We start from the raw sequence: 115,343 nt of genomic DNA, 5'->3' as shown, positions 1-115,343 counted from the left end.
GACAGCCCACCCCGCGGTCGAGGGAGGTGAACGGCCACAGCCGGATGCCCGCATCGCATCCCGGCGACATGATCAGTCGGGATTGGACCACCGGCGCAGCTGGGTGAGCACCTCGCGGTCACCCTCCACCCGCAACTCGTCGAAAGGCACCCGCCCGTAAAGGGTGAGCACGAGGTCGCTGGCCGACCCCCGCACGCTCACCACCGGATCGCCGCCGACGGCCGGATCGAGCCGCCCACCGGCCGGCGTCAGGTCGAGCACGTGAGTGGGCCCGTCGACCGCGACGAAGGCGACCCGCGCCGGCTTGTGCGGCCACGCGCCCAGCGACCCGACGGCGACCTCAAGAAACTCGGCCACCCCGTCGACGGCGACATCCCCCGGCAGCGACGAGGGCTCGCCCACCGTTTCCTGTGCGTCGTAGGCGTGCACCGCTGCCTCTTGCACCTGGTGGCGGGCGATCGCGCCGACGGTGAGCGGCACCGAGGAGGCACCCCACCAGGCCCAGGCCGGGGCCTCGGCACCGGGCGCGGCTCGCAGGGCCGACAGCAGCAGCGAAGTCGACTCGGCCGACCAGGCGAGCAGGTCACCGTGGGGCTCGCGATCGCCGAGCTGCTCAGGGGATGGGGGCCCGGTCGTGTCGCCCGCGGTCACCACCACGGCCCAGAACCGCTGCACCGCGCCCAGGTGGGACACGAGATCACGCAGGTCCCACTCGGGGCAGCCGGGAACGCGGGCGTCGGGAACGGCAGCGGCGGCCACTGCGTCACGCAGGGCCGCCGACCGCTCGGAGACAAGAGAGATGAGGGCCTGAAGTTCCATGCCCTGTTTGTAGCAGTGGGGTCCGACAGAAATCAGACGTTGAAGCCGAGCGCCCGCAGTTGCTCGCGGCCGTCGTCGGTGATCTTGTCGGGTCCCCACGGCGGCAGCCACACCCAGTTGATGCGGAAGTCCTTGACCAGGCCGCCACCCGGGCCGGTGGTCAGCGCCGTACGCGTCTGGTCCTCGATGACGTCGGTCAGCGGGCAGGCCGCCGAGGTGAGCGTCATGTCGAGGGTGGCGATGTTCTCCTCGTCCACGTGGGTGCCGTAGACGAGACCGAGGTCGACGACGTTGATCCCCAGTTCGGGGTCGACGACGTCCTTCATCGCCTCTTCGATGTCGTCGATGGAGGCCTTGGACACCGCGACGGCGGCCTCGTCGGAAGAGGCCGGAGTTTCGGTGATGGGAGTGTCAGTCATGCTTTCACCTCGGAAGAAACCTCTGAAGAAACGTCGACACCGGCGCGGGCCGCCGCGTCCTTGAAAGCCATCCACGGCAGCAGAGCGCACTTCACCCGGGCCGGGAACTTCGCGACCCCGGCGAACGCGATGCCGTCGCCGAGCACGTCCTCGTCGGGCTCGACCTGGCCGCGTCCCTGCATCAGCTCGACGAACGCCTCGTGCACGGAAGCCGCGTCCGAAGCCGTACGGCCTTGAAGCAGTTCGTGCAGCACCGACGCGGACGCCTGGCTGATCGAGCAGCCCAGACCGTCGTACGAGATGTCGGAGAAGCTGCCGTCGGAGGCGCTGACCCGTACCGTGATCTCGTCGCCGCAGGTCGGGTTGACGTGGTGCGCCTCGCCGTTGAACGGGTCGCGCAGGCCACGGCCGTGCGGGTGCTTGTAGTGATCCAGGATGATCTCCTGGTAGAGCCCGTCGAGCATCATCAGCCGAATACCTTCTTGACCTCGTCGAGGCCCTGGACGAGGGCGTCGATCTCGTCCGTGGTCGTGTAGAGATAGAACGACGCGCGGGTCATGGCCGGCACCCCGAAACGGGCGCAGGTCGGCTTCGCGCAGTGGTGCCCGACGCGCACCTCGACACCGAGCGCGTCGAGAATCTGGCCCACATCGTGGGGGTGAACGCCGTCGACCGCGAACGACAGCGTGCCGCCGCGCCCCTCGGGGGTCGACGGACCGAAGAGGCGAACCCCGGGCACGTCGGTCAGGGCCTTGAGGGCGTACGCGGTGATGTCCTGCTCATGCTGGTGGACGGCTTCCATGCCCAGCGCGTTCAGGTAGTCGACCGCGGCACCGAGACCGACCGCCTCGGCGATCGGCGGCGTGCCGGCCTCGAAACGGGCGGGCGGGGCGGCGTAGGTGGTGCCGCCCATCGTCACCGTCTCGATCATCGAACCGCCGGCCAGGAACGGCGGCATCTCGGCGAGCAGCGCATAGCGGCCCCAGAGCACGCCGATGCCGGTCGGGCCGAGCATCTTGTGGCCGGTGAACGCGATGAAGTCGGCTCCGAGCGCCTGCACGTCGACCGGCAGGTGCGGCACCGACTGCGAGCAGTCGAGCATGACCAGCGCGCCGGCATCGTGAGCCCGGGCGATGATGCCGGAGACGTCGTTGATCGTGCCGAGCACATTGGACATGTGCACGAGCGAGACGATCTTCGTACGCTCGTTGATCAACGAGTCGAGCGGAGCGAGGTCGAGCCGGCCGTCCTCGGTCGTGCCGAACCAGCGCAGCGTGGCGCCGGTGCGCTCGCACAGCAACTGCCACGGGACGATGTTCGAGTGATGCTCCATCTCGGAGATCACAATCTCGTCACCGGGCTTCAGCGCCAAGTGCTGCCCGAGCGAGTGCGCGACCAGGTTGATCGCCTCGGTCGAGTTCTTCGTGAAGACGATCTCGTCGGGGGTCGCCGCGCCGATGAACGCCGCGATCTTGCCGCGGGCGTCCTCGTACGCAGACGTGGCCTCGGTGCCGAGCGTGTGCACCGAGCGGGACACGTTGCCGTTGTGCCGCTCGTTGTGCACGCGCATGGCGTCGAGCACCTGCACCGGTTTCTGCGAGGTGTTCGCACTGTCCAGATAGACCAGCGGGTGGCCGTTGACCTCCCGGCTGAGAATCGGGAAGTCGGCTCGGACCCGGGCCACGTCGAACGTCATCGTTTTGTCTCTCCCGTCGGGAAGGTCAGACGCGGGTGCCGACGTAGCGCTCGTAGCCCTCGGCTTCGAGCTGCTCGGCGAGCTCCGGGCCGCCCTCCTGAACGATCTTGCCGGCCACGAAGACGTGCACGTAGTCCGGCTTGATGTAGCGCAGGATGCGGGTGTAGTGGGTGATCAGCAGCAGGCCGGTGTCGCCGGTCTCGCGCACCCGGTTGACACCCTCGCTGACGACCCGCAGGGCGTCGATGTCGAGGCCCGAGTCGGTCTCGTCGAGGATCGCCATCTTCGGCTTGAGCAGCTCGAGCTGCATGATCTCGTGGCGCTTCTTCTCGCCGCCGGAGAAGCCCTCGTTCACGTTGCGCTGGGCGAACGCGGGGTCCATCTGCAGCTTCTCCATGGCCCCGCGCAGCTCGCCGGCCCAGGTGCGCAGCTTCGGCGCCTCGCCGTCGATGGCGGTCTTGGCCGTACGCAGGAAGTTCGCCACGGACACGCCGGGGACCTCGACCGGGTACTGCATGGCCAGGAACAGGCCGGCACGAGCGCGCTCGTCGACGGTCATGGCCAGCACGTCGTCGCCGTCCAGGGTGACCGAGCCGCCGGTGATCTCGTACTTCGGGTGGCCCGCGATGGAGTAGGCCAGCGTCGACTTGCCCGAGCCGTTCGGACCCATGATGGCGTGGGTCTCGCCCGCCTTCACGGTCAGGTCGACCCCGGCCAGGATCGGCTTCAGCTCGCCCTCGGGCAGCTTGACCGACACCTGCAGGTCGCGGATCTCCAAGGTGCTCACGGGTTTACTCCATTACTCGGTGTCGTCGAAACATAGATGTCGCCGTCGCGGATCTCGACGGGGTAGGTCGCCACCGGGGTGAACGCGGGTGGCCCGCTCGGCTCGCCGGTGCGCAGGTCGAACCGGGAACCGTGCAGCCAGCACTCCAGCGTGCACCCCTCGACCTCGCCCTCGGAGAGCGGGACCGCGGCGTGCGAGCACTCATCGCGTACGGCGTAGAAGTTGTCGTCGTCGGCGTGGACCACCGCGATGTCGACGCCGTCGAGCTCGACCGCGATCACGGCGCCCTTGGCGACGTCCGCGACCGGGCCCACACGTTCGAAACTCACGCGCCGACTCCCGCCAGGCGGTTCTCGATCGCGTCGCCCAGCCGCTGACGCAGCTCCTCGACCGGGATCTTGTTGAGCAGCTCGGCGAAGAAGCCGCGCACGACGAGCTTGCGCGCCTCACCCTCGGGGATGCCGCGCGCCATCAGGTAGAACAGCTGCTCCTCGTCGAAGCGGCCGGTGGCGCTGGCGTGGCCGGCACCGACGATCTCACCCGTCTCGATTTCGAGATTGGGTACGGAGTCAGCGCGCGCTCCGTCGGTCAGGATGAGGTTGCGGTTGATCTCGTACGTGTCGGTGCCCGTGGCCTCCGCGCGGATCAGCACGTCGCCGACCCAGACGGTGTGCGCCGACGTGCCCTGCAGGGCACCCCGGTAGCCGACGTAGCTGCGGCAGTCCGGAACCGAGTGATCGACGAGCTGGCGGTGCTCGAAGTGCTGACCGGAGTCGGCGAAGTAGAGACCCCACAGCTCGGCGTCGCCACCACGGCCGGCGTATTCCACGCTGGTGAACTGGCGGACCAGGTCACCGCCGAGCGCGACCTGCACGTGGCTGGCCCGCGCGTCGCGGCCGACCCGGATCTTCACGTGCTGGGCCTGCACGGCGCCGGCGTCCCAATCGGCGACCGTCACGAAGGTCAGCTGGGCACTGTCGCCCACCAGGACCTCGATGTTGTCGGCCAGGGTGGCCGTGCCGGTCTGCTCGAGCACGATCGTGACCTTGGCGAACGAGCCCACCTTGACGAAGGTGCGCGCGGCCGCGGCCTCACCGCCCTTGCCGACCAGGCGGATCACGACGGCCTGCTCGGGCTCGGTCTCGGGCGCGACCTCGATGAGGGTCACGCCCGCGGCCGCGCCGAAGGCCAGCGCGCTGATCCGGTCGAACGGCGTGAGGACGGGGTCGACCTTGTCGACGGTCCGCACGGCGACGCCGACGGGCAGGTCACCGTGCTCCAGCTGCGGCGCGGTGCCGGTCAGCGAGGTGGCGGTGACGAGCTCGCGCAGGCGCTTGAGCGGCGTGAAGCGCCACTCCTCCTCCAGGCCGTTCAGAGCCGGGAATTCGGCAACGTCGAAGGAACGCAGCACCTGCGACTTGGTGCTCGGCGGGGCGATGGCAGTCATGTCGTCCTTTGATCCGCTGTGTGTCCGGCCGGGCTGGTCAGCCCACGGCCCCTTCCATCTGAAGCTCGATGAGCCGGTTCAGCTCCAGGGCGTACTCCATCGGAAGCTCCTTGGCGATCGGCTCGATGAAGCCGCGCACGATCATCGCCATTGCCTCGTCCTCGGTCAGACCGCGGCTCATCAGGTAGAAGAGCTGGTCCTCGCTGACCTTGGAGACGGTCGCCTCGTGCCCCATCGCCACGTCGTCCTCGCGGATGTCGACGTAAGGGTAGGTGTCCGAGCGCGAGATGGTGTCGACCAGGAGTGCGTCGCACTTGACCGTGCTCTTGGAGCCCGACGAGCCCTCCAGCACCTGAACGAGACCGCGGTACGAAGTGCGGCCGCCGCCCCGGGCGATCGACTTCGAGATGATCGTCGAGGAGGTGTGCGGCGCGGCATGCACCATCTTGGCGCCCGAGTCCTGGTGCTGACCCTGGCCGGCCATCGCGATCGACAGCACCTCGCCCTTGGCGTGCGGGCCGGTCATGTAGACGGCCGGGTACTTCATGGTCACCTTGGAGCCGATGTTGCCGTCGACCCACTCCATGGTGGCGCCCTCTTCACAGGTGGCGCGCTTGGTGACCAGGTTGTAGACGTTGTTCGACCAGTTCTGGATGGTCGTGTAACGCACCCGGGCGTTCTTCTTGACGACGATCTCGACGACCGCGGAGTGCAGCGAGTCGGACGAGTAGATCGGCGCCGTACAACCCTCGACGTAGTGGATGTAGCTGCCCTCGTCGGCGATGATCAGCGTCCGCTCGAACTGGCCCATGTTCTCGGTGTTGATCCGGAAGTAGGCCTGCAGCGGGATGTCGACGTGGACGCCCTTGGGCACGTAGATGAAGGAGCCACCCGACCACACCGACGTGTTCAGCGCGGCGAACTTGTTGTCGCCCACCGGGATGACGGTGCCGAAGTACTCCTTGAAGATGTCCTCGTGCTCGCGCAGAGCCGTGTCGGTGTCGAGGAAGAGGACGCCCTGCTCCTCGAGATCCTCACGGATCTTGTGGTAGACGACCTCGGACTCGTACTGCGCGGCGACGCCGGAGACGAGGCGCTGCTTCTCGGCCTCGGGGATGCCCAGCTTGTCGTACGTCGCCTTGATGTCGGCGGGCAGGTCGTCCCAGGTGGCCGCCTGCTTCTCGGTGGAGCGTACGAAGTACTTGATGTTCTGGAAGTCGATGCCGGTGAGGTCGGCGCCCCAGTTGGGCATGGGCTTGCGGTCGAACAGGCGCAGGCCCTTGAGCCGGAGGTTGAGCATCCACTCGGGCTCGCTCTTCAACGCGGAGATGTTGCGCACCACGGCCTCGGACAGCCCACGCTGCGCGACGGCGCCCGCGGCGTCGTTGTCGGCCCACCCGTACTCGTACTTGCCCAGGGCGGCGAGGTGCTCTTCCTGGCTGACGATCTGGTCGGTCATCAATCTGTCCTAACCGTGGTTGCGGCGTTTGTAGCGGTTCGAGCCGGGGCCGGGATGTGCGTGGTGCACACCCCGTCGCCGTGCGCGATGGTGGCCAGACGCTGCACGTGGGTGCCGATGAGGCGCGAGATGACCTCGGTCTCGGCGTCGCACAGCTGGGGGAACTCGGCGGCCACGTGAGCCACCGGGCAGGAGTGCTGGCACAACTGCCCGCCGGACGCGATCACCGACGCGTTGGCAGCGTAGCCCTCGGCGGTGAGTGCCTGGGCGAGCGCCTCCGCCCGCGCGATCGGGTCGTCGCCGGCCTCGAGCAGCGCCGCCCGGCACCGTTCCTCGAGCGCTGCGAGCTGGGCCGAGGCGAAGGCGGTGACGGCCTCGGAACCGTGGTGCTGCTCGATCCAGCGCAGTGCGGCCGTGGCGATGCCGTCGTAGAAGTGCGGGTTAAGATTTTCGCGGGCGGCCGTGGTGAGCGCGAAGGCCTTGGCCGGACGCCCTCGGCCGCGCGGACCGGTGTTGCGGACCTCGCGGGTTTCGACGACGTGGTCGGCGAGCATGGCGTCGAGGTGCTTGCGGATCGCGGCGGGGCTCAGACCGAGCTCTCCGCCCAGCTCGGCGGCGGTGGCCGACCCACGCTCGAGCAGCAGCTGGGCGACCCGGTCACGGGTGCGACCGTCCGACGCGACGGCAGACAGCGTTACGCCCGCCACCCCGCTACGGTTCAGCACCTCGTATTTCACTACGCTAACGTTACGTAATTCGCGCGAGCCCCGCAAACCGGCCCCCCGGTGATCCATGCCACCGCACCCCAGGACCGTCCGCTTTCAAGATCAATTCCCTGCGTACGATGCCGAAGGTGAGCTTCCTACCGCTGCGTCCGCTGGCCCTGGCGTCCCTGGTCGCCAACGTCGCGCTCGTCGTCACCGGTGCGGCGGTTCGTCTCACCGGCTCCGGCCTCGGCTGCCCCACCTGGCCCCGATGCACCGACGCCTCCTACACGACAACCTCCGAGATGGGCGTCCACGGCATCATCGAGTTCGGCAACCGCCTGCTCACCTTCGTGCTCGTCGCGCTGGCCGTGGCCTGCGTCGCCGCCGCCTGGTTCTCGCGCCCGCGCCGCCGCTCGACGATCGTCCTGAGCCTGGCGGTCCTGTTCAGCATCCCGCTGCAGGGCGTGGTCGGCGGCATCACCGTGCTGACCAACCTCAACCCGTGGGTCGTCGGCCTGCACTTCCTCGTCTCCATGGTGATCATTGCTTTCGCGTACGCGTTGTGGAAGCGCACCGGCGAAGGCGACGGCGGGCGGATCCGGCTCGTACCGCGCCCCCTGACCCACCTCTCGTGGCTGCTGAGCGTGGTGAGCGCGGCCGTGATCGTGCTCGGTGTCATCGTCACCGGCAGCGGCCCCCACGCCGGCGACGAAGAGGCGAAACGCAACGGCCTCGACCCGGCGACCGTCTCGCAGGCCCACGCCGACGTGGTGTTCCTGCTGGTCGGCCTGACGATCGCGCTCGTCTTCGCACTGCGCGCCGTCAAGGCGCCCCGCCAGGCGGTCCGCGCCGCGGTCGCGCTGCTGGTGATCGAGCTGGCCCAGGGCCTGATCGGCTTCGTGCAGTACTTCACCCACCTGCCGGTCGTGCTCGTCGGCTTCCACATGCTCGGCGCCGCCCTCGTCTGGACGGCGACGCTCGCGGTGCTGTGGTCCCAGCGCGAACGCCCCGACGTGCCCGCGACCCCCGCGGCGGCCGGGCTCTCCCCCACCCCGGCCTCAGACCCGGTCCCGGCCCCGCGCTGACCCGCGGCCCGTCAGGTTGGCTGACCCGCCACCCGTCAGGTCGGCGCTGACCCGCCGCCCCTCGCCCGTCAGTGCTCCCGCTGACCCGCGGCCCGTTAGGACTCGCGCCGACCCGCCGCCCGCCAGCAAGCCACCGCCCGACATCTCGGCGTGCCAAGCGTCCCCGGTCGCGCTGGGCATTTCCCGTCTCTTCGCCGTCCCTACCCTCAGCGTCATGTCGGCGCGCGCAGCCCGTACCACCTCAGCAGCCATTGACGCTCTGACCACTTCCGCTTTGCGCCCGACCCAACCTTAAAGCCGCCAACTCAAACCTGCGAAACACGCTGACCTGGCCTTTTGGAAAAGCAGCCTGTGGATAACCGGCGTGTCGTCCACAGGTGGAGACATCGAGCCGTCGTTGATCGGTTCGGTTCGGCACGCTGTCCTCATGGCACACACGAACCCCTGTCACCACATCAGCCCGTCGAAGCCGCCCGCCGCGATCGGCTGCAAAGCGGTCGTCCCCGCCCGCGCCGGGCCGAGCTGATCGGGCCGCCGCCAGGAGCACCTGCTGGCCGACAGCACCCACCGGCGTGCTGCCAACGGTCGGCCTCGTGCTGCCGGTGGCCGGCTTCGCAACCGCTGCCCAGCCGTGACGAAATTCCCACGGCACCTAGACCCGGCAGGGCAGTCGATCCGCAACCCCGCCACGTGGATCGGCTTCTGCGAGCCCTGCCGCCCGGGTGGCGTCCGCTGATGAGCCGAGATGCCGAAATCCCCGCCGAGATCGGCTCCGCGGGCGCCACCCCTCTCCGGCAGCAGCGCGGGGGTGAACCTGGCATGACCGAGTCGACCGGTCAACCGGAGCCCCTACGCCCCGCGGCCGGAGCCTGTCCGAGCAGGCAACGGAAAGAGGTGGGTCTATAGGAGACATTTTCGATGCGGGCGGTCGCTTTCCCGGTGTCCCTGCGCGATCGTCCGTCTCGCTGGAGGCGGGGTGGCGGCAAATCTCTCCGGCCACCACCTCGCCTCCGGCCACACCGTCGAACGCGCGACCACCGAAGGCGGCAACAGTCGGCGCCAGTGGGACCGGCGACCGGCGACCGGTTGTCTCTCGTCAGAGGCGGCTGATGATTGCCTCGGCGAGGCGTACGGCCGCGCCGCTGCTCTCCTTGAGGAAGAGGGAGGGTTCGGCCAGTTCGAGTTCGACCAGCAGGGGGTCGCCGTCGGGGCCCGGAATGACGTCCACCCGGGCATAGAGCAGGCGCCTCGTGCCGCCCGGGATGACCTCGAGCACGCGGTCGGCGACGCGGCGTTCGGCGGAGGTCGCCGTTCGCGGGTCGATCCGCTCGCTGCCGGGGTCGATCGTGCCCTCGTCCGGGCCGGTGAGCATCGCGCCCTTGCGGATCGCGTGGCTGTAGGTCAGCTCGCCGCTCGCGTCGGGCAGGAAGATCAGCGCGGTCTCGCCCGCCTCGTCGACGGCCGCCAGGTAGGGCTGGATCATCGCCGTCCGACCCTCGGCCGTCAGCCGGGCGACGTGGGCCTCGGCGAGCGCGCGCTGGGCGGGCAGGTCGTAGCGGCCCGTGTCCTGGCTGCCGGCGCTGACCGTGGGCTTCACGACCCACTCCCCCGCGTCCGGCGGGGTCCAGGACTCGCCGGGCGCCACGAAGTCGGTCGGGGTCACCGGCAGGCCGGCCTTCGCGAGCTGGGCCAGGTAGCGCTTGTCGGTGTTCCACTCGATGATGTCGGCCGGGTTGAGCAGCTTCGGGACGCTGTGGGCCCAGGCGACGAACTGGTCGCGGCGCGGCACGTAGTCCCAGGGTGAGCGGATCACGGCGACGTCGTAGGAGTCCCAGTCGGCCTCGGCGTCGTCCCAGCGGACGGCGTCCACGTCGACCCCGCGCTCGCGCAGAGCGTCGCGGAGCGGGAAGTCGTCCTCCCAGAGGTCGGGGAAGATGTCGCAGGTCACGAGGGCGACCCGGGAGCTCTCCCGGGTCGCGTGGGCGGATGAGTTCAAGTCAGCGGGCCATGCTCCGGCGCGACATCGAGCGCCACAGGTCGTTGCTGGGGCGCATCTGCTCCATGAGCTCGCGCTCCCACTCGTTCTCCACCTCGACGCCGGCGCTCTCACACGCCTTGCGGGCGGTGCTGGTGTCGTCGGCGAACTGGTCGGACCACTCGCCGTCCTCACCGACGAGCACAATGCGGGCACCACGCTTGCCGACGTACTCGATGACCGCCTTGGCGCCCCCGTGGCCGGCGGCGAAGGACTTGATCCCCGCGGTCAGTGTCGTATCGGAACCTTGAGCCATGAGGGGAAGACTAAGCACCTAGCTACGGGAAGCAAGCACCTCCGGTTGCCTTTTGTGAGACGAATTACCTGCGAGTTTAACTGTTGGACACATAGCTCTGGAACTATTTTGCCCGAATTGCCCACATCAACGGGTTTCCATCTATCGTGTGACCGGCCGTAACTGAAAATCAGGCAATTTCGGTCGCGTTGTGCGACACCGATGACACTCCGCCGAATCCGCACCGAGTAGTCGATCACCCCGGACCGCGCCCACGGGGGAAAACGATCAACATAAGTGCCGCCGCCGCCCGCCGAACCGATCAACCAGCGCGGAACGGGCAGGAAGTGCCCGAAAATACAGCGCCCCCGCCCTGCAGAGCCACGATAGACACACGAGGAACCGCAACAGCTCGGTGCGCAGGCTCGGCAAACGCTCGCGGAAAACACGCAAACTGGGAACAACTCTGCATGCGCGACACCACGGCGGCTGCACAGGCTGGCTACGCAGGGACGCTGCGCAGCAGGGGGTTTCTTAGCGGCCGCGCAGGGCCGACTGCGCGGGGGCGCTGCGTAGGGGCGGCCGCGCGGAGACGCTGCGTAGAGGCGGCCGCGCGGAGACCCTGCGTAGGGGCGGCCGCGCGCAGACGCCGCGTAGAGGCGGCCGCGCGCAGACGCTGCGTAGAGGCGGCCGCGCAAGGGGCGGCGTCCTCAAGCTGAACGGTGGGCGCAGATACAAACTGCGGCCACGGCTGCGCACCGGGGCCTACCCGTCCGGGCAGAAGCGCTGACCGGCTAAGTGACCGACGGCCCAGTGCTAGCGGGCGAATGCTCGCGGGGCGACGGCACAGCCGACCGGCGGCCCCGCAGGACAGCGATCGGGCGGACACGCGAGGCCAGGAGCCCGAGCGCGGGGCCAAACGCGCCGGGTCTACGAGCTGCAGAAAAGCGCGTGAGCAGACCGGGCACGCAAGCTGCAGGAAAGCACGAGACACGCAAGCTGCAGGAAAGCACGAGAGCAGACCGGGCACGCAAGCTGCAGGGAGGTGCCAGGGCAGAAGGAGCGCCCAGGCTGCGGGAAGCAGAAGCGCGAAGCTGCGAGAAGAACCACAGCAGGACAGGCGCGCAAGCTGCGGGGAGCACCAGAGTAGAAGGAGCGCAAGACCTGCCGGAGGCACCCGAGCAGAAGAGCCGCACAACGGAACGCGCCCGCCGCGAGTTGCGGGCGGGCGCGTGACGCGGGTGGTGCGGGTCAGATGAGGGCGTCCACCGCGACGGCGATGAAGAGGATCGTCAGGTAGGTGATGGACCAGTGGAACAGGCGCATCGGTTTGGTCGGGCCGCCCGCTCGCACCCGCTTGACCAGCAGCAACGCCTCGGCCAGGAACGCCACGCCGGTGACGATGGCGGCTGCGCCGTAGATCCAGCCGAGCCCCAGCGGCCAGGCCACCAGCGATGCCGCGACGGTCAGCACGGTGTAGAGGACGATCTCGAAGTTGACCCGGCCCGCGGACCGCACGACCGGCAGCATCGGGATGCCGGCGCGGGCGTAGTCGTCCTTGTACTTGATGGCGAGCGCATAGAAGTGCGGCATCTGCCAAAAGAAAACAACCGCAAAAAGCGCCCATCCGAGCGCCGAAACGGTGCCCGTCACCGCGGCCCAACCGATGATCACCGGCGCCGAGCCGCAGATGCCGCCCCAGAACGTGTTGGCCGGCGTGCGCCGCTTGAGCCACAGCGTGTAGATGACGTCGTAGTAGAAAATGGCGCCCGCGGTCAGGGCCGTGGCCAGCCAGTTGGTGAAAACCGCCATCAGCGCGACGGAAATCACGGCGAGCGTCAAGCCGAAGATCAATACCGATTTCGGGGTGACGGTGTTCGCCGGCAGCGGCCGCCGCTTCGTGCGCCGCATCACCTGGTCGATGTCGCGGTCGATGTAGCAGTTGAGCGCGCTCGCCGCGCCGCCCGCCATCGCCCCGCCGACCAGCACCACGGCGAGTGTGCGCAGGTCAGGCCACCCGCCGGCCGCGATCATCATGGCCGGGACCGTGGTCACCAGCAGTAATTCGACGATCTGCGGCTTCGTCAGCGCCAGATAGGCGCGGAACAGGGTTAGAGGATCGCGACGCGCGTCGGGCCCGGCCGCGACCGCGGCGGATTCCGGATCCCCCGGCGGCCGTCCAGGGACGGGACGCTCGGTGATCATGCTCACGGACTGCCACCTTCCGGCTTCGGCACTAGCCATTTCACGACCATGACCGGCGCCAGCCGGCGGCACGCTCGGACAGCCTACGCTCAGGCATCTGCGCTGCTCCGGCGACCCTTACCCAGGGCCGGAGCGCACACTTGACCTGTCCGCTCTCAGCGTATGGGCCTCGGGCGTTCCCCGGGCACGGGTTTAACCCAGGTGGATAGGGTCAACTTCAAAAGGGTTTCCCGAAATCATGCCCGACGAGGAGCACAACCGACGTGGCTGCCAAAGATCCTGCACTCAATTGGTCCGACCTAGACCGCAAAGCGGTGGACACTACCCGGGTCCTGGCCATGGACGCCGTCGAGAAATCCGGCAACGGTCACCCCGGCACCGCGATGAGCCTCGCGCCCGCCGCCTACCTGCTGTTCAACCGGGTCATGCGGCACGACCCGACCGACCCGCACTGGGCCGGCCGTGACCGCTTCGTGCTGTCGTGCGGGCACTCCAGCCTCACCCTCTACATTCAGCTCTATCTCAACGGTTTCGGCCTGGCGCTGGATGACCTGGCGTCGCTGCGCCAGTGGGACTCGCTGACCCCCGGGCACCCCGAGTACGGGCACACCCCCGGCGTCGAGGTCACGACCGGCCCGCTCGGCCAGGGCATCGGCAACGCGATCGGCATGGCGATGGCCGCCCGTCGCGAGCGCGGCCTGTTCGACCCCGAGCCCGGCACCGGCGAGTCCGTCTTCGACCACAACGTGTACGTACTGTGCTCGGACGGCGACATCGAAGAGGGTGTCAGCCACGAGTCGAGCGCCATCGCCGGTGTGCAGAAGCTCGGCAACCTCACGGTGATCTACGACGACAACGAGATCTCCATCGAGGACGACACCCGCATCGCCAAGAACGAGGATGTCGGCGCGCGTTACGCGGCGTACGGCTGGGACGTTCGCCACGTCGACTGGCGCAAGGGCGACCCGTCGAAGGGCAGCGAGTACCACGAGGACGTCGAGGCGCTCTACCAGGCGATCGAGGCCGGCAAGAAGGTCACCGACAAGCCGACGTTCATCGTGCTTCGTACGATCATCGGCTGGCCCGCCCCGAACAAGCAGAACACCGGCAAGATCCACGGCTCCGCCCTCGGTGCCGAAGAGGTCGCCGCGACCAAGAAGATCCTCGGCTTCGACCCGAACGAGACGTTCGCGGTCGCCGACGACGTCCTGGCGCACGCCCGCACCGCCGTCGACCGTGGCCGGGCCGCCCACGACGAGTGGAACACCAAGTTCGAGGTCTGGGCCAAGGGCAACCCCGACGGCAAGGCGCTGTTCGACCGCCTCTCGGCGCACAAGCTGCCCGAGGGCTGGGAGAAGGCGCTCCCCGAGTTCCCGGCCGACCCCAAGGGTCTCGCCTCCCGCGCCGCGTCGCAGCAGGTGCTCAACGCCCTCGCTCCGGTGCTGCCCGAGCTCTGGGGCGGTTCGGCCGACCTCGCCGAGAGCAACAACACCACCATGAAGGGCGAGCCGTCCTTCATCCCCGCCGAGTACGCGACCAAGGCGTTCCCCGGCAACGAGTACGGCCGCACGCTGCACTTCGGCATCCGTGAGCACGGCATGGGCTCGATCCTCAACGGCATCACCGCCGGCGGCCGCACCCGCCCGTACGGTGGCACGTTCCTGGTCTTCAGCGACTACATGCGTGGCGCCGTCCGGCTCTCCGCGCTGCAGAAGCTGCCGGTGATCTACGTGTGGACGCACGACTCCATCGGCCTGGGCGAGGACGGCCCGACCCACCAGCCGATCGAGACGCTGTCCGCGCTGCGCGCCATCGTCGGCCTCGACATCGTGCGCCCGGCCGACGCGAACGAGACGGCGTACGCCTGGCGCGGCGCGCTCGAGCACAACGACCGCCCGACCGGTCTGGCCCTCTCCCGGCAGAACCTGCCCACCATCGACCGTACGAAGTACGCGTCGGCCGAGGGCACCCTGCGCGGCGGCTACATCCTGTCCGAGGCGACCGGCGGCGAGCCCAAGGTGATCCTCATCGGCACCGGCTCCGAGGTGCAGTACTGCCTCACCGCGCAGGAGCGCCTCGAGGCCGAGGGCACGCCCACCCGCGTGGTATCGATGCCGTGCCTCGAATGGTTCTACGAGCAGGACACCGCGTACCAGCAGGAGGTTCTGCCCCGCGGGGTCAAGGCCCGGGTGACGGTCGAAGCCGGCATCCGGCAGAGCTGGGACCGGATCCTCGGAGAGGCAGGCGAGCCGGTGAGCATCGAGCACTACGGCGCCAGCGCCCCCGCGAAGATCCTCTTCGAGCAGTTCGGGTTCACCGCGGACAACGTGGTGGCCAAGGCCAACGCCGCCCTGGCCAAGGTCGGCGAGATCACCGGTCACAAGACCGGTAACTGAGGAGTACGAACATGACCGACAGGCTTGGTGAGCTTTCGGCCGCTGGAGTAGCGGTCTGGCTCGACGACCTCTCCCGTCCCCGGCTGACCACCGGCTCGCTGAAGAAGATGCTGGACGAGCAGCACGTGGTCGGCGTCACGACCAACCCGAGCATCTTCCAGAAGGCCCTGTCCGACGCGGACGCCTACGACGCCCAGCTCAAGCAGCTGGCCGCCCAGGGCGCCACCGTCGACGAGGCGGTCCGCGCGATGACCTCGCAGGACGTCCAGCAGGCGTGCGACGTCGAGCGCCCGGCGTATGACGCGTCCGGCGGCGTCGACGGCCGGGTCTCCATCGAGGTCGACCCGCGCAAGGCGCACGACACCGAGGGCACCGTGGCCGAGGCCAAGGAGCTGTGGGCCCTGGTCGACCGCGAGAACCTGTTCATCAAGATCCCGGCGACCCTCGCGGGCCTGCCGGCGATCACCGCGGTTCTGGCCGAGGGCATCAGCGTGAACGTGACGCTGATCTTCTCGCTGGAGCGCTACCGCGCCGTGATGGACGCGTTCATCGCGGGCATCGAGCAGGCCAAGGCGAACGGCCACGACATCACCAAGATCGGTTCGGTGGCCTCGTTCTTCGTCTCGCGCGTCGACTCCGAGGTCGACAAGCGCCTCGACAAGATCGGCAGCGACGAGGCCAAGTCCCTCAAGGGCCAGGCCGCGATCGCCAACGCCCGGCTCGCGTACGAGGCGTACCAGGAGGTCATCAACACCGACCGCTGGCGTGCCCTCGCGGCGGCCGGGGCGCACCCGCAGCGGCCGCTGTGGGCGTCGACCTCGACGAAGAGCCCTGAATTCCGCGACACGATCTACGTCGAGGAGCTGATCGCCGAGGACACCGTCAACACCATGCCGGAATCGGTGATCAAGGCGTTCGCCGACCACGGCGAGGTCCGTGGCGACACGATCACCCCGAACTTCCAGGCGTCGCACCGGATCTTCACCGATCTGGCCCAGGTCGGGATCGACTTCAACGACGTCGTCAAGGTCCTCGAGGAAGAGGGCGTCGACAAGTTCGAGGCGAGCTGGAAGGAGCTGCTGGAGGGCGTCGACCGGTCGCTCAAGGCAGCCGCCAAGGGTTCGAGCAAGCCGAGCGACGCGGCCTGACGCAGCTCAGAGGGGACTCGCGTGATGCGGGTCCCCTCTCTCTGTCCCTGCTTAGACACTTGCACGACACCGAAAACTGGCAGGATGGACCACGTGGGCAATCCGCTGCGTACCGCACAGGACCGCAGGCTTCCCCGGATCCCGGAGCCCTGCGCTCTGGTGATCTTCGGAGTCACCGGTGACCTGTCCCGAAAGAAGCTCATCCCGGCCGTCTACGACCTGGCCAACCGAGGCCTGCTGCCGCCCGGTTTCGTGGTTCTGGGCTTCGCCCGCCGCGACTGGGGCGACGGCGACTTCGAGTCGCTGGCCTACGAAGCGGCGAAGAAGGGCGCCCGGACCCCGTGGCGCGAGGACGTCTGGCAGCGTCTGGCCAGCCAGTTCCAGTTCGTTCCCGGCTCGTTCGACGACGACGCCGCGTTCGACCAGCTCGCCGCGACCCTCGACGACCTACGCGAACGCAACGGCATCCCGGGTAACGCCGCCTTCTACTTCTCGATCCCGCCGGCCGCGTTCCCGCTGGTGCTCAACCAGCTCGCCCGCACCGGCATGGCCGACAACGCGAAGTCCGGTGGCTGGCGCCGCGTCGTCGTCGAGAAGCCGTTCGGCAACGACCTGCAGACCGCGATCGCGCTGAACCAGCTCGTCGACGAGGTCTTCACGCCCGGTGACGTCTACCGCATCGACCACTACCTGGGTAAAGAGACGGTCCAGAACATTCTGGCCCTGCGCTTCGCGAACAGCCTGTTCGAGCCCGTGTGGAACTCGAAGTACGTCGACTCGGTGCAGATCACGATGGCCGAGGACGTGGGCATCGGCACCCGCGCCGCGTTCTACGACGCGTCCGGCGCCGCCCGCGACGTGCTGCAGAACCACCTGCTCCAGCTCCTCGCCCTGGTGGGCATGGAGGAGCCGACGAGCTTCGACCCCGACGACGTGCGGGCCGAGAAGCTCAAGGTCCTCAAGGCCATCGCCATTCCGAAGGACATCTCCAAGGGCTCCGTCCGCGGTCAGTACCTCCCCGGCTGGGTCGCCGGCGAGCGCGCGGTCGGCTACCTGGAAGAGAAGAACATCCCGGCCGACTCCACCACCGAGACGTACGCCGCGGTCCGCCTCGGCATCCAGAACCGGCGCTGGGCCGAGGTCCCCTTCTACGTCCGCGTCGGCAAGCGCATGCCGCGCCGGGTGACCGAGATCGCGATCCTCTTCAAGCGCGCTCCGCACCTGCCGTTCGACCCGGCCGACGTCGAGATGCTGGGCAACAACCAGCTCGTCATCCGCGTGCAGCCCGACGAGGGCGTGGTGCTGAAGTTCGGCTCCAAGGTCCCCGGCACCACGATGGAGGTCCGCGACATCGCGATGGACTTCCAGTACGGCGAGGCGTTCACCGAGTCCAGCCCCGAGGCGTACGAGCGTCTCGTCCTGGACGTGCTGGTCGGCGACCGGACCCTGTTCCCGGACGCCGCCGAGATCGAGCAGAGCTGGCAGGTCATCGACCCGCTGGAGGCCGCGTGGGCGGGCACCAAGCCCGAGCCCTACCGGGCCGGCGAGTGGGGCCCGCGCGCATCGGACGAGATGCTGGCCCGCGAGGGTCGCGCCTGGAGGCGAGCATGATCGGGCTGTGGGACACCACCGGCAACGAGGTGGTCAAGGCGCTGGCCGCCGAGCGGCGCAGCGCGGGCGGGGTGGCCTCGGGCCTGGCCCTGACCCTGGTGGCCGTCGTCGAGGAGAAGAAGGTCCGCGAGGCCGAGGCCGCGGCCACCATCGCGGCCGCCGCGCACCCGTGCCGGCTGCTCATCGTCGTACGCTCCGACCTTGAGGGCCGCAGCCGGCTCGACGCCGAGATCGTCGTGGGCGGGCGTCTCGGGCCGGCCGAGGCCGTCGTCATGCGCATGTACGGGCGTCTCGCCCTGCACGCCGAGTCGGTGGTCATGCCGCTGCTCGCGCCCGACGTCCCGGTCGTCACCTGGTGGCACCAGGAACCGCCGGACATCATCGCGAACGACTTCCTCGGCGTCGTCGCCGACCGTCGCATCACCGACTGCGCGCAGGCGCCCGACCCGGTGGCCGCCCTGCGCCAGCGGGCGCTCGACTACGCGCCCGGCGACACCGACCTCACCTGGACCCGCATCACGCTGTGGCGCACCCTGGTGGCCGGCGCCTTCGACACCACCGAGGCCCGCGTCGTCGGCGCGACGATCGTGGCGCCGAAGAAGGACCCGACCGCTGCCCTGATGAGCGGCTGGCTCCAGTCCCGTCTGGGCATCGTGCCCGACCTGCAGGTCTCCGACCGCGTCCCGCGCATGCACTCGGTGCAGCTGATCTGCGAGAACGGCGACCACGTGACGGTGACCCGCGAGGAGAACACCGCGCTGTTCAGCCGCACCGGCCAGGAGGACCGTTACATGCCGCTGCCCAAGCGGCCGGTCGGCGACGAGCTGGCCGAGGAGCTGCGCCGGCTCGATGCCGACCAGGTCTACTCCGAGGCGCTGGGCGCGATGGCCGGCGTGACCGGTCTCGACCACAAGCCGCCGATGCGCGTGCATGTCTGGAAGGACCCGGCGCTGGCCGCCAAGGCCGACGAGGCCGGCGCGATGGCCGGTCCCGGCGGAACCGCCGCCTGAGCCGACGAGTTTCTCAAAGGCCGCCCGCCACCTAGGCGGGCGGCCTCTTTTCTCCTAGGAGGCGCACAAGTGAGCAAGACCTTGGTCGTGGTGGTCCCCGACGCCGACACCCTCGCGGCGACCGTGGCCTCCCGGCTGATCGCCAAGATCGTGGACGCGCAGGTCGAGCGGGGCTCGGCCGACGTGGTGCTGACCGGCGGCCGCATCGCCAAGCGGGTGCTGGCCGCCCTGCTGGAGCTGCCCGAGGCGAAGGCGATCAGCTGGTCCCGGGTCGACCTGTGGTGGGGCGACGAGCGCTTCCTGCCCGCCGGTGACCCCGAGCGCAACGAGACCCAGGCCCGCGAGGCCCTGCTCGACAAGCTGCCGCTCGACCCGGCCCGGGTGCACGCGATGCCCGCCTCGGACGGCCCGGACGGCGACGACGCCGAGGCGGCGGCCGCCCGCTACGCCGCCGAGCTGCCCACCGACCGCACGTTCGACGTGCTGATGCTGGGCGTCGGCGAGGACGGCCACGTCGCGTCCCTCTTCCCGGGGCGGGACTGGCAGACCGGCGGCACCACGGCCGCCGTGCACGACAGCCCGAAGCCCCCGCCGACCCGCATCACGCTCACCATGCCGGCCATCCAGACGGCCGACGAGGTGTGGCTGATCGCGGCCGGCCCCGACAAGACCGACTCGGTGGGCCGCGCGCTGGGCGGCGACAAGCTGGTGCCGGCCGTCCACGCGACCGGGCGTACGAAGACCTACTGGCTGCTCGACCAAGCCGCCGCGGCCAAGGCCAACGGCTAGGCGCGCGAAGAGATCTGCTGGACGGCCCAGCTGTTGCCGTCCGGGTCGTCGAAGAAGACGAAGCCGACGTTGTCCAGGGGGTGGTCGGTGGGCCGCGGGTTCTCGCCCACCACCTGGACGTCGCTGACCGTGACCCCGTTCTTGACCAGCTCGGCGTGGGCGGCCGCGATGTCGGGCACCACGAGCTGCAGGCCCTTGAGCGAGCCGGGCGGCATGTCGGGCACGGCACCCTTGCCGATGACGATCGAGCAGCCGCTGCCGGGCGGGGTGAGCTGCACGATGCGTACATCGTCATTGATCTTGGTGTCGTGGTCGACGGCGAACCCGAGGCGGTCCGCGTAGAACTCCTTGGCACGGTCGAGATCGGCGACCGGGACAACGACTACTTCCAGCGTCCAGTTCATCGCCACATCGTGACATCGGACGGTGAGCCCGGCCACAGACCTGGCGAATCTTAAACTTCCCCTGTGCAACCGACGATCCGCGCCTACCGCCCCACCGACCTCGACGCCGTCTACGACATCTGCGTGCGCACCGCCGACTCCGGTGGCGACGCCCGCGGCCGCAACAGCTCCGACCGCCTCGTCGGCGACGTCTTCGCCGCGCCCTACGTCGTGCTGGAGCCCGAGGTCGCCCGAATCCTCGACGACGGGCACGGCAACGCGGTCGGCTACATCGTGGGCACCGCGGACACGGCGCGTTTCGTACGCCGTTATCGCGCGGAGTGGCTGCCGGCGACCGAGGGACGCTACGGCGACGACCCGCGCGACCAGGGCTGGCTGGCGTTGCACCACAACCCGGAGCGCATGCTCGTCGCCGAGCTGGCCGGCTACCCGGCCCACCTGCACATCGACCTGCTGCCGGAGTGGCAGGGCCGCGGCCAGGGGCGGGGACTGATGGCCAGTTTCCTGGCCGGGCTGCACGACGCCGGGGTTCCGCGGGTGCACCTGGGCATGGCCCCGGCCAACACCGCCGCCCGCGCGTTCTACGGCCGGCTGGGGTTCACCGAGATCCCGGTGCCGTCCGAGCCCAACGCCCTCTACCTCGGACGCTCCACGGCGCCCTGAGAGGCGCGACGCACGGCGCGCCTCTCAGAGGCCGCGCCGTGAGAGGCGCACTTCAGGGCACCCCGGGAGACATCAGGCCCGGCCGCGACGCTGGCGCAGCTTGGCCAGGGCCTCCTCGAGGATTCGAGCACCGTCCTCATCGGTGCGCCGCTCCTTGACGTACGCCAGATGTGACTTGTAAGGCTCGGCGCGTGACCGGCCCGGCGGGTTCTGCCGGTCGAGGCCCGCGGGCTGGCCGCAGCGCGGGCAGTCCCACGCGTCGGGCGTCGGCGCCTCGGCGGCGAACAGAATCTGGCTGGCATGGCCGGCCGAGCAGAAATAGGTCACCTCCCGCCGCGGGGCGGGCTCGCTGCGCTCGTCGGGGCGCACCGGGGACGAGCCGACACGGCTGCCACGGATAGCACTGCCACTGGACACGGACGTGACTCCTGTCTCGAGGGGCGCTGGACTCTCCCAGCCGGAAATCAGGCCGAAACAGAGCTATAGAAACGCCGCGCGCCCGGCAGAAACCGGACGCGCGGCAGATTCTACGACTATTACGCTCCGTCAGGAAAGACGGGGCGTGCGGAAACTCAACTGCCCGGCAGCGCGAGCCGCATCCAGAGCCCGAGGCCCACGATGCAGGCGAACCAGACGATGCCCACCAGAACGGTGTAGCGGTCGAGGTTCTTCTCCGCGACCGAGGAGCCGGCCAGGCTGGAGGTGACACCGCCACCGAACATGCTCGACATGCCGCCGCCCTTGCCGCGGTGCAGCAGGATCAGCAGCGTGAGCAGAATGCTGGTGATGACCAGCAACGTGATCAACGTGTAAGCGAACCACATCGGCATGGTCGGGTCGAATCCTCTCAACAAAGCACAGGCTCTCGAAGGGCGCTACAGCGCTACAACAATAGCGTGTGCCCGGGCGCGTTATACGCCCGGGCACACGAAGTGACTTCAGCGCGCCACGTGCTCGCGATACCGGACAATCGAGGCGAACTCCTCGGCGTCCAGGCTCGCGCCGCCGATCAGGGCGCCGTCCACGTCGGGCTTGACCATGATCGAGGCGATGTTCGCCGCCTTCACGGACCCGCCGTAGAGCACCCGCACGGCGCCGGCAACCTCGGCCCCGTACACCTCGGAGATCCGCGCGCGGATCTCGCCGCACACCTCCTGGGCGTCCTCGGGGGTCGCGGTCTTGCCGGTGCCGATCGCCCAGACCGGCTCGTACGCGATCACGATCCGCTTGACCTGCTCGGGCGTGAGCCCTTCCAGACCGGCGACGACCTGCGCAGTGCAGTGTCCGACGTGACCGTTCTCCTCGCGGATCGTCAGGCCCTCGCCCACGCAGAGGATCGGCGTCAGGTTGCTCGCGTAGGCCGCCTTCACCTTCGCGTTGACCGTCGCGTCGTCCTCGTTGTGGTATTCGCGGCGCTCGGAGTGGCCGGCCAGCACATAGGTGCAGCCCAGCTTCTCGAGCATGAAGCCCGCGATCTCACCGGTGTAGGCGCCGGACTTGTGCGTCGAGATGTCCTGAGCGCCGTACTCGATGTTGAGCTTGTCGCCGTCGACCGCGGTCTGCACGGTGCGCAGGTCGGTGAACGGCGGCAGCACGGCCACCTCGACGTCGGCGAGCTGCTGCTCGGTGAGGCTGGCGGCGAGTTTCTGCACCAGAAGATTGGCCTCGAAGTGGTTGAGGTTCATCTTCCAGTTGCCGGCCATCAAGGGGCGACGAGCGTCCGCCATCACTTCTCCAGTGCTTCGATACCGGGGAGGGTCTTGCCCTCGAGGTATTCCAGGGAGGCGCCGCCGCCCGTTGAGATGTGCCCGAAGGCGGCCTCGTCGAGGCCGAGGGTGCGCACGGCCGCGGCCGAGTCACCGCCGCCGACCACTGAGAATCCGTCGATCCTGGTGATCGCCTCGGCTACGCCCCGGGTGCCGGCCGCGAACGGCGCCAGCTCGAAGACGCCCATCGGACCGTTCCAGAACACGGTCTTGGCCGGGCCGATCGCGGCGGCGAACAACGCCACCGACTCGGGGCCGATGTCGAGGCCGAGCCGGTCGGCCGGGATCTCGGACGCGGGCACGGTGACGTGGTCGGCGTCGGCCGAGAACTCGGTCGCCGCGACGACGTCGACCGGCAGCACGATCCGGCCCTGGGCCTGCGACAGCAGGTCACGGCAGGTGGCGACCATGTCGTCCTCGAGCAGCGACTCGCCGACCTCGTGGCCCTGGGCCTTGAGGAAGGTGAAGCACATGCCGCCGCCGACGAGCAGCTTGTCGACCTTGGGCAGCAGCGCCTGGATCACGGCGAGCTTGTCGGAGACCTTCGAGCCGCCGAGCACGACGACGTAGGGCTGCTCCGGGTTGTCGCTGACCCGCTTCAGAACCTCGACCTCGCGCAGGACGAGCCCGCCGGCGTAGTGCGGGAGCCGGGCCGCGACGTCGAACACGGAGGCGTGCTTGCGGTGCACGGCACCGAAGGCGTCGTCGACGTAGACGTCAGCCAGCGCGGCCAGCTGGTCGGCGAACGCACCCCGCTCGGCGTCGTCCTTCGAGGTCTCCCCCGCGTTGAAGCGCAGGTTCTCGAGCAGCAGCACCTGGCCGTCGACGAGCGCGGCAGCCTTGGCCGTGGCGTCGGGGCCGACCGTGTCGGACGCGAAGACGAGCGGCGAACCGAGCAGCTCGCCGAGCCGCGTCGCGACCGGGGCGAGCGTGAACTTCGGGTCGGGCGCGCCCTTGGGGCGGCCCAGGTGCGACATGACGATGACGCGGGCGCCCGCGTCACGCAGCGCGATCAGCGTCGGCAGCACCGCGCGGGCGCGGCCGTCGTCGCTGATGACGCCCGGGTTCTGCTTGTCGAACGGGACGTTCAGGTCGGCGCGCACGATGACGCGCCGACCTGTAACACCCTCGCCGAGCAGGTCGTCGAGAGTCTTCAAGATCAGGCCCCGACGAGCTTGACCAGGTCGACGAGGCGGTTCGAGTAGCCCCACTCGTTGTCGTACCAGCCGACGACCTTCACCTGGTTGCCGATGACCTTGGTGAGGCCGGCGTCGAAGATGCAGGAGGCCGGGTCGGTGACGATGTCGGACGAGACGATCTCGTCCTCGGTGTAGACCAGGATGCCCTTGAGCGGGCCGTCCGCGGCGGCCTTGATCGCGGCGTTGACCTCTTCGACCGAGGTGTCCTTGCTCGCGGTGAAGGTCAGGTCGGTGGCCGAGCCGGTGGGGATCGGCACCCGCAGCGCGAAGCCGTCGAGCTTGCCCTTGAGCTCGGGCAGCACCAGGCTGACGGCCTTGGCGGCACCGGTCGAGGTCGGCACGATGTTGAGGGCGGCGGCGCGGGCGCGACGCAGGTCCTTGTGCGGGCCGTCCTGCAGGTTCTGATCCTGCGTGTATGCGTGGATCGTGGTCATCAGGCCACGCTCGATGCCGATCGTGTCGTTGAGGACCTTCGCCATCGGCGCGAGGCAGTTGGTCGTGCACGAAGCGTTCGAGATGATCGTGTGCTTCGCACCGTCGTACAGGTTGTCGTTGACGCCCATGACGATGGTGATGTCTTCGTTCTTGGCCGGGGCCGAGATGATGACCTTCTTGGCGCCCTGGTCGACGTGCGCCTTGGCCTTCTGCGCGTCGGTGAAGAAGCCGGTCGACTCGATGACGACGTCGGCGCCCAGGTCGCCCCACGGCAGGTTGTTCGGGTCCTTCTCGGCGTACGCCTTGAAGGTCTTGCCCGCGACGGTGATCTCGTCGGCGGTCGCCTTCACCTCGTGCGGCAGGCGGCCCAGGATCGAGTCGTACTTGAGCAGGTGAGCCAGCGTGGCGTTGTCGGTCAGGTCGTTCACGCCGACGATCTCGATGTCCGCACCCGAGGCGAGAACCGCCCGGAAGAAGTTGCGGCCGATACGGCCGAAGCCGTTGATGCCAACCCGGATGGTCACAGGTGGATCTCCTCGTTTCGGTCCGCCGGATTATGCGACCGGCGGAGGGTCTGCGTCGCCGACCGCGCGCGGGCCGGCGAAGAGTGGGTCCGGCCACAGCGCCCGAGCTGAGGAGGCGCCGCGTCAGACTGTCGGCGCACCAGCGCGGTCGGTCGTGTTGCCGGCACCGTCGCCGTCGGTAAGACCCTATCCGAGCCTCGCCGCGCCTCGCCCGAGGGGTCGCTGTCACAAAGTGACGCGCCCCACCGTTAACCAGCCCTTCTTTCTAAAGACAACCCATCCCGTACGAGTCGTGACAGTCACCAACCGCAATCACACCGAACCGGGCGTGCCGCCACGCTGAGTGCAACACCGGGCCGTGGCGCAGCTTCCGGCCCGGCCCCGGTGGTCACCCTCCGGGGCCGGAAGCGCGCGCCGAAGCGCGCGAACTCAGGACACCAAAACCCCAGCGCCCCCGCCGTCCCCCTTCAACAGCTTCCTGATCTCGGCGAAACCGGCCTTCTGATCGGCATACTGCTTGAGCTGAGTCGCCCGGATGTCTTTGATCTCGGCCCGCTGCATCATGTCTGCTCGTTGCAGCTTCTCGACGTCGGCCTGCTGCTCAAGCTGCGTCGACCGCAGTCCTTGAACATCCTCGTTCGTCTCCTGCATGAGTTTTCGTTGCTGAAGCTGCTCCGCCAGGATCTTGGCGAGGAGAGATTCAAGGCTCTCCGACATCTTCTGCACCATCGTCGTGAGCGTGCCGACCTGTTGAGACACCGCTTCGATCGCGTTCGCCTGCTCAAGCTGCGTCACGCCCAGCTCGGCGAACCGCGCGATGATCTTCTCGTCGAGCTCGGCCAATCGCGTGTCCACCTTCGCGTCCAGCCGATCGTAGGACCTCGACAGCTTCTTCAGCGCCGCCCCGTGCTCGAGCTGGGTGGCCCTCATCGACTCCAGGTTCACCTTCTGTTCGCGGAGCGCCGCCTTGCAGTCACCCGCGTCTTCACTCGCGCCCTTAGCCAAAACCTTCACCTCCAAGACGTCCTGCCGCAGAACCACCAGCTCGTTTTCCACCGCTGTCACCCGGACCTCAAGGTCCTCCCCGTGTTCCATGCCGAGGAGTGTTCCGGAAATTTCAGCGCTGTTGTAAGAGCTTTTGAGCGGCTGAATCACCGTCAAACGGAACAAGCGACATCTTGCTCCGTGACAGCTAGTCGGGAAGCTAGGTCAGCAGGCCATCATCTCCGGGGTCACGGCGGCCTCGGTGTCGGGGATGCCCAGGTCACGGGCGCGCTTGTCGGCGAGGGCGAGCAGACGCCTTATGCGCCCGGCGATCGCGTCCTTCGTGAGCGGCGGGTCGGCCAGCGCCCCCAGCTCCTCCAGCGACGCCTGCCGGTGCTCGAGCCGCAGCCGGCCCGCCGACGTCAGGTGGTTCGGGGCCTCGTCGGCCAGAATTTCCAGCGCCCGCGTGACCCGTGCCGCCGCCGCCACCGCGGCCCGCGCCGAGCGGCGCAGGTTCGCGTCGTCGAAGTTGGCCAAGCGGTTCGCCGTCGCCCGCACCTCGCGACGCACCCGCCGCTCCTCCCACGCCAGCACGCTCGAATGCGCCCCGACCCGGGTCAACAGCGCCGCGATCGCGTCGCCATCCTTGATCACCACCCGGTCGACGCCGCGCACCTCGCGGTCCTTGGCCGTGATGCCGATGCGCCGGGCGGCCCCGCGCAGCGCCAACGCCGCCTCCGGCCCCGGGCACGTGATCTCCAGGGCGCTGGAGCGGCCCGGCTCGGTCAGCGAGCCGTGCGCCATGAACGCGCCACGCCACGCCGCGACCGCGCAGCACACATTAGCCGAGACCACGTGCGGCGGGAGCCCCCGCACCGGACGGCCCCGCACGTCGAGCAGGCCGGTCTGGCGGGCGAGCGCCTCCCCGTCCTTCACGATCCGCACGATGTAATGACTGCCCTTGCGCAGGCCGCCCGAAGCCAGAACGTGCACCTCGCTCGGGTAGCCGTACACGTCGGCGATCTCGCGCCGCAGCCGCCGCGCCACCGCCCCCGTGTCGAGTTCCGCCTCGACCACCACGCGCCCGGAGACGATGTGCAGTCCGCCCGCGAACCGCAGCAACGCCGCCATCTCTGCCCGACGGCAGCACGGCTTGGGCACGTCGACCCGGCTCAGCTCGTCCTTGACCGCTGCCGTCATAGCCATCGTGTTGTCACCTCATGCGCCGGATCTTGAACAGTAAGTGCCGCATTACGCCCTTGCTTTAACGATCGGCGCCCAGGACGGGCACCAGCGCCGAGCCCAACGACTCAGGATCATGCCTCGGGCTGCCGTCCGCAACGGCCACGGGTGCCAGCACCAGGCGTGCGCCCAGGGCCTCCGCGGCCTGTCGCACCGGCTCGGTCTCCCCCACCCAGCGCCCGTCGGCCAGCACCACGTCGACGCGCAAACCGGGCAGGTACGAGCTCAGGGCGGCCAGGTGGTCGGCCACCGAAAGTCCGAGAGTCTCGTTCTCGGTGGCCAGGTTGAGCGTGACCAGCCGCCGGGCCGGGCTCTTCTGGATCGCCTCGGCCAGGCCCGGCACCATCAGGTGGGGCAGGACGCTGGTGAACCAGCTCCCCGGCCCGAAGATCAGCCAGTCGGCCTCGGCGATCGCGGTGACCGCCTGGGCGCACACCGGCGGGTCGGCCGGCTCGATGCGCACGGCCTCGACGTGCCCGTGGGCGACTGCCACGGCGTGCTGCCCCCGCACGGTGATCACCTCGTGGGGGCGGGCCGGGTCGGCGCCGCGCATGTCGGCCTCGATGCCGATCGCGTGCCGGGCCATCGGCAGCACCCGGCCGCGTGCGCCGACCATCGCGGCGGCGTGGTCGAGCGCCTGCACCGGATCGCCCAGCATCTCCATGAGGCCGAGCAGCAGCAGGTTGCCGACGGCGTGGCCGACCAGCGGGTCGGGACCGTCTATCTCGGCGAACCGGTACTGCAGGAGGCTGGCGGTGCGCTGCATGGTCGGCTTCTCGTCGGCCAGCGCGGCGAGGGCCTGGCGCAGGTCGCCCGGCGGCAGGAGCGCGTCCCGCTCGGCCAGCAGCCGGCCGCTCGACCCGCCGTCGTCGCCCACCGTCACCACGGCGGTGATGTCCAGGTCGAGTTCGGTGGCGCTGCTGCGGAGGGCGCGCAGCGAGGCGCTCAGCCCGTGGCCGCCACCGAACGCCACGACCCGTACGGGTGGCACCGTCACTCCCGTCCCAGGTCGCGGTGGGAGGCGTGGGCGGCCAGCCGCATGTCGCGGAGCTGGGCGGTGAGTTCCTCGGCGATGGCCACGCTGCGGTGCTTGCCGCCGGTGCAGCCGACCGCCACCGTCAGGTAGCGCTTGCCCTCGCGCTCGAACCCCGGCGCGGTCGCGGAGATCAGGCCGGCGTACGTCTTCACGAAGTCGTTCGCGCCCTCCTGGTCGAGGACGTACGTGCTGACGGCCTCTTCCAGACCGGTGTGATCGCGCAGGTCGGGCACCCAGAACGGGTTGGGCAGGAACCGGGCGTCCATCACGTAGTCGGCGTCGGGCGGCAGGCCGTACTTGAAGCCGAACGACAGCACGGTGATGCGCAGCCGCCGCACGTCTTCGCCGCCGAAGAGCTCCTCGACCCGGCGGCGCAGCTGGTTCACGTTCAGGTGGCTGGTGTCGATAATGACGTCGGCCTGCTCGCGGGCCTCGGCCAGCAGCTTGCGCTCAGCCGCGATGCCGTCGGCCAGGCGCCCGTCGCCCTGCATGGGGTGCGAGCGGCGCACCGACTCGAAGCGGCGGATCAGCACGTCGTCCTCGGCGTCGACGAACACGACGCGGGGCGAGAAGCCGCGATCCTTGAGGGCGCGCACCGCCCCGGTGAGGTCGGTCGAGAAGGCACGGCTGCGAACGTCAAGGACCATGGCCGTACGCTTCGCCGCGCCGCCGGCCTGGAAGGCGAGCTGGGCCATGTCGAGCATGAGCGCCTGCGGCAGGTTGTCGACCACGTAGAAGCCGACGTTCTCCAGCGCGCGGGCGACCGTGCTGCGCCCGCCGCCGGAGACCCCGGTGACGACCACCAGGTCGGTGGTCACCTCCTCGGGATCGACCGCGTCGGCCATGAACTCCGGCATCGACTCCGTCACGCACGCCTCCCAGCGTCGCCTCGCCCGCGCCCCCGGCGGACACAACATCCTAGGCCGGAGCCGGTACCTCGATCCTCCCGGACGGCTGTCATCCATCCGATCGGTTCTCCGGCCCCCGCCGTTACAACCACCGCCCGGCGTTCGTAGTTCCGGCCGGGCCGGAACTACCGTTCCCGATCGCGGCCTCAGTTGCCCAGATCGGCGGCGGTGATTCCGGCCGCATCGCTCTCTGTCATCGAGCGGTCGGCCTCGGTGCTGGGCCGGGCGGCCCGCGAGCGGTTGGCCCCCGCCTTGGTGCGACCCGCTCCCCCGGCCGGGATCGCGTCCGCCGACGGATCTTTCGGCCGGTCGGTGGTGGGCGGGTTGAGCGCGGCCAGCAGGGCCTCGGCCGTGCGCCGGCCGATGCCGGGCACCTCGGTGATTTCTTCGGGGGTCGCCGCGGAGACGCGCTTGAGCGAGCCGAAGTGGCGCAGCAGTGCCTTGCGCCGCGTCTCGCCCAGGCCGGGCACGTTGTCGAGCGCCGAGGCGGTCATCCGCTTCGAGCGCCGCTGGCGGTGGAACGTGATCGCGAACCGGTGGGCCTCGTCGCGGACGCGCTGCAGCAGGTAGAGCGCCTCGGACGTGCGCGGCAGGATGACCGGGAAGTCTTCGCCGGGCAGCCAGACCTCTTCGAGCCGCTTGGCCAGGCCACACAGTGCCACGTCGGTGATGCCGAGGTCGGAGAAGACCGCCGCGACCGCGTTGACCTGGGGCTGGCCGCCGTCGACGACGACGAGCTGCGGCGGGTAGGCGAACCGGCGGGGCTTGCCGGTGAGCGGGTCGATGCCCGGCAGCTCGACGGTGGCGATCTCGTCGGCGGCGCCCCCGGCCGGGCCGGCGCCGGTGAGGCTGTCGACGGCCAGGCCGGCCTCGGTCTCGTCGGACTCGTCGGACTCGGGCCGGTCGCGCGGGGCGTCGGCCCCGGGCTCGGCGCGGAAGCGCGCGAACCGCCGCCGCATCACCTCGCTCATGGCCGCGAGGTCGTCGGTGCCGCTGCCGTCGGCGTTGCCGCGGATCGCGAAGCGACGGTATTCGCTCTTGCGGGCCAGACCGTCCTCGAAGACGACCATCGAGGCGACCACGTCGGTGCCCTGGATCTGGGAGACGTCGAAGCACTCGATGCGCAGCGGCGCCGTGTCGAGTCCGAGCGCCTCGGCGATCTCGTCGAGGGCCTTGCTGCGGGTGGTCAGGTCGCCGGCGCGGCGCATCTTGTGGCGTTGCAGGGACTCGCCGGCGTTGCGGGCCACCGTCTCGAGCAGCGACCGCTTGTCGCCGCGCTGCGGCACCCGCAGCGAGACACGGCTGCCGCGGTGTTCGGACAGCCAGTCGGCCAGGGCGCCGGCGTCGTCGGGCAGGGCGGGCACGAGCACCTCGCGCGGCACGTCACCCTCGCCCTGCTCGTCGCCGTAGACCTGGCTGCAGAAGTGGTGGACGAGATCGCCGGTGGTGAGGTCCTCCACCTTTTCGACGACCCAGCCGCGCTGGCCGCGGACCCGGCCGTCGCGCACGTGGAAGACCTGGACGGCGGCCTCGAGCGGGTCTTCGGCGAAGGCGACCACGTCGGCGTCGGTGCCGTCGCCGAGCACGACGGTCTGCTTCTCCATCGCGCGGCGCAGGGCGGCGATGTCGTCGCGCAGCCGGGCGGCCTTCTCGAACTCGAGCTCTTCGGAGGCCTGGAGCATGTCGCGTTCGAGCCGCTTGACGAACGTGTCGGTGCGACCGGCCATGAAGTCGCAGAAGTCATCGACGATGGCCCGGTGCTCGTCGGCGCTGACCGTGCCGACGCAGGGGGCCGAGCACTTGCCGATGTAGCCGAGCAGGCAGGGACGGCCGATCTGACCGGCCCGCTTGAAGACGCCGGTCGAGCAGGTGCGCGCGGGGAAGACGCGGAGCAGCAGGTCGAGCGTCTCGCGGATGGCCCAGGCGTGGGAGTAGGGGCCGAAGTAGCGCACGCCCTTGCGCTTGGCGCCGCGCATGACCTGGAGGCGGGGGAACTCTTCGTTCAGCGTCACGGCGAGGAACGGATAGGACTTGTCGTCGCGGTATTTGACGTTGAAGCGCGGGTCGAACTCTTTGATCCAGGAGAACTCGAGCTGAAGCGCCTCGACCTCGGTGCCGACGGTGACCCAGTCCACACTGGCCGCCGTGGTCACCATCTGCTGCGTGCGCGCGTGCAGCGACCAGGTGTCGGCGAAGTAGGAATTCAGCCTGTTCCGCAGGTTTTTGGCCTTGCCGACGTAGATGACGCGGCCGGCCTGGTCGCGGAAGCGGTAGACGCCCGGCGACTCGGGAATGGTTCCCGCCGCGGGCCGATAGCTGGAGGGGTCTGGCACGGGCTCAACAGTAGTGCGAGGGGCTGACAGAATTACCCGACCGGAGGTCCGTCGCCGCCGCCACGGCTTCGGACCTCCGGCCTCTCTTACCGGTCGTCGCGGGCGGGGTCAGGCCGCGACGATGTTCTCGCCGTCCACCTTGACCTTGGTCTCGGCCAGCGGCTTGGTGGCCGGGCCCGAGGTCGGCTGGCCGGTGTCGATCGCGAACTTGCTGCCGTGGCACGGGCAGGCGATCTGTCCGCCGTCGACCTTGTTCACGTCGCAGCCGGCGTGGGTGCACACCTTGCTGAACGCCTTGAAGGTGCCGGCCACCGGCTGGGTGATCACGTAGTCGCCGGCGATGATGCCGCCGCCCTCGGGGATGTCGCCCACGGCCGCGAGCGCGCCACCGCCGCCGGTGTTGCCGCCACCGGCGGCGGGGCCGTTGCTGCCGGCCGGGGCGGGCTTGTTCGAGAAGTCGGTGCCGTTGGTGTTGCCGGTGTTCGTGGCCGTGCCGCAGGCCGCCAGGACGGCCGTGGCGCCGGCCGCACCTGCCCCGAGCAGGACGACACGGCGCGTCGAGGCCGTCCGCGAACGTCGGGGCTCCTCCTCGTGGAGCTCGGCGTCGGTCGTGGTCTGCACGTCTGTCATCGGTTGCCCTCCAGTGCCTGGTCCGCGTTAGTGGTCACGCGGCGTCGCCTCTACATACGCTGTCGCAGCTCGCCGGGTTCGACGTACCGCGAAATTGTCCGCCGACGGCGGCGGGCTTATCTGCTGATTTGTGACGCTTAAACCGGCGCGGCCGCCGAGACGGCGACGCCCGGTCGAGGTTATGCCCCCGACCGGGCGTCATCGCTATGAGTCACCTGTGATGTTGCTGAAGGCCTCAGACCGCGGCGGTCTTGGCCCGCGACCGCGTAGCCCGAGGCTTGGCCGCCGAACCATTGGCCGCCGAACCATTGGCCGCAGCGCCGGCCGCCTTGGCCGGAGCCGCCTTGGCCGGAGCCGCCTTGGCCGGAGCAGCCTTGGCCGGAGCAGCCTTGGCCGGAGCAGCCTTGGCCGGAGCAGCCTTGGCCGGAGCAGCCTTGGTCGCGGCAGCCTTGGCGGCCGTCCCGTTCGCCTTGGCGGCCCGGGACGTCGCCGCAGGCGCACCCTTGGCCTTGCCCTTGAGACCCAGCATGTGCCGCAAGAAGTCGCCCGTGTGGCTCTCGGCCACCTCGGCCACCTCTTCCGGCGTGCCGGTGGCCAGCACCAGACCACCCTTGCTGCCGCCCTCGGGCCCCATGTCGATCAGCCAGTCGGCCGTCTTGATCACGTCGAGGTTGTGCTCGATGGTGATCACCGTGTTGCCCTTGTCGACCAGGCCGTTGAGCACCATCAGCAGCTTGCGGATGTCTTCGAAGTGCAGACCCGTGGTCGGCTCGTCGAGCACGTAGACCGTCTTGCCGGTCGACCGTTTCTGCAGCTCGGACGCCAGCTTGACCCGCTGCGCCTCACCGCCCGACAGCGTCGGGGCCGGCTGACCCAGCCGCACGTAGCCCAGGCCGACGTCGACAAGCGTCTTCAGGTGGCGGTGGATCGCCGGGATCGCCTCGAAGAAGGTCGACGCCTCCTCGATCGGCATCTCCAGCACCTCGGAGATCGTCTTGCCCTTGTAGTGCACCTCGAGCGTCTCGCGGTTGTAGCGCGCGCCCTTGCACACCTCGCACGGGACGTAGACGTCCGGCAGGAAGTTCATCTCGATCTTGATCGTGCCGTCGCCCGCGCAGTTCTCGCAGCGACCGCCCTTGACGTTGAACGAGAAGCGACCAGGACCGTACCCCCGGACCTTGGCCTCGGTCGTCTCGGCGAACAGCTTGCGGATGTTGTCGAAGACGCCCGTGTAGGTCGCGGGGTTGGACCGCGGGGTGCGGCCGATCGGCGACTGGTCGACGCCCACCACCTTGTCGACGTTGTCGAGCCCGGTGATGCGGGTGTGCCGGCCCGGCACCATGCGCGCGCCGTTGATCTGGTTCGCCAGCACGGTGTAGAGGATGTCGTTGACCAGCGTCGACTTGCCCGAGCCGCTCACCCCGGTGACGGCGATGAACTGCCCCAGCGGGAACGGCACGGTCAGCCCGCGCAGGTTGTGCTCGCGGGCGCCCTGCACGACCAGCTCGCGGCCCGGCGTCTGCGGGCGGCGGGTCGCCGGGGTCGGGATCGACTTGCGGCCCGACAGGTAGGCACCGGTCGGCGACTTCTGGTTCTTGAGCAGGCCCTCGACCGAGCCGCTGTGCACGATCTGACCGCCGTGCTCGCCCGCGCCGGGACCGATGTCGACGATCCAGTCGGCCGTCCGGATCGTGTCCTCGTCGTGCTCGACGACGATCAGCGTGTTGCCCAGGTCGCGCAGCCGCACCAGGGTCTCGATGAGCCGGTGGTTGTCGCGCTGGTGCAGGCCGATCGACGGCTCGTCGAGCACGTAGAGCACGCCCACCAGGCCCGACCCGATCTGGGTGGCCAGCCGGATGCGCTGCGCCTCGCCGCCCGAGAGCGTGCCGGCGCCGCGGTCGAGCGACAGGTAGTCGAGGCCCACGTCGAGCAGGAACCGCAGCCTCGCGTTGATCTCTTTGAGGACCCGCTCGGCGATCATCTTCTGCCGGTCGTCGAGCTCGATGCTCGCCAGCAGTTCGGTCGCCTCGCCGATCGACAGGTTGCAGACCTCGGCGATGCTCTTGCCGGCGATCGTCACGGCCAGCACCTCGGGCTTGAGCCGCGTGCCGCCGCAGACCGGGCAGGGCACGTCGCGCATGTAGCCCTCGTACTTGTCGCGCGACCAGTCGCTTTCGGTGTCGTTGTGCCGCCGCTCGATCCACTGCACCACGCCCTCGAACCCGGTGTAGTAGGAGCGCTCGCGCCCGTACTTGTTCCGGTAGCGCACGTGGACCTGGTCCTCCGAGCCGTGCAGGACCATCTTCTGCACGCGGGAGGGGAGCTGGCGCCACGGGGTGTCGATGCTGAACTTCTGGTCTTTCGCCAGCGCCTCGAGCAGCCGCAGGAAGTATTCCTGGGTCTGACCGCCGGACCAGGGCTGGATCGCGCCCTCGCGGATGCTCCGCTCCTCGTCCGGGATGATCAGCTCGGGGTCGACCTCTTTCTTGGTGCCCAGGCCGGTGCACTCGGGGCACGCGCCGTAGGGCGCGTTGAACGAGAAGACGCGGGGTTCGAGGTCCTCGATCGCCAGCGGGTGGTCGTTGGGGCAGGCCAGGTGCTCGGAGAAGCGCCGCTCGCGGGCCGGGTCGTCCTCGGGCAGGTCGACGAAGTCGAGCAGGACGATGCCGCCGGCCAGGCCGAGCGCCGACTCGATCGAGTCGGTGAGCCGCTGCTTGCTGCTCGCCTTGACGCTGAGCCGGTCGACCACCACCTCGATGGTGTGCTTCTCCTGCTTCTTGAGCTTCGGCGGCTCGGTCAGCGGATGAACCACGCCGTCGACCCTCGCCCGCGCGTAGCCCTTGGACTGCAGCTCGGCGAAGAGGTCGACGTATTCGCCCTTGCGCCCACGGATGACCGGGGCCAGAACCATGAAGCGGGTGCCCTCGTCGAGCTCGAGGACGCGGTCGACGATCTGCTGCGGCGTCTGCTTGCTGATGCGCTCGCCGCAGACCGGGCAGTGCGGGATGCCGGTGCGGGCGTAGAGCAGGCGCAGGTAGTCGTAGACCTCGGTGATCGTGCCGACCGTCGAGCGCGGGTTGCGCGAGGTCGACTTCTGGTCGATCGACACCGCCGGGGACAGGCCCTCGATGAAGTCGACGTCGGGCTTGTCCATCTGCCCGAGGAACTGCCGCGCGTACGACGAGAGGGACTCGACGTAACGCCGCTGCCCCTCGGCGAAGATCGTGTCGAACGCGAGGCTGGACTTGCCGGAGCCGGACAGACCGGTGAAGACGATCATGGCGTCGCGGGGCAGGTCCAGGTTGACGTCGCGCAGGTTGTGTTCGCGCGCGCCTCGAATAGTCAAACGGTCGGCCACCAGCCAGCCTCTCCGTACAGGTGTTTGAACCGAGTAGAGCCGCGGGCCACTCTAACCAGGGGGTACGACAAGTTTCCCCACCAGCGGGCCCAGGTAGGTGCAGCGCTTGTCACATCGTGCACATTCCCGCAGTTCACGCAGGGGTTGGTCACTCCCCGGGGGGAACCGGCAAATCGCGCATGTCCCACAGCTTTACCCCGCCCACGACCTGCGGTTGGCCCAGCGCCGAGGTCAGCGTCTCGAGCAGCGGACCCTCGTTGCGGCTGTTCGGCACGAGCACCACTACACCGGCCCGCCAGAAGATCAGATCCTGCTTGATGAGATCGCGATCACCGTCGGTCAACCGCGGGCGTACGCCGTATTCGCGCACCCGGTAGAGCAGGTCGGACGTGAACCGGCGAGGTGCGTTCCACGATCCCGTACGGTCCCCCGGCGGGTCGACCGGGCCCATGAAGTAGCCGCGCGGCACCTGGAACTCGAGCCCCGAAAGCGCGGCCCAGCGCATGCCCGCCCGTCCGGTGGTGACCTCGGGCAGCGGCACCGTCACGAGGCTGCGGTCGTCGGCCACGTACTGCTTCCAGATGCCCTGGGTCAGGAACGGCGGCAGCGGGTCGGCCTCGACGACCGGAAGCGGCTTGGGGAAGAGCGGAACCAGGGCGAGCACCAGCCCGACCTGCCACAGCCGCCGGCCGCGCGGCGTGAACGAGCGCAGCCGGTCGGTGGCCAGGGCCAGCAGCACGCCGGCGATCGTCGCGGGCACCATCGCGAACCTGGTCACACTGACCAGGTCGATGATCGGCACGTGGCTGATCAGGCCGAACGGCAGCGGAACGCCGGTGTCGTGCCCGAAGACGACCAGTTCGGGACCCATCGACGCGATGAGCAGCACGAGGGCCGAGATCGCGGCCGCGCGGGCGGCGATCGAGCGCCACAGCACGACGACCGACGCCACGATCAGCACGAAGCCGATCGGGCCGAAGAACATGTTGTCTTCGGTGCCGCTGACGCTCATCTGCCTGGTCAGCGCGGCGTTGCCGGCCACCGACTGCCGCGCGAAGCCGACGATCGAGGCGAGGTCGGTCGCGTATTCGTCGGGGGCGAACGGCTGGCCATGGTAGTTGCCCTGGCCGAAGAACTGGAAGTAGAGCGGGTAGGCCAGCAGGGTCAGCGAGGTCAGGGCGGCGACCCCGACGCCGGCCAGCATCGGCCGCACAGCCAGGCGGGCCGCGGTGGGGGCCATCACCGCGTAGGCGATCACGAAGACGCCCATGGCCAGCGCGGTGAAGAGCAGGCTCTCCTCGTTGATGAAGACCTGCACCACGATCAGCAGGCCGAGGATCACGCCGCCGCGCCAGGCCCGGCCCGGCTCGCGCAGCCGCAGCACCTGCCAGACGATGAAGGGCAGCACCCACTGGCTGACGAAGTTCACGTGGCCGTTGGCGTGCGAGATCATCGTCGGCGCGAAGCCGCACCACAGGCCGCCGATCCAGGCGGCCACCCGGCTGGTCACCAGGTGCCGTGAGAGCACCCAGTACCAGGCGTACGCCGTGCCGGCGAGCCCCAGGGTGAGCAGCAGCACGACCGAGACGCCGGCGCCGAACCAGTGGGTGATCGGGGCCAGCGGCAGGCTGAGGGCCAGCACCGAGGTGTTGGCCATCATGTTCACGCCGTCAGGCACGTTGAGCCGGCCGCTGAGGAACGGGTTGTCGCCGTGGAACAGCACGCGCTCGCCGTGCGCCAGCATGAACAGGAAGACGCCGTGATCGTCGTCGTTGCTGGCCAGCACCCGCCCGCTCGGGTCGCGCCAGAGCTGGATCATCACCAGCACGGCGAGAGCCGCGTAGCTCAGGGGCGACCAGAGATCGGCCCGGGAGCGGCGCGGGGCCGGCGTCCCGGGCCGGACCTCAGCCTCTTTCTCGACGACTTCGACGGCACGCACCGGTGCATTGTGACAGAGCGGTATGACAGAGCGCCGTGAGAGAGCGAGGCGTCAGGAACGCCTGCGGCGGTGACCGGCCACCCCGGCCAGACGCGCCGTTTGACGGGCCGACTCCACCTCGATCTCGTGCCGCAGCTTGCGCCAGCTGGCCAGCCGTCGCGGCGGCAATTCACCGTCGGCGACCGCCAGGGCGACCGCACAGCCGGGCTCGGTCTCGTGCCGGCAGTCGTCGAAGCGACATCGAGCGGCCAGCGCGGCCACGTCGGCGAACGCCCGGTCGAGACCCTCGGCGGTGTCCAGCAGACCGACGCCGCGGATGCCGGGGGTGTCCAGCACCGCGCCGCCCTCGGGCAACAGCACCAGATTCCGGTACGCCGTGGTGTGCCGGCCCTTGCCGTCGGCCTCGCGAATCTGCTGCACCGGCATGACGGGCGTGCCGGCCAGCGCGTTGACCAGCGTCGACTTCCCGGCTCCGGAGCGCCCGAGCAGGGCCAGGGTGCGACCCGGTCCGGCGTACGCCCGGATCTGCTCGACGCCGAGGCCGCGCCGCACACTGACCGGGATCACGGGAACGCCCGGGGCCAGCTCGCCGATCTGCCGGGCCAGCGCCGCGGGGTCGCCGGACGTGTCGGCCTTGGTCAGCACCAGCAGCGGTTTCGCCCCCGATTCCCAGGCCAGGGCCAGCAGACGCTCGATGCGCGCGTCGTCGGGTTCGGGGTGGATCGGCTCGACGACGGCCACGGTGTCCATGTTCGCGGCCAGGACCTGCCCGGTGCTGTCCTTGTCGGAGGTGCGGCGGATCAGGCAGGTGCGGCGCGGCAGGACGAGCTCGACGGTCGTCCGCCGGTCGGGCCAGTGGCGCAGCACCACCCAGTCGCCGGCGCAGGGCAGCAGGGCGGGGTCGCGGGCGGCGTTCAAAAGCACGCTGCCGCCGAGGCTGGCGCGGGTGACGCCGCTCGCGTCGAGAACGGTGCAGACGCCGCGGTCGGCCCGCAGCACGCGGGCCGGGGTGGAGTCGGGGCGGTCGAAGGGGTGATAGGTGGATGCGAAAAACTCGTCCCAGCCGAGCCGGGACAGATCGTGCGACATGGCTAACCCGTTTCAGGGAAGGGGAAGCTGTCTCGCCGTGGTCAGGCGAGGGCCTCCGGGTGAAGGGACGCAAAGACGAACAGCACGCTCCCCACCTCCTCCGCGGGTCCATGACGGCGCGTCTGCACAGACGGTACGGTCGCGGCTACCTCAGCGAAAGCGATTTCCGACCCACTAGGGTCGTCTGCGTGACTCTCAACCAGGGTGGTCCGTCATGACGATGGATCCGCTCGTCCTGCTCACCGACGTCGACGAGGCCACCGAAGAGCTGCTTCGGACGGTGGCCGACCTCGATCCGGCGGCCGTCGGCGCACCGTCGCTGCTGCCCGGCTGGACGGCCGGGCACGTGCTCACCCACGTGGCCCGCAACGCCGACGCGCTCACCAACCTGCTCATCTGGGCCCGCACCGGCGTCGAGACCCCGCCTTACGCCTCGCCGGAAGCGCGGGAGGCCGGCATCGACGAAGGCGCACGCCGTCCGCTGCGCGAACAGCTCGCGGACATCCGGGCGTCGCACGAGCGGTTCGCCGACGCCGGGGCGGCCATGCCCGCCGAGGCCTGGGCCTTCGTGCTGCCGTGGGCCGGCAACGCCGCCGCCGCCGTGGTGCCCTGGATGCGGCTGCGCGAGGTGTCGGTGCACCACGTCGACCTCGGCGCCGGCTACACCCCGGCCGACTGGTCCGAGGCGTTCACGTTGCGGCTGCTCCGCGAGATCGTCACCGGCGCCGGCGACGACTGGCCCGCGATGCGGCTGCGGCCCAACGGCCTCGACCATGCCCTGACCATCGGCACCGATCCGGACCCGCCGGTCGTCGGCGGCCCGACCAAGTCGATCGCCGCCTGGCTCACCGGCCGGGCCGACGGCGCCGACCTGACCGTCTCGCCGGACGGCGAGCTCCCGACCCCAGCAAGGTGGAAGTGATGACGTACACCGGAGAAGTGACCACCGGCGGCGCCCCCGCCGTTCGTGACCTCGGCAGCCTGAGCATCACCAAGGTGTCAGTCGGCCCGATGGACAACAACGCCTACCTGCTGCGCAGCGGCGAGGAGCAGATCCTCGTCGACGCCGCCAACGACGCGCCGACCCTGCTCGGCCTGGTCGGCGACGCGGGCCTGCGTACGGTGGTCACCACCCACCGCCACCAGGACCACTGGGTGGCCCTGCCCGAGGTCGTCAAGGCGACCGGCGCGTCGTCGCTGGCCCACATCGAGGACGCCGAAGAGATCCCGGTGGTCACCGGCACGCTGCGCGAGGGCGCGCTGGTCGTGGTCGGCGAGCACGCACTGGAGGTGATCCACCTGGTCGGTCACACGCCCGGCTCGATCGCCCTGCTCTTCCAGGACCCGCGCGGCTCGGCCCACCTGTTCACCGGCGACAGCCTCTTCCCCGGCGGCCACGGCCGCACGGAGACCCTGGAGAACCACAACACCCTGATGGACGACCTCGAGGAGAAGATCTTCGGCCGCCTCCCCGACGACACCTGGTTCTACCCCGGCCACGGCAACGACTCGACCCTGGGCGCCGAACGCCCCCACCTGGCCGAGTGGCGCGACCGCGGCTGGTGACCACGGTGGCGGCTCGCGGCCGGTGAGGCACGCGAGCCGCCGTACGGCTCAGGCTTTGGCCTGCATGCTGGATCGGGCCGGGTTGCCCTGGGCGGCGGCCTTCGGGTCCTTCGAGCCCTGCTTGGCGCGCACGCCGGCCTCGACCCGGTCGCCCAGGGTCTTGTCGACGTTGTGCCAGTATTCGAAGGCTCGGGTCAGGACTGCCTCGCTGACGCCGTTGAGCAGGTGGCCGACGATGTTGTCGACCAGCCGGGCGCGCTGCTCGTCGCTCAGCACCTCGCGCACGAGGGTGCCCGCCTGTCCCCAGTCGTCGTCCTCGGCGTGCAGCGTGTACGCCGCCCGCACCATCTCGCCGTCCGAGTGCCACTTGCCCCCGTCGTCGGTCAGGGCCGGGTTCGCCTGCGGACCGCCGTACGAGTTGGGGGCGTACACGGGGTCCTTGACGTTCTGGACGCGCATGGCGCCGTCCTTGGAGTAGCTGTGCACCTCGACCTTGGCCGAGTTGACCGGGATCTGCTTGTAGTTGACGCCGAGCCGGGCGCGGTGCGCGTCGGAGTAGCTGAAGCCGCGAGCGAGCAGCATCTTGTCGGGTGACAGCCCGGTGCCGGCGACGGTGTTGTTCGGCTCGAACGCGGCCTGCTCCATCTCGGTGTGATAGTCGGTGACGTTGCGGTCGAGCGTCATCCGCCCCACCTCGCGCAGCGGGTAGTCGCGGTGCGGCCACACCTTGGTCAGGTCGAACGGGTTGAAGCGGTAAGCGCGCGCGTCCTCGTACGGCATGATCTGCACGTGCAGCGTCCAGCTCGGGAACTCCCCGGCGGCGATGTGCTCGAACAGGTCTCGCTGGTGGTAATCGGTGTCGGCCGACGCCATCTGGTCGGCCTCGTCCTGGGTGAAGGTCTCGACGCCCTGGTCGGTCTTGAAGTGGTACTTCACCCAGAACCGCTCGCCCCGCGCGTTGATCCACATGTACGTGTGACTGCCGTATCCGTTCATGTGCCGCCACGTACGGGGAATGCCTCTGTCGCCCATGAGCCAGGTCACCTGGTGGGCCGACTCGGGCGACAGGGTCCAGAAGTCCCATTGCATGTCGTGGTCGCGCAGGTTGTTGTCGGCGCGCCGCTTCTGGGAGCGGATGAAGTGCTGGAACTTCAGCGGGTCACGGATGAAGAAGACCGGCGTGTTGTTGCCGACGATGTCGAGGTTGCCGTCGCGGGTGTAGAACTTGACCGCGAAACCGCGCGGGTCGCGCCACGTGTCGGGAGATCCGCGCTCGCCGGCCACCGTTGAGAAGCGGATCAGCACCTCGGTCTGCTCGCCGGGGGCGAAGACGGCCGCCCGGGTGAACTCGCTCAGGTCCTGCGTCACCTGGAACTTGCCGAAGGCGCCGCCACCCTTGGCGTGCGGCTGCCGCTCGGGGATCCGCTCGCGGTTGAAGTTCGCCATCTGCTCGATCAGGTAGTGGTCCTGCAGCAGCAGCGGGCCGTCTGGGCCGACGGTGAGGGAATGTTCGTCGCTGGCGACGGGGATGCCGGCATCGTTGGTGGTCGGATCGGTCACGAGAGAACTCCTCACGTCGTTGTGCGGTCGCGCGGGGGCACAACCCGATTCAATGCACTTCTCCGACGCGCCGCCCGGCAAACCCGCGACCTCGGTGGCCACAACCACAACAGCCCTGGCCGGCGGCCTCACGCCGCCGGCCCGACCCCCGTCGCTCAGAGGCTGGTGAAGAACGCCCGCACGTCGTCGGCGAACATCTTGGGCTGCTCGGCCGAGAGGAAGTTGCCGCCGGCGGGAAGCTCGGTCCAGTGCGTGACCGGGTTGTCGCGCTCGGCGAAGCGCCGCACCGTGATGTCGGTGACGCCCAGCGCCACGCCCACCGGCACCGTCGACTTCTCCTTCGGCGCCCAGGCCGTCGGGTCGTGGGCGGCCTCGTAGTAGAGGTTCGCCGAGGAACCGGCGGTGCCGGTGAACCAGTAGAGGCTGACGTTGGTCAGCAGCAGGTCGCGGTCGACCGCGTCCTCGGGCAGGGCGGCCGCCGGGTCGGTCCACTCCTTGTACTTCTCGACGATCCACGCGAGCTGGCCGGCCGGCGAGTCGTGCAGGCCGAAGGCGAGCGTCTGCGGCCGGGTCGACTGGATGGCGTTGAACCCCATCATGTCGTCGCGAAACTGCTGGAGCCGCTCGAGCCGGCCCTGCTCGGCCTCGGTCAGCCCGTCCATCTCGCCCGGGGCGCCGACGGGGAAGGTGATGTGGCCGTTGACGTGCACGCCGATCACGCGATCGGGCTGCTGGCGGCCCATCTCGACGGCGATGGCGGCGCCCCCGCCGGTGCCCTGCGTGCCGTAGCGCTCGTAGCCGAGCCGGCTCATGATCTCGTTGAACGCCGCGGCGCTGCGCCCGGCGGCCCAGCCGGCGCTGGTCAGCGGGCCCGAGAAGGCGATGCCGGGGTTGCTGACGATCACGAGGTGGAAGTCGGCCGTGAGCGCCTCGACGACCGGCAGGTAGAGGGCGAACGAGCCGGGCCAGTCGTGGCTGATCAGCAGCGGGACGGCGGCCGGGTTGGCCGAGCGCACGTGGGCGAAGTGGATCGTCTGGCCGTCGACCTCGGTGACGAACTGGGGCAGCTCGTTGAGCCGGGCCTCGGCGGCGCGCCAGTCGAACTCGCGTTCCCAGTAGGTGGCGAGGTCGCGCAGGTAGGCGACCGGGACGCCGCGGCTCCAGCCCTGGCCGGGGATCTCGCTGCCCCAGCGGGTGCGGGCGAGGCGGTCGCGCAGGTCGTCGAGCTCGGACTGGTCGATGGTGACGCGGAACGGGCGGATCTCGCTCATGGTTGCTCCCTTGATCATCCCTGTACGGGGATCACTCTGGCTCGGGCTGCTCTGGTTTCGATCTCGCGGAACGGAATGCTTCGTTCCGTCTCAGCATAGCGGAACGGAACGATCCATTCCGGTGTTAGTCTGTGCCACATGACGACAAGTTCCACGGCGGGCCGGGCCCGCCAGGCCGCCCGCAACAGCGAGGCGATCCTCACAGCGGCCCGCGAGGTCTTCCTCGCCGATCCCCGCGCCCCCATCTCCGCGGTCGCCGAGCGCGCGGGGGTCGGCATCAGCGCTCTCTACCGGCGCTACCCCGGCAAGGAAGATCTGCTGCGCCGGCTGTGCCACGACGGGCTGCTGCGCTTCATCGCCGAGGCGGGGCGGGCGGCCCAGGAGCCCGACGACTGGGCCGCCTTCGAGATGTTCCTGCGCGGCGTGGTCGAAGCCGACGTGCACTCGCTGACCGTGCATCTCGCGGGCACGTTCACGCCGACCGCCGAGATGAGGGCCGATGCCGTCCGCGCCAACGATCTCGCGGGCGCGCTGTTCGAGCGCGCCCGCCCGCTGATGCGCCCAGGTGCCGTACTCGACGATCTGACCATGCTGCTGGAGATGTGCGCGGCCGTGCCCGGCGCCGAACTGCGCGGTCGTTACGTGACCCTGCTGCTCGACGGCCTGCGTGGCGGCGGCGAGCTGCCCGGCCCTCCCCCGAACGGCGCCGAGCTCAACCGGTGGCGCTAGAGAGCCTGGGCGACCTCGGTCGACTCCTTCGGGATCGAGAACATCGGGAAGTCGTACGCGATGGCGTTGTCGTGCTGTTCGGGTGAGGTCGCGGCCATGCAGTCGGTCAGCGTGATCACCCGGTAGCCGTTCTCGTAGGCGCTGCGCATGGTCGACTCGACGCAGCAGTTAGTGAGGAAGCCGCCGAGGATCACCGTGTCGATGCCCTTGCTGCGCAGAATGAAGTCGAGGTTGGTGCTGGCGAACGTGTCGAGGCCGCGCTTGCCCTCAATCAGGATGTCCCCGTCGGCCGGCGTCAGATCATCGACGATGGCCGCTCCCCACGTCCCTTTGACAAAGGCGTTCCCGTCGACCACCCCTTTCAAGATTCCGTACGGGTGCCGCGTGAGTTCGCCGTAGCCGGGCGCGAACGTGATCGGCGCGTGCATGATCGTCACCCCTGCCCGGCGCGCGGCCTCGACGAACGCCACCGTGCGGGGCAGCATGTTCGTCTTGTCCATCACGGCCGACACCGCGGGGTGCAGCACCCCACCCTCCGATGTGAACTCGTTCTGGTACTCGATCAGCACCAGCGCCGTCTTTGCCGGGTCCAGCCGCAGCTCCTCGGACATGCCAACCCCTTCGTCGTGACCCATGTCACCCCACGCAAGCACGGCGCGCGATCGTGAGCAACCCCTCTGGCGTCATCTCATCCCCCCGCCCCGACCCTCAGCCCTCAACCGTGAACTCTCAGCCCTCAGCCCTCAGCGGAAGGGCGCGGCGAATCGCGGCCGCCTCGATAGGCTGGCCGCAGAGGCATCGGGAGGTTTTGTGGAGATGCGGCACGATCCGATGCGATGGGGGCAACCTCAGCCGTCGTCGCCGGAGTCTTGGCAGCAGGGCGGGCCGGGGCTTCCCGGCTGGCTCGAGGAGAAGCTCTTCGACCAGCGGATCGTGATGATCCGCGGCCAGCTCACCTCGGACGAGGCAACCGGGATCGCGGCGGCGCTGCTGACCCTGGACGCGGCCGGGCCCGAGCCTGTGCAGTTGCACATGGCCAGTCCCGGTGGCGAGCTCGGGGCCGCGCTGTCGGTCATCGACGTGATCGACTCGATGACCGCGCCGGTGCACGCCGTGGTCACGTCGCAGGCCGGCGGGGCGACGGTGGCCCTGCTCGCGGCGGCCGAGCGACGGTCCGCTTACCGGCACGCCCGGTTCAAGCTCAACGAGCCGCGGTCGGCCGGCGTGACCGGCACGGCCGACGAGGTGGCGCGGGCCGCGGGGCAGCACCTGCGCGAACTCGAAGAGATCACGCTGCGGCTGGTCGAGGTCACCAAGCAGTCGCGCAGCCGCATCGAGGACGACATGTCGGCCGGGCGCAGCCTGACCGCCGAGGAGGCCCTCGACTACGGGCTGATCGACGAGATCATCGGCAAGGCGTAAGACAACGCGGCCGGCGCGATCATCGGCAAGGCGTAAAGAAAACGGGCCCCGGCGCGATGCCGGGGCCCGTTTCAACTACACGTTTCAGGAAGCGACCTTCACACCCATCGAGCGGGCGGTGCCGGAGACGATCTGGATCGCGGCGTCGATGTCGTTGGCGTTCAGGTCGGGAAGCTTGCGCTCGGCAATCTCCTTGACCTGCGTGGTGCTCAACGTGCCGACGGTCTGGGTCAGCGGGTTGGAAGCGCCCGACTGGATGCCCAGAGCCTTGCGAATCAGGAAGCTGGTCGGCGGCGTCTTGTAGGCCAGCGTGTGACTGCGGTCCTCGTAGACCGAGACGATGACCGGAATGATCTCGCCGCGGTTCTTCGACGTCGCCTCGTCGTACTCGACCTTGACGGCACGCATGTTGGCCCCGGTCGGACCAAGCATCTTGCCGAGGTCGACCATCGCGGCGTTACCCGCCTCAAGCGCGAGGGTTACCTCATGGGTCTTCTTCTTGGGCGGCATTGCGTAAGGCTCCTTAGGGTGAGCTGCACAAGCCGATTTGGTAAGAACCAGTGCAGCTCGCCAGCTTCAATCAACACGCGACAACCCCGAGACCTTACACTTCGCCCGATTAGCGGGTCAAAACGGGTCTCGGGTTCCTCACCTAGTGTATCTCGCCCTTCAGAACTGGTCGCACTCGCACCGGCTCATCAGGGCCCGGACCGCCGCGACGTACTGCGGGTTGGGCAGCGACTTGCTCCCGGACGCCTGCTCGATGCCGCCGGAGCCCGCGTTGTAGCCCGAGATCACCACGTTGAGAAGACACCATGAACTGGACGACTTGCACTTCTTGGGGCTCAGGTCGTAGCTGCCCTTGAAGTAGTTGTCGCCGGCCCACTTGGTCAGCCATGCGAGGTAGTTCGCGCCCACGAGGGCGTTGTCCTTGTACTTGGCGGGGTCGTAGGCGAGGCCGAACCGGTTGTTGATCATGCTGACCGTGTCGGGCATGACCTGCATGACGCCCATGCCGCCGTCGCAGTTGTGGATGTTGGTCTGCCAGCCGCTCTCCTGCCACGCGACCGCCTTGACCAGCGGATAGTTCAACTTCAGATTCGGAGCCTGCGTACGCCAGTAGACGCGCGACGAGGCCGTCTTGAGCGCGGTCTTCACCGTCTTCTTCGCGACCGGCTTCGTCTTGTCGTAATGCGCGCAGGCCGGCAGCTCGCTCCAGAACGCCGGCTGGGTGGGCTCGGCGGCCTTGACCGTCGGCTTCTTGGTCGGCTTCTTCGTGGGCTTCGTGGTGGTCTCGACCGGCTCGGGTTCCTCGATCACCGGCTCCGGCTCCTCCGTCGGCTCGGGCGACACCGATTCCACGCCCGCCACCGGATCGGCTGCCACCTTGTCGTCGGTCTTGCCGCCGCCGACCAGCCCGCAGCCCGCCGCTACGGACAGAACCACCGCCGCGACGCCCAATTTCCACGCTCGAGCCATCGATCTCCCCCGTGCCTTGTCCGATGACGCACGCTAACAAGCCGTACGGGTGTGTCGCCGCCCCGAAAATCCGGACAAAACCATCTTGATCCGAGACCGGTACCGTCGATCGACCCCGACCCGAGGGACGCAACTTTTCTCGGGGACAATGGAGGTATGCAGACCCGCACCGACCTACGCAACGTCGCCATCATCGCCCACGTCGACCATGGCAAAACCACCCTGGTCGACGCCATGCTGCGCCAGGGGAGCCAGTCCCACGCACGGGGCGAGATGGCCGACCGCGCCATGGACTCCATGGACCTGGAGCGGGAAAAGGGCATCACCATTCTCGCCAAGAACACGGCGATCAGCTACCAGCCCGCCGAGGGTGACCCCGTCACCATCAACATCATCGACACCCCCGGTCACGCCGACTTCGGCGGTGAGGTCGAACGCGGCCTCACGATGGTCGACGGAGTAGCCCTGCTCGTCGACGCCTCCGAGGGCCCGCTGCCGCAGACGCGGTTCGTGCTGCGCAAGGCGCTGGCGGCGAAGCTCCCGATCATCCTGATCATCAACAAGGTCGACCGTCCCGACGCCCGCATCAAAGAGGTCGTCGACGAGACGTACGAGCTCTTCCTCGACCTCGACGCCGACGAGCACCAGATCGAGTTCCCGATCGTCTACGCGTGCGCGCGCGACGGCATCGCCTCGCTGACCCAGCCCAAGGACGGCACGGTCCCCGAGGACTCGACCGACCTCGAGGCGCTGTTCAGCACGATCCTCGAGACCATCCCGGCCCCCACCTACACCGAGGGCGCCCCGCTCCAGGCGCACGTCGTCAACCTCGACGCCTCGAACTTCCTCGGCCGGCTCGCGCTCTGCCGCGTCCACGAGGGCACCATCCGCAAGGGCCAGACCGTGGCCTGGTGCAAGACCGACGGCACGATCGCCAACGTCCGCATCAGCGAGCTGCTGATCACCGAGGGCCTCGACCGCAAGCCCGCCGAGAGCGCCGGCCCCGGCGACATCATGGCCGTCGCCGGCATCGCCGACATCATGATCGGTGAGACCCTGGCCGACGCGGAGAACCCGATCCCGCTGCCGCTGATCACGGTCGACGAGCCGGCCATCTCGATGGTCCTCGGCACCAACACGTCGCCTCTGGTCGGCAAGGTCAAGGGGGCCAAGGTCACGGCCCGCATGGTCAAGGACCGCCTCGACAAGGAGCTCATCGGCAACGTGTCGCTGCGCATCCTGCCGACCGAGCGTCCCGACGCATGGGAGGTGCAGGGCCGTGGCGAGCTGGCCCTGGCCATCCTGGTCGAGCAGATGCGCCGCGAGTCCTACGAGCTCACCGTGGGCAAGCCCCAGGTGGTCACCAAGACCATCGACGGCAAGGTCCACGAGCCGGTCGAGCGGCTGACGATCGACGCCCCCGACGAATACATGGGTGCCATCACCACGCTGCTGTCCACCCGCAAGGGCCGGATGGAAGAGCTGATCAACCACGGCACGGGCTGGCTGCGCATGGAGTGGCTCGTCCCGGCGCGCGGCCTGATCGGCTTCCGCACCGAGTTCCTCACCGAGACCCGCGGCACCGGCATCATGCACCACCTGTTCGAGGACTACGAGCCGTGGTTCGGCGAGCTGCGCACCCGCAACAACGGCTCGCTCGTGGCCGACCGGGCCGGCGCCGTGACCGGGTTCGCGATGATCAACCTGCAGGAGCGCGGGCAGCTCTTCGTCGAGCCGTCCACCGAGGTGTACGAGGGCATGATCGTCGGCGAGAACTCTCGCGAGGACGACATGGACGTCAACATCACCAAGGAGAAGAAGCTCACGAACATGCGCGCCGCCAGCGCCGACAACACCGAGCGTCTGATCCCGCCGCGCAAGCTGTCGCTGGAGCAGGCCCTCGAGTTCTGCCGCGAGGACGAGTGCGTCGAGGTGACGCCGGCTGCCGTGCGCATCCGCAAGGTCGTGCTCGACCAGCAGACGCGTGGCCGCCAGGCCGCCCGCCGCAAGCACCAGTAACAACAGCGGACACAAAAGAGGGGGGCCGTCGGCCCCCCTCTTTTTTCGCGCTTACACCTTGGTGTCGGCCAGTTCCCGCTTACGGTCGCGGGACGACTTCATCAGGCTCAGCACCGTGGCGACGCCCAGCGTGCCGATGATGATCAGCAGGGACAGCCAGATCGGGATCTCCGGGGCCCAGTGCACGCCGTGGCCGCCGTTGATGAACGACAGGTTGTTGGTGTGCAGCGCCTCGAGGAAGAGCTTCACGCCGATGAAGGCCAGCACCGCGGACAGGCCGTAGTTGAGGTAGACCAGCCGCTCGAGCAAACCGCCGAGCAGGAAGAAGAGCTGCCGCAGGCCCATCAGCGCAAACACGTTCGCGGTGAAGACCAGGTAGGGCTCCTTGGTGATGCCGAAGATCGCCGGGATCGAGTCGAGGGCGAACAGCAGATCGGTCGTGCCGATCGCGATCATGACGATGAGCATCGGCGTGAACAGGCGCTTGCCCGTCTCGGTGATGACCACCATCTTTCCGGTGCCGAACTCCGACGAGACCGGCAGCGCCCGCTTCGCCCAGCGGATGAGCACGTTCTCCTTGAAGTCGTCCTCGTCGTTCTCACCCTCCTTGAGCAGGGTGATCGCGGTGTAGACCAGGAACGCGCCGAAGATGTAGAAGACCCACGAGAACTGCGAGATCAGCGCGGCGCCGGCGGCGATGAAGGCACCCCGCATCACCAGGGCGAGCACGATGCCGATGAGCAGAACCTTCTGCTGCAACTGCCGTGGTACGGCGAACCGCGCCATGATGATCATGAAGATGAACAGGTTGTCGACGCTGAGCGAGTATTCGGTCAGCCAGCCGGTGTAGAACTCCGCGGCGTACTGACCGCCGGCGAAGAACCAGATGCCGGCGCCGAAGGCGAGAGCCAAGGCGACGTAGAACGCGACCCAGCTCCCCGACTCTTTCATCGAGGGTTCGTGGGGTCGTCGCCCGATGATCAGAAGATCGACCGCGAGAACGGCGAGGACGGCAACCAGGGTGATGACCCACACCCAGGCGGAGATGTTCAACGAGGCCTCCGGCAGACACGGTTCGGCGCTGCGCCCGCCACAAGTCTATGCGGGAACAGCGTCGTGCGACTGTCGAAGGTCTCTTCCGCCGCCACTGGGCGACCACCGGCCCCGGGAACGCCCGTAAAGGGGGTGGACGTTCCGTGCTGACGAGACCGATGCGAGGGAATACTCCCCTCCTACGGCAGCCATTGTGTCCTATCGACGAACCCAACGGCAGTGGCCCCCACAAACCGTGGCGCGTTTCATCCCTTCGCCCTCACGTCAACCGCACACCCACGCGCGCCCTCACCCCGCCCTGCTTCCTAGGAACCTAGTTCGAAGAGGTGTGTGGCAGGCTTCCATCATGGTTCTCGAGGTCGCGCTGATCGATGTCACTCCGGGCGCCGAAGAGGAGTTCGCCGCCGCCTACAAGATCGCCTACCCGATCCTGGCGGGCACACCCGGCTGCCGCTCCGTGCGGATGACGCGCGGTGTCGAGTCGGCCTCCCGCTTCGTGCTCCTCGTCGAATGGGACAGCGTCGAGGCGCACCTGGAGAACTTCCGCAACTCCGAACGCTTCCCCCAGTGGCGCGGCTGGATCGGCCAGTTCTTCGCCACGCCGCCCGTCGTCGAACACTTCCTCGACGTCCCCGCCGGCGACCGCCCTGGCCCCGACCACAACTTCTTCACCGACTGACCACTCGCGCCAGATCTCGGCAGACCGGCCGAAGGACGCCGCTTCAGCGATGCTCACCAGCCCCGCCTCCGGTGACGGTCAGCCGCGGAAGCGGGCCCGGCAGCCGTGGTCGAGAAAGCCGAGCCGTCGATAGAGCGCCGCGGCACCGGGGTTGTTGACGTTGACCGTCAGCCAGGCGTGGGTCTCGCCGGCGGCCCGCATGCGCGTCAGCGACTCGGTGATCAGCGCTCCGGCCAGACCTCGGCGACGGACGACCGGCACCACCCCGGCCTGGACGATCCAGCCGCGCGCGGCCGTGACGAAGCCGGCGTCACCCAGGTCGGGCAGGGTGAGCAGCAGCGAGCAGTCCGGCAGGAAGTCTTCGTCGTCCTCGTTCTCGGCGATCCACTCGTCGGCCGGGTCGCCCGGGAAGCCCGGCCGGTCGCGGAACGACGCGTAGTAGGTCGTGTGGAAGCGCCGCGCCACCGGCTCGGTCCACGTCGAGACCGTCGCCCCGTCCGGCCAGGTCACGGCGGGCAGTTCAGCGCCGACGAGGTCGGCGCGCATGACGTCTTCGGCGAAGACCTGCCGCAGCCCCCGCGACTCGAAGAGCTCGACCGCCTCGGCCGTCAACGTCTCACTCTCGACGGTGACCTCGAAACGTTCACCCCCGCCATCCCCGGAACCGTCGAGCACGACCTCGGACCGTTCGCCTTCGCTGTTGCCGGAGTCGGCGAGCACGAACTCGGAACGGGCCAGGTCGAGCCCTCGATCGAGGAGCGCGCCGCCCAGCCCTCGCCCCCGGGCGGCCGGGTCGACCAGCCCGATGAACGTCGGCCCGCCCCGGACCGCCCCCGCCGCCAGCAGACCCCCGTCGGGCCCGCGCAGCCCGAAGGCGGTCACCCCGGCACCCGCCCAGCGCCGCCCCAGGAAGCCCGGGTCGGTCGCGAGCGGCATCCCGCCGTCCGCCGCGAAGCAGCGTGAGGCCAGAGCGAGAAGCTCCGGCGGCACGCCGTTCAGATCGGTCCAGGTGGTCTCGCCGGTCGACGTCATCGGGCCAGACTAGTCACGCGGGGCGACGGGGTTCGAACTATTTCACCCCCGCCGCGTCCATGCCGCGCAGCTCCTTCTTCAGCTCGCCCATCTCGTCGCGGATGCGAGCGGCCAGCTCGAACTGCAGCTCGCGCGCCGCCCCCAGCATCTGCTCGTTGAGGTCTTGGATGAGCTGGGCCAGCTCGGTGCGGGCCATGCCCTGCCGAGCCGGACCGGCCGAAGCACCGCGGCCCTTCGAGCGGGTCTCGGGCACGGGCGCCTTGCCGCGCGAGATCTGCCGGCCACCGCCGCCGACCATCGGGCCGACCTGGGCGTCGGTGTCTTCGGCCTCGCGGTAGATGTCGTCGAGGATGTCGTGGATGCGCTTGCGCAGCGCCTGCGGCGTGATGCCGTTAGCCTCGTTGTGGGCGATCTGCTTGGCGCGGCGCCGGTCGGTCTCGTCGATGGCGTCGCGCATCGACGGGGTCATCTTGTCGGCATACATATGGACCTCGCCGGACACGTTGCGGGCGGCGCGGCCGATCGTCTGGATCAGCGACCGCCCGCTGCGCAGGAAGCCCTCCTTGTCGGCGTCGAGGATCGCCACCAGCGACACCTCGGGCAGGTCGAGGCCCTCGCGCAGCAGGTTGATGCCGACGAGCACGTCGTAGTCGCCCTTGCGCAGCTCTTTGAGCAGCTCGACGCGGCGCAGCGTGTCGACCTCGGAGTGCAGGTAGCGCACGCGGATGCCGTTTTCGAGCAGGTAGTCGGTGAGGTCCTCGGCCATCTTCTTGGTCAGGGTCGTGACCAGCACCCGCTCGTCGCGCTCGGTACGCAGCTTGATCTCGTGCATCAGGTCGTCGATCTGACCCTTGGTGGGCTTGACGACCACCTGCGGGTCGACCAGGCCGGTCGGGCGGATGACCTGCTCGACGAACTCACCCTGGGCCTCTCGCATCTCCCACGGCCCGGGGGTCGCGGAGAGGAAGACCATCTGCCCGACGCGCTCGAGGAACTCGTCGAAACGCAGCGGCCGGTTGTCAGCGGCGCTGGGCAGCCGGAAGCCGTGCTCGATGAGGATGCGCTTGCGCGAGGCATCGCCCTCGTACATGCCGCCGATCTGCGGGATCGTCACGTGCGACTCGTCGATGACGGTGATGTAGTCGTCGGGGAAGTAGTCGAGCAGCGTGTAGGACGGCTCGCCGAACGAGCGCCCGTCCATGTGCATCGAGTAGTTCTCGATGCCGTTGCAGAAGCCGACCTGGCGCATCATCTCGACGTCGTAGGTCGTCCGCATGCGCAGTCGCTGGGCCTCGAGCAGTTTGCCCTGCCGTTCGAGCTCGGCCAGCCGCTCCTCAAGCTCGGCCTCGATCTGGTTGATCGCCCGTTCCATGCGCTCGGGGCCGGCCACATAGTGCGACGCCGGGAAGATGACCAGGTGATCGACCTCGCGGACGACCTCACCGGTGAGCGGGTGCAGGTAGTAGAGCTTCTCGATCTCGTCGCCGAACAGCTCGATGCGAACGGCGAGCTCCTCGTAGGCCGGGATGATCTCGAGCGTGTCACCCCGCACGCGGAACGTGCCGCGCTGGAAGGCCATGTCGTTGCGGGAGTACTGGATGTCGACCAGGCGCCGCAGCAGCTTGTCGCGGTCGACCTCTTCGCCGACCTTGAGCTGGACGGAGCGGTCGAGGTATTCCTGCGGGGTGCCGAGGCCGTAGATCGCCGAGACGGTCGCCACGACGATCGTGTCGCGCCGGGTGAGCAGCGACATCGTGGCCGAGTGACGCAGCCGCTCGACCTCTTCGTTGACCGACGAGTCTTTCTCGATATAGGTGTCGGTCTGGGCGATATAGGCCTCAGGCTGGTAATAGTCGTAGTAGCTGACGAAATATTCGACGGCGTTGTTGGGCAGCAGCTCGCGGAACTCCTTGGCGAGCTGGGCACACAGCGTCTTGTTGGGGGCCAGCACGAGAGCGGGCCGCTGCAGCTTCTCGATCAGCCAGGCGGTGGTGGCACTCTTACCGGTGCCAGTCGCGCCGAGCAGCACCGTGTTGCGGTCGCCGGCACGGACGCGCCGCTCGAGCTCGGCGATGGCCGTGGGCTGGTCACCGGCAGGCTGGAATTCGCTGATGACCTCGAAGCGGCCGTCGAGTCGTGGAAAGTCGAGCGCCATGAGAACAACCGTACGTCGGGGGTACGACAAGTTTTCGCCGTCGCCCGGCCGGTTCGCCGACCGCTGAAGCGAGGGCGTGCTGAGGGTGCACATTCGGCTGTGTCCTGCGGCATTGTTAGGCCTTGTGTACCGCGCCTACCCTGGTCAGGTAGGCCGCTCGCGGCGGCCGCCCGGCAGCGAACGAGGCCATCAAACGGTCCGATCGCCCGGCCCGTGGAAAGATGCGCCCCGGTTCTCCGGCGTGCGCACCCACAGGTGGTCGCGCCACGCGCAGACCGGCCGCCGCGAGGGCCCTTTAATCTCTGTACGGCCCCAGACACGCGTCGACGTGAGCCGCGCACGGAATCAGACGCACCACGGCGTGAGCCACGCACGGCCCGCCACGACGTGAGCCACGCGTGGCCTCAGGCGCGACATCCCCGGCCGTACTACGGGTGCGGCTGCCACCCGGTTGCCTCGGCCCACTCGTCAGCGGCGAGTGCCTCCTCGTCGAACCAGGGCTCCTTCGCGTCGGCATAGGTGGCCCGTTCCTGATGTTCGGCGACCCAGCGCTCCTTGGCCGCCGCATAACCCGCACGCGCCTCCGGCACGGCCCGCAGGTGATCGCGCATGAGCAGCGCGAACCGCCAGCCCGGCGACCCGGCCACCCGCACATGCAGGTTCACCGGTCGACCCGGGTCGGTCCCCCCGTGCAGCCGCTTCGGCCACGTCTCGCCCGGAATGCCGCGGGCGTTGTCGACCCACTCCCCCGGCCGTTTCGGGAACCCGGCCGCGCCCAGATCAGCGGCGAGCGCGTCGGCCTCTTCGAGCGTGCGCACACTCAGCATGAGGTCGATGATGTTCTTGGCCGGTAGCCCCGGCACGGCGGTCGACCCGATGTGCGACACCGCGTGTCCCGCCGGCAGCGCGTGCTGAATGCGGGCGACGAGCCGCGCCGCCTGCTCGGGCCAGGTCGGGTCGGGGTCGGCGATGTGCAGCCGCCGGTCGGGCCGGGCCGAGACACCGAGGCGCAAATTCCCCTCGTACGGCTTGAGCCGGTCGCGCCACAGCCGGTCGACCCGGGTGTTCAGCTCGTCGAGCGGGCCGTCGTTGACCAGCAGCACGTCGGCCGCGCGGCGTCGTTCGGCGTCGCCGGCCTGGGCCGCGATGCGGGCCGTGGCCTGGTCGGCGCTCATCCCGCGGGTCTCGACGAGCCGGCGGATCCGCCGTTCACGTTCGGCCTCGACGACGACCACCAGATGGTACGAGGGGGCGAGCCCGGTCTCCACGAGGAGCGGGACGTCGTTGACGACGATCGCGTCGCCCGGCGCCCCGTGGGTCAGTTCGGCGGTCCGGGCCCGTACGCGGGGGTGAATGATCTTTTCGAGGGTTCGGCGGGCCGTGTCGTCGCCGAAGACCCGGGCCGCCAGCGCCGGCCGGTCGAGCGCCCCCTCGGCCGTGAGTACGCCGTCGCCGAAGGCCGCCACGATCTCGGTCAGCCCGTCGGTGCCCGGCGCGACGACCTCGCGGGCCAGCACATCAGCGTCGACGATCACCGCCCCGCGCCGCGCGAGCCGCCGCGCCACCGCGCTCTTGCCCGCCCCGATCCCGCCGGTAAGCCCCACTTTCAGCACCCCACCAGTATCCCGGGTGACACCCCGGCCCGCTTCCCCACCGTCGCCCCGCCGTGAAGGAGGAGGCGGAAAAGGAGCAGGGGGAAAGGATGAGTGCGGAAAGGAGGAGAACGCGAAGGAGGGGACGCGAAGGAGAGGAACGGGTAGTGGTGACGCGGTACGAGGAGCGAGGAGCGTAGGGGAGAAAGGTGGCCGGGATGGCGAAAGGCCGCCCCGACCGGAGTCGGAGCGGCCTTTCAGATGCTGCTGGCCGGGTCAGCCCAGGGGCTGGATCAGGCCTTGCCGCCCGCGAGCTTCTCGCGCAGAGCGGCGAGGGCCTCGTCGGTGGCCAGGGTGCCCGAGGGCTCCTCGTTGGCGCGCGCCGGGGCCGGCGAGCTCGACGAGGTGGACGACGACGTGGTGGACGAGGTCGTCGCGCCGGCCGGGACCGGGTTGAGGGCAGCCTCGGCGTCGGCGTCGCGGGACGCCTGCACCTGCTTGGTGTGGGCCTCCCAGCGCTCGCGAGCGTCGGCGTACTGCTTCTCCCACGTCTCGCGCTGCTTGTCGAAGCCCTCGAGCCACTCACCCGTCTCGGGGTCGAAGCCCTCCGGGTAGATGTAGTTGCCCTCGTTGTCGTACGTGGCGGCCATGCCGTAGAGGGTCGGGTCGAAGTGCTCCTCGCCCTCGACGAAGCCCTCGTTGGCCTGCTTGAGCGACAGCGAGATGCGGCGACGCTCGAGGTCGATGTCGATGACCTTGACCAGGACGTCGGAGCCCACCTGGACGACCTGCTCGGGCAGTTCGACGTGCCGCTCGGCCAGCTCGGAGATGTGCACCAGGCCCTCGATGCCGTCGTCGACGCGGACGAAGGCGCCGAACGGAACCAGCTTGGTGACCTTGCCCGGGACGATCTGGTTGATCGCGTGGGTGCGGGCGAACTGGCGCCACGGGTCTTCCTGGGTCGCCTTCAGCGACAGGGAGACGCGCTCACGGTCCAGGTCGACGTCGAGAACCTCGACCTCGACCTCCTGGCCGACCTCGACAACCTCGGACGGGTGGTCGATGTGCTTCCAGGAGAGCTCGGAGACGTGCACGAGGCCGTCCACGCCGCCCAGGTCGACGAAGGCGCCGAAGTTGACGATCGAGGACACGACGCCCTTGCGGACCTGGCCCTTCTGCAGCTTGTTGAGGAACTCGGTGCGAACCTCGGACTGCGTCTGCTCGAGCCACGCCCGGCGGGACAGGACCACGTTGTTGCGGTTCTTGTCCAGCTCGATGATCTTGGCCTCGAGCTCACGGCCCACGTAGGGCTGGAGGTCGCGGACACGACGCATCTCGACCAGCGAAGCCGGCAGGAAGCCGCGGAGGCCGATGTCGAGGATGAGGCCACCCTTGACAACCTCGATGACGGAGCCGCGAACGACGCCGTCGTCCTCCTTGATCTTCTCGATCGTGCCCCACGCGCGCTCGTACTGCGCACGCTTCTTCGAGAGGATCAGACGACCTTCCTTGTCCTCCTTGGTGAGGACGAGGGCTTCGATGTGGTCACCGACCGACACCACTTCCGCGGGGTCCACGTCATGCTTGATCGACAACTCGCGCGAGGGGATGACACCCTCGGTCTTGTAGCCGATGTCGAGCAGGACCTCGTCCCGATCGACCTTGACGACGGTGCCTTCGACAATGTCGCCGTCGTTGAAGTACTTGATGGTCTCGTCGATGGCGGCGAGGAATGCTTCCTCGGACCCGAGATCGTCGACGGTGACCCGGTTGGCGCTCGAGGTGGCCTCGATGCTGCTCGTCATGTGGACTGTTGCTCCGAACGGATGGATTCGTGGTGTCTCTCGCGCTCAACGGAACTGCCGGCGGCCACGGCACAACCGAACAAGAGGACCAGCGAGCAAAGGGACCAGCCGATCCTTGCAGTCGATCATGTCGAGACCGACGACCACGGAACCTGCTCCCTGCCGAGGCACACGATCCGCGAGCGCATCGACTAGCTTACCGTGCGCATTACCACAGGTTGCAAGCCCTCCTGACGTCCGAGGCACAATGTTCGGCTCTCAGCGGGTCTGATGACCGTAATGTACTGAATCGGGGCTCCGCCGGGCGCTGCCGTACCTTTGTTCGGTGACAGAGATCAACCCCACGGCCTCCGTCGAGCCCCTCCGGCGGACGGTCACCGACGACCAGAGCCGGGTCGCCAGCCGCGGCTGGTGGGATTCCGACGCCGACGAGTATCAGTCCGAACACGGCGCCTTCCTGGGAGATCTTGATTTTGTGTGGTGCCCCGAGGGGCTGCGCGAGGCCGACGCCCACCTGCTCGGCGAGGTGCGCGGCCGGCGGGTGCTGGAGCTCGGTGCGGGCGCCGCGGCCGGGGCGCGGTGGCTCGAAGGACAGGGCGCGGAGGTGACGGCCCTCGATCTCTCGGCGGGCATGTTGCGGCACGCGAGGGCGGCCGAGCGTCGTACGGGGGTGCGGGTGCCGCTCGTGCAAGCCGACGCGCTGGCCCTGCCGTTCGCGGACAGCGTATTCGACATTGTGTGCACCGCCTTCGGTGCGATCCCGTTCGTGGCCGACTCGGGCGCGGCGATGCGCGAGGTCGCCCGGGTGCTGCGTCCCGGCGGGAGCTGGGTCTTCTCGATCACCCATCCGATGCGCTGGATCTTCTGGGACGAGCCCGACGAGACCGGGCTGATCGCCCGCAACTCCTACTTCGACCGCACCCCGTACGTGGAGACCGACGAGGACGGCGTGCCCACCTACGTCGAGCAGCACCGCACCCTCGGCGACCGGGTGCGCGAGCTCGTGGCCGCCGGTTTCGTGCTGCGTGATCTGGTCGAGCCGGAGTGGCCCGAGGGGCACGAGCAGATCTGGGGCCAGTGGAGCCCGCTGCGCGGCCGGCTCTTCCCGGGCACCGCCATCTTCGTGTCGGACCTGCCCGCGGTCTGACCGTTTCCGCAGGCCGACCGCGGGTACCCGAGGCTCATGGCCGATGACCAGAGCCTGAAAAAGGGCGACGACGTGACCTGGAAGAGCCACGGGCAGACCGTCCACGGCGAGGTCGAACAGAAGATCACGAAGCGTACGGAGACCGCCGGGCGCACCGTGGACGCGTCGCCCGGCGACCCGCAGTTCAAGGTCAAGAGCGACAAGACCGGGCGCGAGGCCGTCCACAAGCCGGGAGCGCTGAAGAAGGACGGCTGACGCGCCGGCCGCTCAGACCGGGAAACCGGTCTCGAGCAGGGTGCCCATCACGGCGAGCGCAGCCGGGATCATGCGGTAGTAGACCCACGTGCCGCGGCGGTCACTGTCGACCAGCCCGGCCTCGCGCAGCACCTTGAGGTGGTGCGAGATGGTCGGGCCGGTGAGGTGGAACGCGCCGGTCAGGTCACCGACGGCCACCTCGCCGCCGCGGGCCGAGGCGATCATCGACAGCAGCCGCAGCCGCACCGGGTCGCCCAGCGCCTTGAACATGGGCGCGAACGCGTCGGCGCGGGCCGGGTCGAGCGGCTCCCGGGTCAGCGATCGCTCGTTGGCGGAACTTTCCATCGTTGGGCTCCCCATGGCCTCACCCTTGCAGGGCGCGGCAACCACGCCCGGATTCAACCCGATCACAGTACGCAGCCCCGGTGCGGCGGCGCATGACAGGGCCGCCCGGGAACGCGGGCGCGCCCCCGGGCGGTCGGTTCAGTGGTCGGCGCCGTTCCAGTCGCGGCCGGAACCGACGGACACCTCGAGCGGGACCGAGAGCGGGTAGGCCTCGCCCATCTCGCGGCGCACCAGCGCCTCGAGCTCCTCGCGCTCGCCCGGCGCCACGTCGAAGACCAGCTCGTCGTGGACCTGCAGCAGCATGCGCGACTTGAGGCCGGTCTCCTTGAGCGCCCGGTCGACCCGCAGCATCGCGATCTTGATGATGTCGGCGGCCGAGCCCTGGATCGGGGCGTTGAGCGCCATGCGCTCGGCCATCTCGCGGCGCTGACGGTTGTCGCTGGACAGGTCGGGCAGGTAGCGGCGGCGGCCCAGGATGGTCGCGGTGTAGCCGTCCTGCACGGCGCGTTTCACGACGGCCTGCAGATAGTCGCGGACGCCGCCGAAACGCTCGAAGTATTCGTCCATGAGGCCGCGGGCCTCGTCGGTGGCGATGTTGAGCTGGTTGGACAGGCCGAAGGCGCTCAGCCCGTAGGCCAGGCCGTAGTTCATCGCCTTGATCTTGCGCCGCTGGTCGGGGACGACCTCTTCGACCGGCACGTGGAACACCGACGAGGCGGTGGCCGCGTGGAAGTCGAACGCCGAGTTGAACGCCGCGACGAGCGCCTCGTCGGCCGACAGGTGCGCCATGATGCGCATCTCGATCTGGCTGTAGTCGGCCGTCATGAGCTGCTCGAAGCCCTCGCCGACGACGAACGCGCGGCGGATGCGCCGGCCCTCCTCGGTGCGGATCGGGATGTTCTGCAGGTTGGGGTCGGTCGACGAGAGCCGGCCGGTGGCCGCGACGGTCTGGTTGAACGTGGTGTGGATGCGCTTGTCGTCGGAGACCGACTTGAGCAGCCCGTCGACGGTCGACTTGAGCTTGGCGACGTCGCGGTGGCGCAGCAGGTGCTCGAGCAGCGGGTCGCCGGTCTGGGCGAACAGGCTCTGCAGCGCGTCGGCGTCGGTCGTGTAACCCGACTTGATCTTCTTGGTCTTGGGCAGGTTGCGCTCGACGAACAGGATCTCCTGCAGCTGCTTGGGCGAGCCCAGGTTGAACTCGCGGCCGACCTCGGCGTGCGCGGCCTGCTGGGCGGCCTTGACCCCGGCGGCGAAGTGGGCCTCGAGCTCGGAGAGGTAGTCGGTGTCGGCGGCGATGCCGAGGTGTTCCATCTCGCCGAGAACCTCGGACAGGGGCTGCTCGACCTCCATGAGCAGGGTCTGGGACTCGCCGCCGTCGCGGGACAGCTCCTCGGTGAGCACGTCGGCCAGGTCGAGGGTGGCGCGGGCGCGGAGCATCACGTTCTGCTCGGCGGTGCCCTCGTCGTCACCGTCGATGCCGGCGAGCAGGTCGAGCTGGCCGGTGGCTGGTTCCTCGACCCGCAGCTCGCGCTTGAGGTAGCGCAGGGCCAGGTCGGTCAGGTCGTAGGCGCGCTGGTCGGGCTTGGCCAGGTAGGCCGCGAGGGCCGTGTCGACGCGGACGCCGGTCAGGTGCCAGCCGTGGGCGCGCATGGCCAGCGTGGCCGGCTTGGCGTCGTGCAGCACCTTGGGCCGGTCGGGGTCGGTGAGCCAGTCGGCCACGGCCCGCTCGTCGGCCTCGTCGAGGGCGGCCGGGTCGAACCAGGCGGCGGCGCCGTCGCCCGTAGCGACGCCGATGCCGGTGAGGGTGCCGGTGCCGCGGCCGAACGTGCCGGTGACGGCGACACCGACCGGCGCCTGCTGGGCGTGGACGCCGAGCCACGCGGCGACCTCACCGGTCTTGAGCACCCGGCCGTCGATGTCGAAACCGGCCTCGGCCTCGGGCTCGACCGCGTCGAGGTAGGAGTAGAGCCGCTCGCGCAGCACCCGGAACTCGAGCGCGTCGAAGACCTGGTGGACGGCCTCACGGTCCCAGCCGTGCCAGCGCACGTCCAGCGGGCCGACGGGGAGCTCGAGGTCGGTGCGCAAGGCGTTGAGGTCGTAGTTGAGGATCACCGACGCCAGGTGGGCGCGCAGGTTCTCGCCGGCCTTGCCCTTGACCTTGTCGGCGTTGGCGACGACGCCCTCGATGCCGCCGAACTCGGTGATCCACTTGGCGGCCGTCTTGGGCCCGACGCCGGGGACACCGATCAGGTTGTCGCTGGTCTCGCCGACCAGGGCGGCCTTGTCACGGTAGAGGTGCGGCGGGACGAGCTGCTTCTCCTCGACCAGCGCGGGGGTCATGCGCCAGACCTCGGAGACGCCGCGGCTCGGGTAGAGGACGGTGGTGTGCTCGTCGACCAGCTGCAGGGCGTCGCGGTCGCCGGAGGAGATGAGTACCTCCATGCCGGCGTCGCGACCCTGGGTGGCGAGGGTGGCGATGACGTCGTCGGCCTCGAAGCCGGCCTTTTCGACGTACTGGATGCGCAGGGCGTCGAGGATCTCCTTGACCAGGCTGACCTGGCCCAGGAACTCGGGGGGCGTCGCCTTCCGGCCGGCCTTGTACTCCGGGTATTTCTCGGTGCGGAAGGAGACGCGGGAGACGTCGAACGCGACCACGATGTGGGTCGGCTTCTCGTCGCGCAGCATGTTGATCAGCATCGAGGTGAAGCCGAACACGGCGTTCGTGTGCTGGCCGGTCTGCGTGCTGAAGTTCTCCTTGGGCAGCGCGTGGAACGCGCGGTAGGCCAGGGAGTGGCCGTCGAGCAGCAGCAAACGGGGGGTCTCGGCGTCGTCGCTCACGTCTAGGAACTCTAGTCGTGGGGTGTGACACGAAGCCGGACCGCCCCGCCTGCTTAAAGCACCTTGCTCAGGAATGCCCTGGTTCGCTCATGCTGCGGGTTTGCGATGACCTCGCGCGGTGCCCCCTGCTCGACGACGACCCCGCCGTCCATGAAGATCAGCTTGTCGCCGACCTCGCGGGCGAAGCCGATCTCGTGGGTCACCACGATCATGGTCATGCCGTCCTGGGCGAGGCCCTTCATCACGTCCAGGACCTCACCGACCAGCTCGGGGTCGAGCGCGCTGGTCGGCTCGTCGAACAGCATCAGCTTGGGCCGCATGGCCAGGGCCCGGGCGATCGCCACCCGCTGCTGCTGCCCACCGGAGAGCTGACCGGGATAGCTGCCGACCTTCTCGCCCAGTCCCACCCTTTCGAGCAGGGCGTTCGCGCGGTCACGTACCTCGGCCTTGGGCTCTCTCTTGACCTTGCACGGAGCCTCCATGACGTTCTCGAGGACCGTCATGTGCGGGAAGAGGTTGAACCGCTGGAACACCATGCCGATCGACTGGCGCTGGCGGGCCACGTCCTTCTCGCTGAGCTCGTGCAGCTTGTCGCCGCGCTGGCGGTAGCCGACCAGGTCGCCGTCCACGAAGATGCGACCGGCGTTGATCTTCTCGAGGTGGTTGATGCAGCGCAGGAACGTCGACTTGCCGGAACCCGACGGGCCCAGCACGCAGCACACCTCACCCGGCTTGACGACCAGGTCGATGCCCTTGAGCACCTCGAGCGACCCGAACGACTTGTGCACGTTGTCGGCGCGCACCATCTCGGCGGCGTCCGTCATGATCCCTCCGCGGTCTTCGTGATGCGGCCGCCCTGCTCGACCTCGATGTCGCGCAGACGTTGCTTGGCCTTGCCGACCGCGCCGTACCCCTTGCCGTAGTGCCGCTCCAGGAAATACTGGCCGATCATCAGGATCGTGCACAGGATCAGGTACCAGATCAGCGCGGCCACCAAAACCGGGAACACGATGAACGTACGCGCGGAGACCTGCTGCAACTGGAACCAGAGTTCGCCGGTGACCGGCACGTACGCCACCAGGGACGTGTCCTTGACCATGGCGATGGTCTCGTTACCGGTCGGCGGCACGATCACCCGCATCGCCTGCGGCAGCACGATGCGGCGCAGCACCTGGAAGCGCGACATGCCCAGCGCGACGGCCGCCTCGGTCTGGCCCTCGTCGACCGACTGCAGGCCGGCCCGCACGATCTCGGCCATGTAGGCCGCCTCGGACAGGCCCAGCGCCAGCATGCCGGCCACGAACCCGGCGAGCAGGTCGACGGCGCGGATGCCGTAGAACTGGCCGTTGAAGTTGTCGATGCCGAACAACTGGCCGATCTGCTTGTCGAACGGCAGGCCGAACCCGATGCGGCTCCACAGGATGTTCAGGTTGCCGAACAGGATCGCCAGGATCAGGCGGGGCGCGGCCCGGAAGAACCAGGTGTAGATGAAGGCCACCGACGACAGGATCTTGTTCGGCGACAGCCGCATGACCGCGAGGATCACACCGAGCCCGATACCGATCGCCATCGCCGTGATGGTCAGCAGGATCGTGCCCCGCAGGCCCTGCAGCACCGGCTCGGTGAACATGACCCCGCGCTTGCCCTCCTGGTACTCCAGGAAGATGAACGACCAGCGGAAGTTGTCGTTGGTCAGCAGCAGGTGCAGGAACATGGCGGCGAGCACCGCGATGACCGCGATCGACACCCAGCGCCAGGGGTGCCGGACGGGCACGGCCTTGATCGCTTCAGGCCGTGCCCGCTCGGAGGTTGTCTGGTCGCTCATTTAGCGGATCAGACCGAAGGGTTCACCGCGGCAGTGGTGACGGCACCCGCCGTGACGCCCCACTTGTCGAGGATCTGCTTGTACGTACCGTCCGTGATCAGCGCCTGCACAGCCTCGCTGAGCACGCCCGCGAACTCGGTCTGGTCCTTGGCGACGACGTAGCCGTACGGGGCCGAGTCGTAGATGTCGCCGACCAGGGCGAGCTTGCCGCTGGTCTGCTTCACCGCGTACGCCACGATCGGCGAGTCGGCCAGCATGGCCTCGTCCTTGCCGGTCACCACGGCGTTCGTGGCGTCCGACTGCTTCTGGTACTGGTCGATCGTGATGGCCTTCTTGCCACCGTCGGTGCACTTCTTCGACCGGGCCTGCAGGTCCTCCACCTGAACGGTGGCGGTCTGCACGGCGATCTTCTTGCCGCAGGCGTCGTCCGGGTTGATCGTGGCGCCGGTCGCGGCCGCCCACTGCGTGCCGGCCGAGAAGTAGGAGATCATGTTGACCTCCTTGAGCCGGTCCGCGTTGATCGTGAACGAAGAGACACCGACGTTGTACTTGTCGCTGCTCACGCCCGGGATGATGCTGTCGAACGTGGCCGAGGTCCACTCGGTCTTCAGGTTCAGCTTCTGCGCGACCGCGTTGAACAGGTCGACGTCGAAGCCGACGACGGTCTTGCCGTCGCTGTCGAGGAACTCGTTCGGCGCGTACGACGAGTCGGTTCCGATGGTGAGCTTGCCCGCGGCCTTGATGTCGGCCGGGACCTTGTCGGCCAGCGACGAGTCGGCGGAGGCGCTGGGCGCCGGACCGCCGCCCGTGGCCGGGTCCTCCGACTCGGAGCCGCAGGCGGCCATCGACAACGTCAGCGCCGCCGCGGCGGCCAGGCCGAGGATCGCCCGGCGGCCGTTATTGGTGCGGAACATGGTGACTCCTAGGTGGTCGAAAGGTGTTACGCGACGCCGAGGTAGGCGTCCTTGACCGCCGGATCGTTCAGGAGCTCGGCGCCGGTGCCCTCCTTGACGATCCGCCCGGTCTCCAGAACGTACGCGCGGTGCGCCCTGGACAAGGCCTGCTGAGCGTTCTGCTCGACCAGCAGCACCGTCGTACCCTGCTGGTTGATCTCCACGATGATGTCGAAGATCTGCTGGATCAGCATCGGCGCGAGACCCATGGACGGCTCGTCGAGCAGCAGCAGCTTCGGCCGGCTCATCAGGGCCCGGCCCACCGCCAGCATCTGCTGCTCACCGCCGGACAGCGTGCCACCGGCCTGCTTCTCCCGCTCCTTCAGACGCGGGAACAGCGTGAACGCCCGGTTGAGATCCTCGTCGATCTCGGCCCGGTTACGCCGCGTGTAGGCGCCCATCTCCAGATTCTCGCGCACCGTCATGCCGGGGAAGATGCCCCGGCCCTCCGGCGACTGCGAGACCCCGCGTACGACCCGCAGGTCGGCCCGCATCTTGGTGATGTCCTCACCGTCGAAACGGATCGTGCCCTGCGACACCGGACGCAGACCCGAGACGGCCCGCATCGTGGTCGACTTGCCGGCGCCGTTCGCGCCGATCAGCGCCACGACCTCGCCCTCGCCGACGTTGAGGCTGATGCCGTGCAGGGCCTGGATGCGCCCGTACGCCAGCGTCACGTTGTCGATCTCAAGCAGCATCGGTGGGCACCCCCAGATAGGCGGCGATGACCGCCGGGTTGTCCCGCACCTGCGCGGGCGTACCCTCGGCGATCTTCTTGCCGAACTCCAGCACGACGATCCGGTCGGTGACGCCCATGACCAGGCGCATGTCGTGCTCGATCAGCAGCACCGTCACCCCGGTGTCACGGATCTTGCGGATGAGCTGGAGCAGCTCCACCTTCTCGGCCGGGTTGAAGCCGGCGGCCGGCTCGTCCAGGCAGAGCAGGGTCGGGTTCGTGGCCAGCGCCCGCGCGATCTCCAGGCGGCGCTGCTCACCATACGAGAGGTTGCGGCTCACATCGCCGGCCCGGTGCGCGATGCCCACGAAACGCAGCAGCTCGAGCGAACGTGCCCGGCCCGACCTCTCCTCCCGCCAGAACCGCGGCAGGCGGAACAACGCGCTGATCACGCTCGTCTTGTGGTGCGCGTCCGCGCCCACCATGACGTTCTCCAGCGCGGTCATCTCGGGGAACAGCCGCACGTTCTGGAACGTACGGGCGATGCCGCCCCGGGTGATCTCGTGCTTCTTCTTGCCGACGATCGACTCGCCCTGGAACCGGATGCCGCCCTCGGTCGGACGGTAGACGCCGGTCATCGCGTTGAAGCAGGTGGTCTTGCCCGCGCCGTTCGGCCCGATCAGGCCGAAGATCTCGCCCTTGCGCAGCGAGAAGCTGACGTCGTTGAGCGCCACGACACCGCCGAAACGCAGCGTCACATGGTCGACCTCGAGAAGAACATCCTCATCCCGTACGGTCTCCGCCGGCGGCTCGGCAGTCCGGCCACCCGTCGGAGCGGGCCGGTCAACCGGCCGGGCGTTCTCCCGGTCAAGCTCTTCGGGAGTTTCCTGGTGCGGCTCGCTCATGCCATCCCTCCGCTTCGCTCCGGGATGTCATGAGTCCAGCTGAGCTCAATGGTGCCTTCGCTTCGCTCAATCACTGCGGAGCCACCTCCTTCTCGCGATCCTTCAGCTCCATCGCCCGGCGACGGCTGGGGATGAGACCCTGCGGACGCAGCACCATGATCACGATGATCGCCAGCCCGAACAGCGCGAACCGGTACTCGTACAGGTCGGTGTCACCCACCGACAGACCCCGCAGACGGTTGGGGATGTACGAGATCAGCACGCCACCCAGGATCGCCCCGGCCATGTTGCCGGAACCGCCCATGACCACACCGGCCAGCACCAGGATCGAGAACTGGAGCACGAACGTCTGCGAGTTGATGAAGCTCTGCTCACCGGCGAACAGCACACCACCGAGACCGCCGATGAACGCGCCGATCGCGAACGCCCACAGCTTGTACTTGAAGGTCCGCACGCCCATGACCTCGGCGGCTTCCTCGTCCTCCCGGATCGCCAGCCACGACCGGCCCACCCGGCTGCGGTCCAGGTTCCGCACTCCGAGAATGACCAGGATGATGATGACCAGACCCAGCCAGAAGTACGGGATCGCGTCGGTCACGCCGAAGATCGGCTCCCCGCCCCAGCTGCCGGGCGGATGCGGGATGCTCGCGAAGCCACGGTCACCGCGCAGCGTCGTCGTCGACGTGGCCACGATCCGGATGATCTCGGCGAAGCCCAGCGTCACGATGGCCAGATAGTCACCGCGCAACCGCAGCGTCGGCCAGCCCAGCAGCACACCCGCGACCATGGTCAGCGCCAGCGCCACCGGCACCGCCATCAGCCACTTCCAGCCCGTGTCCTCGTAAAGGATCGAATCGGGCGAGGTCAGCAGGGCCGTCCCGTAGGCGCCGACGGCAAAGAAGCCGACATAGCCCAGGTCGAGCAGGCCGGCGTAACCGACCACCACGTTCAGGCCCAGCGCCAGCAACACGTAGTAGGAAATTTCGAACAGCGCGCTCGACCAGTCGACGCCCTCGGTGACGATCTGCGGCCCGATCAAGGGCACATGCTCCGCGTACGGCAACAGGAAGGCCGCCACGGTCCCGGCCAGGATCAGCAGCCAGCGAACCCAGATCGGCTGCCGGCCCAGCCAGCCCCGCACCCCACCGTTCTCACGGAAAGAAGAAGCAGTCTCGCTCATGCTCTTGCCCTTCCCAGCGACTCACCCAGCAGGCCGGTGGGACGGAACAGCAGGATGACCACGAGCAGCACGAACGACGCCGCGTGCAGCCACTGCGAACCGAACAGGCCCGCCGCGTAGTTCTGCAGTACACCCAGCAGCAAACCACCCAGCAGGGCGCCGCGCAGGTTACCGATGCCACCCAGCACCGCCGCCGTGAACGCGTCGATGCCGAGCAGGAAGCCCGCGTCGTACCGCGTCACACCGATCTTCAAGTCGTACATGACCGCCGCGATACCCGCCATCAGGCCACCCAGCAGGAAGACCAGCGCGATCACCCGCGACTTGTTGACACCCATCAGCGCCGCCGAGTCCGGGTTCTGCGCCACCGCGCGGATACCCCGGCCCAGACGCGAACCGTTGATGAAACGATCCAGCGCGAACATCATCACCAGCGCCAGCACGATGATGAGGATCTGCAGGTTCGTGATCGTGGTGTCGCCGATCGTGACGACCGGCTTCGCCAGGATGATCGGCGGAACGCCTTTCTGGTTGCGGTGCGTCGCCACACCGACCAGCTCCGAGATGAACAGCGAAGCACCGATCGCGGTGATCAGGAAGGCCAGCGGCGGCGCGTTACGCCGGCGCAGCGGCCTATAGGCGATCACCTCGACCGTCAAAGCGGCCAGACCCGAGACAAGGATGGCCGCGAGCAGACCGACAGCCATGTAAAGCAGCATCCCGCCGACCGACGGCGGCGCCGAGTTCTGGTCGAGACCGAACCAGCCCCAGACGATCAAGCAGGCATATGTGCCGAGGAGAAACACCTCGGAGTGCGCAAAGTTGATGAGCCGCAGCACACCGTAGACCAACGTGTAGCCCAGGGCGAACAACGCGATGATCGCGCCCTGAGCCAGACCCGTGACGGTGAGCGGCCCGAAATCATTGATCAGACCGGAAAAATCCACAGAGGGGCTCCAAAACGACGAGGCCGGTGCGGCCGGAGATCATCCGGCCGCACCGCCCACCACAGAAAGTTAGTGCTGACCGATCAGGAGGTCTTGATCTCCACGTCGGCCTTCGCGTCGCCAGAGCTGTCGAACTTGAACGCCCAGACCTTGATGAAGCTCGGGTCCAGCTCACCGGTCTCGGTGAACTTGTAGGTGTTCGCGATGCCCTTGTAGTTCACGGTCTTCAGGTAGTCGTTCAGCTTCGTCGTCGTCGTGTTACCGGCGTCGATGCCCTGAAGGAAGATGTTCGCGGCGTCGAACGCGACGTCCGAGTACGTACCCGCGTCCTGGTTCCACTTCGCCTTGTAGTCGTTGACGAACGTGCCACCCGCGGCCTCCGGCGGAGAACAGGGGCAGGTCACGACCGTGCCGACCGCGGCTGCGACACCCGAAGCCTTCGACAGGCCCGGGTCCTTCATGCCGTCGCCGCCCAGCAGCGTGCCCTTCCAGCCCGCCGCCGTGAGCTGCTTACGGATGATGCCGGCGTTCGTGTAGTAGCCGCCGTAGAACAGCGCCGTGGCCCCGCTCGACTGCACCTTCTGCACCAGAGCCGAGAAGTCGGCCTGCTTGCCGTCACCCTCGGTCTTGTCCGTGGCGACAACCAGCGCACCCAGCTTCGACTTCACGACGTCAGCCAGACCGGCACCGTACGCCGACTGGTCGTCCGCCACGAAGACCTTCTGAGCCTTCAGATTGTCCTTGATGTAAGCCGCGGCCGCCGGGCCCTGCGCGTCGTCGTTCGCGACCGCGCGGTGGAAGACCTTCCAGCCCTTCGACGACAGCGACGTCCGCGTCGCCGACGGCGTGATGGTCGGAATGCCGGCCGCCTCGAAGATCGGGTCAGCAGCCTCGGACTCGCCCGAGAACGGCGGGCCGACGATACCGATGATCTTCTTGTCCGCCACCAGGCTGCGAGCGACACCAGGGGCGACCGAGGCCTCACCCTGCGAGTCGAACTTCGCGACCGTGATGCACTCGGAACCCTTGGCCTTGTTGTACTGCTCGACGGCCAGCTCGAAGCCCTGCTCGATGTTGACACCGAGGTTGGCGGCCGAGCCGGTCAGAGCGCCGAAGAACGCCAGCTTGTAGCCGCAGTTCCCTTCGCTCGCGGTATCGTCGCTGCTCGATCCACTGTTACAAGCAGCGGCACCGGCGAGAAGCCCGATAATGGCCACTCCGCCGATGGCTCGTGCGAGAACCTGCCTCAAGGTTGGAACCCTCCTCCATACCCGAACCCACCGAGCCACTGCCGACCGATTGGCACTTGCCTGCGCCGCGGCCACCCGTGCCCCGTTATGGGGCGGGACGCTATCCCAGGTTCGACGCCCGTCAAAAGCTTTCACACGGGCTTTCACCGAACCGTTACGTCCGGTGACTCGCAGGCCAGAGGTGGTGTTACATCCGAGGCAGAAAAGATCAACTCGTGGCGGGCTGGGCTCCGCCGGCCTCCTGACCCTCCGCAAGGATCCGATCGGCGACCTCACGCATAGTCATCCGGTGATCCATCGCTGTGCGTTGAATCCACTTGAACGCCTGCGGCTCGGTCATCTGATACTTGGTCATCAGCTCGCCCTTGGCCCGCTCAACCGACTTGCGCGTCTCCAGCCGATCGTTCAGACCCGCGACCTCGGACTCGAGCGCGGCGATCTCCGAATAACGCGACAGGGCGATCTCGACCGCCGGCACCAGGTCGGACTTCTGGAACGGCTTCACCAGATAGGCCATCGCGCCAGCCGCGCGCGCCCGCTCCACCAGATCACGCTGACTGAACGCTGTCAGAATCACGACAGGCGCGATCCGGCCGCCGGCGATCCGCTCCGCGGCCGCCAGCCCGTCCATGATCGGCATCTTGATGTCGAGGATGACGAGGTCTGGCCGCAACTCTTCGGCCAGGCGCACGGCGGTCTCGCCGTCACCCGCCTCACCGACGACGTCGTAGCCCTCCTCGACGAGCATCTCGGCCAGGTCCAGTCGAATGAGCGCCTCATCCTCGGCGATCAACACCCGCTTGCGCTCGGCACCAGCCTGCGAGTCGGCCACGGAACCCCTACCCCCAACGTTCCCGAAGTCGCGACACCCCGGTATGCGGGTGTCGCCGCCTTAAGCCTAGTGGGTAGGCTGTGCGTGGCTCATCCTGGCGGGAGCAACTCGCATCGGATGGGCCAGCTGGCCCCTGTACTCCAACCGGCAGAGAGAATGGTCTCAAACACCATACAGTGTGGGTTCGAATCCCACCGGGGGCACAAAATTTGTCATACCCGTTCGCGATAATCGCGGGGTGCACCCACCCTGGATGCGCCGTGAAGCGCATATTCTGCACGCCGCCGGCACCCCGTTGAAGGAGATTTGCCGGCAGCTGGGACTGTCGCGCAATACGGTCTCCTACTGGCTCTACAACCGCGCCCGCGCGGCCTCGAAGATCGCGGAACGATGCCCCCGCTGCGACCGCCCGCCCCGCCTGATCGACGATCCGGCGTCGTACGCCTACCTGCTCGGTCAGTATCTCGGCGATGGCCACTTGTTGATGACTCAACGGGTTCCGCTCCTTACGGTCGCGTGCGATCTGCGCTACCCGGGGCTCATCCACGAGGTGTCCTACGCGATGGAGGCCTGCGGAGCCCGAACGGCCGGCTTCCAGGAGCGGGCGGGCTGCATGAGTGTCCGCGCGCATTGGACGCATTGGCCGTGCCTGTTTCCGCAGCATGGCCCAGGTCCGAAGCATCGGCGGCCCATAAAATTGTCAAATTGGCAGCTCGAGGTGATCGACAACCGAGCGGAAAGATTCTTGCGCGGCCTCTTCCACTCCGACGGCAGCCGCTTCGCGAATCGGGTCGTGCGTAACGGGCGCACCTATTCCTATCCACGCTACAACTTCGTCAACGAGTCGACCGACATCATGCGGTTGTGCGCGCGATCCCTTGACCAACTACATATAGCGTGGAAAATGGCTCGCCCGAACACGCTGTCGGTGGCGCGGCGTGAGGCGGTCGCCCGTCTGGACGAGTTCGTGGGGCCGAAGTGGTGACCACCGCGCACACGTGACAGCAGCAAACGGGCACACGCCCGATCTTCAGGGGTCGACTTGCCGTGACCGTCGGTGTTCTCGGGGCGGGACAAAGGTAACTCAATAGTCACCGTCTGCAACATTTGGGCATGTCGTTCTGTGCATGATCCGGCGTTCGGTCGAACTCTAGGGCGATCAATCGGAGGGCCCTGGGCGCCCGACGGCGTGCCGCTCCAGCCGATATGTCCGGCAGGGCCGGGTGCGGGCGGCGACCCCGCCGAGCCTGGTGGCGGGAGCGCCTGGCCGTGCGGAGGGGCCGCCGAGCTGGGCGGTGAGGGCCTCGAACTCGGCGGCGACGGCTTCGAACCTGGCAGTGGGAGCTTCGAACTCGGCGGTGGGGGCAGCGAGCGAGGCGGCACGCCGGCCGGGGACGCCGGTTTGCGTGGGCTGCCTGTCGCGGGGTTGGCCGGGGACGGTTTGTGGGAGGCGGTTCGGCGGAGGTCGACGCAGTATCGGTCGATGCCTTGGGGGCCCGCAGCCGCGGCCAGCCTGCGGTGGTCGTCCTGACTGAGAGTTCGGCCGGGGACTCCGTGCCAGGCTTCGCACCAGGTCAGGTTGGTGATGTCGGGGGTCGGGGTGCCTGTTCTCGGCGCTGGTACGCCCAGCGCCGAGAACAGGCGGTGTGCGTGCTGCTGGGCTTCCTGGGGGAGGTTGCCGGTGCGGGCGGCGACGGCGGTTCCGGTGAGGATCAGGAGAGCCAGGCCGGTCGTGGCGGGCACGAGGGCGGCCCGGATTCTCGCCGGGGTCCGGCGCTGGGCTCGGGCAGCACGTCTGCGATGTGCGACGAAGGCGGCGACGACCTCTTTCTCGCCGGCGAGCTCGTCGGGGGTTCCGGGGGCTCGGGCGGCTTCGAGGAGGTCGGCGAGTCCGGGCCGGTCGGTGGAGGCGTCCGGTTCGGGTCGTGGGTGCCGGTCTCGTCGCAGTACACGAAGTCGCAGTACACGAAGGAGAGCGTGGAGGGCGCGCATTTTGTTACACCCCCTGTCTCGTACGGATCTGGGGGTTGGTGGCGAGTCGTCGGAGTCCTCGCATGGTGGCGATGCGTACGGCGCCGGGTTTCTTGCCGAGGATCTGGGCGGTGGTGGCCACGTCGAGGCCGATGACGGTGCGCAGCATGACCGCTTCGGCCTGGTCGGGTGGCAGCGCGGCGATCATGGCGAGGGCCCAGCCGGTGGAGGCGTGGTCGGCTGCTTGCGACGCTGCGTCGGGTGCCGCCGAGGGGATGGAGGCGGGGCTTTCCCTCGTACGGGATTGGCGTCTTATCTCGTCGAGGCCGCGGTGGCGGGCTATGCGGAAGAGCCATCCCCGGAAGGCGGTGGTGTCGCCGTGGAAGCGGTCGAGGTCGCGGATGACGTGGAGCCAGGTTTCGCTGGCGGCGTCCTCGGCGTGGTCGCCGGCGACGACACGCAGGTAGCGCAGGACGGCGGGGTGCAGGGCGCGCCAGAGGGTGGCGAATCCGGCGGCGTCGCCGTTCTGGGCGGCGTGCAGGGCGGGGGTGAGTTCGTCGTCGGGCACGGGTTCTCCGCGGGGTGGGGGCGGTGGTCTGGTACCCGGCTGTGAATCTGCGCGAACCTCCCGTTCGGTGGTCGGCCGGATGTTGTCATGGCAGGGTCACCTTCGGCTGGAGGCCTCATGTTGTGGTCCGGTTCTTCGCCCCTGTCCGTGATGCGGTCGAGCATGTGGGGGTTTCTGCTGTTCGCGGGCGTGGCGTGGCTGGCGGTGGGGTGGAGTGTGCTGCGGCTGGAGCCGGCTGACGTGGTGGCGGTGGCGGGCCCGGTGATTTTCTTCGGGGCGCTGTGTGAGGTCGTACGGGCTCTGGCCGGGACGCGGACGTGGTGGGTGAACGCGTCGATGGCTGTTCTGTTCGCGGCCACGGGTGTGGTGGTGCTGCTGGACCGGGATTCGACCTACACGACGCCGGCGTCGCTGGTGGGGTGGTTTCTGCTGGTGCGCGGCGCGGTCGACGTCGCGGTGGCTGCGATCAACCGGGGCTCGGACCGTACGTGGGGTCTGATGGTGTCTTTGGGGGTCTTGCAGGTGGGTTTGGGGTTTTACGCGTCCGGGCCTCTGGCGCGTACGGCCGACCCGGTGATCATCACGCTCGGGGCGCTCGCCGTGCTGCGGGCGGTGGCCGATCTCGTGACCGGGCTGCGGCTGCGTGAGGTGGTGGCGGCGCGGCCGGAGATTCTGCGGTTGCCGCCGGAGCGTGAGGCGGGGGTGGCCGGCTACGCGGCGGGGATGGCCGACTTCGACGACCAGCCGGCGCGGCACCAGGCGGAGTCGGACGAGCCGGTCGCCGAGGAAGTGAGCCGCTAAGCTCGCTCGCCGATGCGGCGGAGCAGGCCTTCCTGGACGGCGCTGGCGATGTGGACGCCGTCGCGTGCAAACATGCGGCCGCTGGCCAGGCCGCGGCTGCCGCTGGCCGAAGGGCTCGTGCAGTCGTAGAGGAACCACTCGTCGGCGCGGAACGGCCGGTGGAGCCAGAGGGCGTGGTCGAGGCTGGCGCCGATGACGCCGCCGGGCCCCCACACCTCGCCGTGGACCGAGAGCACCGAGTCGAGCAGTGACAGGTCGGACGCGTAGGTGAGGGCGCAGGCGTGGATGAGCGGGTCGTCGGGGAGTTTGCCGTCGACGCGCATCCAGACGCGTTGCTGGTCGCTGGCGTTGCGGTCGCCGGGCGGCACCCAGCCGGGGTCGTTGACGTAGCGCAGGTCGACGGCGCGCGGGGCGGCGTTGAAGGCGCCGCGGCGGCTGGGGTAGCGGGCGACCCAGTCGGCCATGGTGGGGACCTCGTCGGGTCCGGGGACGCCGACCGGGGCGGGGGTGTGGTGGTCGAGTCCTTCCTCGCGGACCTGGAAGGACGCCGACATGAAGAAGATGGTCTTGCCGTGTTGCTGAGCGGTGGATCGGCGCACCGAGAAGGACCGTCCGTCGCGGATGGTCTCGACGGTGAACAGGATCGGCTCGGTCGGGTCGCCGGGGCGCACGAAGTAGCCGTGCAGCGAGTGGACCGTGCGTTCGGGGTCGACGGTGCGCCCGGCCGCTACGAGGGCCTGACCGGCGACCTGGCCGCCGAAGACACGCTGGGCGCCGGTCTGCGGGCTTTCCCCGACGAAGGTCGCCGCCTCCAGCTGCTTGAGGTCGAGGACCTCGAGCAGCTGGTCGACGGCGGCCTGTCCGCTCAGCGGTTCGGTCACAGCGACGCGGGGTCGACCAGGTCGCCGAGCCGGTGCACGCGCAGGGTGTTGGTGGAGCCGGGGGCGTTCGGCGGGGAGCCGGCCACGACGACGACGTAGTCGCCGGGCTTGGCCAGCCCGAGGCCGAGCATCTTCGCGTCGACCTGGCGGAACATGTCGTCGGTGTGCTCGACGAAGTCGGTCAGGAACGTTTCGACGCCCCAGCTGAGGGCGAGCTGGTCACGGACCGCGGGGACGGGCGTGAAGGCGTACAGGGGGAGCTCGCAGTGCAGGCGGGACAGGCGCCGGACCGTGTCGCCGGTCTGGGAGAACGCGACCAGGGCCTTGGCGCCGATGTTGCGGGCGATCTGCGACGCGGCGACGGTGAGGGCGCCACCGTGGGTGCGCGGGTCGTGCTGCAGGCGCGGGACCGGGATGGAGCCACCCTCGGTCGTGGTGACGATCTTGGCCATCGTGCTGACCGTGAGCACCGGGTACTTGCCGACGGAGGTCTCGCCGGAGAGCATCACGGCGTCGGTGCCGTCGAGCACCGCGTTGGCCACGTCGGACGCCTCGGCGCGGGTCGGGCGCGAGTTCTCGATCATCGAGTCGAGCATCTGGGTCGCGACGATGACCGGCTTCGCGTTCTCGCGGCAGAGCTGGACGGCGCGCTTCTGCACCAGCGGGACCTGGTCGAGGGGGAGCTCGACGCCGAGGTCACCGCGGGCGACCATGACGCCGTCGAAGGCGAGGACGATCGCCTCGAGGTGCTCGACCGCCTCGGGCTTCTCGACCTTGGCGATGACCGGGACGATGCGGCCTTCCTCGGCCATGATCTCGTGGACGAGCTTGATGTCGTCGGGCGAGCGCACGAAGGACAGCGCGATGACGTCGGCGCCCAGGCCGAGGGCGAAGCGCAGGTCCTCAGCGTCCTTCTCGCTCAGCGCCGGGACGCTGACGGCCACGTTGGGCAGCGAGACACCCTTGTTGTTGCTGACCGGGCCACCCTCGACGACCAGGCAGCGGATGTCGTTGTTGTCGACGCCGGTGACCTCGACGGCGACCTTGCCGTCGTCGATGAGCAGGCGGTCGCCGGGCTTGACCTCTTGCGGAAGCTTCTTGTACGTGCAGGAGACGCGCTCGACCGTGCCGAGGATGTCGTCGCTGGTGATGGTGACGATGTCGCCGGTGTTCCAGATGTGCGGCCCGTCGGCGAACTTGCCGAGGCGGATCTTCGGCCCCTGCAGGTCGGCGAGGACGGCCACGGCGCGCCCGGCCTGCTCGCTCGTGGAGCGCACCAGGTTGTACATGTGCTGGTGGTCCTCGTGGGAGCCGTGGCTGAAGTTCAGGCGGGCCACGTCCATGCCGGCCTCGACGAGACCGAGCATGCGCTCGGGCGAAGCGGTCGCGGGCCCCATGGTGCAAACGATCTTTACGCGGCGTGTCACGGCCATCAGGCTAGTCTCTCTTTCTCATCGGCCTGGCGGCCGACCCCCGTACAAGGGATGAACTGCTTCTGTCGGGCGACGGCGAGGCCTCCCAGCCTTGGTGAGACCGGTGCGCTGCGCTGTTGACCTGCGGGCTTCGACGACCGCGTCTCCAGCTTATCGGCCCGGTTCCGGCCGCTTCCGGCAACGCCCTTTCACGTACGCCCTCCCCCGTTCGGCCATCGTCGGGGAGCAATGCGAGCACTACAGTCCGTATTGCCGTTTCCTGCCGGAGGGAGTGCCGTGGGCGATTGGGGGCGGCTGGGCGAGGTCCTGGCCACGGAGGCGTCCGATGACAACCGGGCGAACGTCGAGAGGCTCGTCGGCCGGGCCCGGGACCTTCTCAAGCTGGTCCGGGAGACCTTCCAGGCCTACACCCTGCACGACGAGCAGCACGCCGAAAACGTGATCCGGCGCATGAACCAGCTGGTCGGGCCGCGCATCGACGCCTTGCGGCCGCTGGAGGCGGCGCTGTTGATCCTGGCCGCCTATTTCCACGACGTCGGCATGGTCTACGAGCCGGACGAGCTGGCCCGGCTCAGCGGAACCAATGACTTCAAGGCGTTCCTCAGAAGGAACGACGAGGCTTTTCTCGCCACCAGGCGCAACCGCGACACCCCTCCGCCAGGTGTGGTCGAACAGTACTGCAGGGCGCGGCACGCCGAACGGGTCCGGGAACACCTCGAGGACTGTGACCTGTCCTGGCTGAGGTGGGACGGCGCCTCGATCATCAACCAATTGACGCTGATCTGCCGGAGCCATAACGTGTCGGCGGTCAAGCTGCGGGAGCCCGAGTTCAAGCGGGACTTCCGGCAGAAGGCCGACCTTCGCTTCTGCGCGATCATCCTGCGTCTCGCCGACATCCTCGATCTCGATCAGACTCGGGCCCCACGGGTGATCTACGACCACCTCAAGCTCGACCGGCACGAGACGCCGGAATCCACGGTCAGCGATGCCGAATGGCTGAAACACATCGCGGCCGGCGGATTCGACTTCCCGGACGATCCGGAGCGGAACTACACCCTGCAGTTCCTTGCCGATCCCACCGATCCCGCCGTCGAACACGACCTGCGGAAGTTTCTCGACGTCGTCCGCCAGGAGCTGCTGGAATGCCGATCGGTCGCGGACTTCTGCGGCGACCGGTGGCGCGGCCTGCCCCTCCCGGCCGAGATCGACGCGTCGATCACCAGTCACGGGTACAAGTACGGCGAGTTCCGATTCGAACTCGACCGGGAGGCGGTACTCGAGCTGTTCACGGGGGAACGACTCTACGACGACCCCTACGCCTTCTTGCGGGAGTTGTTGCAGAACGCCTTCGACGCCGTCAACGCCCGCAATCATCTCTACCGGACCGACGCGTCAGAGGTCCGCGTCCACTGCTGGGACGACAGCGGATACATCTGGGTACGGGTCGATGACGACGGCATCGGGATGGACGAGGACGCCCTCCGCAAATACTTCCTGCGAGTCGGGCGGTCGTACTACCGATCGGCTGAGTTCGAGGCCGAAGCGGGCCGGCTCGAACGCCCCGAGCGGTCGTTCGGGGCGATCAGCCGGTTCGGCATCGGCATACTCGCCTGCTTCATGGTCGGCGACCGGGTGGAACTGACGAGCCTGCGACAGTTGTCGGCCGTCCACAACGCCAAGGCGATCCGCGTGTCGATCAGTCGGCGGAACGACTACTTCACGCTCCAGGAGGAGAGCGGCCGCGGGCGGCCCATGCCGGGGCGGCACGGCGAGGAGGACGCCTTTCTCGGCGATCCTGGGACACATATCGCGGTCCGGATCGACCCGAATCGGGCCGCGATCGATCTGAAGACCGTCGAGGACCGGATCAGATCCTACATTCTGGGGGCGCCGGTGCCGGTCCAGGTCAACGCCGACCGGCTGGAGGCCGAGGGCTCGAATCCGTTGCTCGACCCGCTTCTTACCGAACCGATCGTCTCCACATTCGCAACTGCCGAGCTGACTCCGGGTATGGACAACGACTTCATCCCCGGTTTCAATCTGGAGCACATCAGCATTGCGGCGATCCCGCTCGATCTCGGCGCGACGGCCATCCCTGATGTCCGAGGGCAGCTACTGGCGTTTGTTCCACTTTCTCCGGTTCCGAGCGAGGGCGAAGACCACCGCCGGGCCCTGCGAAAGATTTTTGGGGACCGGGCCCATTCATTCAGGCATGAAGGATGGGACCACTCGGTCAGTGCCACTGAATTTGACTTAACCACCAAGAAGCACGCCAAGGTGGCGTTCTCGTCAATGTTGCTCGCATACCGTGACGCGGCTCGCTACGCATATCTCGCCGCCACGGGCAGGCAATTACCGGATGTCGATAGCGGTGATTCGGCCTACCGGGTGCCCAATCCTCATGGCGGGCCGGCGCTCGACCTCGAGTCTGCATTGCGCAAAATTTCAGACCCACGAACGAGTCTGAACTCAGAGTTCATGATTCCCGTCGAAGACCTGCCCCGTCACGACCTGCTGGCCAGCGACGACGGTGATATGCGCTGGTCATACAACGGCATTACAATGCCGACCGAATCCGAGCAAAAGTCGATCGACGGAGACCGCGTCGGCACGGTCGTTTACGGCGCAGTGGGACTGTCCGGACCGCTTCGCCCCGACCTGACGATCTCACGCTCACAGATTCGCGCGGTGCCGTGGCCGGTGCATTCCGCCCTGCAGTTGGCGCTTCGCCGCGCGTCGCGGCTGGCCACGGGCCAGGATGAGCGCCTAGCCCGAGCCCTGGCGGTTCTGGACCGCGTCGAAATCGTCGACATCGCACCCGGCGAACCGGCGACCGCCGCAACCTTCGGAACTGACGACCTGCTCATGATGGGCTCCTGGAACTCTGAGAACGTCATCCGACATGAATCGAACTTCATGAGCGTCGAGGATCTCCGATCCGCCGCCCGAGAAGGAGAATCGGTCGAAGTGACTTCAATTTTCTCGCTCTGGGAAAAGACGGACAGCTACCTGATATTCTATGACGTACTTTCCGCAGCCCTCTTGCACTTCTTTGTCGATCTCGAAGTAATGGCGTCGCCAGGCACTGAGAGCCGCTTACGCGTTCGCTCGGCGAGCCCTCCGCCATTGCCGGCCGGCCACCGTCACTACCGCCCGCTGTTCGCGGTCGATTACCAAGGTGACGAGCGTCTCGCCCGAGCCGGTACACACCTCAACGGCCGCCATCCGCTGGCCCGCTGGCTTCTCGCCAACGCCGACGTCCTGGCCGAACAGTTCCCTGCCCCATTCCAGCGAGTTTTCCGGCATGCAGCGACCTCCCCAGACGGAGTCGATCCGATCAACGAGGCGCTCGACCGCGTGGCGAAAACCCGAACGGACATCGCTCCACCTCGAGACGCCTACCTACGCGCGGACGAGAAGGGCTGGTGGTGGTCGCGATGACCCAGCCGCCTCAGGTCGACCGGGCCCAGGCTTTCGAGGTTGAGCGGTACAAATACCTGCTTCAGCAACTGCACACCGTGAACGAGAATGTCTACCGGTTCCTGGCGATCTATCAGACCCTGGCCACCGTGCTCGTGGGTGCGGCGTTGCTGCTCTTCGTGCGGTACGAGGAATGGCGGATCGAACCGAGAGTCGCGCAGATCGGCATCGTGGCGGTCCTGCTGCTGGTCACGGTCATCGCGGCCTTCACCGTGCTGCTGATCGTGATCGGGGTGTTCGCCTGGCTCGACTATCGGCGTGAGGAATGCGAGCTCACCGAGGTGGCGATCCGGCCAGGTTATCGCAGGCCGCCCGACCCGCGGAACTTCTGGCGCTGGTACGAGACGTACATCGTGCTCTTTATTCTCGGGTCTGTGGGATTCATGTGGCTGGGCGCCAGCTTCGTTCTGTTGCCGGCGATCGGATGAGGCCGGGCCACGACTTCATCGGGGTCGGCGTCGGTGCGATGGTGTTCGACGAACGCGGGCGGGTGTTCCTCGCCAAGCGGGGGCCGGAGGCGCGCAACGAGAGAGGGCTCTGGGAGTTCCCCGGCGGCATGGTCGACTTCGGGGAGACGCTCACCGCGGCCATAAGACGTGAGTTCGCTGAGGAGTACGGCATGACCATCGAGGTCGAGCGGCTCATCGGCGTTTCCGACCACATCCTGCCCGGCGAACGGCAGCACTGGGTTTCGCCCAGCTTCACGGCCCGCCACGTCGGTGGCATCCCCGAGATTCGGGAGCCGGAGAAGTGCGTCGAGATCGGATGGTTCGAGCTCGACGCACTTCCCGCGCAAGAGAGGCTGACGAAAGCCAGCCGGGACACCCTGGCTGCTTACACCCCGATGGGCTGAGCCGACGCTGGGACGGGGGCGGGCAGTTCGCCGGCCGCGCCCAGGTAGTCGTGGATCGCCGCTGCGGCGGAACGGCCCTCGGCGATCGCCCACACGATGAGCGAGGCGCCGCGGTGCATGTCGCCGGCCACAAAGACGCCGGGGGCCGAGGTCTCCCACGTCGACGACGCGTCCAGCACACCCCGCCGGTTGCGGGTGATGCCGAACTGGTCGAGCAGCGGCTGCTTCTCGGTGCCCTCGAAGCCGATCGCCAGCAGCACCAGGTCGGCCGGCAGCTCCCGTGACGAACCCTCGATCTCGGTCACCGTGCGGACGCCGTCGACTCGCTGCACGGACACGTCGACGATGCGGATCGCGCGGACGTTGCCGTTGCCGTCGTCGACGAACTCCTGCACCGCGACGCCGAAGACGCGTTCGCCGCCCTCCTCGTGGGCGGGGTAGTTGCGCAGGATGACCGGCCACGTCGGCCACGGGTGCAGCTCGCCGGCCCGTGATGACGGGGGCAGCGGGTACTGGTCGAGCTGGATGACGTTGGCCGCGCCCTGCCGGTGGGCCACGCCCAGGCAGTCCGCGCCGGTGTCGCCGCCGCCGATGATGACCACGTGCTTGCCCGCGGCGTCGATCGGCGTCGCGGATTGCAGGCCCGCCACGACCCGGTTGGCCGGCACGAGGTGCTCCATCGCCAGGTGCACGCCGTTCAGGTGGCGGCCCGGGGTCTCGGGTGTGTCCCGGCTCAAGAGCGCGCCTGAGGCGAGCAGCACCGCGTCGAAGCGTTCGCGCAGGTCGTCCGCCGTGACGTCGACGCCGACCTCGACGCCGGTCTCGAACACCACGCCTTCGGCCGAGAGCTGGGCCAGACGGGCGTCCACCACCGACTTCTCGATCTTGAAGTCGGGGATGCCGTAGCGCAGCAGACCGCCGATGCGGTCGTCGCGCTCGTAGACCGTGACCGCGTGTCCGGCGCGGGCGAGCTGCTGGGCCGCCGCGAGACCGGCCGGGCCCGAGCCGACCACGGCGACCTTCTTGCCGGTCGACACGGGTGCGGGCTGCGGGCGTACGTAACCCAGGTCGAACGCATGGTTGGCGATCTCGACCTCGACCTGCTTGATCGTGACCGGGTCGTCGGCGATGCCGAGCACGCAGGCCGCCTCACACGGGGCGGGGCACAGCCGGCCGGTGAACTCGGGGAAGTTGTTCGTCGCGTGCAGCGCCTCGGCGGCCGCCTCCCACGCCCCGGTGCGTACGAGGTCGTTCCAGTCGGGGATGCGGTTGCCCAGCGGGCAGCCCTCGTGACAGAACGGGATGCCGCAGTCCATGCAGCGCGTGGCCTGGTCGCGGATGAGCTCCTCGCCGGCGGGCGGGTAGACCTCGCGCCAGTCCTGGATGCGCACCGGCACCGGGCGGCGCTTGGGCAGCTGCCGCTCGTAGCGAAGGAAACCGTTCGGATCAGGCACGCTGGACCCCCATGACCGCCTCGTCGACGTTGCGACCGGCGGCTTCGGCGGTCCTGATCAGTTCCATCACACGCTTGTAGTCGCGCGGCACGACGGCGGTGAACCGTTCGACGGCCGCGGGCCAGTCCTTGAGCAGGCGCTCGGCGACGGCCGAACCGGTCTCGGCCGCGTGCTTCTCGACGAGGGTGCGCAGGGTTTCCTGTTCCTCGTCGGTGAGCGGGGTGAGGTCGACCAGTTCCGGGTTGACGCGGGTCGGTGAGAGGTCGAGCACGAACGCCGTGCCGCCGCTCATGCCGGCCGCGAAGTTGCGCCCGATCTGGCCGAGCACCACGACGGTGCCGCCGGTCATGTATTCGCAGCCGTGGTCGCCGACGCCCTCGACGACGGCCTGGCCGCCCGAGTTGCGTACGGCGAACCGTTCGCCGGCCCGGCCCCGCAGGAACAGTTCCCCGGCGGTGGCCCCGTACAGGATGGTGTTGCCGGCGATGATGTTGTCCTCGGCCACGAACGGCGCCGTCTCGTCGGGCCGCACGATGACCCGGCCGCCGGAGAGTCCCTTGGCCACGTAGTCGTTCGTGTCGCCGATCAGGCGCAGGGTGACGCCGCGGGGCAGGAACGCGCCGAACGACTGCCCGCCGGTGCCGCGCAGGGTGAGCGAGATGGTGTCCTCGGGCAGGCCGGCGCCGCCGTAGCGACGGGTCACCTCGCCGCCGAGCATCGCGCCGACGCTGCGGTTGTCGTTGCGTACCTCGATCTCGGCCCGCACCGAGAGTCCCTCGGTCAGCGCCGGCGCGGCCAGCTCGATCAGCTTGTTGTCGAGCGCCTTCTCGAGGCCGTGGTCCTGCTTCACCACCCCGCGCCGCGCGGCTCCAGAGGGCAGCTCGGGCACGAACAGGATCGGCGACAGGTCGAGACCCTTGGCCTTCCAGTGCTCGACCGCCGGCTGCACGTCGAGGACCTCGGCGTGACCGATCGCCTCGTCGATGGTGCGGAAGCCCAGCTCGGCCAGGTATTCGCGCACCTCCTCGGCGAGGAACATGAAGAAGTTCTCGACGAACTCGGGCTTGCCGGTGAAGCGTTCGCGCAGCACCGGGTTCTGGGTGGCGATGCCGACCGGGCAGGTGTCGAGGTGGCAGACGCGCATCATGATGCAGCCGCTGACGATCAGCGGGGCGGTGGCGAAGCCGAACTCCTCAGCGCCCAGCAGCGCGGCCACGATCACGTCGCGGCCGGTCTTGAGCTGGCCGTCGACCTGCACGGTGACCCGGTCGCGCAGCTTGTTGAGCAGCAGGGTCTGCTGCGCCTCGGCCAGGCCCAGCTCCCACGGGGAGCCGGCGTGCTTGAGCGAGTTCAGCGGGGACGCGCCGGTGCCGCCGTCGTGCCCGGAGATCAGGATGACGTCGGCCTTGAGCTTGGCCACGCCGGCCGCGACCGTGCCGACGCCGATCTCGCTGACCAGTTTGACGTGCACCCGCGACATCGGGTTCACGTTCTTCAGGTCGTGGACGAGCTGGGCCAGGTCTTCGATCGAGTAGATGTCGTGGTGCGGCGGCGGCGAGATCAGGCCGACGCCCGGGGTGGCGTGGCGGGTCTTGGCGATCCACGGCCACACCTTGTTGCCGGGCAGCTGGCCGCCCTCGCCGGGCTTCGCGCCCTGCGCCATCTTGATTTGCAGGTCGTCCGCGTTGACCAGGTATTCGCTGGTCACGCCGAAGCGGCCGGAGGCGATCTGTTTGACCGCCGAGCGCCGCCGCGGGTCGTGGAGACGGTCGACGTCCTCGCCGCCCTCGCCGGTGTTCGACTTGCCGCCGAGGTTGTTCATGGCGATGGCGAGGGTCTCGTGCGATTCCGCCGAGATCGACCCGTACGACATGGCGCCGGTGGCGAACCGCTTCACGATCTCGGAGGCGGGTTCGACCTCGTCCAGCGGCACCGGGGTGCGGTCGGACCGGAACTTGAACAGCCCGCGCAGCGACGCCGAGGCCATCGAGTCGACCTTGGACGTGTATTTCCGGAAGACGTCGTACTGCTTCGAGCGGGTGGCGTGCTGCAGCAGGAACACCGTCTCCGGGTTGAAGAGGTGCACCTCGCCCTCACGTCGCCACTGGTACTCGCCGCCGACCTCGAGCCGCCGGTGGGTCCGCTCGGCCGGATTGGCCGGGTACGCCTTCTCGTGCCGGGCGAGCACCTCGGCGTGAATGCCGGCCAGCCCCGCCCCGCCGATGCGCCCGTTCGTCCCCGCGAAGTAGCGCTGCAGCAGCCGGTTGTCGAGACCCACGGCCTCGAACACCTGCGCGCCGCAGTAGGAGGACACCGTCGAGATGCCCATCTTCGACATGATCTTCAGGACGCCCTTGCCGAGCGCCTTGACGTAGTTGCGGACCGCCGCGCGCGGGTCGAGCCCGGCCAGCGGACCGGTCGCGATCAGGTCCTCGACCGATTCGAAGGCCAGGTACGGGTTGACCGCGGCCGCGCCGTAGCCGATCAGCACGGCCGCGTGGTGCACCTCGCGCGCGTCGCCCGACTCGACGACCAGGGCCACCTGGGTGCGGGTCTGCTCACGGACCAGGTGCTGGTGCACGGCCGCGGTGAGCAGCAGCGACGGGATCGGGGCCAGGTCGGCGTTCGAGTCGCGGTCGCTGAGCACCAGGATGCGTACGCCGTCTTCGATCGCCTCGGACACGTGCCGGCAGATCTGGGTCAGCCGCGCCTTGATGCCGGCCGCGCCGTCGCGCAGCGGGTAGAGACCCGAGACGCGCACGGCCTTGAAGCCGGGCAGGTCGCCGTCCTCGTCGATGGAGAGCAGCTTGGCCAGCTCGTCGTTGTCGATGATCGGGTAGGGCAGCACGACCTGCCGGCACGACGCGGGGCCGGGGTCGAGCAGGTTGCCCTCGGGGCCGATCGTGGTGGCCAGGCTGGTGACCAGCTCTTCCCGGATGGCGTCCAGCGGCGGGTTGGTGACCTGCGCGAACAGCTGGTGGAAGTAGTCGAACAGCAGCCGCGGCCGGGTCGACAGCGGCGAGATCGGCGTGTCGGTGCCCATCGAGCCGAGCGGCTCCGCCCCCGTACGGGCCATCGGCGCGACGAGGATCTTCAGTTCCTCCTCGGTGTAGCCGAAGACCTGCTGGCGGCGCAGCACCGAGTCGTGGGTGTAGATGACGTGCTCGCGCGGCGGCAGGTCGTCGAGGTTGATCAGCCCGGCGTGCAGCCACTCGTCGTAGGGCTCGGCCGCGGCCAGCTCGGCTTTGATCTCGTCGTCGTGCACGATGCGGCCCGCGTCGGTGTCGACCAGGAACATCTTGCCCGGCTGCAGGCGGCCCTTGGCGACCACGGTGGCCGGGTCGAGGTCGATGACGCCGGCCTCGGAGCCGAGCACGACCAGGCCGTCGGAGGTGTGCCACCAGCGGCCGGGGCGCAGGCCGTTGCGGTCGAGGACCGCGCCGATGATCGTGCCGTCGGTGAACGCGACCGACGCGGGGCCGTCCCACGGCTCCATCAGGCTGGCGTGGAAGCGGTAGAACGCGCGCCGCTTCGGCTCCATGCCCGGGTCGTTCTCCCACGCCTCGGGAATCATCATCAGCATGGCGTGCGGCAGGCTGCGCCCGGCCAGGTGCAGCAGTTCGAGCACCTCGTCGAAGCTGGCCGAGTCGGACGCCTCGGGCGTGTTGATCGGGAACAGCCGCTTGAGGCTGCCCGGCAGCACCTTCGACTTGAGCAGCGCCTCGCGGGCGGCCATCCAGTTCTTGTTGCCGCGGATCGTGTTGATCTCGCCGTTGTGGGCGATGAACCGGTACGGGTGGGCCAGCGGCCACGCCGGGAACGTGTTCGTCGCGAAACGCGAGTGGACCAGGGCGATCGCGCTCGACACGCGCTCGTCGACCAGGTCGGGGAAGAACGCCGGCAGCTGGTCGGGGGTGAGCATGCCCTTGTAAGTGATCGTCCGCGACGACAGCGACGGGAAGTAGGCCGCAACCCCGCGCTGCGACGACTCCCGCTCGGCCTGCTTGCGGATGGTGAACGCGACCCGCTCGAGCTCGAGGCCGGTGAGCTGCTCCCCGGCCGAGGAGCCGGTCAGCCGGTGCGCGGCCAGGAACACCTGCATGATGACGGGCCGGGCGTCCTCGGCGGTCTGACCGAGGCCGTCCGGGCGCACCGGGACCTCGCGCCAGCCGAGCACGTCGCCGCCCTCGACCAGGGCGTACTTCTCGACGACCTTGACCGCCCGCGCCCGCTCGTCAGGGTCGCCGGGCAGGAAGACCAGACCGGTCGCGTAATGACCGGCGGGCGGCAGCTCGAAGCCGGCCACGGCACGGTAGAACTCGTCCGGAACCTGAATCATGATGCCGGCGCCGTCGCCGGTGTTGTATTCCGCGCCACGCGCGCCCCGATGATCGAGGCGAATCAGCGCCGAAAGACCCTTGGCGACCACATCATGGGAACGCCGTCCGTGGAGGTCGGCCACGAAAGCCACACCGCAGGCGTCGCGCTCCATAGAGGGGTCATAAAGCCCCTGGGGGTGCGGAAAAGCCACCGGGCCTCCTGTCGTCACTGCTGTTACGAATCAAGGTCGGGACGACGTCGGCCCTGCAAAGTTCCTAGAGTCTACGGTAAGGGACACCGATCTCCGCCAGTTCAGATGGATCACACTTGGAACGGGCTTCAATCCCTCTTCCCGGCATAAACGGGTAGCCGAAGATATGCGGTAGTTGGGTAGTCTCGCGCGGTGGCGCAACAGGATTCCGACGTCTTCGTCAGGCTCGAGCGTTTTTACGACGCCCTCCCCCGGCCCTACGCACGGGCCGAGGAGATCGGCGGGCTGGTGCTCTTCGTCCGCGAGGGCGAAGGCTGGCCCTACTATGCCCGTCCCCGCGCCGGGGCCGGGACACCCTCCGCCGCCGATATTACTGCCGCCCGCCAGCGACAACGCGACCTGGGCTTGCCCGAAGCGTTCGAGTGGGTGCACGAAACCACCCCCGACCTGCTCGCCGTCGCCCGTTCCGCCGGGCTCGACGTGCTGCTCGCCCCGCTGCTCGTGCTCGACCCGGCCGCGCTCGTGCCTGATCTGCCCGTGACCGGCGGCACGCTGCGCTTCCTCGACCCGGCCGCCGACGAGTTCGCCGCCGAGCTGGCCGTCTCGCGCGCGGTCGCCCAGCTCGGCTTCGGCGCTCCCGCCTCGGCCACGTCCCCGCTGGCCGGTGCCCTGCTGACCACGCCGGCCGGTCCGGCCGAACGTGACGCCGCGACCGGGCAGCTCAGCGACGCTCTGGTGGCCAGCCAACGTGACCGCAGTCGCTCCGGCGACTATCACACCGCCGTCGTCGACTCGCCCGACGGGATTCTCGCCACCGGCGCCGTCATGCGTTCGGGCGATGTGGCCGAGATCGCCGGTGTCGCCACCCTGCCGTCCGCCCGCCGCCGCGGCTATGCGTCACAACTCACGGCCGCCCTGGCCCGCCGAGCCCTGCACGACGGCGTCGACCTCGTCTTCCTGTCCGCCGGCGACGAAGACGTGGCCCGCCTCTACACCAAGGTCGGCTTCCGCCGCGCCGGCACGGCCTGCATCGGCGAACCGGCCGCCGCCGCCCTGTAAAGAGAACATTCATGACGTACGGGTCGTCCAACCGGAGCCGGGCCTGCCGCTCGGCCCCTGCCGTCCCGGCCTCTCTGCCGCAGCTACCGGGCTGTCCTGCAACGAAAGCTACCGACGGCGCAGCCGCCCGGTAGCCGCCAAGCCCCCGCCCAGCAGGACGAGAAGAACGCCGGCCAGCGCGAACACCATCGTCGACGGCCCGGTGATGGGCAGCCCGCCGCCGGTACCGCCGTCGCCCTCGTCCGAACCGTCGTCGGGCACGGTTCCGGTCACGCCGGTGACGGTCGTCGCCGTCGTCTCGGCGTACGTCCAGCCCGGCTCTTTCTTGACCGCGGCGACCGGCGCGGCGATGACGCGGTAGTCGCCGGTGGCGGCGAACGCGGTGCTGAACGTGAACTTGCCCTCGGCCCCGGACTTCGTGGTCGCGACGGTCTTCCAGGCGGCGTCCTCGGTCGCGCGGGTCTGCAGGCTGACCTCGCGCCCGGCCCACGGCTCCTCGTAGGACCAGCACGGGCCGGGGTCGCAGCCGCGCAGCAGGGCGACGGCCGTGCCGGTGACCTTCAGCTTGCCGCCGATCGTCGCCTTCGCCGGCACCTTGGCCGTGACCTTCGTGCCGTTGAACACCGCGTAGTCGCCGATGCGGTTGGCCCACTCGTTGACCGCCCACAGGCCGACGATGACCGGGCCGACCCGCTTGATGACGACTGTGCCCCCGCCGCGGACCTCGTCACCCACGATGTCGAATTCGTTGAAGGTGGGTTGGGACGCGAACGGGAGGTGGCCGAACTCGGTGGCCGGCAGGTCGAGCGGGTCGCCCGGGTTGGGATCGGTGATCTTGCCGGGCACCCAGGTCAGCTTGATCGACCCGTCGACGGTGGCGACGGCCTTGGTGATGACCGGGGGCGGGGCGCCGTTGGTGTCGAACGCCGCCGAGTCGGCCGGCTCGCTGAGCGCGGTGCCGTCGGCGTCGACGACGGTGACGCGGACGCGCAGGTTCGAGTTGGAGAACGCCGCGTTGACAAACGTCGCGCGGTTCGGCGCGCCCGCCGCGGTGTACTGCTCGGCCCAGTTCGTCGGGCTGCCGTCGGCGTTGACCAGGTCGATGCGGTTGCGGACGTCGCCCGTCTCGTCCCAGGTGACAGCGAACGCCTTGTGCTCGTCGGACACCCAGGCGAGTTCGACGTTCGTCGGGGCGGGGTCGGTGGGGGCGAGGGCGACCGGCAGGGCGGTCAGGGCGAGGGCGACCGCGGCGTTGACCAACATGCGCGGGATCGTAGCGACGTCACGGCTCCGTCGCGACCCCGCTTCTCCAGGCGCAAAATCATGACGTACGAGTCGTCCGACAGGAGCCGGGCCGGCCGCTCGGCCCCTGCCGTCCCGGCCCCTCTGCCGCAGCTACCGGGCTGTCCTGCAACGAAAGCTACCGACGCCGGTCGTCGCGGGCGTCTCGGCGCAGCACCACGACGGCGTTGCCGGTGATCTTCAGCTTGCCGCCGATCGTCGCCTTCGCCGGCACCTTGGCCGTGAGCTTCGGGGCGATCACTCCGGCGGCGCCCACTCCGGGACCGGCGCTCCGAACAGACGCGGGCGCAGGTGGCTCAGGGCCACGTCACGGGCCCGCAGAGCGAGCTTGCCCCGGGCCTGCACGACCGCCGACATGCGCCGCGTCTGACGCACCATGCTCGTCGTGCGCGGGCGGCGCAGGCGGTCGTAGGAGGCGAGCGCGGCCGGCAGGTCGTCGCCGGCGGCCAGGGTGCGAAGGGTGGCGGCGTCCTCGAAGGCCAGGCACGCGCCCTGTCCGAGATGGTGGGGCATGGCGTGGGCCGCGTCGCCGAGCAGCACCACGCCGCCCGGGCCGGACGGGAAGGCGTACGCCCGGGGCAGTGGCCGCAGCTCGCGGACCTCTTGCGGGATCAGGTCGTCGGCGTGGGTCGCGGCCAGCAGCTCCCCCACCGGCGGGTGCCAGCCGGAGAACCAGCGGCGCAACAGGGCCAGCTGAGTCTCGGGCGACTCAGGGCGGGGCGCGCCGGCCGCGGTCGCCACCCAGTAGACGCCGCCCTGACCACCCGCGTGCTCCCCGAGCGGGACCGACACGAAGCGGTAGCCGGTGCCGAGCGTCTCGCCGCTGACCGGTCCGTCCGGGGCCCGGAAGCCGGGGACGACGGCCTGCCACGCGGTGAAGCCGGAGCCGACCGCTACCGATTCCGGGGCGAGCGCCCGGCGCACGGCGCTGTCGATGCCGTCGGCCGCGACGACCAGGTCGGCCTCGATCTCGGAGCGGCCGTCGCTGACCACCGGGCGCAGGCTCACCCCGGTGCGGACGCGGGTGACGGTGCAGCCGGTGCGGATCTCGACCCGGTCGCCGAGACCCGCCACCAGCGCGTCGTAGAGATCTTCCAGGTGCACGACCGACGTGGCCGCGTTCGGGCGCGGCGTGACCAGCCACTGCCCGTCGGGGCGGCGCACCCCCGGATCGGGCACCGGTGACGTGATCGCCGACCAGCCGCCCTCGGGGTCGAGCGACTCCAGGGCGCGGCGGCCGTTGGCCCACAGCACCAGGGCGGTGGGCGGTGCGGCGACCCGCTCGCCGCGTTCGAGCAGCACGACCCGCCAGCCGGAGCGGGACAGGGCGCCCGCGGTGGCGAGCCCGGCCAGGCCCGCACCGACGACGACGGCGGTGCGCACGTCAGGTCAGCGTTCGTCTTTGCGGGGCTCCGGTTCGACGTCGCCGCCGGAGGCGCCGTCGGGACCCGACCCGGCGGCCGCGCCCGTGGCCAGGACCGACTCGCCGACCCCGGCCGGGCCGGCCGGATCGCGCTCGACGGGGTGACCGCCCGCCGCGATCTCCTCGGCCATGTCGGCGGGGGTGTCGGGCGGCAGGATCCCCGTACGCCGGTAGGCCTGGAACCGGGACTCGCTGACCACCTGGTAGCCCTTGGGGGTCTTCGCGCCGCTGTCGTGGCCGCCGGTGACGTCGACCTGGGAGACGTCGCTCGCGGCCGACGGCTCGGGCTCGGTCTCGGGCGCGTCGTCGGGCACCACGTAGGCGCGGGGGCCACGCACGACCAGGAAGTAGATCAGCGCGCCGAGGAACACGATGATCGAGGTGAAAACGTTGAGCCGGATGCCGAACAGGTGGTTGGCCTCGTCGACGCGCAGCATCTCGATCCAGAACCGGCCCACCGTGTACGCCATCACGTAGAGCGCGAAGGCGCGGCCGCGGCCGAACTTCCAGCGGCGGTCGGCCAGCCACACCAGCAGCGCGACACCGAGGTTCCACAGCAGCTCGTAGAGGAACGTCGGCTGGTAGAGATCGGGCAGCGTGACCGCCTGACCGTCGATCTTGATGGCGTGCCCGGGGTTCGACCGGTCCATCTCGTGGACCTCGAGGCCCCACGGCAGCGTGGTGACCTTGCCGTAGAGCTCGTTGTTGAACCAGTTGCCGAGCCGGCCGAGCGCCTGGGCCACCGGCAGGCCGGGCGCGAGCGAGTCGGCGACCAGGCCGAACGGCAGGCCGAGCTGGCGGGCGCCGAGCCAGGCACCGAGCGCGCCGCCCAGCACCGCGCCCCAGATGCCGAGGCCGCCCTCCCAGATGTAGAGGGCCCGGATCGGGTCGCCGCCGGCGCCGAAATAGTCCTGCGGCGACGTGATCAGGTGGTAGATGCGGGCGCCGACGATGCCGAACGGCACCGCCCACACCGCGATGTCGAGCGAGGCCCACCGGGCGGCACCCCGGTTACGCAGCCGATACTCCATGATCAGGCAGGCTGCGACGATGCCCACGACGATGCAGAGCGCATAAGCCCGCACGGGCAGGCCGAGCAGGTGCCAGACGGAAGTTGTCGGACTCGGGATCGCGGCGAGATTCACGGTTGAACACGGTACCGTCGCAGCCTGAGAGCGGGGTGCCCAGGGCGGAGGTTACTTTCGCGGGTTGCGTACGCCCTCGGACAGTTCGGCGCTCAGCGCCCGCAGCCGCGCGATGCCGGTCGCCCGATCGGGGGCTTCCAGCACGCACCGGATCAGCGCGCTGCCGACGATCACACCGTCGGCGAACCCGGCCACCTCGGCCGCCTGCGCGCCGGTGCCGACCCCGAGACCGACGCCGACCGGCATGTCCGGGTCGGCGTGCCGGACCCGCTCGACCAGCTCGGGGGCCTGCGACGACACGGACGTGCGGGCGCCGGTGACACCCATCAGCGCGGTCGCGTAGACGAAGCCGCGGCAGTTCGCGACCGTCATCGCCAGGCGCTCGTCGGTCGAGGACGGAGACACCAGGAACGTACGGTCGATCCGGTGCTCGTCGGAGGCGGCGATCCATTCAGCCGCCTCGTCCGGGATCAGGTCGGGCGTGATCATGCCGGTGGCCCCGGCCGCGGCCAGGTCGCGGGCGAACGCGTTCACCCCGTACTTCTCGACCGGGTTCCAATAGGTCATCAGCACGACGTTGGCGCCGATGCTCGCGACCGCCTCGATGATCTGCAGCGTGTCGCGGGTGCGTACCCCGCCGGCCAGGGCGATGTCGCTGGCCCGCTGGATGACCGGGCCGTCCATGACCGGGTCGGAGTAGGGCAGCTCGACCTCGATGACGTCGCAGCCGGCCTCGTGCATCGCGATCATCGACGCGATACTGTCGTCGACCGTCGGGAAGCCGGCCGGCATGCAGCCGACCAGCACCGCGCGGTCCTCGATGCGGGCCTTGTGGAAGACCTGGGCGATTGTCACGTGTTCTCTCCCGGGACGACGGCCTCGACCTGGTCGAGGATGCCGAAGTAGGCGCCCGCCGTGTGGACGTCCTTGTCGCCGCGACCGGACAGGTTGACCACGATCGTCGGCGTGCGGCCCAGCTCCTCACGCAGCTGCGGCACGATGCGGGCGGCGCCGGCCAGCGCGTGCGCGCTCTCGATGGCCGGGATGATCCCCTCGGTGCGGCACAGCAGCTGGAACGCGGCCATCGCCTCGTCGTCGGTCACCGGCTCATACGTCGCCCGGCCGGTGTCGTGCAGCCACGCATGCTCGGGGCCGACACCCGGGTAGTCGAGACCGGCCGAGATCGAATGCGACTCGACGGTCTGCCCGTCCTCGTCCTGCAGCACGTACGTGCGGGCGCCGTGCAGCACACCCGACGAACCACCGGTGATCGACGCCGCGTGCCGGCCGGTCGCCACGCCCTCACCGCCGGCCTCGAAGCCGAAGAGCTGCACCGTGTCGTCGGGGACGAACGCGTGGAAGATGCCGATCGCGTTCGACCCGCCGCCCACGCACGCCGCCACCGCGTCGGGCAGCCGGCCGAGCTGGGCCAGGCACTGCTCGCGCGCCTCGATCCCGATGCCGCCCACGAAATCGCGGACGATCTCGGGGAACGGGGCCGGGCCGGCCGCCGTACCGAGCAGGTAGTGGGTGGTGTCGACGCTGGCCACCCAGTCACGCAGAGCCTCGTTGAGCGCGTCCTTGAGGGTGCGCGAACCGTTGGTCACCGGCACGACGGTGGCACCGAGCATGCGCATGCGGGCCACGTTCAGCGCCTGCCGCTCGGTATCCATCTCGCCCATGTAGACCACGCACTCGAGGTCGAGCAGCGCCGCCGCGGTCGCGCTGGCCACGCCGTGCTGACCGGCGCCGGTCTCGGCGATCACCCGCGGCTTGCCCATCCGCTTGGCCAGCAGGGCCTGACCCAGCACGTTGCGCACCTTGTGAGCGCCGGTGTGGTTCAGGTCCTCCCGCTTGAGCAGGATCTCGGCCCCGAGCACCTGCGACAGGCGCGACGCCCGGTAGAGCAGCGACGGCACGCCCGCGTAGTTCACCAGCAGATCGGAGAACTCCGCCTGGAACGCCGGGTCGTTCTTCGCCGTCCGGTAGGCCGCGTCGAGCTCGTCCAGCGCCCGCACCAGGGCCTCGGGCACGAACCGGCCGCCGTAGCGCCCGAAGTGCCCGGCCAGGTCGGGCAGCACCGGGGCGCTCACCGCACCGGCCGGGGCGTCGCCGGGTGGTTGCCCGCGTTCACCAGCTCGGCCACCGCGTCGCGCGGCGCCTTCTGCGTCACCAGGCCCTCGCCCACCAGCACGGCGTCGGCGCCCGCCGACGCGTACCGGATCAGGTCGTGCGGCCCCCGCACGCCCGACTCGGCGATCTTCACGACGTTGTTCGGCAGCCCGGGCGCGATGCGCTCGAACACCGACCGGTCGACCTCGAGCGTGCGCAGGTCACGGGCGTTCACGCCGATGACCTTCGCGTTCGCCTCGAGGGCGCGGTCGGCCTCCTCCTCGTTGTGCACCTCGACGAGCGCCGTCATGCCGAGCGACTCGATGCGCTCGAGCAGGCCCATGAGCACGTTCTGCTCGAGGGCCGCGACGATCAGGAGCACCATGTCGGCGCCGTGTGCACGAGCCTCGTGCACCTGATAGCTGGAGACCACGAAATCCTTGCGGAGCACGGGGACCTGCACCGAGGCCCGCACGGCCCGCAGGTCGTCGAGCGACCCGCCGAACCATCGGCCCTCGGTGAGCACGCTGATGCACCGAGCGCCGCCTGCCGCGTACTCGGTGGCCAGCTCGGCCGGATCGGGTATGTCGGCCAGCGCGCCCTTGGACGGCGACGACCGCTTCACCTCGGCGATCACCGCTACCCCCGGCTTGCGCAACGCCGCATAGGCGTCGATCGCCGGCGGGGTCGCCGCAGCCGCCTCCCGAACCTGTTCCAGCGGCACCTTCTCCTGCCGGGCCGCCACGTCCTCGCGCACTCCGGCGAGGATCTCCTCCAGCACGTTCTGCGGTCCGCCAGAACCCGCTTCCGCCTGCTGATCGGATGTCACGAAATGACTCCCCTCTCCGGGTGTCCTCCGCCCGATGCTAGGAGGTCGCGGTCGCGCAAGGCCGCCCGGGGTATGGCGCGCCTCACCAGGAGGCCTGTTGCATAATGCGGCCTGCTCGCGCACGATCTGTCACTTCCGTCACAGGGGTCCGCCCCCGGCGGGCCGCCTGCCAGGGACACCTCATCTGATCGGTGGACCCGACATTGCGTTGACACGACCGTCACTCACCGGAAATAGGGCCCGGGAATGATGAGTTCCAGGCAGACTGGTCGAGGCGTTCCGAACGCCTGCCAGCTCAGAACTGAACCCACCCGCAGCGGAAAACATAAAGCCAAACCGTCGATCGAAACGATGGGGAGTTTCTCGTGGCCGCCATCCGGACCGTTCCGGCCGAGCCCGCCGGCTTGGCCAACGTCTCCCGCGCCTTCTTCTCCGCCGCCGCCGAAATCGTCACCGAGGTGCAGCGGCGGGTTGTGGGCGACGACAACGTTCGCACCGCCCGCGACAACGCGTGGGCCGCAACCCTGGAAGACCGCGCGCGCCACGAGGCCCGCGCCGAGCTCACCCGCGAGGTGGCCGCCCTGATCGCCCGCCCCGCCCCGGCCCGCCGCCACCTCGCCAAGACCCGCTGATTCTTGCCGGGCTCTTACCGCTTGCAGCCCGGCCGGCCACTTCCCCACCGGCCAGCTACTTCTTCCCCGCTGATCTTGGGGGGTTACGCCGTCGGGTCGTTGCCCCGGTCCAGCGAGTCCCAGGCGGCTCGGTTGTCGACCGGCTTCACGTTGAGACCCGGCGCCTCCGGCGCACCCACCGGCGCGGGCTTGCGGTCGTACCGGGCTGACATGCGCGGCCACCGATGCCCGTGACGCGCCGCGACCAGCCCGCCGGCCACGACGATCGCGCCCCCGAGAGCACAGGCCACCGGCCAGATCGTGCCGCCGCTGCCGGCCGCGCCCGGGTCGAGGCCCGCCCGGCCGGCGACCGCGCCGATCACGACACCGACCCCGGCCAGCGCCAGCAGACCGCCCAGGACCCGCCGCAGCCAGCCGTGCGTCGCCAGCAGGGCTCCCGTGCCGGCCAGGCCGACCAGGGCCAGACCGATCAGCCACGGCTCGAGATCGGCGCCGGTCTGGACCGTACGCAGATCGGACAGACCCGGACGCTCGGTCACCTGCACCGACCAGGTGCGCGTGGCCCCGTACGCGGCCAGGCCCGAACCGGCCAGGCAGGCGAGCAGGGACAGCAGATAGGAACGACGGTTCATCGGGCGGCACGCAGCGTCTCGGCCGAGGCGATCGCGGCCAGCACCGCCGCCGCCTTGTTACGGGTCTCCTGCTCTTCGGCAGCCGGGTCGGAGTCGGCGACGATGCCGGCGCCCGCGCCCACATAGGCCACGCCGTCCTTGAGCAGCGCCGTACGGATCGCGATCGCCATGTCCATGTCGCCGGCGAACCCGAAATAGCCGACCGTGCCGCCGTAGAGACCGCGGCGCGTCGGCTCCAACGACTCGATGATCTCCATGGCGCGCACCTTCGGCGCCCCCGACAGCGTGCCCGCCGGGAACGTCGCGGCCAGCGCGTCGAACGCCGACCGGTCGTCGCGCAGCTCACCGATGACGGTCGACACGATGTGCATCACATGGCTGTAGCGCTCGATGCGCGCGAACTCGGGCACCTCGACCGAGCCGGCCTTGCACACCCGGCCCAGGTCGTTACGGCCCAGGTCGACCAGCATCACGTGCTCGGAACGCTCCTTGGGGTCGGCCAGCAGCTCGGCGGCGAGCGCGTTGTCGAGCTCGGGGGTCGCGCCGCGCCAGCGGGTGCCCGCGATCGGGTGCAGCAGCGCCCGCCGGGTGCCTTCCTCGTCCGAGCTGACCTTGAGGTGGGCCTCGGGCGACGAGCCGACGATGTCGAAGTCGTCGAAACGAAGCAGATACATGTACGGACTGGGGTTCGTCGCCCGCAGCACGCGATAGACGTCGAGCGGGTTCGCGTCGGTGGGCCGCTCGAACCGCTGGGCCACGACGATCTGGAAGCACTCGCCGGCCCGGATGGCTTCCTTGGCCTCGTCGACCGCCTTCTGGTATTCGCCCGGCGCGGTGCGGCTGACCGGCTCGCCCGCCGGCCGGCGCTCCACCGTGGAGATCATCGGCGGGGTCGGCCGGGACAACGCCGTGGTCATCGCGTCGAGACGGCCGACGGCGTTGTGATAGGCCGCTTTCCTGGAGTCGTCGTCGGCGTCGTCGGCCAGCACGGCGTTGGCCACCAGGATCGCCGAGCCGTCGAAGTGGTCGAGCACGACCAGGTCGGTGGCGAGCATCATGCCCAGCTCGGGCAGCCGCAGATCGTCGCTCGCCGACACGGGCAGGCGCTCGAAACGGCGTACGAGGTCATAGCTCAGATAACCGACCATGCCGCCGGTCAGCGGGGGCAGATCACCCGCGGCCGGCCCGTCGGCGAGGGCGGCGACGGTCTCGCGCAACGCGACCACCGGGTCGCCGTCGAGCGGCACCCCCGCGGGCGGGACGCCCAGCCAGTGGGCCTCGCCGTCGCGCTCGACCAGCGTCGCGGCGCTGCGCACACCCACGAACGAATAGCGCGACCAGGCGGCGCCGGACGGGCCCGCGCCCTGCTCGGCCGACTCGAGCAGGAACGTGCCGGGGCCGCCCGCGAGCTTGGTGTAGACCCCGACCGGCGTCTCGCCGTCAGCCAGCAGCTTGCGCGTCACCGGCACGACGCGTCGGCGCGCCTTGAGGAAGCCGGCTTCGTCCGGGAAGACCGCCCCGCTGGTCACGACGCCGTCACCACCGGCAGCTCGTCGTGGAAGCACGTGTGCTCGCCGGTGTGGCAGGCCGCACCGACCTGCTCGACCGTGACGAGCAAAGCGTCGCCGTCACAGTCGAGGGCGACGTTGCGGACGAATTGGTAGTGGCCGGAGGTCGCGCCCTTGACCCAATATTCCTGACGGCTGCGGGACCAGTAGGTCGCCCGCCCGGTCGTCAGCGTGCGATGCAGCGCCTCGTCGTCCATCCAGGCGAGCATGAGCACGTCACCACTGCCGTGCTCCCGCACGATCGCCGCGACGAGGCCGTCGGGCGTGCGCTTGAGCTTGGCCGCGATCACCGGATCAAGGTCGTTCTTGACTACCACGCCACGATTCTCCCCCATCGGCGCCCATGCGCCGACCCCGCCCGACACCGCGCCCCACCGGGGTTCTGAAGTGCGCTGTCGGGTGGACGACGGTGCCCCACGATCCGGGCACGGGTAGTGCCTCCGGACCTCCTGTTCGGTACCGTCGTCGTGCGCTGCACCCAGTCAGGGGTGCCCTCAGCCGCCTCCCGAGAGGGTTACCGCAGCTCAAGTCCGCGGGTGGCGGAGCCGGAGCGACGGGAGTCTCAAACCGATGGAGCCGACGTCCAACCCCGACAATGCTCGGCCGACACGCGGGCTGGCGCGGTTCTGGCCGGTGCACCGCGACGGGGAGGACGAGGGCGCCACGCCCGATTCGCCCCCGATGTCCGGCACTCTTTCGGGTGAAACCGAGATGGTCGCCCTCGGCTCCCGGCGCTCGCTCGAGAACGCCGATATCTCCGTCAGCGGACCGCCCGGTCTGAGCCAGGCTCCGGTCAGCGGGTCGGGTCTTGTGGGACCGGGCATTCCGCGACCGACGTTCGCCCCGGGAGTCTCCGGCCCGGGAATTTCTGGTCCAGGAGTCTCCGGCGCGGGAATTCCTGGCCCGGGAGTTTCCGGCCTGGGGGCGCCTGCTCCGAGAGGGGACGCGTTCGAGGGTCCGAAGCCCACCGGTGTGCCCAGCCCGCTCGGCACACCCGGCTGGCCCAGCGTGCCCGGCTCGATCGGCGGGCCCGCATCGACGGACGGACCCGGTTCCGTCAGCGGACCCAGCCCGACCGGTGGGCTCGGTTTCGGGCCCGGCCCGGACGGCAGGCCCGGCCCGGACGGCAGGCCCGGCCCGGACGGCAGGCCCGGCCCGGACGGCAGGCCCGGCCCGGACGGCAGGCCCGGCCCGGACGGCAGGCCCGGCCCGAGCGGCGGACCCGGCCCGAGCGGCGGACCCGGCCCGCACAGCGGACCCGGACCCGTGGGTGGTCCCACCGCGAGCGGTGGCCCGAACCCGGACGGCGCGAGCGGTCCTGCCGGCGGTCAGCGCCCGATCGGTCCTTCGAACATCCCGAGCGGCGGCCAGGGATCCGGCGGCGCTTTCAACGGGCCGGGCACCCCGAACACGAACGGGCCTCTCGGAGGCCGGATCGAGCCGGGCGCGAACGGTTCGTTCGGCGGTTTCAATCTCAGCGGGCGGGCGGCGCCGAACGATCCGCACGGCGCGCAGCGCCCGGCCGGTCCGGAAGCACGGGCCGCCGGGTCCGGCTCGGCCGATGCCGGCGACTCCCTCAACGGATCAAGAGGGCCGGCCCCGCTGGGCGCAGGCGAACCGCGGGGTTCGAGCGGATCGGTGAACCCGGACGGGCGCCGGGCGGCCAACGGGCGCGATCTCGCGGGTCTCGGCGGGATGCCGATCAGCGGACCGCCCTCGCAGGTCAGCGGCCCAGCCTCGCCGATCAGCGGACCGCCGCAGCCGGTGAGCGGCTTGCCGAACCAGGTCAGCGGGCCCCCGCAGCAGATCAGCGGACCGCCGGCACAGGTCAACGGACCGCCCTCGCCCGTCAACGGACCGCCCTCGCCCGTCAACGGACCGCCCTCGCAGGTCAGTGAGCCGCCCGCGGCCGCCGTGCGAGGCGGGCCGGCCGAGCGCGATTCTGATCACTCCGGCGCTATGGAGGAGAAACCCGGCGATACGGCGTCCGTAGAGTCCGGTCGGGTGAGCACCTGGGACGGCGATATCGGTGGCTTCGGCCTTGGCGGACGCAACGGTCGTTTCCTGTTCGGCGGGCGCAACCCCACAGAGCCTCGGCCGGGCCTCAACGGCCACGCGCCGGGCGAGGTGAACGGACGGTCCTCCGGGCCGGACCTGTCAGCCGTTTCCGGCGGCGCCGCGCACGGGGAAGATGCCGACCACGCGGAAGCGCAAGACGAGAACGGGCGTGATGACATGAACGGACGGGCCGGGATCCCCGGTGTGCCGACCTCGGGCGCCGGGCCGGCCGCGCCGGTCTCCGGGCCGGGCGGCGGACCGGAGGAGGGCCTCGGCCGCCGTGCCGCTCCCGACGACGCTGGGCGTCGGCCGGCCGACGCCGGGCGACGCGCCGCCGCCGACGACGACACCGGCCGCCGCGGGACGCCGGACGAGACGCCTCGCCGGGCCACCCCGGACGGGCCCGGCCGCGCATTCCCGGAGACCCCCGGAAGCCGCACCACCCCCGAGCCGACCGGAAGCCGCGCCGTCCCGGACCCGCTGGCCAGCCGCACCGTGCCGGACCCGCACACCAGCCGCACCGTCCCGGACCCGCTCACCGGCCGCGCCGTGCCAGAACCGCTGGCCGGCCGTGCCGTCCCGGAGCCGCTGGCCGGCCGTGCCGTCCCGGAGCCGCTCGCCGGCCGCGCCGTCCCGGAGTCGCCGGCCGAACGAGCCACCCCGGACGAGCCCGCCCGTCGCGCCACGGACGAAACCGGACGTCGGGCCGCGGACGAAACCGGACGTCGCCCCGCAACGGACGACGCCGGACACCGGGCCACCGCCACCGCGGACGAGACCAGCCGACGCGCCACCGACGACATCGGCCGGAGCACCGCGGACGACGCCGGTGACGCACGCCGCGCCGCCGCCGGCTGGGCGTCCGTGCCGACCTCGACGCACCCGATCGTCAGCCCCACATCGGCGCCGCCCGTCTCGGGTGCTCCGGTCGCGGCCTCCCCCGTGTCCGGCGGACCCGTCTTCGGGGCGAGCTTCGGCCAGCCGCCGTCGTACACGCCGGCCCTGCCCGACCCGGCCTCCGGACCGGTGTCGGGTGTGCCCGCGCCGCGCGCCGCGGCCAGCATCGCGGTGCCCGTGGCCAAGCCTCAGCCGCCGGCCGACGAGAAGGCCCAGCTCGGCATCACGTTCGGCGGCCCGGTCGACGAGGGTCCGCGCCGCTCGGCGAGCCTCGAGGACGCCGAGCCCGTACGCCGTGGTCGCCGGGCCGCGCCGGACGAGTTCGACGACGAGCAGGGTCACGACGACGCGCCGCTGCGGCCGGGTGACGTCGCCGCGGGGAACATCGCGTTCTGGGACGAGGACGCCACCCGTCACTTCCGGGCGGCGTGGCACGAGGTCAAGGCCGAGTTCGTCGACGACCCGGTGACGGCCCTGACCCGCGCGCACGACCTGCTCACCGACGCGGTCAACGAGCTCACCGAGGCGCTGCTGGCCGAGCGGGACGAGCTCGACCCGCTGCGCGGCACCGGTACGCCGGACACCGAGAGCATGCGGATGGCGATGCGCGGCTACCGGGAGTTCCTGGATCGCATCCTGTCGCTCTGAGCCAACCGAGAGCACCCCTGGTCCCGTACGGGATCGGGGGTGTTTTTTTGTGCCTGACCGAACCTGGCATAGACCGCACCGCAGAATTCATCTAGCGTTGATTTCAACAGCCGATGAAATAGACGGAGGACACGATGAACAACGCGATCGAGGTGCGGGACCTCGTCGTCGACAGGGGTAAGAGACGGGTGCTGCACGGCGTCTCGTGCGACATCCCGGCCGGGCGCGTGACCGGCCTGCTCGGCCCGAGCGGCAGCGGCAAAACGACCCTGATCAGGGCGATTGTCGGCGTGCAGATCGTGCGCGGCGGCGACGTCACGGTGCTGGGCGAGCCCGCGGGCAGCGCGCCCTTGCGCCGCACGGTGGGTTATGTCACGCAGGCGCCGAGCGTCTACGCCGACCTTTCCGTACGCGAGAACGCCCGCTATTTCGCCGCCCTGCTGGGCCTGGGCGCGGCCGAGGCCGACCGGGCGATCGCCGACGTGGGCCTGGCCGACGCGAAGAACCAGCTCGTCGGCAATCTCTCCGGTGGTCAGCGGAGCCGGGCGTCGCTGGCGTGCGCCCTGATCGGCGACCCGAAGCTGCTGGTGCTCGACGAGCCGACGGTCGGGCAGGACCCGGTGCTGCGCGCCGACCTGTGGGCCCGCTTCCACGAGCTCGCCGCGGGCGGCACGACGCTGCTGGTCTCGAGCCACGTGATGGACGAGGCCGGCCGTTGCGACCGCCTGCTGCTGATCCGCGAGGGCCGCCTGATCGGCGACGACACCCCGCCCGCGATCCGCGCGGCCGCCGGAACGGACGATCTCGAAGAGGCTTTCCTGCGCTTGATCCGGGAGCAGGTGGCGGCATGACCGACTGCACCGGAACGAGCGGAGCGGAATGCCGGGCCAGGAGAGCATGCCAGGGAGGCACAGCGTGAACCTCACGATCACCCTGGCCACGGCGAGCCGGGTGCTGCGGCAACTGCGGCACGACCGGCGCACGGTAGCGCTGCTGGTCGTCGTACCGGCGCTGCTGTTGACCCTGCTCTATTTCATGTACGACGGAGCCGGCACGACGTTCGACCGGATCGCTCTGATCATGCTCGGCATCTTCCCGTTCGTGATCATGTTCCTGGTGACCAGCATCGCGATGCTGCGCGAGCGCACCACCGGCACGCTCGAGAGGCTGCTCACCACCCCGCTCGGCAAGATCGACCTGCTGTTCGGGTACGGACTGGCGTTCGGCCTGGCGGCGGCCGTGCAGGGGGCGGTCGCGACCGCGGCGGCCTACTGGCTGCTCGACCTGGACACCGCCGGCAGCGCGGGCCTCGTCGTGCTCATCGCGGTGCTCAACGCCGTACTCGGGGTGGCTCTCGGCCTGTTCTGCAGCGCCTTCGCGCGCACCGAGTTCCAGGCCGTACAGTTCCTACCGGTGGTCGTCGTGCCGCAGATCCTGCTGTGCGGCCTGTTCGTGCCGCGTGAGCAGATGGCCGGCTGGCTCGACGCGATCAGCAGCGCGCTGCCGCTGACCTACGCGGTCGAGGCACTGCTGCAGGTGGGCGTCTCGACCGAGGCGACCACCACGATGTGGCGCGACCTGGTGATCGTCGCGGGCGCGGCGCTGGTGGCGCTCACCCTCGCGGCCGCGACCCTGCGACGGCGAACCCCTTAGGAGCTTCGATTGGCACGGCGGAGCGGGCGGCGTCCCGGCAACCAGGACACTCGCGCGTCCATCCTGGAGGCCGCCCGGTCGATCTTCGCCGAGAAGGGCTACGACAAGGCGTCGATCCGTGGCATCGCGGGCGACGCCGGCGTCGACCCTGCCCTCGTGCACCACTATTTCGGCACGAAGGAGAAGCTCTTCCTGGCCGTGATGAACGCGCCGATCAACCCGGGCGAGCTGATCCCGCAGGCTTTGGAGGGTCCGCGTGAGCAGGCCGGTGAGCGCCTCGTCCGTACGGCCCTGGGGGTGTGGGACTCATCGGCGGGCTCGGCGGCGCTGGCCGTGTTCCGCTCGGCGTTGAGCAACGAGTGGACGGCGCGGCTGCTGCGCGAGTTCGTGGTCACGCAGATCCTGCGCCGGGCGGTGGGCGAGATCATCGAGGACCCGGGTGAGGCTCCGATGCGCACGGCGTTGGTCGCCACCCAGATCGCGGGCACGATGGTGGCCCGTTACGTGCTCAGGATCGAGCCCCTGGCCAGCGCCGACATCGACACGCTGGCCGCGGCCATCGGCCCCAACGTGCAGCGCTTCCTGACCGAGCCGATGCCGGAAGTCTTCAAGCGGGACTGATCAGTCGCTGCAGCGGTGGCAGATCACCGGGTGCAGCAGGTGGGCCAGGTCCTGACGGTCGGTCACCGGGCGCGGGAAGGACAGCCGGGCCAGCTTGTCGTCGAGGCGCACCATGAAGCCGTACCGGTCCATGCGGACGACCTGGGGCTCGGCGACCGGCTGGAACGTCTTGCCGAGCTGCCGCCGAACATAGGCGCTCATCTCGGCCTCGTGGTGGTCGAGCAGGTCGGCGATCAGGTCGAACTCGATGCGGCAGAGCGGGTCGGGGGTCGCCTCGGCGAACTCGTCGACATCCACGTCGACCAGCTTCTCCTTGCGCTCGTAGCGCACCTCGGCGACGTCCATGCGGTGCAGCACCTGGCCGGCCCCGACGTCGAGCAGGTCGCCCGACGCGTCGACCTCGGCGTAGTCCATCGCCGCGGCCCGGGCCTCGTCGCCCTCGAGCAGGGTCGCCCAGCCACTCAGCCACACGCGGCCGATGGTCGGCGAACCCGCCATCGGCGGCACGTCGGAGATGTCGAGCACCATCGCGACGTCGTCGTTGCCCTCCTGCGGGCGCAGCGAGGCCGCGAAGGCGCCGTCACTCGGCGAGAGCAGGAGCACCCGGCCGTTCGCGTCGGTGACGTGCCGCACGGGAAGCGGCCCCGGACGGCAGGCGACGTGCGCGACGCCGGGCAGGTGGCCTGCGGCGAGCGTACGCGCGACCTCGGCATGGGTGGGCTGCATGGTGTGGACCTCCGGGCACCGGTTAGGCTTGCCTTAGTAAGGTGAGGCTAACCGTAACACCCGGTTCGGGGAACACCGGCCTCAAGCACAAGTGACTCGGAGACTTCATGAACAACTCCCGACCCAAGGCCAAGCTCTCTCGGGCGCTCGGCCTCCCGCTGACGCCGAAGTGCGTGAAGTACTTCGAGAAGCGGCCCTTCCCGCCGGGTGTGCACGGCCGGTCTCGCCGTAAGGCCTCGGACTACCAGGTGCGGCTCCTCGAGAAGCAGCGGTTGCGGCACCAGTACAACATCAGCGAGTCCCAGATGCGCAAGGCGTACGACGACGCCCACCGCGCCGAGGGCAAGACCGGCGAGACGATGGTCAGCCTGCTCGAGCGCCGCCTAGACGCCACGGTGATGCGCGCCGGCCTGGCCCGCACCATCTACCAGGCCCGCCAGCTGGTCGTGCACGGCCACTTCATGGTCGACGGCAAGAAGGTAGACCGCCCCAGCTACCGCCTGAAGCCCGGCCAGGTGATCGCGGTCCGCGACAAGAGCCGCCAAAAGCCCCCGTTCCAGCTGGCCGCCGCCGGCGCCCACCTGGACGGCCCCACAGCCCCCTACCTCTCAACCGCCGTAGAGGACCTGCGCATCACCGTCCTGCGCCTCCCCGAGCGCTCAGAGATCCGCGTCCAGTGCGACGAGCAACTGGTAGTCGAGTTCTACGCCCGCTAACCACAAACCCACCGGCGTCAACCCACCCAACCCATCCACCAAGGGTTGCACCCCACCAAAACCCCATATTTTGCGCGAACTCGCTCGAAGTCTAGCGACCCGCGATTGCCCCGCTGATGGGCAGGGACCCGTTTTTTCGACGTCGCGGGGTGTGCGACGGCGGAAAAACGGGTCCCTGCCCATCAGCCTCAAAGGGGCAATCGCCGGCGGAGCGAAGCGGAGCCCATAAGCTCAGCTCACCGAGTCTGTTCCAGCCAAGACGCATACAGCTTGGCGTAAATCGACCCTTCCTCCGCGACCAGCGCCGAATGCGCCCCCCGCTGCACCACCCGCCCCGCATCCACGACGATCACTTCATCCGCCGCCTGTGCCGTAGACAACCGGTGCGCGATCGCCACGGTCGTCCGGCCGCGGGTCACCGTGTCGAGCGCCCTCTGCAGCCGCACTTCGGTGGCCGGGTCGACTGCACTGGTCGCCTCGTCGAGCACCAGCAGATCCGGGTCGGCAACATAGGCGCGTACCAGGGCCACGAGCTGCCGCTCCCCCACGCTCAGCGATTCCCCGCGCTCCCCGACTGGCGTCTCGAGCCCGCCCGGCAGCCCACTCAGCCAGTCGGCCAGCCCCAGTTCGGTGAAGGCCGCCGTCAGCTGGGCATCGGTCAGGGAGGGCTCGGCGAAGCGGATGTTCTCCGCGATTGTCGCGTCGAACAGGAATCCGTCCTGCGGCACCATCACCACCCGCGACCGCAGGGCCGCGAACCGCACGTCGCGCAGCGGTGTCCCGGACAGCAGCACGGCACCGGAGACCGGGTCCATCAGCCGGGTGAGCAGCTTCGCGAATGTGGTCTTCCCGCTTCCGGTCTCTCCGACCACGGCTACTTTCGTACGTGGCTTGATCTCCAGGTCGACGTCGGCGAGCACGATCGGCCCGCCCGGGTAGCTGAATGACACGTCGTCGAAGCGCACCGACAGCGGCCCTGCCGGCAGGTCGACTCCGACCTCGTCCGGGTCTTTGACGTCGGGTTCCACGTCGAGTACGTCGAGTACGCGACGCCACCCCGCCACCGCGTTCTGCGCTTCGTTCAGCATGTCGGTGGCGATCTGCACCGGCTGGATGAACAGCGTCACCAGGAACAGGAACGCGGTGAGGCGCCCGACTGACAGCCCGCCGTCGACGCCGATGAGCACGCCTACGACGACCACCCCGGCCAGCGCGAGTCCGGCCCCGATCTCGCCGCTGGAGAAGCTGGTCACACTTGTCCGCATGGCGCGCCGCTGGGCGGTCTCGAGCCGGCCGATCGAGTCGTCGAGCCTTTTCTCGGTGCGGCCGGCCACCCCGTACGCCCGGATGACCATGGCCCCGACGACACTTTCGGCGATGGCGCCCAGCATCACGCCGGTGCGTTCGCGGACCGCGCCGTAGACCGCCGCGAGCCGCTTCTGGAAGAGCCGGATCACCGCGACGGCCGGCCCGAAGGCGAGCAGCACGACGATCGTGAGTTGCCACGAGTAGACGAACATCACGATCGTGGAGACCAGCAGCTGACCGCTGGCCAGCAGCAACTGCACGCCGCCGGTTTGCAGGAAGGTCGAGATCTGGTCGACGTCGCTGGTCACGCGGGACACCATCGTGCCGCGGCGTTCGGACTGCTGGTGCAGCATCGACAGGTCGTGGATGTGGCGGAATGTGCGTGAGCGCAGCCCGCCGAGCGCGGTCTCGCTGACTGTGAACAGGCGGCGGGTCATCAGGTAACCGGCCAACGTGGAGATCATCAGGGCGACGAAGGTGAGCGCCACGACTACGACGATGAAGCCGAGGTCGGGCCCGCCGGCGCCGCGGATGCCGTGGTCGATGCCCTGCTGCACGGCGATCGGCACGGCGACGCGGCCGGCCATCTGCACGACGGCCAGCCCGATCGTCCCGGCCAGGCCGGGCCGCAGTTCCGGCGAGAGCGCCAAGCCGCGGCGCACGGTGGCGAGGGTGCCCTGAGTCATGATGTTTCGACCTTCTCCGCGTCGGCTTTCTCGTACGCGGTGACGAGCTCGGCGTAGCCCTCGTGGTTGGCCAGCAGCTCGGTGTGGGTGCCGGCGGCGACGACTTTGCCCTGTTCGAGATAGACGACCTCGTCGGCGAGCGCAATCGTGGCGCGCCGGTAGGCGACGACGAGGATCGACGCCCCCGCGTCCCGCCCGCGCAGCGACGCGAGGATGGCCGCTTCGACGCGCGGGTCGACGGCGCTGGTCGCGTCGTCGAGCACGAGGAGCCGCGGCCGGCCGGCCAGGGCGCGGGCCAGGGTGAGCCGCTGCCGCTGGCCGCCTGACAGCGATGTGCCGCGTTCGCCGACCGCGGTGTCGAGCCCGTCGGGCAGCTTGGTCACGAAGCCGTCGGCCTGGGCCAGGCGCAGCGCCGACCAGGCGGCCTCGTCGTCGAGCCCGTCGCGTTCGAGCGTGATGTTGCCGCGCACGGTGTCGTCGAAGACGAACGGGAGTTGCGGCACGAGCGCGGACGCGCTGGTCAGGGCAGGCTCGGTGAGCGAGGGCAGCGGCACCCCGTCGAGCGAGATCTGCCCGCTGTCCGGGTCGACCAGGCGCACCGCGAGCGACGCGATCGTCGATTTGCCCGAGCCGGTCGCGCCGACCAGGGCGACCGTGCGGCCGGGCGGCACGGTGAAGGTGACGTCGTTGAGGACCAGCGGCCCGTCCCCGTACGCGAAGTCGACCTTGTCGAAACGCAGGGTGGCCGGGCCGGGGCCGGGGGCGACGGCCGAGCCGTACGTGAGATCGCCGTCGGCGGCCAGCACGGCCTGGACTCTCTCCCAGCCGGCGACGCTGCGGGGCAGTTCGCCGACCACCCAGCCGATCGCCCGTACGGGGAAGGCCAGCACGGTGAACAGGAACGACACGGTGACCAGCTCGGCGACGCTGATCGCGCCGTCCTGCAGCCGCCAGGCGCCGAGCAGCAGCACGGCGAGCGTGCCGACGCTGGGCAGCGAGTCCATCAGCGGGTCGAACAGACCGCGCAGCCGGCCCACCGCGATCAGCGAGTCGCGCAGTTCGTCGACGTAGACGCGGAAGCGGCGCGACTCGTCTTCCTCGCGGCCCATCGTCTTGACGACCAGGGCGCCGTCGAAGCTTTCGTGGGCGACCGCGCTGACCTTGGCCCGCATCTGCTGGGCCTTGATCTGGCGCGGCGACATGTATCGGGAGTAGACGACGTTCATGCCGAACAGGGCGGGGAAGAGCGTGACGCCGACCAGCGCGAGCACCCAGTCGGTGAGGAAGAGCGCGATCACCGCGGCGACGATCATGACGATGGTGCCGACGGCGAAGGGCAACGGCGCGATCGGTACGAAGGCCGCCTCGACGTCGGAGTTCGCGTTGGACAGCAGGGTGCCGGTGGCGTGTTTCTGGTGCCAGGAGGGCGGCAGCGACAGATAGCGCCGGGTGACCGCGCGTCGGTAGCGGGCCTGGAGACGGAACTGCATGTAGCCGGCGCCGAGACGACGGCCGAAGATGCTGGCGACGCGCAGCACGCTGAGGCCGAGGAAGATCACGGCGATCAGTACGAGGGTGCCCGTGCTGGTGGACCCGTCGTTGAACGCGGGCACGACGACACGGCCGATGATGCCGCCGACGACGTACGAGTTGGCGATGACCAGCAGACCGAACACGCTGCTGCCGACGACGCCGATCGTGAACAGGCGAGGCTCCGCCTTGATCGCCTGACCCAGCACCCGCAGTCCCCGTACCAGCACATCGCGGCTGGACCTGGTGCTCAAGATTTCCTACCCGACTGGTAAGGATTCGCCGGCGGTTCCGGCCTTACATACCCATCCTGCCGAACACCGCGCCGCCGTTCACCATCGCACCCTGTGTCTACCATCACGTAGTGACCGCCTATGCCCAGCGCGAACGGCGACTGCTCGCCGACCTGCTCCTGCGTCTCGGCCCTGACCAGCCCACTCTCTGCGAGGGTTGGACCACCCGCGACCTCGCGGCTCACCTGGTGCTGCGCGACCGCCGGCCCGACGCGGCGGCCGGCGGGTTGCTGCCGCCGTTGCACGGCTATGCCGAACGCGTGCGGCTGGGCATCGCGGCCCGCCCGTACGCCGAGATCGTGCACGACGCGCGGAGGGCGCCATGGTGGAGCCCGGTGAGCAATCCTCTCCTGGACGAGGTCACGAACACCATCGAGTTCTTCGTGCACCACGAGGACGCGCGGCGCGGTCAGCCCGGCTGGCAGCCGCGTGACCTGGACCGGGGCTTCGAGTCGGCGCTGTGGAAGGCCGTCCGGGTGACCGGCAGACTCACTCTTCGGCGGGCCGGTGTGCGGGTCCGGGTCAACGCCGACGGGTACGGGTCTTTCGACGTCGGCGACACGCCGTCGGCCACCCTGTCCGGGCCGCCCGGCGAGATCGCGCTCTTCGTGACCGGCCGCAAGGAGAACGCGCGGGTCACGGTCGACGGCGACGACCTGCGCAACGCTCGCCTGGCCCTGTGAATGAGGGTTCTTCAGGGCCGACCTGGAGCTGCACCCCGCGGAGGTTGGCGGCTTGGGTCTCCACCGCCCTGAAGAACCCTCATTTGGCCCATTTGATCTGACCGGAATTGGTCCAAACGGCGAGCCAATGCGGGCCTAGCGTGAAGGCATGACGAGCTCGAAATCCGGACTGTCCCTGGCCCAGGGGGCCGCGCTGTGCGTGGGCGCCGTTCTCGGCACCGGCGTGATCTCGATGCCGGCCCTGGCCGCCGAGGTCGCCGGACCCGCGTCGCTGGTCGCCTGGCTCGCGCTGATCGTCCTGTCCGCCCCACTGGCCCTGACCTTCGCCGCGCTCGGGGCCCGGCACCCGGACGGCGGCGGCGTCTCCACCTATGTGCGGCTGGCGTTCGGCCCGCGCGTCGGCGCCGCGATCGGCTGGTGCTTCTTCTTCGCGGTCCCGCTCGGCGCCCCGGCCGCGACCGCGTTCGCCGGCGGGTACGTGGCCGACGTACTCGGCGGCGGCCGCACCACGATGCTGCTGACCTTCCTCGTCATCGTCGGCGCCGTCTTCACGATGAACTGGTTCGGCCTGCGGGTCTCGGGCCGGGTGCAGCTCGTGCTGACCGGTGTGCTCGCGTTGCTGCTGGTCGTCACCGTGATCGCCGCCCTGCCGCACGCCAGCTTCGACAACCTCACCCCGTTCGCCCCGCACGGCTGGGCCGGGATCGGGTCGGCCGCCGCCGTGCTGGTCTGGGGCTTCGCCGGCTGGGAGGCCGTCTCGTCGCTGGCCGCCTCCTACCGCAACCCGCGCCGCGACGTGCCCCGGGCGACGTCGATCGCCGTCGTCATCGTCGGCGTCCTCTACCTGGCGATCGCCGCCACCAGCGTGCTCGTGCTCGGCCCCGGCCTGGCCGGCAGTTCGGCGCCGCTGGCCGACCTGCTCGCCTCCGGCCTCGGTGGTCCGGTACGGGTGATCACCGCGATCGTCGCCGTCCTGCTCACGGTCGGGGCCGTCAACGCCTACCTCGCCGGGGCCTCGCAGCTCGGGGCGGCCCTGGCCCGTGACGGTGCGCTGCCGGCCCGGCTGGCGGGCACGCCCCGCAAGGCGCTGACCGCGGTCTTCCTGGGCAGCATCGCCTCGGCCTTCCTCCCGATCGACCTGCACACCTCGCTGCTGCTGGTCACCGGCTGCTTCACGCTGGTCTACGTGCTGGGCACGGCAGCCGCGCTGCGCCTGCTGCCGCGCGGGCGCGCCCGGGTCGTCGCCGGCGTCGGCCTGGTCTCGGTGGTCGGGCTGCTCTGGCTCACCGGGCTGCCCGCGCTGCTCAGCCTCGTGATCGTCGCGGCCTCGCTGGCCTATCAGGCGTGGCGGGCCAGGAGCGCGGCGAACAGAGTCATCCCCTCGTCGAGCAGCGCTGGGTCGACCGCGCCGAATCCGAACACGAAGCCCGCCTGCCTGGTCGGCGAGCCCTCCGAGTAGTCGCTCAGGTCCTCGACGGCCAGACCGGCGCGAGCCGCCGCGCTGACCACCGCGCCCGTGTCGGCGCTGGTCAGCGCGGCGACGTGCAGCCCGGCCGCGGACGGGACGACGTCGAGACCCGGCATCCGGTCGAGCGCCGACACGATGCGGGCGTGCCTGGTGGCGTACGCCTTGCCGGCCTTTCTAACGTGCCGTGCGAGCAGGCCCTCGTCGAGGAAGCGGGCGAGGGCGGCCTGCACGGCTGGTTGGCCGTAGCCGTCGCTGAGCTGCCGCGCGGCGGTCAGGGCCTCGCGCAGACCGGGGGTGGCGAGGACGAACCCGGTGCGTACGGCGGGAATCATGCTCTTGGAGAACGTGCCCACGTAGAGCACGCGACCCGCGGCGTCGAGGCTGTGCAGCGGCTCGAGGGGACGGGCCGAGAAGCGGAACTCGCTGTCGTAGTCGTCCTCGACTATCGCCGCCGGCCGGGCGCGGGCCCAGTCGAGCAGCTCACGCCGCCGGGCCAGGCTCATCGCGCGGCCGAGCGGGAACTGATGCGACGGCGTCGTGTAGACCAGCCTGGCCGCGGCGGGCAACTCCGTCACGACCAGGCCCTCGTCGTCGACGCGGACGCCGGTGACCTTCGCCCCCAGCGCGGCCAGGATGCGCCGGGCCGGCGGATAGCCCGGCTCCTCGACCGCGACGACGTCGCCCGGCCGCACCAGAACGCGCGCGATCAGGTCGAACGCGTGCTGGGCGCCGTTGGTCACGACCACGTCGTCAGCGGTCGTGCGCACGCCGCGCGAGACGCCGAGATAGCGCGCGATCGCCTCGCGCAGCGCCGGGTGCCCGGCCGGTTCCCCGTACGTGCCGGGGTTGTTGGCTCTCCACCGAAGCTCGGCGGTGACCAGCCGGCGCCACGCGTCGAACGGGAAGAGGCCCGCGTCGGGGATGCCGGTGCGGAAGTCGTAGCGCGGCTTGCGCATGGCGCCGCTGGTCGCGAGCGGCTCGAAGGTCCAGTCGGCCCGGGGTCGCAACGGGTCGGCGGTGGCCCGGCGGCGAGCCGTCGTCCGCGGCGCCCCGACCACGAACGTGCCCGCGCCGACCCGGGCGGCGAGATAACCCTCGGCGGTGAGCCGCTCGTAGGCCGCGGCCACACTGCCGCGCGCCACCCCCAGATCGGTCGCGAGCGCCCGCGTCGCCGGCAGCCGCTCGCCCGCAGGCAGCCGTCCGTCGGCGATCGCCGCCCGCAGCGCGCGATAGACCGCGGACGTCTTCCCGTCCGCCTCGTCCAGCCGGATGATCAGGTCCACCTGCGCATTCTCCACGCTATGGCCTATTCGGTATGCATGCGATCGAGGGCCGTCCCGCCTACCCTCCTGAGTATTGAAGTGATGGATGTCGATACAGGAGGACCAGCATGGTGACCCGTCGCACCCTCGCCGCCACCTTCCTAGCCGTCGTCAGCACCGCGGCGCTCAGCACGCCCGCCGTGGCCGCCCCCACCGGGGAGATCCGCCTCGCCGGCACCGCCACCGCGGTTCCCGGCAGCTACATCGTCGTGCTCCAGCCCGGCGCCAAGACACTCGCCAGCAGCGTCGGCGGCCAGGTCAGGCAGCAGTTGAGCATCATCAACGGGTACGAGGCGAGCATGAGCGAGGCGCAGGCCAAGCGGCTCGCGGCCTCGCCCGGCGTCGCCTACGTCGAGCAGAACCAGACCATCTCGCTGTCGGCCACGCAGACCAACGCCACCTGGGGCATCGACCGCATCGACCAGCGCGCCCGCCCGCTGAGCACGACGTACACCTATCCCGTCACCGCTTCGAACGTCACGGCGTACATCATCGACACCGGCATCCGTTACACGCACAACGACTTCGGCGGCCGCGCGGTCGCCGGTTACGACGCCGTGGGCACCGGCGCGGTCGACTGCAACGGCCACGGTACGCACGTCGCGGGCACGGTCGGCGGCACGACCTACGGCGTCGCGAAGGCAGTGCGGCTGGTCGGCGTACGCGTGCTGAACTGCTCGGGCAGCGGCACGACGGCGGGTGTCATCGCCGGCGTCAACTGGGTCGGCAACCAGACGGCCCGGCCCGCGGTGGCCAACATGAGCCTCGGCGGCGGCGCCAGCAGCAGCCTCGACAACGCGGTCAACACGGCGATCTCGCGAGGCATCACCTTCGCCCTGGCGGCCGGCAACTCGACCGCGAACGCCTGCAACTCGTCGCCCGCGCGCGTTCCCGCCGCGATCACTGTCGGCGCCACCACCAGCACGGACGCCCGGGCAAGCTACTCGAACTACGGCTCCTGCCTCGACATCTTCGCGCCCGGTTCGTCGATCACGTCGGACTGGTACACCTCGAACACAGCCACAAACACCATCAGCGGTACGTCGATGGCGAGCCCGCACGTGGCCGGCGCGGCGGCCCTGGTGCTCTCGCGCAACACCGGCTTGACCCCGGCCCAGGTGCGCGAAAACCTGGTCGCCAACGCCACCACCGGCGTGGTCACCAACCCCGGCACCAACTCGCCGAACCGCCTGCTGTTCGTCGTCCAGTAGCGCTTCATTCGGGGTGCCCGGTCCCTTTTGCGGGGCCGGGCACCCCTTGGCGGATAGATGTCAGTCGACGGCAGAGATTGGATGCAGTACATATTCTGCGTTGCGTGACCATGAGACTGCGGAGAGTTCACACTTCCGGGGCCGCAGTGTGAGCACCCTCTGGCGCAACCGTGAGTTCACTCTGCTGTGGACGAGTCAATGCCTGTCCGATCTGGGCGGCGCGATCGCCACCCTGGCCATCCCCCTGCTCGTTCTGGAAGTGACCCACTCGGCGGTCATGGCCGGCACCGTCGGCACGGCGGCGCAGCTCACCAAGCTGGTCTGCCGCCTTCCCTCCGGTGTGCTGGCCGACCAGCTCAACCGCCGCCGGGCCATGCTGACCTGCGACGCCATCCGCCTGATCGCCTTCCTGCTGCTGGCCGTCGCGGTCGCCGGCGGCCACGCCGGCCTCGCCTGGATCGTGATCGTCGCCCTGATCGACGCCGTCTGCGGGTCGCTGTTCAACACGACCGAGCACGCGGCGCTGCGCAGCATCGTCCCCGCTACGCAGCTCCCCGCCGCCGTGGCCCGCAACGAGGCCCGCAGCTACGGAACGTCGCTGGTCGGGCCACCGCTGGGCGGCCTGCTCTTCGGCATCACCAGCGCGCTCCCATTCGTCGGCAACGCGCTGTCCTATCTGGCCTCGCTCGTCGGCATCGCCCTGATCCGCAAGCCGCTGCAGTCCGACCGGCCGCCCCGTCGCGCGGGCCGGGGTTCGGCCCTGCTGGAAGGTTTGCGCTTCGTCTTCGGCAGCCCGTTCCTGAGATCCGTCCTGATCATCGCGGCACCGCTGAACTTCGCCCTCTACGGCGCCATCTTCACGATCATCATCACGCTGCAGAGCCGCGACGTGGCCCCTGGCGTGATCGGCCTGACCGAGACGATCGTCGGGGCCGGCGGCCTGATCGGGGCCCTGGCCGCACCGGCCCTGCAACGCCGGCTGTCCTTCGCCGTCCTGATCCGCGCGCTCTGCTGGGCGGCGACGCTGCTGCTGATGGTCAGCGCGCTGCTGACCACGAGCGTCGCCGCGGCCGCCCCGATCGCGCTGGCCATCTTCGTGGGCCCGGCCTGCAACGCGGCCCTGTTCGGCTACCAGGCGGCGATGACCCCCGACCACCTGCAGGGCCGGGTCCTGAGCGTCATCTTCCTGGTCGCGATGTCCGCCGCGGCCGCGGCCCCGTTCCTGGCCGGCGTCTTCGTGACCGCCTTCTCGCCGGCCGCCGGCATCCTGCTCTTCGCCGCCGCCGTCTCCGCGTCGGCCCTGACCGCGACCTTCGCCCCCGCGATAAGAGACATGCGCCCGATCGAAGAGCTGGCCCCCGCCTGACCCTCAGGCGTCCCGCCACGCCGGGGTCTCGCAACCCAGCTCGTTGTCCCACCAGCCGTCAGCCTCGCCCTGCTCCAGCCGCCGCTTGATCGCGGTCAGGTCGGCGCCGGCCGGAACGTTGAACGCCACCAGCGGCAGTTCCGCGCTGAAGGACACCGGACGCACCCGAGCTCTGATCCGCCTGGGAATGTGCTGAGAAATAGATGCCGTAGTGCAAGCAAGTGGGTGGCTGCGGAGACGGCCATCAAAACAGGACGAAGGCCCGCAAGGCGCCGCGCGCGGCAGGTTTCACGTCGTGAGACGGTGAGATGTGGCGGTCGATACACTGGGGGTGAACATCCCCGGTCGCGGCGGGTGCCGAGGGTGGCACTAGCCCTCTTGCCCCCGGGCCAATACCCTGCGCGGTAACGAAAAGTTAACTCCCCCAAGTCAACTGCACCTAAGGCGGCGCCGATGGCTCTTGAAGTTCCCTACCGGTCGATTCCCGACATGTTCTTCAAGCGCGTGGCCGCTACCCCTAACGGCCAGGCCTTCGCGATTCCGAACGCCGACGACACGGGCATGGTCTGGTTCACGTGGGCGCAGGTCGGTGAGCGCGCCTCGGCGATCGCGGCGGGCCTTCACGACCTCGGTGTCGGGCTGGAGGACAGGGTCGCGATCCTGTCCGGCACGCGCTTCGAGTGGGTGCTCGCCGACCTCAGCATCAACTGCGCGGGCGCGGCGACCACCACGGTCTACCCGACCACCGAGCCCGAGGACGCCGGCTACATCGTGGCCAACTCCGGGTCGAAGGTGCTGATCGCGGAGAACGCCAAGCAGGCGCTGAAGATCTCGGGCATCGACACCGACGTGACGCACGTGGTGCTCATCGACGGTCCGGCCGACGCGGGCGCGACGCCGCCGCAGATGACGCTGGCCGACCTCGAGGAGCGCGGCGCGGCCGTGCTGCGTGAGCGGCCGACCCTGATCGACGAGGTCGTCGCGTCGATCGGCCCCGAACACCTGGCCACCCTGATCTACACCTCGGGCACCACGGGCCGGCCCAAGGGTGTGCAGCTGCTGCACGCCGGCTGGACGTGGGAGGGCGTCGCTCAGGAGAGCCTCGGCCTGTTCGAGTCGACCGACCTGCAATATCTGTGGCTTCCGCTGTCGCACTCGTTCGGCAAGACGCTGCTCTGCGGCATCGTGCACGTGGGCGTCCCGACCTACGTCGACGGCCGCGTCGAGAAGCTGGTCGACATGCTCTCGGTGGTGCAGCCGACGCTCATGTGCGCCGCTCCCCGCATCTTCGAGAAGGTCTACAACAAGACCGTCACCACGGCGCTGGGCGCCGGCGGCGCGAAGGCCAAGATCTTCGGCTGGGCGGTCGGCGTCGGCAAGCAGAAAGTCGCCCTCGACCAGGCCGGAAAGCCGATCCCGGGCGGGCTCAAGCTGAAATACACGATCGCCGAGAAGCTGGTCTTCTCGAAGCTGCAGACCCGTCTCGGCGGGCGGCTGCGCGTGCTGGTCAGCGGCTCGGCGCCGCTCAGCCGCGAGATCGCCGAGTTCTTCGCGGCCGCGAACCTTCCGATCATGGAGGGCTACGGCCTGACGGAGAGCAGCGCGGCCAA

The 115,343-nt window shown here is 69.5% G+C and carries 98 protein-coding genes, 1 tRNA gene and 2 pseudogenes (1 of these 101 only partly in view); 33 read left to right on the top strand and 68 right to left on the bottom strand.

Annotation, left to right across the window (positions count from 1 at the left end; genetic code table 11):
- Positions 1–72 precede the first annotated feature (72 nt).
- From EER30_RS17215 to EER30_RS17175, 9 genes are read right to left on the bottom strand one after another with little or no spacing between them, the layout of a single operon-like run.
- A complete protein-coding gene (locus tag EER30_RS17215) occupies positions 73–819 on the bottom strand; it encodes a maleylpyruvate isomerase family mycothiol-dependent enzyme (protein ID WP_127501465.1) in 747 nt (248 codons plus the stop codon).
- A gap of 32 nt (positions 820–851) precedes the next feature.
- A complete protein-coding gene (locus tag EER30_RS17210) occupies positions 852–1,238 on the bottom strand; it encodes a metal-sulfur cluster assembly factor (protein WP_127501464.1) in 387 nt (128 codons plus the stop codon).
- Positions 1,235–1,705: a Fe-S cluster assembly sulfur transfer protein SufU gene (gene sufU / locus EER30_RS17205; RefSeq protein WP_127501463.1), complete on the bottom strand. Its 471-nt coding sequence runs from the start codon at positions 1,703–1,705 to the stop codon at positions 1,235–1,237. Before sufU ends, EER30_RS17210 begins: the two co-directional genes overlap by 4 nt.
- Positions 1,705–2,934, bottom strand: coding sequence for a cysteine desulfurase (locus EER30_RS17200; protein WP_127501462.1), 1,230 nt, complete (start codon positions 2,932–2,934; stop codon positions 1,705–1,707). Before EER30_RS17200 ends, sufU begins: the two co-directional genes overlap by 1 nt.
- Positions 2,935–2,959: 25 nt before the next feature.
- On the bottom strand, positions 2,960–3,721 hold the full coding sequence (gene sufC, locus EER30_RS17195; RefSeq protein WP_127501461.1) for a Fe-S cluster assembly ATPase SufC: 762 nt from the start codon (positions 3,719–3,721) through the stop codon (positions 2,960–2,962).
- Positions 3,718–4,050, bottom strand: a complete 333-nt coding sequence (locus tag EER30_RS17190) for a non-heme iron oxygenase ferredoxin subunit (protein ID WP_127501460.1) — start codon at positions 4,048–4,050, stop codon at positions 3,718–3,720. The genes sufC and EER30_RS17190 overlap by 4 nt, the downstream gene beginning before the upstream one ends.
- Entirely contained in the window at positions 4,047–5,168 is a 1,122-nt protein-coding gene (gene sufD, locus EER30_RS17185) for a Fe-S cluster assembly protein SufD (RefSeq protein ID WP_127501459.1), read from the bottom strand. The genes EER30_RS17190 and sufD overlap by 4 nt, the downstream gene beginning before the upstream one ends.
- A gap of 37 nt (positions 5,169–5,205) precedes the next feature.
- Positions 5,206–6,627, bottom strand: coding sequence for a Fe-S cluster assembly protein SufB (gene sufB, locus EER30_RS17180; protein ID WP_127501458.1), 1,422 nt, complete (start codon positions 6,625–6,627; stop codon positions 5,206–5,208).
- Complete coding sequence (locus EER30_RS17175; protein ID WP_432417553.1) at positions 6,627–7,352, bottom strand: helix-turn-helix transcriptional regulator; 726 nt, start codon at positions 7,350–7,352, stop codon at positions 6,627–6,629. Before EER30_RS17175 ends, sufB begins: the two co-directional genes overlap by 1 nt.
- 119 nt (positions 7,353–7,471) lie before the next feature.
- On the opposite strand from EER30_RS17175, the gene EER30_RS17170 reads away from it, so the two are divergent.
- A complete protein-coding gene (locus tag EER30_RS17170) occupies positions 7,472–8,419 on the top strand; it encodes a COX15/CtaA family protein (protein WP_127501457.1) in 948 nt (315 codons plus the stop codon).
- Positions 8,420–9,515: 1,096 nt separating this feature from the next.
- Here the strand turns inward: EER30_RS17170 and EER30_RS17165 are convergent.
- The 3 genes from EER30_RS17165 to EER30_RS17155 form a co-directional block, all read right to left on the bottom strand.
- Complete coding sequence (locus EER30_RS17165; protein ID WP_127501456.1) at positions 9,516–10,415, bottom strand: ATP-grasp domain-containing protein; 900 nt, start codon at positions 10,413–10,415, stop codon at positions 9,516–9,518.
- Between the two features lies 1 nt (position 10,416).
- A complete protein-coding gene (locus EER30_RS17160; protein WP_127501455.1) occupies positions 10,417–10,710 on the bottom strand; it encodes a hypothetical protein in 294 nt (97 codons plus the stop codon).
- A gap of 1,230 nt (positions 10,711–11,940) precedes the next feature.
- Positions 11,941–12,894, bottom strand: coding sequence for a heme o synthase (locus tag EER30_RS17155; RefSeq protein WP_127501573.1), 954 nt, complete (start codon positions 12,892–12,894; stop codon positions 11,941–11,943).
- A gap of 263 nt (positions 12,895–13,157) precedes the next feature.
- On the opposite strand from EER30_RS17155, the gene tkt reads away from it, so the two are divergent.
- From tkt to pgl, 5 genes are all read left to right on the top strand, one after another.
- Positions 13,158–15,290, top strand: coding sequence for a transketolase (gene tkt, locus EER30_RS17150; protein ID WP_127501454.1), 2,133 nt, complete (start codon positions 13,158–13,160; stop codon positions 15,288–15,290).
- Between the two features lie 11 nt (positions 15,291–15,301).
- The gene (tal, locus tag EER30_RS17145) at positions 15,302–16,438 is read left to right on the top strand and encodes a transaldolase (RefSeq protein WP_127501453.1); all 1,137 of its coding nucleotides are present in this window, start codon (positions 15,302–15,304) and stop codon (positions 16,436–16,438) included.
- Positions 16,439–16,531: 93 nt separating this feature from the next.
- Complete coding sequence (gene zwf, locus EER30_RS17140; RefSeq protein WP_205650274.1) at positions 16,532–18,049, top strand: glucose-6-phosphate dehydrogenase; 1,518 nt, start codon at positions 16,532–16,534, stop codon at positions 18,047–18,049.
- Complete coding sequence (locus EER30_RS17135) at positions 18,046–19,059, top strand: glucose-6-phosphate dehydrogenase assembly protein OpcA (protein WP_127501451.1); 1,014 nt, start codon at positions 18,046–18,048, stop codon at positions 19,057–19,059. Before zwf ends, EER30_RS17135 begins: the two co-directional genes overlap by 4 nt.
- 69 nt (positions 19,060–19,128) lie before the next feature.
- Positions 19,129–19,848, top strand: a complete 720-nt coding sequence (gene pgl / locus EER30_RS17130) for a 6-phosphogluconolactonase (protein WP_127501450.1) — start codon at positions 19,129–19,131, stop codon at positions 19,846–19,848.
- Here pgl and EER30_RS17125 read toward each other — a convergent pair.
- Entirely contained in the window at positions 19,845–20,252 is a 408-nt protein-coding gene (locus tag EER30_RS17125) for a VOC family protein (RefSeq protein WP_127501449.1), read from the bottom strand. The two genes, pgl and EER30_RS17125, sit on opposite strands and share 4 nt — an antisense overlap.
- Before the next feature lie 63 nt (positions 20,253–20,315).
- Between EER30_RS17125 and EER30_RS17120 the strand changes: the two genes are divergently transcribed.
- Positions 20,316–20,915, top strand: a complete 600-nt coding sequence (locus tag EER30_RS17120) for a GNAT family N-acetyltransferase (RefSeq protein ID WP_127501448.1) — start codon at positions 20,316–20,318, stop codon at positions 20,913–20,915.
- Positions 20,916–20,987: 72 nt separating this feature from the next.
- On the opposite strand, the gene EER30_RS17115 is transcribed toward EER30_RS17120, so the two are convergent.
- The 14 genes and pseudogenes from EER30_RS17115 to rsgA all read right to left on the bottom strand — a co-directional run bounded on the left by EER30_RS17115 (position 20,988) and on the right by rsgA (position 38,358).
- The gene (locus EER30_RS17115; RefSeq protein WP_127501447.1) at positions 20,988–21,332 is read right to left on the bottom strand and encodes an RNA polymerase-binding protein RbpA; all 345 of its coding nucleotides are present in this window, start codon (positions 21,330–21,332) and stop codon (positions 20,988–20,990) included.
- 155 nt (positions 21,333–21,487) lie between these two features.
- Positions 21,488–21,745 carry a preprotein translocase subunit SecG gene (gene secG, locus EER30_RS17110; protein WP_127501446.1) on the bottom strand — a complete coding sequence of 86 codons (258 nt, stop codon included), beginning with the start codon at positions 21,743–21,745 and terminating at the stop codon, positions 21,488–21,490.
- 108 nt (positions 21,746–21,853) lie between these two features.
- A complete protein-coding gene (tpiA, locus tag EER30_RS17105) occupies positions 21,854–22,642 on the bottom strand; it encodes a triose-phosphate isomerase (protein ID WP_127501445.1) in 789 nt (262 codons plus the stop codon).
- Complete coding sequence (locus EER30_RS17100; protein ID WP_205650273.1) at positions 22,642–23,844, bottom strand: phosphoglycerate kinase; 1,203 nt, start codon at positions 23,842–23,844, stop codon at positions 22,642–22,644. Before EER30_RS17100 ends, tpiA begins: the two co-directional genes overlap by 1 nt.
- Complete coding sequence (gene gap / locus EER30_RS17095) at positions 23,841–24,839, bottom strand: type I glyceraldehyde-3-phosphate dehydrogenase (RefSeq protein WP_127501443.1); 999 nt, start codon at positions 24,837–24,839, stop codon at positions 23,841–23,843. Before gap ends, EER30_RS17100 begins: the two co-directional genes overlap by 4 nt.
- A 429-nt stretch (positions 24,840–25,268) precedes the next feature.
- The gene (locus EER30_RS17090) at positions 25,269–25,994 is read right to left on the bottom strand and encodes a hypothetical protein (RefSeq protein WP_127501442.1); all 726 of its coding nucleotides are present in this window, start codon (positions 25,992–25,994) and stop codon (positions 25,269–25,271) included.
- A 54-nt stretch (positions 25,995–26,048) separates the two neighbouring features.
- Positions 26,049–27,029 (bottom strand): DNA-binding protein WhiA, encoded by a 981-nt coding sequence (whiA, locus tag EER30_RS17085; protein WP_127501441.1) that lies wholly within the window; start codon positions 27,027–27,029, stop codon positions 26,049–26,051.
- Positions 27,030–27,087: 58 nt separating this feature from the next.
- Positions 27,088–28,056: a gluconeogenesis factor YvcK family protein gene (locus tag EER30_RS17080; protein WP_127501440.1), complete on the bottom strand. Its 969-nt coding sequence runs from the start codon at positions 28,054–28,056 to the stop codon at positions 27,088–27,090.
- Between the two features lie 2 nt (positions 28,057–28,058).
- On the bottom strand, positions 28,059–28,958 hold the full coding sequence (gene rapZ, locus EER30_RS17075) for an RNase adapter RapZ (protein WP_205650272.1): 900 nt from the start codon (positions 28,956–28,958) through the stop codon (positions 28,059–28,061).
- Between the two features lie 197 nt (positions 28,959–29,155).
- The gene (gene uvrC / locus EER30_RS17070; RefSeq protein ID WP_127501439.1) at positions 29,156–31,342 is read right to left on the bottom strand and encodes an excinuclease ABC subunit UvrC; all 2,187 of its coding nucleotides are present in this window, start codon (positions 31,340–31,342) and stop codon (positions 29,156–29,158) included.
- 108 nt (positions 31,343–31,450) lie between these two features.
- A complete protein-coding gene (locus tag EER30_RS17065; protein WP_127501438.1) occupies positions 31,451–31,972 on the bottom strand; it encodes a Rieske (2Fe-2S) protein in 522 nt (173 codons plus the stop codon).
- Positions 31,973–32,372: 400 nt separating this feature from the next.
- Positions 32,373–35,330 (bottom strand): annotated as a pseudogene (gene uvrA, locus EER30_RS17060) (excinuclease ABC subunit UvrA); the annotation flags it as partial.
- Positions 35,331–35,478: 148 nt separating this feature from the next.
- Positions 35,479–37,269 carry a DUF6311 domain-containing protein gene (locus EER30_RS17055; protein ID WP_127501436.1) on the bottom strand — a complete coding sequence of 597 codons (1,791 nt, stop codon included), beginning with the start codon at positions 37,267–37,269 and terminating at the stop codon, positions 35,479–35,481.
- A 51-nt stretch (positions 37,270–37,320) separates the two neighbouring features.
- Positions 37,321–38,358: a ribosome small subunit-dependent GTPase A gene (rsgA, locus tag EER30_RS17050; RefSeq protein WP_127501435.1), complete on the bottom strand. Its 1,038-nt coding sequence runs from the start codon at positions 38,356–38,358 to the stop codon at positions 37,321–37,323.
- A 214-nt stretch (positions 38,359–38,572) separates the two neighbouring features.
- On the opposite strand from rsgA, the gene EER30_RS17045 reads away from it, so the two are divergent.
- Together EER30_RS17045 and EER30_RS17040 are read left to right on the top strand one after the other, a co-directional pair.
- Positions 38,573–39,280: a maleylpyruvate isomerase family mycothiol-dependent enzyme gene (locus EER30_RS17045; protein WP_127501434.1), complete on the top strand. Its 708-nt coding sequence runs from the start codon at positions 38,573–38,575 to the stop codon at positions 39,278–39,280.
- Positions 39,280–39,924 (top strand): MBL fold metallo-hydrolase, encoded by a 645-nt coding sequence (locus EER30_RS17040; protein ID WP_127501433.1) that lies wholly within the window; start codon positions 39,280–39,282, stop codon positions 39,922–39,924. Before EER30_RS17045 ends, EER30_RS17040 begins: the two co-directional genes overlap by 1 nt.
- 48 nt (positions 39,925–39,972) lie before the next feature.
- Here EER30_RS17040 and EER30_RS17035 read toward each other — a convergent pair whose 3' ends face one another.
- Together EER30_RS17035 and EER30_RS17030 are read right to left on the bottom strand one after the other, a co-directional pair.
- A complete protein-coding gene (locus EER30_RS17035) occupies positions 39,973–41,484 on the bottom strand; it encodes a catalase (protein ID WP_127501432.1) in 1,512 nt (503 codons plus the stop codon).
- A gap of 155 nt (positions 41,485–41,639) precedes the next feature.
- Complete coding sequence (locus tag EER30_RS17030; RefSeq protein WP_127501431.1) at positions 41,640–42,755, bottom strand: epoxide hydrolase family protein; 1,116 nt, start codon at positions 42,753–42,755, stop codon at positions 41,640–41,642.
- A 138-nt stretch (positions 42,756–42,893) separates the two neighbouring features.
- Here EER30_RS17030 and EER30_RS17025 point away from each other — a divergent pair, with 138 nt between their 5' ends.
- On the top strand, positions 42,894–43,484 hold the full coding sequence (locus tag EER30_RS17025) for a TetR/AcrR family transcriptional regulator (protein WP_127501430.1): 591 nt from the start codon (positions 42,894–42,896) through the stop codon (positions 43,482–43,484).
- Here EER30_RS17025 and EER30_RS17020 read toward each other — a convergent pair.
- Complete coding sequence (locus EER30_RS17020) at positions 43,481–44,095, bottom strand: cysteine hydrolase family protein (protein ID WP_127501429.1); 615 nt, start codon at positions 44,093–44,095, stop codon at positions 43,481–43,483. The genes EER30_RS17025 and EER30_RS17020 overlap by 4 nt on opposite strands.
- 205 nt (positions 44,096–44,300) lie before the next feature.
- On the opposite strand from EER30_RS17020, the gene EER30_RS17015 reads away from it, so the two are divergent.
- The gene (locus EER30_RS17015; protein ID WP_240670067.1) at positions 44,301–44,906 is read left to right on the top strand and encodes an ATP-dependent Clp protease proteolytic subunit; all 606 of its coding nucleotides are present in this window, start codon (positions 44,301–44,303) and stop codon (positions 44,904–44,906) included.
- 84 nt (positions 44,907–44,990) lie between these two features.
- Here EER30_RS17015 and EER30_RS17010 read toward each other — a convergent pair whose 3' ends face one another.
- A complete protein-coding gene (locus EER30_RS17010) occupies positions 44,991–45,416 on the bottom strand; it encodes an uL11 family ribosomal protein (RefSeq protein WP_127501427.1) in 426 nt (141 codons plus the stop codon).
- A gap of 159 nt (positions 45,417–45,575) precedes the next feature.
- Complete coding sequence (locus EER30_RS17005) at positions 45,576–46,385, bottom strand: lytic transglycosylase domain-containing protein (protein ID WP_127501426.1); 810 nt, start codon at positions 46,383–46,385, stop codon at positions 45,576–45,578.
- A 156-nt stretch (positions 46,386–46,541) separates the two neighbouring features.
- Here EER30_RS17005 and typA point away from each other — a divergent pair, with 156 nt between their 5' ends.
- A complete protein-coding gene (typA, locus tag EER30_RS17000) occupies positions 46,542–48,404 on the top strand; it encodes a translational GTPase TypA (RefSeq protein WP_127501425.1) in 1,863 nt (620 codons plus the stop codon).
- A gap of 51 nt (positions 48,405–48,455) precedes the next feature.
- Here typA and EER30_RS16995 read toward each other — a convergent pair whose 3' ends face one another.
- Complete coding sequence (locus EER30_RS16995; RefSeq protein ID WP_127501424.1) at positions 48,456–49,457, bottom strand: TerC family protein; 1,002 nt, start codon at positions 49,455–49,457, stop codon at positions 48,456–48,458.
- A gap of 346 nt (positions 49,458–49,803) precedes the next feature.
- Here EER30_RS16995 and EER30_RS16990 point away from each other — a divergent pair, with 346 nt between their 5' ends.
- Positions 49,804–50,136, top strand: coding sequence for an antibiotic biosynthesis monooxygenase family protein (locus EER30_RS16990; RefSeq protein WP_127501423.1), 333 nt, complete (start codon positions 49,804–49,806; stop codon positions 50,134–50,136).
- Positions 50,137–50,214: 78 nt separating this feature from the next.
- Here the strand turns inward: EER30_RS16990 and EER30_RS16985 are convergent, their stop codons facing one another.
- The 4 genes from EER30_RS16985 to rpsA form a co-directional block, all read right to left on the bottom strand.
- A complete protein-coding gene (locus EER30_RS16985) occupies positions 50,215–51,168 on the bottom strand; it encodes a GNAT family N-acetyltransferase (protein ID WP_127501422.1) in 954 nt (317 codons plus the stop codon).
- Between the two features lie 37 nt (positions 51,169–51,205).
- A complete protein-coding gene (gene uvrB / locus EER30_RS16980; protein ID WP_127501421.1) occupies positions 51,206–53,323 on the bottom strand; it encodes an excinuclease ABC subunit UvrB in 2,118 nt (705 codons plus the stop codon).
- A 428-nt stretch (positions 53,324–53,751) separates the two neighbouring features.
- Positions 53,752–54,936 carry a dephospho-CoA kinase gene (gene coaE / locus EER30_RS16975; protein ID WP_127501420.1) on the bottom strand — a complete coding sequence of 395 codons (1,185 nt, stop codon included), beginning with the start codon at positions 54,934–54,936 and terminating at the stop codon, positions 53,752–53,754.
- Between the two features lie 272 nt (positions 54,937–55,208).
- Positions 55,209–56,720, bottom strand: coding sequence for a 30S ribosomal protein S1 (gene rpsA, locus EER30_RS16970; RefSeq protein WP_127501419.1), 1,512 nt, complete (start codon positions 56,718–56,720; stop codon positions 55,209–55,211).
- A 334-nt stretch (positions 56,721–57,054) separates the two neighbouring features.
- On the opposite strand from rpsA, the gene EER30_RS16965 reads away from it, so the two are divergent.
- Both EER30_RS16965 and EER30_RS16960 read left to right on the top strand, forming a co-directional pair.
- The gene (locus tag EER30_RS16965) at positions 57,055–57,867 is read left to right on the top strand and encodes a class I SAM-dependent methyltransferase (protein WP_432417552.1); all 813 of its coding nucleotides are present in this window, start codon (positions 57,055–57,057) and stop codon (positions 57,865–57,867) included.
- Between the two features lie 36 nt (positions 57,868–57,903).
- A complete protein-coding gene (locus tag EER30_RS16960; RefSeq protein WP_127501417.1) occupies positions 57,904–58,122 on the top strand; it encodes a hypervirulence associated TUDOR domain-containing protein in 219 nt (72 codons plus the stop codon).
- Positions 58,123–58,134: 12 nt separating this feature from the next.
- On the opposite strand, the gene EER30_RS16955 is transcribed toward EER30_RS16960, so the two are convergent.
- The 11 genes from EER30_RS16955 to EER30_RS16905 form a co-directional block, all read right to left on the bottom strand.
- Positions 58,135–58,467 carry an ArsR/SmtB family transcription factor gene (locus EER30_RS16955; protein WP_240670065.1) on the bottom strand — a complete coding sequence of 111 codons (333 nt, stop codon included), beginning with the start codon at positions 58,465–58,467 and terminating at the stop codon, positions 58,135–58,137.
- Positions 58,468–58,605: 138 nt separating this feature from the next.
- Positions 58,606–61,305, bottom strand: a complete 2,700-nt coding sequence (gene polA / locus EER30_RS16950) for a DNA polymerase I (RefSeq protein ID WP_127501416.1) — start codon at positions 61,303–61,305, stop codon at positions 58,606–58,608.
- 53 nt (positions 61,306–61,358) lie between these two features.
- Positions 61,359–62,129, bottom strand: coding sequence for an amino acid ABC transporter ATP-binding protein (locus EER30_RS16945; RefSeq protein ID WP_127501415.1), 771 nt, complete (start codon positions 62,127–62,129; stop codon positions 61,359–61,361).
- Positions 62,126–63,130: an amino acid ABC transporter permease gene (locus tag EER30_RS16940; protein WP_127501414.1), complete on the bottom strand. Its 1,005-nt coding sequence runs from the start codon at positions 63,128–63,130 to the stop codon at positions 62,126–62,128. Before EER30_RS16940 ends, EER30_RS16945 begins: the two co-directional genes overlap by 4 nt.
- An 8-nt stretch (positions 63,131–63,138) precedes the next feature.
- A complete protein-coding gene (locus tag EER30_RS16935) occupies positions 63,139–64,044 on the bottom strand; it encodes an ABC transporter substrate-binding protein (protein WP_127501413.1) in 906 nt (301 codons plus the stop codon).
- Positions 64,045–64,070: 26 nt separating this feature from the next.
- On the bottom strand, positions 64,071–64,781 hold the full coding sequence (locus EER30_RS16930) for an ABC transporter ATP-binding protein (RefSeq protein ID WP_127501412.1): 711 nt from the start codon (positions 64,779–64,781) through the stop codon (positions 64,071–64,073).
- On the bottom strand, positions 64,771–65,664 hold the full coding sequence (locus EER30_RS16925) for an ABC transporter ATP-binding protein (RefSeq protein WP_240670064.1): 894 nt from the start codon (positions 65,662–65,664) through the stop codon (positions 64,771–64,773). Before EER30_RS16925 ends, EER30_RS16930 begins: the two co-directional genes overlap by 11 nt.
- Before the next feature lie 70 nt (positions 65,665–65,734).
- Positions 65,735–66,844, bottom strand: a complete 1,110-nt coding sequence (locus EER30_RS16920; protein ID WP_127501411.1) for a branched-chain amino acid ABC transporter permease — start codon at positions 66,842–66,844, stop codon at positions 65,735–65,737.
- Positions 66,841–67,791: a branched-chain amino acid ABC transporter permease gene (locus EER30_RS16915; RefSeq protein ID WP_127501410.1), complete on the bottom strand. Its 951-nt coding sequence runs from the start codon at positions 67,789–67,791 to the stop codon at positions 66,841–66,843. The genes EER30_RS16920 and EER30_RS16915 overlap by 4 nt, the downstream gene beginning before the upstream one ends.
- Positions 67,792–67,874: 83 nt before the next feature.
- On the bottom strand, positions 67,875–69,041 hold the full coding sequence (locus EER30_RS16910; RefSeq protein ID WP_127501409.1) for a branched-chain amino acid ABC transporter substrate-binding protein: 1,167 nt from the start codon (positions 69,039–69,041) through the stop codon (positions 67,875–67,877).
- A gap of 208 nt (positions 69,042–69,249) precedes the next feature.
- Positions 69,250–69,873, bottom strand: a complete 624-nt coding sequence (locus tag EER30_RS16905) for an ANTAR domain-containing response regulator (RefSeq protein WP_127501408.1) — start codon at positions 69,871–69,873, stop codon at positions 69,250–69,252.
- 129 nt (positions 69,874–70,002) lie between these two features.
- Between EER30_RS16905 and EER30_RS16900 the strand changes: the two genes are divergently transcribed.
- Positions 70,003–70,076 (top strand) — tRNA-Leu (locus tag EER30_RS16900).
- 50 nt (positions 70,077–70,126) lie between these two features.
- Positions 70,127–70,858 carry a transcriptional regulator gene (locus EER30_RS16895; protein WP_127501407.1) on the top strand — a complete coding sequence of 244 codons (732 nt, stop codon included), beginning with the start codon at positions 70,127–70,129 and terminating at the stop codon, positions 70,856–70,858.
- Positions 70,859–71,869: 1,011 nt separating this feature from the next.
- Here EER30_RS16895 and EER30_RS16890 read toward each other — a convergent pair.
- A complete protein-coding gene (locus EER30_RS16890; protein ID WP_127501406.1) occupies positions 71,870–72,412 on the bottom strand; it encodes an RNA polymerase sigma factor in 543 nt (180 codons plus the stop codon).
- A 162-nt stretch (positions 72,413–72,574) separates the two neighbouring features.
- On the opposite strand from EER30_RS16890, the gene EER30_RS16885 reads away from it, so the two are divergent.
- Entirely contained in the window at positions 72,575–73,213 is a 639-nt protein-coding gene (locus tag EER30_RS16885; protein WP_127501405.1) for a DUF308 domain-containing protein, read from the top strand.
- Here the strand turns inward: EER30_RS16885 and EER30_RS16880 are convergent.
- Both EER30_RS16880 and pyk read right to left on the bottom strand, forming a co-directional pair.
- Entirely contained in the window at positions 73,210–74,094 is an 885-nt protein-coding gene (locus EER30_RS16880; RefSeq protein WP_127501404.1) for an acyl-CoA thioesterase, read from the bottom strand. The two genes, EER30_RS16885 and EER30_RS16880, sit on opposite strands and share 4 nt — an antisense overlap.
- On the bottom strand, positions 74,091–75,527 hold the full coding sequence (pyk, locus tag EER30_RS16875; RefSeq protein ID WP_127501403.1) for a pyruvate kinase: 1,437 nt from the start codon (positions 75,525–75,527) through the stop codon (positions 74,091–74,093). Before pyk ends, EER30_RS16880 begins: the two co-directional genes overlap by 4 nt.
- A 276-nt stretch (positions 75,528–75,803) precedes the next feature.
- On the opposite strand from pyk, the gene EER30_RS16870 reads away from it, so the two are divergent.
- The 3 genes from EER30_RS16870 to EER30_RS16860 are packed head-to-tail and all read left to right on the top strand — an operon-like array spanning position 75,804 to position 79,860.
- Positions 75,804–78,968, top strand: coding sequence for an HD domain-containing protein (locus EER30_RS16870; RefSeq protein ID WP_164842353.1), 3,165 nt, complete (start codon positions 75,804–75,806; stop codon positions 78,966–78,968).
- Positions 78,965–79,435 carry a DUF2157 domain-containing protein gene (locus EER30_RS16865; protein ID WP_127501401.1) on the top strand — a complete coding sequence of 157 codons (471 nt, stop codon included), beginning with the start codon at positions 78,965–78,967 and terminating at the stop codon, positions 79,433–79,435. Before EER30_RS16870 ends, EER30_RS16865 begins: the two co-directional genes overlap by 4 nt.
- Positions 79,432–79,860 carry an NUDIX domain-containing protein gene (locus EER30_RS16860; protein ID WP_127501400.1) on the top strand — a complete coding sequence of 143 codons (429 nt, stop codon included), beginning with the start codon at positions 79,432–79,434 and terminating at the stop codon, positions 79,858–79,860. Before EER30_RS16865 ends, EER30_RS16860 begins: the two co-directional genes overlap by 4 nt.
- Here the strand turns inward: EER30_RS16860 and EER30_RS16855 are convergent.
- Positions 79,842–81,314 (bottom strand): glutamate synthase subunit beta, encoded by a 1,473-nt coding sequence (locus EER30_RS16855; RefSeq protein ID WP_127501399.1) that lies wholly within the window; start codon positions 81,312–81,314, stop codon positions 79,842–79,844. The two genes, EER30_RS16860 and EER30_RS16855, sit on opposite strands and share 19 nt — an antisense overlap.
- Positions 81,307–85,845: a glutamate synthase large subunit gene (gene gltB, locus EER30_RS16850; RefSeq protein ID WP_489884458.1), complete on the bottom strand. Its 4,539-nt coding sequence runs from the start codon at positions 85,843–85,845 to the stop codon at positions 81,307–81,309. The genes EER30_RS16855 and gltB overlap by 8 nt, the downstream gene beginning before the upstream one ends.
- A gap of 192 nt (positions 85,846–86,037) precedes the next feature.
- On the opposite strand from gltB, the gene EER30_RS16845 reads away from it, so the two are divergent.
- A complete protein-coding gene (locus EER30_RS16845) occupies positions 86,038–86,904 on the top strand; it encodes a GNAT family N-acetyltransferase (RefSeq protein WP_127501397.1) in 867 nt (288 codons plus the stop codon).
- A 108-nt stretch (positions 86,905–87,012) separates the two neighbouring features.
- On the opposite strand, the gene EER30_RS16840 is transcribed toward EER30_RS16845, so the two are convergent.
- The 7 genes from EER30_RS16840 to trpC all read right to left on the bottom strand — a co-directional run bounded on the left by EER30_RS16840 (position 87,013) and on the right by trpC (position 93,667).
- Positions 87,013–88,167 carry a hypothetical protein gene (locus EER30_RS16840; protein WP_127501396.1) on the bottom strand — a complete coding sequence of 385 codons (1,155 nt, stop codon included), beginning with the start codon at positions 88,165–88,167 and terminating at the stop codon, positions 87,013–87,015.
- Positions 88,168–88,324: 157 nt separating this feature from the next.
- The gene (locus EER30_RS49395) at positions 88,325–88,447 is read right to left on the bottom strand and encodes a hypothetical protein (RefSeq protein WP_255436648.1); all 123 of its coding nucleotides are present in this window, start codon (positions 88,445–88,447) and stop codon (positions 88,325–88,327) included.
- Positions 88,444–89,589, bottom strand: a complete 1,146-nt coding sequence (locus tag EER30_RS16835) for an FAD-dependent oxidoreductase (RefSeq protein WP_127501395.1) — start codon at positions 89,587–89,589, stop codon at positions 88,444–88,446. Before EER30_RS16835 ends, EER30_RS49395 begins: the two co-directional genes overlap by 4 nt.
- Before the next feature lie 6 nt (positions 89,590–89,595).
- The gene (gene lgt, locus EER30_RS16830; RefSeq protein WP_127501394.1) at positions 89,596–90,774 is read right to left on the bottom strand and encodes a prolipoprotein diacylglyceryl transferase; all 1,179 of its coding nucleotides are present in this window, start codon (positions 90,772–90,774) and stop codon (positions 89,596–89,598) included.
- A gap of 51 nt (positions 90,775–90,825) precedes the next feature.
- On the bottom strand, positions 90,826–91,629 hold the full coding sequence (trpA, locus tag EER30_RS16825) for a tryptophan synthase subunit alpha (RefSeq protein WP_127501393.1): 804 nt from the start codon (positions 91,627–91,629) through the stop codon (positions 90,826–90,828).
- On the bottom strand, positions 91,626–92,867 hold the full coding sequence (gene trpB, locus EER30_RS16820) for a tryptophan synthase subunit beta (protein ID WP_127501392.1): 1,242 nt from the start codon (positions 92,865–92,867) through the stop codon (positions 91,626–91,628). Before trpB ends, trpA begins: the two co-directional genes overlap by 4 nt.
- Positions 92,864–93,667, bottom strand: coding sequence for an indole-3-glycerol phosphate synthase TrpC (trpC, locus tag EER30_RS16815; RefSeq protein WP_127501569.1), 804 nt, complete (start codon positions 93,665–93,667; stop codon positions 92,864–92,866). The genes trpB and trpC overlap by 4 nt, the downstream gene beginning before the upstream one ends.
- 413 nt (positions 93,668–94,080) lie before the next feature.
- On the opposite strand from trpC, the gene EER30_RS16810 reads away from it, so the two are divergent.
- Positions 94,081–94,347, top strand: coding sequence for a hypothetical protein (locus EER30_RS16810; RefSeq protein WP_240670062.1), 267 nt, complete (start codon positions 94,081–94,083; stop codon positions 94,345–94,347).
- A gap of 83 nt (positions 94,348–94,430) precedes the next feature.
- Here the strand turns inward: EER30_RS16810 and EER30_RS16805 are convergent, their stop codons facing one another.
- The 3 genes from EER30_RS16805 to hisI are packed head-to-tail and all read right to left on the bottom strand — an operon-like array spanning position 94,431 to position 96,882.
- Positions 94,431–94,979, bottom strand: coding sequence for a Trp biosynthesis-associated membrane protein (locus EER30_RS16805; RefSeq protein WP_127501391.1), 549 nt, complete (start codon positions 94,977–94,979; stop codon positions 94,431–94,433).
- Entirely contained in the window at positions 94,976–96,508 is a 1,533-nt protein-coding gene (locus EER30_RS16800; protein ID WP_127501390.1) for an anthranilate synthase component I, read from the bottom strand. Before EER30_RS16800 ends, EER30_RS16805 begins: the two co-directional genes overlap by 4 nt.
- A complete protein-coding gene (gene hisI / locus EER30_RS16795) occupies positions 96,505–96,882 on the bottom strand; it encodes a phosphoribosyl-AMP cyclohydrolase (protein ID WP_127501389.1) in 378 nt (125 codons plus the stop codon). The genes EER30_RS16800 and hisI overlap by 4 nt, the downstream gene beginning before the upstream one ends.
- A 1,669-nt stretch (positions 96,883–98,551) precedes the next feature.
- On the opposite strand from hisI, the gene EER30_RS16785 reads away from it, so the two are divergent.
- The 4 genes from EER30_RS16785 (at position 98,552) to EER30_RS16770 (ending at position 102,424) form a co-directional block, all read left to right on the top strand.
- Positions 98,552–100,150, top strand: coding sequence for a hypothetical protein (locus EER30_RS16785; protein ID WP_164842352.1), 1,599 nt, complete (start codon positions 98,552–98,554; stop codon positions 100,148–100,150).
- Between the two features lie 134 nt (positions 100,151–100,284).
- Positions 100,285–101,001, top strand: coding sequence for an ABC transporter ATP-binding protein (locus tag EER30_RS16780; RefSeq protein WP_127501386.1), 717 nt, complete (start codon positions 100,285–100,287; stop codon positions 100,999–101,001).
- A 64-nt stretch (positions 101,002–101,065) separates the two neighbouring features.
- On the top strand, positions 101,066–101,803 hold the full coding sequence (locus tag EER30_RS16775) for an ABC transporter permease (RefSeq protein WP_127501385.1): 738 nt from the start codon (positions 101,066–101,068) through the stop codon (positions 101,801–101,803).
- Positions 101,804–101,812: 9 nt separating this feature from the next.
- Entirely contained in the window at positions 101,813–102,424 is a 612-nt protein-coding gene (locus EER30_RS16770; protein ID WP_127501384.1) for a TetR/AcrR family transcriptional regulator, read from the top strand.
- Here EER30_RS16770 and EER30_RS16765 read toward each other — a convergent pair whose 3' ends face one another.
- Positions 102,425–103,150 (bottom strand): DUF2470 domain-containing protein, encoded by a 726-nt coding sequence (locus tag EER30_RS16765; protein WP_127501383.1) that lies wholly within the window; start codon positions 103,148–103,150, stop codon positions 102,425–102,427.
- 107 nt (positions 103,151–103,257) lie between these two features.
- On the opposite strand from EER30_RS16765, the gene rpsD reads away from it, so the two are divergent.
- On the top strand, positions 103,258–103,866 hold the full coding sequence (gene rpsD / locus EER30_RS16760) for a 30S ribosomal protein S4 (RefSeq protein WP_127501382.1): 609 nt from the start codon (positions 103,258–103,260) through the stop codon (positions 103,864–103,866).
- A 236-nt stretch (positions 103,867–104,102) separates the two neighbouring features.
- Here the strand turns inward: rpsD and EER30_RS16755 are convergent, their stop codons facing one another.
- Together EER30_RS16755 and EER30_RS16750 are read right to left on the bottom strand one after the other, a co-directional pair.
- Positions 104,103–105,860, bottom strand: coding sequence for an ABC transporter ATP-binding protein (locus EER30_RS16755; RefSeq protein WP_127501381.1), 1,758 nt, complete (start codon positions 105,858–105,860; stop codon positions 104,103–104,105).
- Complete coding sequence (locus EER30_RS16750) at positions 105,857–107,644, bottom strand: ABC transporter ATP-binding protein (protein ID WP_205650263.1); 1,788 nt, start codon at positions 107,642–107,644, stop codon at positions 105,857–105,859. Before EER30_RS16750 ends, EER30_RS16755 begins: the two co-directional genes overlap by 4 nt.
- A 110-nt stretch (positions 107,645–107,754) precedes the next feature.
- Here EER30_RS16750 and EER30_RS16745 point away from each other — a divergent pair, with 110 nt between their 5' ends.
- Together EER30_RS16745 and EER30_RS48705 are read left to right on the top strand one after the other, a co-directional pair.
- The gene (locus tag EER30_RS16745; RefSeq protein WP_127501380.1) at positions 107,755–108,366 is read left to right on the top strand and encodes a TIGR03085 family metal-binding protein; all 612 of its coding nucleotides are present in this window, start codon (positions 107,755–107,757) and stop codon (positions 108,364–108,366) included.
- Between the two features lie 148 nt (positions 108,367–108,514).
- Positions 108,515–109,825, top strand: coding sequence for an amino acid permease (locus tag EER30_RS48705; protein ID WP_127501379.1), 1,311 nt, complete (start codon positions 108,515–108,517; stop codon positions 109,823–109,825).
- Here EER30_RS48705 and pdxR read toward each other — a convergent pair.
- A pseudogene (gene pdxR, locus EER30_RS16735) lies at positions 109,795–111,117 on the bottom strand (MocR-like pyridoxine biosynthesis transcription factor PdxR); the annotation flags it as partial. The gene EER30_RS48705 and the pseudogene pdxR sit on opposite strands and share 31 nt — an antisense overlap.
- A gap of 107 nt (positions 111,118–111,224) precedes the next feature.
- Here pdxR and EER30_RS16730 point away from each other — a divergent pair.
- Together EER30_RS16730 and EER30_RS16725 are read left to right on the top strand one after the other, a co-directional pair.
- Positions 111,225–112,367, top strand: coding sequence for a S8 family peptidase (locus EER30_RS16730; protein WP_127501377.1), 1,143 nt, complete (start codon positions 111,225–111,227; stop codon positions 112,365–112,367).
- A gap of 148 nt (positions 112,368–112,515) precedes the next feature.
- Positions 112,516–113,733 carry an MFS transporter gene (locus tag EER30_RS16725; RefSeq protein WP_127501376.1) on the top strand — a complete coding sequence of 406 codons (1,218 nt, stop codon included), beginning with the start codon at positions 112,516–112,518 and terminating at the stop codon, positions 113,731–113,733.
- Between the two features lie 3 nt (positions 113,734–113,736).
- Here the strand turns inward: EER30_RS16725 and EER30_RS47085 are convergent, their stop codons facing one another.
- Positions 113,737–113,889, bottom strand: a complete 153-nt coding sequence (locus EER30_RS47085) for a hypothetical protein (protein ID WP_164842350.1) — start codon at positions 113,887–113,889, stop codon at positions 113,737–113,739.
- Between the two features lie 297 nt (positions 113,890–114,186).
- On the opposite strand from EER30_RS47085, the gene EER30_RS16720 reads away from it, so the two are divergent.
- On the top strand, positions 114,187–115,343 hold the 5' portion of the coding sequence (locus EER30_RS16720) for an AMP-dependent synthetase/ligase (protein ID WP_127501375.1). Its footprint extends 667 nt past the window's final position; the window shows 1,157 of its 1,824 coding nt (coding positions 1–1,157); the start codon lies at positions 114,187–114,189; the stop codon falls past the right edge of the window.

It is taken from the genome of Actinoplanes solisilvae (assembly GCF_003999975.1).
GTDB classification, from domain to species: Bacteria; Actinomycetota; Actinomycetes; order Mycobacteriales; family Micromonosporaceae; genus Actinoplanes; species Actinoplanes solisilvae.
Note: the sequence above shows the minus strand (reverse complement) of the source record. Positions and strands in the feature narration are given on the sequence as shown.

Coding starts and splice junctions, on each gene's coding strand:
- EER30_RS17215 (WP_127501465.1), bottom strand. CDS start 819: ATGGAACTTCAGGCCCTCATCTCTCTTGTCTCCGAGCGGTCGGCGGCC.
- EER30_RS17210 (WP_127501464.1), bottom strand. CDS start 1,238: ATGACTGACACTCCCATCACCGAAACTCCGGCCTCTTCCGACGAGGCC.
- sufU (WP_127501463.1), bottom strand. CDS start 1,705: ATGATGCTCGACGGGCTCTACCAGGAGATCATCCTGGATCACTACAAG.
- EER30_RS17200 (WP_127501462.1), bottom strand. CDS start 2,934: ATGACGTTCGACGTGGCCCGGGTCCGAGCCGACTTCCCGATTCTCAGC.
- sufD (WP_127501459.1), bottom strand. CDS start 5,168: ATGACTGCCATCGCCCCGCCGAGCACCAAGTCGCAGGTGCTGCGTTCC.
- sufB (WP_127501458.1), bottom strand. CDS start 6,627: ATGACCGACCAGATCGTCAGCCAGGAAGAGCACCTCGCCGCCCTGGGC.
- EER30_RS17170 (WP_127501457.1), top strand. CDS start 7,472: ATGCCGAAGGTGAGCTTCCTACCGCTGCGTCCGCTGGCCCTGGCGTCC.
- EER30_RS17160 (WP_127501455.1), bottom strand. CDS start 10,710: ATGGCTCAAGGTTCCGATACGACACTGACCGCGGGGATCAAGTCCTTC.
- EER30_RS17155 (WP_127501573.1), bottom strand. CDS start 12,894: ATGATCACCGAGCGTCCCGTCCCTGGACGGCCGCCGGGGGATCCGGAA.
- tal (WP_127501453.1), top strand. CDS start 15,302: ATGACCGACAGGCTTGGTGAGCTTTCGGCCGCTGGAGTAGCGGTCTGG.
- EER30_RS17135 (WP_127501451.1), top strand. CDS start 18,046: ATGATCGGGCTGTGGGACACCACCGGCAACGAGGTGGTCAAGGCGCTG.
- EER30_RS17125 (WP_127501449.1), bottom strand. CDS start 20,252: ATGAACTGGACGCTGGAAGTAGTCGTTGTCCCGGTCGCCGATCTCGAC.
- secG (WP_127501446.1), bottom strand. CDS start 21,745: ATGCCGATGTGGTTCGCTTACACGTTGATCACGTTGCTGGTCATCACC.
- tpiA (WP_127501445.1), bottom strand. CDS start 22,642: ATGGCGGACGCTCGTCGCCCCTTGATGGCCGGCAACTGGAAGATGAAC.
- whiA (WP_127501441.1), bottom strand. CDS start 27,029: ATGGCTATGACGGCAGCGGTCAAGGACGAGCTGAGCCGGGTCGACGTG.
- rapZ (WP_205650272.1), bottom strand. CDS start 28,958: ATGCCGGAGTTCATGGCCGACGCGGTCGATCCCGAGGAGGTGACCACC.
- EER30_RS17065 (WP_127501438.1), bottom strand. CDS start 31,972: ATGACAGACGTGCAGACCACGACCGACGCCGAGCTCCACGAGGAGGAG.
- rsgA (WP_127501435.1), bottom strand. CDS start 38,358: ATGTCGCACGATCTGTCCCGGCTCGGCTGGGACGAGTTTTTCGCATCC.
- EER30_RS17045 (WP_127501434.1), top strand. CDS start 38,573: ATGACGATGGATCCGCTCGTCCTGCTCACCGACGTCGACGAGGCCACC.
- EER30_RS17040 (WP_127501433.1), top strand. CDS start 39,280: ATGACGTACACCGGAGAAGTGACCACCGGCGGCGCCCCCGCCGTTCGT.
- EER30_RS17030 (WP_127501431.1), bottom strand. CDS start 42,755: ATGAGCGAGATCCGCCCGTTCCGCGTCACCATCGACCAGTCCGAGCTC.
- EER30_RS17025 (WP_127501430.1), top strand. CDS start 42,894: ATGACGACAAGTTCCACGGCGGGCCGGGCCCGCCAGGCCGCCCGCAAC.
- EER30_RS17020 (WP_127501429.1), bottom strand. CDS start 44,095: ATGTCCGAGGAGCTGCGGCTGGACCCGGCAAAGACGGCGCTGGTGCTG.
- EER30_RS17015 (WP_240670067.1), top strand. CDS start 44,301: ATGCGGCACGATCCGATGCGATGGGGGCAACCTCAGCCGTCGTCGCCG.
- EER30_RS17010 (WP_127501427.1), bottom strand. CDS start 45,416: ATGCCGCCCAAGAAGAAGACCCATGAGGTAACCCTCGCGCTTGAGGCG.
- EER30_RS17005 (WP_127501426.1), bottom strand. CDS start 46,385: ATGGCTCGAGCGTGGAAATTGGGCGTCGCGGCGGTGGTTCTGTCCGTA.
- typA (WP_127501425.1), top strand. CDS start 46,542: ATGCAGACCCGCACCGACCTACGCAACGTCGCCATCATCGCCCACGTC.
- EER30_RS16990 (WP_127501423.1), top strand. CDS start 49,804: ATGGTTCTCGAGGTCGCGCTGATCGATGTCACTCCGGGCGCCGAAGAG.
- EER30_RS16985 (WP_127501422.1), bottom strand. CDS start 51,168: ATGACGTCGACCGGCGAGACCACCTGGACCGATCTGAACGGCGTGCCG.
- uvrB (WP_127501421.1), bottom strand. CDS start 53,323: ATGGCGCTCGACTTTCCACGACTCGACGGCCGCTTCGAGGTCATCAGC.
- rpsA (WP_127501419.1), bottom strand. CDS start 56,720: ATGACGAGCAGCATCGAGGCCACCTCGAGCGCCAACCGGGTCACCGTC.
- EER30_RS16960 (WP_127501417.1), top strand. CDS start 57,904: ATGGCCGATGACCAGAGCCTGAAAAAGGGCGACGACGTGACCTGGAAG.
- EER30_RS16955 (WP_240670065.1), bottom strand. CDS start 58,467: ATGGAAAGTTCCGCCAACGAGCGATCGCTGACCCGGGAGCCGCTCGAC.
- EER30_RS16945 (WP_127501415.1), bottom strand. CDS start 62,129: ATGACGGACGCCGCCGAGATGGTGCGCGCCGACAACGTGCACAAGTCG.
- EER30_RS16940 (WP_127501414.1), bottom strand. CDS start 63,130: ATGAGCGACCAGACAACCTCCGAGCGGGCACGGCCTGAAGCGATCAAG.
- EER30_RS16935 (WP_127501413.1), bottom strand. CDS start 64,044: ATGTTCCGCACCAATAACGGCCGCCGGGCGATCCTCGGCCTGGCCGCC.
- EER30_RS16930 (WP_127501412.1), bottom strand. CDS start 64,781: ATGCTGCTTGAGATCGACAACGTGACGCTGGCGTACGGGCGCATCCAG.
- EER30_RS16925 (WP_240670064.1), bottom strand. CDS start 65,664: ATGAGCGAGCCGCACCAGGAAACTCCCGAAGAGCTTGACCGGGAGAAC.
- EER30_RS16920 (WP_127501411.1), bottom strand. CDS start 66,844: ATGAGCGAGACTGCTTCTTCTTTCCGTGAGAACGGTGGGGTGCGGGGC.
- EER30_RS16895 (WP_127501407.1), top strand. CDS start 70,127: ATGCGCCGTGAAGCGCATATTCTGCACGCCGCCGGCACCCCGTTGAAG.
- EER30_RS16885 (WP_127501405.1), top strand. CDS start 72,575: ATGTGGGGGTTTCTGCTGTTCGCGGGCGTGGCGTGGCTGGCGGTGGGG.
- pyk (WP_127501403.1), bottom strand. CDS start 75,527: ATGGCCGTGACACGCCGCGTAAAGATCGTTTGCACCATGGGGCCCGCG.
- EER30_RS16865 (WP_127501401.1), top strand. CDS start 78,965: ATGACCCAGCCGCCTCAGGTCGACCGGGCCCAGGCTTTCGAGGTTGAG.
- EER30_RS16860 (WP_127501400.1), top strand. CDS start 79,432: ATGAGGCCGGGCCACGACTTCATCGGGGTCGGCGTCGGTGCGATGGTG.
- EER30_RS16840 (WP_127501396.1), bottom strand. CDS start 88,167: ATGTTGGTCAACGCCGCGGTCGCCCTCGCCCTGACCGCCCTGCCGGTC.
- EER30_RS16805 (WP_127501391.1), bottom strand. CDS start 94,979: ATGAACCGTCGTTCCTATCTGCTGTCCCTGCTCGCCTGCCTGGCCGGT.
- hisI (WP_127501389.1), bottom strand. CDS start 96,882: ATGGGGGAGAATCGTGGCGTGGTAGTCAAGAACGACCTTGATCCGGTG.
- EER30_RS16780 (WP_127501386.1), top strand. CDS start 100,285: ATGAACAACGCGATCGAGGTGCGGGACCTCGTCGTCGACAGGGGTAAG.
- EER30_RS16765 (WP_127501383.1), bottom strand. CDS start 103,150: ATGCAGCCCACCCATGCCGAGGTCGCGCGTACGCTCGCCGCAGGCCAC.
- rpsD (WP_127501382.1), top strand. CDS start 103,258: ATGAACAACTCCCGACCCAAGGCCAAGCTCTCTCGGGCGCTCGGCCTC.
- EER30_RS16755 (WP_127501381.1), bottom strand. CDS start 105,860: ATGACTCAGGGCACCCTCGCCACCGTGCGCCGCGGCTTGGCGCTCTCG.
- EER30_RS48705 (WP_127501379.1), top strand. CDS start 108,515: ATGACGAGCTCGAAATCCGGACTGTCCCTGGCCCAGGGGGCCGCGCTG.
- EER30_RS16730 (WP_127501377.1), top strand. CDS start 111,225: ATGGTGACCCGTCGCACCCTCGCCGCCACCTTCCTAGCCGTCGTCAGC.